Below are 115,343 nucleotides of genomic sequence, written 5' to 3' on the forward strand. Positions count from 1 at the left end.
TTATACGGGTCCGGCCGGCGGCTGGGGAGCGCTGAAAGCGGTCGCCGTCTCGCTGAAGGCGCAGCAGATCGTCGTGCGTGGCGGCCAGACTTTGCTCAAGTCGAACCAGCCGGACGGCTTCGATTGCCCGAGTTGCGCCTGGCCCGACCCGAAACATACCTCCTCGTTCGAATTCTGCGAGAATGGCGCGAAGGCCGTTGCGTGGGAATCCACCGCGAAGACGATCGGCGCGGAGTTCTTTGCCAAGCACAGCGTGTCGGACATCTGGAAGCAGAGCGATCACTGGATCGAGGATCAGGGCCGCGTCACCGAGCCGCTCCGCTACAACGCCGCGACCGATCACTATGAGGTCGTGAGCTGGGACGAGGCGATGCGCGGGATCGGTGCGGGCCTTGCCGCCGTGCCGGACCCGAACCAGGCGGAATTCTACACCTCGGGCCGCTGCTCGAACGAGGCGGCGTTCCTGTTCCAGCTGTTCGTCCGGATGTACGGCACCAACAACTTCCCCGACTGCTCGAACATGTGCCACGAGGCGACCTCGGTCGGGCTGCCGAAGTCGATCGGGATCGGCAAGGGCACCGTAAGCCTCGAGGATTTCGATCACGCCGACCTGATCCTGTCGATCGGCCACAACCCCGGCACCAACCATCCGCGGATGATGGCGACGTTGCGCGAAGTGTCGAAGCGCGGCGGCAAGATCATCGTCTTCAATCCGCTCAAGGAACGCTCGCTCGAACGCTTCGAATCGCCACAGTCGGTGGTCGAAATGGCGACGATGTCGGCCACCCTGATCGCCAGCAGCTATTACCAGGTAAAGGTCGGCGGGGACGCGGCGGCGCTGAAAGGCATTGCCAAGGCGCTGATCGCACTCGACGAGGCCGCGAAGGTGTCGGGTGGCGAGCCTGCGCTCGACCACGCGTTCATCGCCGAGCATACCGCCGGACTTGACGACTACATCGCCGACCTCGCGACCACCGAATGGGCGGACATCGAACGCTCCAGCGGGCTTTCGCGCACTGACCTGGAAGAGGTCGCACTTGCCTATTCGAAGTCGAAGGCGGCTATCTGTTGCTACGGCATGGGCGTCACGCAGCACCGCACCGGCACCACCAACGTCCAGCAGATCGCCAATCTGCTCCTCCTGCGTGGCAACATGGGCAAGCCGGGTGCGGGCATCTGTCCGCTGCGTGGCCACAGCAACGTGCAGGGCGACCGCACCGTCGGCATCACCGAGCGGCCGATGCCGATGCTGCTTGACAACATGCGCGACGTCTTCGGGTTCGAGCCACCGCGTGAGCACGGCCATTCGGTGGTCGAGAGCATCGCTGCGATGCGCGACGGCAAGGCCAAGGCGATCGTCTGCCTCGGCGGCAATCTTGCGATCGCCTCGTCCGATCCGCAGGCCTGCGCGGAGGGCTTCCGCAACCTCGATCTTGCCGTGCACATCACCACCAAGCTCAATCGCACGATGCTGTTGATGGCGAAGTCGACCTATATCCTGCCGTGTCTTGGCCGGACCGAACTCGACATGCAGGCGACCGGCCAGCAGGCGGTGACGGTCGAGGATTCGATGTCGATGGTCCACGCCTCGCGCGGCTTCCTGATGCCGCCGGGCGAGAACGTGAAGTCGGAGATCTGGATCGTCGGTGAGATCGCCAAGGCGGCCTTCGCCGTCAAGGGCCGCGCGCCGATCGCAATCGACTGGGATGCCTATGTCGGCGACTACAGCCTGATCCGCGACAAGATCGAAGCGGTGTTCCCCGCGTTTGCCGATTACAACGCGCGCATCCGCAAGCCGGGCGGCTTCCACCTCCCGAATTCGGCGGCGATGCGTGAGTGGAAGACGGACAGCGGCAAGGCCAACTTCATTGTCACCCAGGGCGTGGAGAAGGACGAGAGCGCGGGCGATCCGACCGTCTTGCGGCTCACCACGCTGCGCGCGCATGACCAGTACAACACGACGGTCTACAGCCTCGACGATCGCTATCGCGGGGTGTTCGGACGTCGCGACATCCTGTTCATGAACGAGCGCGACATGGCACGGCTGGGGCACAAGGAAGGCGACGTCGTCGATATCGCCACCGCGCTTCAGTTCGCGCGGCCCGATCGCGTCGTCCAGAAGCTGATGCTGGTCCGCTATGCACTGCCCGATGGCTGCGTCGCGTCCTATTACCCCGAGACCCAGCCGCTGATCGCACTCGAGGATCACGATCCACAGAGCTTCACGCCTTCCTACAAATCCATTCCGGTGACCGTCCGTCCCGCGGCGGCCGACATGGGTTCGGATCGCGGCGTGGTGCGTGCCGGGATCGTCGGCCAGAAAAGCAAAATTGACGCATGAGCACCGGTTACACGTCGACGATCGACACCTACGCTACCCTCGCCGCGACCAAGGCGGAGGCGCTGCGGCGCTCTCCGGCAGGGTTCTTCGCCGGCGCGATCCTTGCGGGCACGTATATCGGCATCGCGATGATCCTCGCGCTCAGCACCGGGTCGGGGCTCGAACCGGGCGTGCGCCCGCTGGTGATGGGGGCGACCTTCGGGTTGGGGCTGATCCTGACCGTGTTCGCGGGCGCCGAACTCTTCACCGGCTATGTGATGTATCTTGGCTTCGGTCTGGCCAAGCGAACGATCACCGTCGCGGACGCGGTGAAGCTGACCGTCGTCGTCTGGATCGGTAATCTCGTCGGCGGTGTGGTGCTGTCGCTCGTGTTCGCGGCGGGCGGGGGCGGCGCGATCTTCGCCAACGCCGATGCGATGTTCCATGGCTATGTCCAGCACAAGGTGTCCGTCGATGCGACCGCGCTGCTGGCACGTGCCATCCTCTGCAACTGGCTCGTCTGCCTCGCGATCTGGACGGCGGCCCGCATGACCGGCGATGCCGCCAAGTGCATCGGCATGGCCTGGATCCTGTTGGCCTTCGTAGCGGCCGGGTTCGAGCACTCGGTCGCCAACATGACCGCACTGACGCTCGGGCTGCTCGTCCCGAACGCTTCGATCGATATTGCGGGCGTGATCCGCAACCTCGCGATCGTCAGCCTCGGCAACATCATCGGCGGGCTGGTGTTCGTCGTCGGGGCTATCTCGTTGCGGCCAAGACCGATGTCGTGACGGCCACCAAGTGACGCCTGCTTCGACTAGCCGCATCGTCTGCGGCTAGTCGAAGACCTTCCAGGGATCGTTCACCACCAGGATCGCGTCGCTGCGGGCGAGGGCGAGCAGCGTCAGGCCCTGCGCACGCGCGTGATCGATCGCGAGACTGGTCGGTGCGGAGATCCCGACCAGCATCGGCACGCCGGCGATCAACGCCTTGTCGACCATCTCGAAGCTGATCCGCGACGTGACGAGAATGAATCCGTCGATCGCTTGGCCTTTTATCGCCAGTCCTCCGACCAGCTTGTCGAGCGCGTTGTGGCGACCGACGTCCTCATAGGCGGCAACGACCTGGCCTTCACGATCGCATGCCGCTGCCGCGTGAATGGCGCCCGTGGCGGCGTTGAGCGGCTGGTGCGCGCGCAAGCCACCGAGTGCGGCAAACAACGCGCTTACAGGCGTGTCGGGCTTCGGTGGCGTTCGAGGGACAGGTTTGCGGAGTTGTTCGAGCCCGGATATCCCGCACAGTCCGCAACTCGTGTCGCTGGTCCGATGGCGGACACGGTCGTGAATGCGCCCCTTGCAGCGCTCGGACAGGCCGACGCGGACGATCCAGCCCGCCTCGGCCTCGAACACGTCGATGTCGCGCACGTCGTCGGCGCTGTCGGCCAGCCGCTCGGTCAGCAGGAATCCGGTCGTGAACTCGGGCAGGTCGGCGGGCGTCATCATCATCACCGCATAGCCGAGCCCGTCGATCTCGATCGCGACGGGCACCTCGATCGCGATCGTTCGCTCTCCGACCATGACCGAATTAGGGCGAAGGATCTTGATCGGCAATGTGCGAGAGGTCGTCATAGGGCGGCGATGTCTTCCGGCGTATTGATGTTGGGGATCGGCGCTGGCGCCGCGATCGGCACGGCGCCGATTGCCTCCGCCCAACCGCGAACCGAACGGCGTGGCGATGCCGCGATATGCTCGAGCAGAGCCTCCATCGACGCGGTGTTCCAGTGGCCGAGCACCGGCGCATCCGGGCAATAGGCGGGCGCTCCTCGTGCGAGCGCTGCCAGCAACCCGTCGGGGAGAACCGGCATGTCGCATGCGATCGTCAGGACCGACGTGAAGCCCCGTTCGCGGGCATAGGACAACGCGCCGGCAATCCCGCCCAAAGGGCCGAGATCGGGGCCGGGGAGGTCGGCGATCGGGCCGTCTCTGCCGACGATAACCGCCGTTTCGACGTACGGCACCAGCAGGTCCCTCGCATGCTCGGACAGCATACGCCCTTCAAACATCGCTAGTGCCTTGTCCGAACCGAACCGGGACGACCGCCCGCCAGCCAATACGACGCCGAGGATATTCGTATCGGTCAGCGCGTCTTCTCGATACGTACCGGGACCGATTTCGCCGCCGGAACATGGCTTTCGCGGGCGTGGTGCGCGACCGGCATGAGCAGGTTGCTCTCGGGATAATAGGCCCCCACGCAGCCCTCGGGGATCGAGTATTCGACCACGCGCAGCTTGTTGAGGCGGCGATCCGAATTGCCGCCCGCATCGCCGACCAGGTCGACGTCGTCGCCGTCGGTGATCCCCATCCGGATCATGTCGCTGCGGTTCATGAACACGATGTCGCGCGTACCCTTCACACCGCGGAAGCGGTCGTGATAGCCGTAGACGGTCGTGTTGAACTGATCGTTCGATCGTAGTGTCATCAGGCGGAAGCGGCCCTCCGCCTCCTCGAACCCGGTGACGTTGAGGGATTGCGGCACGTTGATCTCCGCCTTGCCGCTCTCGGTCTTCCACTCGCGGTGCGCTGCGGGCACGCCCTTCCAGAAGCCGCCGGGCGTGAACATCTTCGCGTTAAAGTCTTTGAACAGCTCCGGATACGTCACTTCGATCGCATCGCGAACGCGCGCATAATCGCGCACCCACGCATCCCAGTCGAGCTTCGGATTGGGCGCCAGCGTCGCCTTGGCGATCCCCGCGACGATCGCCGGCTCGGACAGCAGCGTTTCGGCCGCCGGCGTGGCCTTGCCCTTCGAACCATAGATCTGGCTGAACGAATCCTCGATCGATACGCTCTGCGGCCCGGTCCCCTGCATATCCGTCTCGATCCGGCCGAGACAGGGGAGCAGGTACGAGGTCCTACCGGGCAACAGGTGCGAGCGGTTGAGCTTGGTCGCGATATGGACCGTCAAGTCGAGGCCGCGCCATTTCGGCTCCATCCGCGCATGATCCGGGATCGCGCGGACGAAGTTGCCGCCGAGGCCGATGAAGGCCTGTGCACTGCCGTCGAGGACCGCTTCGCACGCCTCGACCGTGTCCCAGCCCTTCTCGCGCGGGGGCTCGAAGCCATATTGCTCGGCAAGCTTGTCGAGCGGGGCGAGTTCGGGCTTTTCGGTGATGCCGACGGTACGTTGGCCTTGCACGTTCGAGTGACCGCGGACCGGGCCCATGCCGGCGCCGGGCTTGCCGATGTTGCCGCGGAGCAGCATCAGGTTGACGACCATGTGGACGTTGTCGATCCCGCCGACATGCTGGGTCAGGCCCATGCCGTACACCGCGATGACCGCCTTTGACTTGGCGTAGACCTTGGCGGCCGCCTCGATCTCGGCGCGAGTGAGGCCGCTCTCATGCTCGATCACCGACCATTCGGTCTTGCGCGCGACGTCGGCGAACGCATCGAAGCCGGTCGTGTGCTCGGCGAGGAACGCATGATCCAGCACGCGCAGGCCGTCGATCCGCTGGGCGTGGTCGTCGGCCTCAATCAGGTATTTGCAAATGCCCATGATCGCGCCGACGTCGCCGCCGGTCTTGACCTGATGATATTGCGAGGCGATCGGCGTCGACTTGCCCGTCACCATCTCGATCGGGTTCTGCGGATCCTGGAATTTCTCCAGCCCGCGCTCCTTAAGCGGATTGAACACGACGATCTCGACACCGCGCTTCGCACAATCGCGCAAGGGGTGCAGGAACCGCGGGCTGTTCACGCCCGGATTCTGCCCGAAGTAGAAGATCGCGTCGCATTTCTCGTAGTCGGAGAGATGGATGGTGCCGACCGCCGAGCCGATCGCGGACTTTAGCCCGACCGAGGTCGTCTCGTGGCACATGTTCGAGCTGTCGGGCAGGTTGTGGCTGCCGTACATCCGCGCGAGCAGGCTATACATGTATGACGTTTCGAGACTGGCGCGACCCGAGGCATAGAAGATGACCTTGGTCGGGTCGTAGGTCTTCAGCTTGGCACCGATGCCCGCGAACGCCTCGTCCCAGCTGCACGCGGTGTATTTGTCGGTGGTCGGATCGTATTTCAGCGGATGCGTCAGGCGCCCGGCCTGTTCGAGATCGTAATCCTTCCAGCCCAGCAGTTCGCTGACCGTGTGCTGCTCGAAGAATGCGGGGGTGACGCGGAACGAGGTCAGTTCCCATGCGGTAGCCTTCGCCCCGTTCTCGCAGAACTCGGCGACATGCGGATGTGCGGGCTTGCCCCACGCGCAGCTGACGCAGGCAAACCCGTCGGGCTTGTTCTGCCGCGCGAGTTCGCGGATGACCTCCGGCCCGACCTTCTCGCGGGCGGAAATCTCGACGAGCGACTTCATTGAGCCCCAGCCGCCTGCTGGTGCCGTGTAGTCCTCGATCTCTACGGTCCGGTCGTCGCTCATGCTCATCTCCGCTTTTATACCCCAACGAAGCGGCAAAGCTTTCGATGCAGGCGGCACAGATTTACCGGCGGTTCAATCCGGGCGCGCATCCCCTAGATGCGATTACGAATCTCCAAGGAACAATGATGACGACCCATACCACCCGCATGCTTATCCTCGGCTCGGGGCCTGCCGGGCTCTCGGCTGCGATCTATGGCGCGCGTGCCGGGATGGCGCCGATCGTCGTGCAGGGCATCCAGCCCGGCGGCCAGCTGACCACGACCACTGATGTCGAGAACTATCCCGGCTTCAAGGACGTGATCCAGGGGCCGTGGCTGATGGAGCAGATGCAGGCGCAGGCCGAGCATGTCGGCACGCGGATGATGTGGGACACCATCGTCCAGGTCGACCTGACCAGCCGTCCGTTCCGCCTGATCGGCGACAGCGGCGACGTGTATGAGGGCGACACGCTGGTGATCGCGACGGGCGCGCAGGCAAAGTGGCTCGGGATCGACAGCGAGGAGCCGATGAAGGGCAAGGGCGTCAGCGCCTGCGCGACCTGCGACGGCTTCTTCTATCGCGGCAAGAAGGTGGCCGTGATCGGCGGCGGCAATACCGCGGTCGAGGAGGCGCTGTACCTTACCAACCATTCGCCCGACGTGACGCTGATCCACCGCCGCGATCTGCTGCGGTCGGAGAAGATCCTCCAGGAGCGCCTGTTCGCGCACAAGGGCGTGACGGTGCTGTGGAACAAGGAAGTTCGCGAGTTCGTCGACGGCGGCGGCAATGCGGGGCTGGTCGCACTGGAGCTGGAGGACACGGTCACCGGCGAGCGCTCGCGGCTGGCGGTCGATGGCGGGTTCGTGGCGATCGGCCACCATCCGGCGACCGAGCTGTTCCGCGGGCATATCGATCTCGATCCGGATGGGTATATCTCGGTCGAGACCGGCTCGACCCGCACCAGCGTCGAGGGCGTGTTCGCGTGCGGGGACGTGGCGGACAAGGTGTATCGTCAGGCAGTGACCGCGGCCGGCACGGGCTGCATGGCGGCGCTGGATGCCGAGCGCTTCCTGGCCGCGGCCGAGTTTGCGGAGCTTGCCGAAGCCGCTGAATAACCGGCGTTATCGGGAAAGAAGATTAGGCCAGGTTACGCCTAAGTGCGGTCTCCAGCGCGGCGCCGGCCGGGCCGGTGAAGCTGTGGGAATCGGTGTCGATCGTCTCTAACGGGACGGCGGCGCCGGCTGCCGCTGCGAAGGCGATGGCAGTCGCGTCGCCGCGGGCCAGGATGACGGCGGCGTCGGTTTGCCAAGCTGCGATCGCGGTCAGGACCCGGCTGGCTAGCGGGTTTCGGCTTTCCTGATCAGTCTGAACGATCCTCGACAAGCCCTTGATAAGGCTCGTGATATTCAAATTTCCAGACAGCGCTCGGCGCAATGTCGCGGGGTCTCGCAACGCTGTGCGGTAATGATGTCGGATGGCGGCGGCGGGGAGGTCATCGATCGGTTCGATGACCCAGGGGTTGGCGAGGACGACCTTGTCGAAGCCGGCCGACCGTCCGAATAGCGCCAGCGTGCTGGCTGCGTCGCAATTGCCGAAGCCGATCAGGCGGGTGACATGCGGGCTGCGTGCCGGAACGCAGCAACCGCTGCGATCAGGTCGGGCTCTGCGGTCAGGAAGCCGCCATTGTCGCCTGTCGAGTCTCCAACGCCGCGGCGGTCGTAGCGGAAGACGGGCGTGCCGGTGGCCGCCAGGCGTTGGGCGAGCATCGCCATCCCGCGGTGCGCGCCGCTGCGGATTTCGTTGCCGCCGGAGACGATGAGAAGTCCGGTCGTGCCGGGTGCCTCGTCCAGCGTGGCGGCAAGCGTTTCGCCTTCGCATGCGAACCCGATCAGCCTTCGCATGATGCTATCCAGTGTGCGATATCGGCTGCAAGCTGTTGTGCTAACCCGATATCGTTGCCGGGTTCCGACCGGCGCCATAGCGGCGCTCCGGCATAGGTCGCGTCGGCGGCTCGGGGATCGGTATCCAGGCGTACGACCCGGTACCGGCCGTCCTCGCGCGGAACGGCATCTCGCAGTTCGGCGAGCATCTCGGGGACAGGCGGTTGCCGGCATACTCGTCTCCCCGGTCGGACTTACCCGCGGCGGCGCGCATGCGTTCGAGGTCGCGGACGAGGTCTGCGCCCGTTTGTGGAGCGAGGTGCCAGCGGCCGGTGAAGTCGGCGTCGGTATCGAGTAGCGCGCCGCTTCTTGTCGAAAGCGCGTAGCTATGGGCGCCAAGTTGCTGAGTTAGTTCGCGATAGGCTCGGCGCTGGTCGGACAGCTTGGCATCGAAGGTCGCGACGAGACTTTCGCCGGCACCGGGTACGTCGGGGAGTATGCTGCCGATGCCGTGATCCGCCAGCGCGCGCAGGATCGTGCAGGTGAACTGCCGGGTCCGGTTCGCTTCCTCGAACAGGGGAGGGCGGCGATGACGATCGGGCCGCTCTCGGGCCCGAACCGCAGCATCGCTTCGCGGCCACCATTCCAGTCATATGTATCGAAGCGGAGGCCGGTCATTCCGGCGAAGGCTAGCCCCCGATCAGGGTTAGACCAGCGCCTTGCCCGCGGCGAACTGGACGAGCGCGCCGAATGTCTCGAGCATCTCGCCGTCGATCTCGTCGTCCTCGATCAGGATGCCGAGCCGGTCCTCGAGTTCGGTGAGCACGCTGGCCACCGCCATCGAATCGAGCTCGGGCAGCGCACCGAACAGCGGCGTATCGGCGGTGAACGTCGCGACTCGATCGGCGCTGAGGCCGAGGATGTCGGCAAGGACGGCGCGTACCGTCGTTTCGACTTGGGAAGTACCTTCGAAGATCACGAGCATCGCCTGAACCGTTACGAACCGGGCCCCGCTAGCGTGTGGGGGTGAATTCGGCAACGGGTTCGCGCTAAGGGGGCTTGGCGCTATTAGAGCCCGATGATCGCGCTCGACCCCAAGCCATACCCTATCGACCACATCGCGTTGCGTGGTGCGCCGGATGCCGTTGCGCTGGTCGACAAGGCTGGCGCGATGACGTTTGCCGAGCTTGAGGCCGGGGTCGGGGCGCTGGCGGAATGGCTTTCCGGCCGGGGGCTGTCGGCGGGTGATCGGGTGGCGACGTGGTTGCCCAAGACGCGCACCGCGTGCCTGATGCCATTGGCGGTGGCGCGGGCGGGGCTGGTGCATGTGCCGGTCAATCCGCTGCTGAGACGGGCGCAGGTTGCGCATATTCTTGGGGATAGCGGGGCGCGGTTGCTGGTGACGCAGGGTGTGCGGGCTGGGACGCTGGACGCTGGGGATGTGCCGAGCGGGTGTTCGATCGTCGACGAAGTTGATCTTCCCGGCTCCCGGCGAAGGCCGGGGTCCAGTTGGGAGGATCCCGATGGTGTCGCGCAACGTCCTGTCACGGTGGTTCTCCCAACTGGGCCCCGGCCTTCGCCGGGGAACCGCGAGCAATGCATTATCCGACCGTCCGATGCCGATCCCGACAGTCTTGCGGCGATCCTCTACACCTCGGGGTCCACTGGGCGGCCGAAGGGCGTGATGCTCAGCCATGCGAATTTGTGGCTGGGGGCGATCTCGGTTGCGCATTATTTGAAGCTGGAACCTGAAGACCGCGTGCTTGGCGTGCTGCCGCTGTCGTTCGACTATGGCCAGAACCAGCTGTTCTCGACCTGGGCGGCGGGTGCGTCGGTGGCGCCGCTCGATTATCTGGTCGCGCGCGACGTGGTGAAGGCGGTCGAGCGGGTCGGGGCGACGACGCTGGCGGGCGTGCCGCCCTTGTGGGTGCAACTGCTGGAGGCGGACTGGCCGGCGGAGACTGCTGGGCGGTTGAGGCGGCTGACCAACTCGGGGGGCGCTGACGCCGCGGCTGGTGCGTGGGCTTCGGGAGCGGTTTCCGGCGGCGGATGTGTACGCGATGTATGGGCTGACCGAGGCGTTCAGATCGACCTATCTCGATCCCGCGCTGATCGATGCGCATCCCGATGCGATGGGGCGGGCTATCCCGTTTGCCGAGGTTTCGGTGGTGAAGGCCGACGGCACGCGCGCTGCGCCGGGCGAGGGGGAGCTGGTGCATGCCGGGCCGCTCGTCGCGCAAGGCTATTGGCAGGATGCGGAGCGGACGGCGCAGCGGTTTCGGCCGGCGCCCGATGGCAACGGCATGGCGGTGTGGTCGGGTGATACCGTGGTCGAGGGCGAGGACGGGCTTTTGCGATTCGTCGGGCGCGACGACGAGATGATCAAGAGCGCGGGGAACCGGATCAGTCCGTTGGAGATCGAGGAGGCCGTACTGGCGGGGGCGAGGCGCGCGAGGCGGTCGCGGTTGGCGTGCCGGACGAGCGGCTGGGGCAGGGGATCGTGGTGATGCTGGCCGGGGATACTGGCGCGGAGGCGGGATTGCGGGCGCGGTTGCGGACGGCACTGCCGAGCTTCATGCAGCCGGGTGAGTATCTGTGGCGGGATGAATTGCCGCGTAATGCCAATGGGAAGCTGGACAGGTCTGCTATCGCGTTGGAGGTGAAAGCTTGTTCCCCCGCGAAGGCGGGGGTCCAGTCTGGGCCCCGCCTTCGCGGGGGAACATGGAGGGGAGCGCGTCATGAAACCGATGGGTGCTCTTCCTCCGGAGTTTGCTGCGCAGACGGACGCATTGGTTATCGCAGGCCGAACGGCTGACGATTGGGTCGCGCACGCCGGCGACACACCGCTGTTCGTCTACGACATGGCGATCGTCGCCGCGCGCATCGCACGCTTCAAAGCAGCGATGCCCGCGATCGATCTTCATTATGCGATCAAGGCCAATCCGCATGCCGACATTCTGACCGCGATCGCGCCGCTGGTCGACGGGCTCGACGTCGCCTCGTCAGGCGAGCTCGGCAAGGCGCTCGCGGTCAAGCCAGCGGCTTCGATCAGTTTCGCCGGGCCCGGCAAGCGTGACGACGAACTCTCCGCAGCGATTTCCGCCGGCGCCACGCTCAACGTCGAATCCGAAGGCGAAGCGGCGCGGGCGTTCGCGATCGGCGACCGCCTCGGGCACACTCCGCGCATGGCGGTACGCGTGAACCCCGATATCGAGCTCCGCGGCTCGGGCATGCGGATGGGCGGGCGGGCATCGCCATTCGGGGTGGATGCGGTGCGCGCCGCGGCGCTGGTGAAGGCGATCGTCGCTGCCGGCGCCGACTGGCGCGGCTTTCATATCTACGCCGGCAGCCAGGCGCTCGATCCCGGCGCGATCATCGAGACGCAGGCCGCCACCATCGCGCTCGCCGCGCGATTGGCGGAGGAGGACGGTGCAGCGCCCCGCTCGTCAATCTGGGCGGTGGCTTCGGCGTGCCCTATTTCGCTGGCGACGTGGCGCTGGATATCGAGCGTGTCGGCACCGCGCTGGCGGAAGCGCTCGCGTCCCGTCCGCCGATCCTGGCCGAAACACGGTTCGCGATCGAACTCGGTCGCTGGCTCGTCGCCGAGGCCGGCGTCTATCTGACGCGTGTCATCGACATCAAACAAAGCCAGGGCGAGACCTTCGTCATCGTCGACGGCGGTCTCAACCACCAGCTCGCCGCGAGCGGCAATTTCGGCACCGTCGTGCGCCGCAACTATCCGATCGCGGTCGCCGCGCGCATGGGCCGGGACACTGTGGACACCGTCTCGGTGGTCGGTCCGCTCTGCACTCCGCTCGACCGGCTCGGCGACAAGATCGCGCTGCCGCCGGTCGAGGTCGGCGACCTGATCGCGATCTTCATGGCCGGCGCCTATGGCGCGAGCGCCAGCCCGAGTGCTTTTCTCGGGCATCCAGCGGCGATCGAGATCGTTACTGCTCCATAGCCTGCCACTCATATGTCCCAATCTGGGGCCATTGCCGGTCGGGAGCGTGGTTACAGGGCGCTCCTAACGCTATCTTCACCTGTTCCTCGCATAGCCGAGGCTGAGTTTAGCCGACCGCCGGGCAACCGACGGCTGGTGTGGCGCCAGGAGAATAAGTGCCCATGCGTTCCGGACCCGTATCGAAATCCCTGCTGACCCTCGGCCTCGTCGGGGCGACGCTATCCGCGTGCACGAGCACCGGCAGCCGTCCCGAACTGCCGCCTGCCGCCTATGTCGCGAATCAGGAGCTGCCGGGCGAGGAATACGTCATCGGGCCGCTCGATCAGCTCAACATCTTCGTCTGGCGCAATCCCGAGCTGTCGTCGAAGGTCCAGGTGCGTCCCGATGGCCGGATCACCACGCCGTTGATCAACGACATGCCTGCGGTCGGCAAGACCCCGGCAATGCTCAGCGACGACATCAAGAAGGCGCTCACGGCCTATATCAAGGACCCGATCGTCTCGGTGATCGTCGAGAATTTCAGCGGCACCTATAGCCAGCAGGTGCGCATCGTCGGCGCGACCGAAAAGCCCGCCTCGATCCCCTACCGCGCCAACATGACCCTGCTCGACGCGATGATCGCGGTCGGCGGTCTCAGCCAATATGCCGCGGGCAACAAGGCGCGTCTGGTGCGCTACGACCGCGCCACCGGCAAGCAGACCGAATATGGCCTGCAGATCGGCAACCTGCTCAAGAAGGGCGATTCGTCGGCGAACGTCCGGCTCGAGCCGGGCGACGTGATCATCATCCCCGAATCGATGTTCTGAGGGACGCCGCGATGAACGGGATCTTCGACGAGGTGCGCATCGCGCTGCACACGATCTGGACGCGGCGCTGGCTGGCGCTGGCGGTGGCGTGGGGCGTGTGCGTGCTCGGCTGGCTGGTCGTGTCGCAGATCCCGAGCCGCTACGAATCGACCGCGCGCGTGTTCGTGCAGATGCAGACGGTGCTGCCCGCCGGAATGGACGGCGTGCCGCAGAGCGTGCCGATGACCGTCGATACGATCCGTACGACGCTGATTTCCGCGGTGAACCTCGAAAAGGTGGTGCGCGGCACCGATCTCGCCAACACCGTGTCGAGCGACCGCGACGTCGCCGACCGTGTCGCCGCGCTCGCGCCGAACATCAAGATCGTGTCGCAGCAGGATAACCTGTTCCAGATCACGACGAGCGCGGCGAGCCCGAAGCTCGCGCGGCAGATCACGCAGAAGCTGATCGACCTGTTCGTCGAGCAGAATCTGGCGGGCGATCGCTCCAAGACGACGCAGAGCCTGACCTTCCTCGACCAACAGCTCGCGGCGCGGCAGAAGCAGCTCGCCGACGCCGAGGCCAAGCGGGCGGACTTCCAGAACCGGTATCTCGGCGCGCTCCCGGGGACCGGATCGGTCAGCGACCGGATCGGCGCGGCGCGCTCGCAGTTGGCGCAGGTCGATGGCGATCTCGCCGCCGCGCAGTCGAGCCTTGCCGCGGTGCAGGGGCAGATGGCGGGAACGCCCGCTACCGTGGCGGGGGCGGGTGGCGTCGCGGGCGCCGCGGGACCGGCGCGCGCACGCCTCCAGGCGATCCAGGGCCAGCTCGCCGATGCCCGCGCGCGCGGCTATACCGAGAACCATCCCGATGTGGTCGCGCTGAAGAGCCAGCTGTCTGCAGCGACGGCGGCCGCACGCAGCGAGCCCCTGTCCGGTGGAAGCGGTGCCGGCAGCGCGCAGAACCCGCTTTACGCCTCGCTCCAGTCGATGGTCGCGGATCGCACCGCCACCGTCGCGTCGCTGCGGATGCGGCGGAGCCAGTTGCAGAGCGATCTCGACCTGCTCAATTCCAAGCTGACCGGGGATCCCGAGGTCGCGGCCGAGCAAGGGTCGATCGACCGCGATTATCAGGTGCTCAAGGATCAGTACGACACGCTGCTGCGGCAGCGCGAACAGACCGCACTGGTCGGCCAGGCGCAGTCGCAGAGCGATAACGTCAAGTTCAGCGTGATCGATCCGCCGACGATGCCGAGTACGCCGAGCGCGCCGAACCGAATGCTGCTATTGACGGGCGTGCTGATTGCGGGACTCGCGGGCGGGATCGGTGCGGCGTTCGCCATGGGGCGGTTGCGGACGACGTTTCCGACCAGTTCGCGGCTCGAAAAGGCGGCGGGAATGCCGGTGATCGGATCGATCGGCGAAGTCGTGACGCGCGTGCAGTCGAACCAGCGCCGTCGCAAGTTCAAGTTGTTCCTGGGCGGCACTGCCGCGCTGGGCGTCGCCTATGTCCTGTTGCTGGGGGTCGAGATCCTTCAGCGCGGGCTGGCGGCATAAGGGGGTATGGCCGTGACGAAACCTGATCGCGAACCCTCGCTGCTCGAGCGCGCAGCCAAGGTGTATGATTTCAGCGCACATGCGAAGGCGCGCAATATCGCGGTGCCCGCTGCGCCGGTCGTCGATGCGCCCGTTCGCGAAGTTCCCGCCGCCGAGGCCCGCGCCGTCGAGGTCGAGCCCGTCGCGGTCGCCGTGCCGCCATCCGCGACCCACTATGCCCCGGCGCCGACAGACGATTTTGCCGATGCGACCTTCCTCGCGATCCCCGAGGAACTGCGCGCGCCGGTCGGCGACGAGTTCACCGACGAGGTCTATTACCCCGCGGACTCGGACGACACCGCGCGGATCGATCGCGGGATGCTCGCCGGCAACGGGATGATCGTGCCGGGCGCACCGGTCGGCCCGCTCGCGGAGGAATTCCGCCTGATCAAGCGCCAGTTGCTGATCGCCAGCGCGCGCATCGCCGAGAGCGACAGCCCCGACAAGGCGCGGATGATCCTGGTCTGCTCGGCCCGGCCCGAAGACGGCAAGACGTTCTGCGCGATCAACCTCGCGCTCTCGATCGCCGCCGAGCGCGATACCGAAGTGCTGCTGGTCGATGCCGACGTCGCCAAGCCCGATATCGTCAAGCAGCTGGGACTGATCGACGGTCCCGGCCTGCTCGACGCGCTGGGTGATCTCGCGGATCGACGTCGAGGATATGGTGATCCATACCGACGTGCCGCATCTGTCGATCCTCCCCGCCGGCACCAAGACCGCGATGGATACCGAATTGCTCGCCAGCGCACGGACCAAGGTGGTGATCGCGCGGCTCCTCGCCGCCAATCCGCGCCGCATCCTCATCATCGATTCGCCACCCGCGCTCGCTGCGTCCGCCGCGTCGGTGCTGGCGATGCGCGTCGGCCAGGTGATGCTTGTCGTCCGGGCCGATCGCACGCCCGAGAGCGAACTGCGCGCCGCGGTCAACATCCTCGACGGGTGCGAGCACATCCAGCTCGTCCTGAATGCCGTTTCGTTCGTCCAGGGCGGCGCGCGGTTCGGCAGCTATTACGGCCAGGAGAGCTCTTGATGACCGGGCCGATGATCAGATCGACGGTGCGCGCACGCGTGCTGGCCGGCGTCGTGGCCACGGTCGTCGTGGCTGGCATCGTGGCGGGCGCTAGCCCTGTCGTTGCGCAGACGGCGCCGAGCGCGACCACGGGCGGTATCCCGACCGAAAACGCGACGACGGGAGGCTCCGCGACCCCGGGAGCGCGGCGCATCACCATCAACCCGTATGTCGAGGCCAGCCAGACGCTTGCCGCCGACCTCAACGGCGGTGACGTACTGACCTATACCAGCCTTGCCGCGGGCGTGGATGCCGCGATCCAGACGCAGCGCGTCGCCGGTCAGCTCAGCTATCGGTATGAACGCCGGTTCGGCTGGGGCGACCGGCTCGGCGACGACGACGTGCATTCGGGCCTCGCGCGAGTCGACGCCCGCGTGACGCGCAACCTGACGCTCGAAGCCGCCGGCATCGCGACGCGTGCACGCTCGGACATCCGCGGTGCCGCGCCCGGCCTGCTGGTCGGCAACGTGAACAACGTCAGCCAGGTCTATGCGATTTATGCCGGGCCCAGCTTCACCACCACCGCTGGCCCGGTCGTCTTCGATGCGAACTACCGCCTGGGCTATACCAAGGTCGAGACGCCCACCTTCGGCGACACCAGCATCGGTGGGCGGCGGCTTGATTATTACGACGATCTCGATCGGCAACACCGCCACCGCCCGCGCATCGGTCGCGCCGGGTCTCGTCGCGCCGTTCGGCGTCACGCTGAGCGGCGCCTATGACCGCGAGACCGCCAGCCAGCTCAAGCAGCGCTACGAGGGCTATTACGGCCGCGGCGACATTCTCCAGCCGGTTTCGCCCTATGTCGCGCTGACCGCGGGAATCGGGTACGAAAAGATCGAGACGAGCCAGAAGGACGCGGTCGTCGACTCCACGGGGACGCCGGTGCTCGACCGCGATGGGCGGTTCGTCACCAACGACGCCTCGCCGCGGCGCGTCGCCTACCGGACCGACGGGCTCTATTACGATGCCGGCGTGATCTGGCGGCCCAATCGCCGCACCTCGGTCGAGGCCCATGTCGGCAAACGCTATGGCTCGCTCAGCTACACCGGCACGGCGACCTACCAGGCCTCCCGATCGGTCGGCCTCGCGGTCAACGTGTATGACGGCGTCCAGACCTTCGGCCGCCAGCTCCGCACCGGCATCGGCAATCTGCCGACCAGCTTCCTGACCGGCAACCAGCAAGGCTTTGGCCAGCAGTTCAACGGCTGCGTGTTCGGCTCCAGCGGCGCGCAACCCGGCGCCTGCCTCAACGACGTGTTCCAGTCGATCTCGACCGCCAGCTACCGCGCGCGCGGCGTGGACGGCGTGATCGTCGCCACCCGCGGCCGATCGACCTGGGGAGCAGGCGCGGGCTATGCCAACCGCAAGCTGTATTCGCCGAATGTCGCGCCGGGGCTGGTCGTCACCGGCCTCGAGGACCAGAGCTATTATGGCCAGCTGTTTTACGCGCGGACCCTGACCCAGGTCTCCGGCGTTAACGCGGACCTGTTCGTCAACTATTACGATCCCGGCGTGCCCAACATCGCGGCGGCGGACGTATCGGGCGACGACGGCGTCTGGTCGTATGGCGCGACCGGAACCTATTACCGCAATTTCGGACGGCTCGGCACCACCGCGTCGCTCGGGCTTTACAGCTTCAAGGTCGGTGACCTCGACAGCGACTGGTCGGCGCAGGCGCTGGTCGGTGCGCGATATCAGTTCTGAAGGCGAGAGCAGATGTACGACGAACATTACGGACTGACGGGTCGGCCTTTCCAGCTCACCCCGGATCCCAAATTCTGGTTCGAGACCGCCACTCACCGCAAGGCGATGGCGTATCTCGGCTATGGCCTGGCGCAGGGTGAGGGCTTCATCGTCATCACCGGCGATATCGGCGCGGGCAAGACGACGCTCGTCGGTCACCTGATGGACACGATCGACCATCAGCGGCTGAACGCGATCCGGCTGGTATCGACCGCGATCGAGGCGGACGACTTGTTGCGGATCGTCGCGACCGAATTGCACATCGATCCGGCGGGACTAACCAAGGCCGAACTGCTGACCGCGATCGAGCGCGGGCTGCACGCGGTCGCGCGGACCGGCAAGCGCACGCTGCTGATCGTCGACGAGGCACAAGCGCTACCCGTGTCCGCGCTCGAAGAACTGCGGATGCTGTCGAACTTCCAGGCGGGGGCCATGCGCTGTTGCAGATCGTCCTGCTCGGCCAACCCGAATTCCGCGATCGCCTGCATGGCCTGGACCGGCTCGAACAGCTTCGCCAGCGCGTGATCGCGATCCACCATCTCGATCCGATGGAGGAGCATGAGGTTTCCGACTATCTCGCCCACCGCCTGACCGTGGTCGGCTGGACCGGCAACCCGGATTTCGCGGACGATGCGTTCGCGGCCTTCTATGCCGGCTCGGCGGGCGTGCCGCGCCGCCTGAACCTGCTCGCCGGGCGCGTGATGCTCCATGCCGCGATCGAGGATCTGCGAGTGATCGACGCCGCCGTCGTGCGGTCGGTGCAGCGCGACTTGGAGGGCGACCTGCCGACGCTTGCTACGGATACGGGGAAGGGTGCCGCTGCTTCGGTGGAGACACTCGCCCAGCCTGTACCGGTCGCCGATACGCCGCGGGCCGATCCGGCGACCGAAGCGCGCATCGCCGCGCTGGAGGCTCGCGTGGAGCTGCAGGACGAGGCGCTTCGCCGCGTGCTGACGCTGCTGGTCGACTGGGTCGAGAGCGAGGACGCCAAGCCCGAATACGCCCCGATCCGCGGTGTTTCCGCCTGGCATGATGCCGCCTGAAATGGCTGTTCTCAATGGCCCTGTTCTCAATGGCCCTGTTCTCAATGGCCCTGTTCTCAATGGCATGTCGGTCGATGTTGAGGACTGGTTTCAGGTCGGCGCGTTCGAGAAGGTCATCGACAAAGCCGACTGGGACTCGCTTCAGCCGCGGGTCGAGGCGAATACCGATGCGGTCCTCGCGCTGTTCGCCGAGCGCGATACGAAGGCGACGTTCTTCACGCTCGGCTGGATCGCGCATCGCTATCCCGCGCTGATCCGGCGGATCGTCGAGGCCGGTCACGAGATCGCGAGCCATGGCTGGGATCACCAGCGCGTCTTCACGATGACGCCGGAAGTTTTTCGGGCCGACCTCGTCCGTGCGCGAACCGCGATCGAGGATGCGGCGGGGACGAAGGTCACCGGCTACCGTGCGCCGAGTTTCTCTATCGACCAGCGGACGCCCTGGGCGCATGTCGAACTCGCCGAGGCTGGCTACACCTATTCCTCCAGCGTCGCGCCGGTGAAGCACGATCATTATGGCTGGCTCGACGCGCCGCGCTACGGGTTCAAGCCACTCGCCGACAGCGCGCTGATCGAGGTGCCGGTGACGGTCGCCAAGTTCGGAGAGCGCAAGCTCGCCACCGGCGGCGGGTTCTTCCGCCTGCTCCCGGCTGCGATCACCGATTTCGCGGTGCGTCAGGTCAACCGTGAGGATCGCCCGGCGATGTTCTATTTCCATCCGTGGGAGATCGATCCGGCGCAGCCGCGGGTCGATGCGGCGCCGATGCGATCGAAGATCCGTCATTACGCACGGCTCGGCGCGATGGCGGGCAAGTTGCGCGGGTTGCTCGCCTGCCACGAATGGGGCCGCGTCGATACGGTAGTCGCGCGCGAAGCGGCCCGGCTGGCGTGACCGCGCCGATGCCCGTCGGCGTGCGCGAAGCGGACCTTCGCGATCCGGCCGAGTGCGCGCGGATCGCCGCGTTCGTTGCGAACACCGAAGGCGCCACACCCTTTCATTTGCCCGAATGGAGCCGTGCCGTGCAGGACGGCTGCGGCCAGCGCGCGCGCTATCTGATTTCCGACGATGCCGGCGGGGCCATCATCGGCGTGCTGCCGCTGACCGAGATGCGCTCGCCGCTGTTCGGGCGTGCGCTGGTGTCGACCGGGTTCGGCGTCGATGGCGGCATTTTGGGGGCGTCGATCGAGCCACTGGCGGCGGGGGCCTGGAACCTTGCGCTGCGGACCGGCTGCCCGTCGGTCGAACTGCGTGGCGGCCCCGCACCGAAGGGTTGGGCGAGCGACGACACCAGCTATCTCGGCTTCGCGCGCGATCTGGCCGTAGACGACGACGCCGAACTTCTCGCGATCCCGCGCAAGCAGCGCGCCGAAGTCCGCCGTTCGCTCGGTTTCGATCTCGAGATCGTCACCGGTCACGACCGGAAGCTGCTCGCCGAGCATTACCGGGTCTATGCAGAGTCGGTCCGCAACCTCGGTACGCCGGTGTTTCCGGCCAAGCTGTTCCGTAGCGTTACCAGTGTGATGGACGCGGATGTTCTCACCGTACGGCACAAGGGCAGGGCGGTCGCCAGCGTGCTGAGCCTGTACTTCGACGGCACCGTCTACCCCTATTGGGGCGGCGGAACCGACGCGGCGCGCGGGCTTCGCGCCAACGACCGGATGTATTTCGCGCTGATGGCGCATGCGCGGGCGAGGGGCTGCACGCGGTTCGATTTCGGGCGCTCGAAGACCGGCACCGGCGCGGCGGCGTTCAAGAAGAACTGGGGGTTCACGCCCGAACCACGCTTGTACGCCAAGCGCAGCGACGGGCCGGCGCGCGAGGTCAACCCCCTGAACCCCAAATACGCGCTCATGGTGAAGACGTGGAAGCGCCTTCCGCTATGGGCCGCGACCGCCGCAGGACCGTGGATTTCCCGAGGGCTGGGGTGAGCTTGCTCTTCCTGGCGCACCGCGTGCCCTTTCCGCCCGATCGTGGCGACAAGATCCGCAGCTTTCATATCCTCCAATATCTGGCGAAGCGTACGCTGGTCCATCTGGTGGCGTTTGCCGACGACGAAGCGGACGTCGATCCGCCTGCTGTGTTCACGGAGATGCTGGCAAGCTGCTCGATCCTGCCGCGTCGCAAGTCGCAGAAGCGCGCTGCGATCGAAGCGCTGGCTACCGGCAAGCCGGTATCGCTGACCGCCTTCGCCAGCCCGGCGATGCAGGCCGCGGTCGATCGTATCCTGCCGGAAGTCGGTGGCGTCTATTGTTTCTCGGGGCAGATGGCGCAGTATCTGCCGGCCGACGCGCCGCCGGTCGTGATGGATTTCGTCGATGTCGATTCCGCCAAGTTCGCGGGGTTTGCGGAAGACGCCCGCGGCCCGATGCGCTGGATGATGCGCCGCGAAGCGCGGTTGCTGGGAGCTTTCGAGCGGCGGATTGCGGCGCGGGTTTCTGCGAGTCTGTTCGTCAGCGAGGCCGAGGCTGCGCTTTTTCGGGAAGGTGGCGCGCGCGGCCGCGTGATGGCTGTCGAGAACGGGATAGACTCCGCGAAGTTCGACCCTGCGGCTGCCACTAGGCCCTTATCTTCCCCCTCCCTGAAAGGGAGGAGCCGAGGTGGGTCGGTTTCCGCAGGCGCAAGCGGTTGTGACCCAAGCCGGCCGACCCACCCCCAACCCCTCCCTTCCAGGGAAGGGCGAAGGAGCGCTCATCGTCTTCACCGGCCAGATGGATTATCGCCCCAACATCGACGCGGTAACCTGGTTCGCGCGCGACATCCTCCCGCTGGTCCGCCAACGCCACTCCGCGCGCTTCGCGATCGTCGGCCGCGCACCGACGCCCGCGGTGCAGGCGCTCGCCAGCGACCATGTCACCGTCACCGGCGCGGTCGACGACGTCCGTGGCTGGCTCGCCGCCGCGGACGTGTGCGTCGCGCCGCTGAAACTCGCGCGCGGGATCCAGAACAAGGTGCTCGAGGCGATGGCGATGGCACGTCCCGTCGTGGCCTCCGCCGCCGCCGCCGAAGGGATCGACCACGCCGACACCATCCGCGTCGCCGGCACCGCGCAGGACTTCGCCGATCAGGTGATCGCGGTGCTCGACGCGCCGGACGCCGCGGCCACGCTCGGCGCCGCCGCCCGGGCGCAGGTCATCCGCCGCTACGGCTGGGACGCGCGCCTCGCCCCGCTCGACGCGCTGCTCGGCCTGACCGCATGACCGCGTGGCGCCGACACGGCATCGCGCTGGCGGTCGCGTTCGTCCTGATCCTGCTGGTGTTTCACAGCGACGTACGCGATCTCGTGCAGATCTGGTGGAACAGCACGACCTTCGGGCATTGCCTGTTCATCGGTCCGGTCGTCGCGTGGCTGATCTGGCAGCGCCGCGCGGAACTCGCCCAACTCACCCCGACCGGCTGGTGGCCGGGCCTCGCGCTGGTCGCGATCGGTGGGTTCGGCTGGCTGTTGGGCGACGCCGGCTCGGTCGGTTTCGCGCGCCAGCTCGGGTTGGTCCTGATGCTGCAGGGCGCGGTAGTCACGATCCTCGGCCCCAATGTCGCGCGCGGGCTGCTGTTCCCGCTTTGCTACGCGGTCTTCCTCGTGCCGTTCGGCGAGGGCCTCGAACCACCCTTGCAGACCATCACGGTCGCGATCGTCATGCCGCTGCTGCACCTGGTCGGCGTACCCGCGGTCGTCGACGGCGTGCTGATCCACGCCGGCCGCTATTATTTCGAGGTTGCCGAAGCATGTTCGGGCGCCAAATTCGTCATCGCGATGGTCGCGTTCGGGGTGTTGGTCGCCAATCTCTGCTTTCTGTCGTGGAGGCGCCGCGCGATCTTCCTGGCCGTCTCGGTGGTCGTGCCGGTCATCGCCAACGGGTTCCGCGCGTTCGGGACGATCTGGGCGGCGGACCTGACCTCGATCGAAGCCGCCACCGGGTTCGACCATATCGTCTATGGCTGGGTGTTCTTCGCGCTCGTCATGGCCGCGGTGCTGGCGATCGGCTGGCGCTGGTTCGACCGGGCCCCGACGATCCCGCGTTCGATCCGGCAGCGCTTCAGGCGGTGCCACGACACCGCACCGAGCTGCTGATCGCCACCGCACTCGTCCTGGCGACGGTCGCGATCTTCCCGAGCTGGAGCGCCGCCATCGCCGGTCGCGCGCAGCCGCTGCCCGCGCATATCGACCTGCCCGACATCCCCGGCTGGCACCGCGTTCCGGTCAGCACGCGTGCGCCCTGGACGCCCTACCATCCGGGCGCGGACCATTATCTGTTCGGCCGCTATGCCGACGTATCGGGCGCGACCGTCGACATGAGCATCGCGGTGTTCGGCAACCAGCATGAGGGCAAGGAGCTGATCGCGTTCGGCACGGGCGTCCTGCGGCAGGAGGATCGCTGGGTCCGGGTCGCCGATCTGCCCGATATCGTGGACAGGGCGGGGGCAGGCGGTTCGGCGATGCGGATCACCGCGCCGGGGCCCGTAGAGCGGATCGTCGCGACGTGGTACCGGATCGGCGACACGACCACGCAGGACGAGACGCTGGTGAAGATCGAGACGATGAAGGCGCGGCTGCTCGGCGGTCCGCAACGCGCGGTGGCGGTCCACCTGTCGGTCGAGGGCGCCGATCCGCGTCCGATCGCGCGCTTCCTCGCCGCATTGGGGCCGATCGCTACAGTTGCCGATCGCGCCGCGGGGATGCGCTAGATGTGCGGCATCGCCGGGATCTTCCACCCGGGTACGCCCAAGCCGGTCGATCCCAACCGCGTCCACGCGATGATCGCCGCGCTGGCGCATCGCGGGCCCGACGGCGACGGCATCTGGACCGCGCCGGGCGTGGGGCTCGGCCATCGTCGGCTGTCGATCATCGACCTCGAAGGCTCGCCGCAGCCGATGTCGGACGGCTCGCTGACGATCACCTATAATGGCGAGGTCTATAATTTTGCCGAACTGCGTGACGAGTTGATCGCCAAGGGCGCGATCTTCCGTACGGCGGGCGATACCGAAGTCCTGCTCCACGCGTGGCGCGCCTGGGGGCCGTCGATGCTCGACCGGCTGAACGGCATGTTCGCGTTCGGGATCCACGATTCCGCCGCGCACACGCTATTCCTCGCGCGCGACCGGATGGGGGTGAAGCCGCTTTTCTACGTTGAACTCGCCGACGGCTCGCTCGCCTTCGCCTCCGAACTGAAGGGCCTGCTCGCGCATCCGCAGTTACGGCGCGTGCCCGATCTGAGTGCGGTCGAGGATTACCTTGCGCTCGGCTATGTCCCCGACGATTCCTGCATCGTCGCGGGCGTGAAGAAGCTGGCGGCGGGGCATTTCCTGCTGGTCGAGCGCGGGCGCCCGGTGCCGCAACCGCGCAAATGGTGGGACATCGATTTCTCCAATCGCGCGACCGGCTCTGCCAAGGCGCTCGGCGAGGAACTGGTCGACCGGATGCGCGCGGGCGTGCGCTCGCGGATGGTCGCCGACGTGCCGCTCGGTGCGTTCCTGTCGGGCGGCGTCGACAGCTCGGCGGTCGTCGCGCTGATGGCCGAGGCAAGCCCCAAGGCGGTGCGTACCTGCACGATCGGCTTCGACGAAGCGGGCCATGACGAGCGCAGCTTCGCCACCACCGTGGCGCGGCGTTTCGCCACCGATCACCGCGAGCGCGTGGTCCAGTCCGGCGACGTCTCGCTGATCGACACGCTGGTCGCGAGCTTCGACGAACCTTTCGCCGACGCCTCTGCGCTGGCGACGTATCAGGTCTGCGCGCTGGCCCGCGAGAGCGTCACCGTGGCGCTGTCGGGCGACGGTGCGGACGAGGCGCTCGCCGGCTATCGTCGCTACAAGTTCCAGTCCGTCGAGGAGCGTGTCCGCGGGCTGCTCCCGGCGCATCTGCGCGCGGACGTGTTCGGCACGCTCGGCCGCTTTTATCCCAAGGCCGATTGGGCGCCGCGGCCGCTGCGCGCGAAATCGACGCTGCTCGCGCTCGCGCAAGATGGGGGCGAGGCGTATGCGCGGTCGGTCGGCGTCACCACGCCCGAGCTGCGCGGACACCTTTCACCCCGGTGCCCGCGCCACGCTCGGCGGGTATCGTGCCGAGGATCGCTATGTCGCGGCGATGGCCAATGCGCCGGCGCGCGATGCGATCGACCGCGCGCAATATGCCGACATCAAGCACTGGTTGCCCGGCGACATCCTGACCAAGGTCGATCGCACCAGCATGGCGGTCGGGCTCGAAGCGCGCGAACCGTTGCTCGACCACCGGCTGATCGAGTTCTGCGCGACGCTGCCCGCGAACATGCGGTTGCGGCACGGCGAGGGCAAATGGCTGATGAAGAAGGCGATGGAGCCGTATCTGCCGCGCGAGATCCTCTATCGCCAGAAGATGGGCTTCGTGACGCCGATCAGCGCGTGGTTCCGCGAAGCGCTGGCGGGGGAGGCGATCGCGCTCGCCAAATCGCGTACGCTCGGCGAGACCGGGTGGTTCGACATGGCGACGATCGCCAGGATTGCCGACGAGCACCGGATGGGTCGCGCCGAGCACGGGCGGACGTTGTGGCAGTTCGTGATGCTTGAGCGGTCGATGAAGCGGATGTTCGGGTAACTCCCAATCCTCCCCCGCCAGGGGAGGTGGCGCAAGCGACGGAGGGGGAGGACACGGAGCAGAGGTTGTCCTTACCTCCCCCTCCGTCTGGCAAGTGCCAGCCACCTCCCCTGGCGGGGGAGGATCGTACGGTCCTAGAACAGGCCTTCGATCAGGCCTTCGTCGTTCAACCGGATCGCCTCGGCCGCGGGCACGCGGGGAGGCCCGGCATGGTCATGATCTCACCGCAGATCGCGACGACGAAGCCCGCGCCTGCCGCTAGCCGCACTTCGCGGACGGGGACGATGTGGCCGGTCGGCGCGCCGAGCAGCGCCGGGTCGGTCGAGAAGCTGTACTGCGTCTTCGCGAGACACACGGGCAGGTGCCCGTACCCCGCATCTTCCCAGCGCTTGAGTTGGGCCAGCACGCTCGGCTCCGCGACGGCGTGTTCGGCGCGGTAGATGCGTCGGGCGACGGTGTCGATCTTGTCGAACAGCGAGAGTTCGTCGCCATAGATCGGCGCGAATCCGCCGCCATGCGTCTCGCAGATTTCGGCGACCGCATCGGCCAGCTCGACTGCGCCGGCGCCGCCTTCGGCCCAATGCCGGCAGAGGATCGCGCGCGAGCCGTGCTGGGCTGCGGCCTCCTGGATCGCGGCGATCTCGGCATCGCTGTCGGTGTAGAAATGGTTGATCGCGACGATTGCGGGGACGCCGAACTGGCGGATGTTCTCGATGTGGCGGACGAGGTTGACCGCTCCCTTGCGGACCGCGTCGACGTTCTCATGCGCGAGGTCGGCCTTGCGACGCCGCCGTTCATCTTCAGCGCGCGCGCGGTGGCGACGATCACGACCGCATCGGGGGCGAGCCCTGCCTGGCGGCACTTGATGTCGAAGAACTTCTCTGCGCCCAGGTCCGCGCCGAAGCCGGCTTCGGTGACGACGTAATCGCCGAGCGACAGCGCCGCCCGCGTCGCGATCACCGAGTTGCAGCCATGCGCTATATTGGCGAAGGGGCCGCCGTGGAGGAACGCGGGCGTACCCTCGAGCGACTGGACGAGATTGGGCTTGATCGCCTCGGCCAGCAGCACCGCCATCGCGCCATCGGCCTTGAGGTCGCGCGCGGTGATCGGCGTGCGGTCACGGGTGTAGGCGACGACGATATCGCCGAGCCGTCGCTCCATGTCGGCGAGGTCGTTGGCGAGGCACAGGATCGCCATCACTTCGGAGGCGACGGTGATGTCGAACCCCGATTCGCGCGGATAGCCGTTGGCGACGCCACCGATCGACTGGACGATGTCGCGCAGCGCGCGGTCATTCATGTCGAGGACGCGGCGCCAGACCACGCGGCGGACGTCGATCTGGAGTGCGTTGCCCCAGTGGATATGGTTGTCGATCATCGCGGCGAGCAGGTTGTGCGCGGCCGTGATGGCGTGGAAGTCGCCGGTGAAATGGAGGTTGATGTCCTCCATCGGCGCGACCTGTGCGCGGCCGCCACCGGTCGCGCCGCCCTTGGTGCCGAAACAGGGCCCGAGCGAGGGTTCGCGGAGCGCCAGCACCGCCTTGCGGCCGGTGTAGCGCAGCGCGTCGGCGAGGCCGATCGAGGTGGTGGTCTTGCCTTCGCCCGCCGGGGTCGGGTTGATCGCGGTGACCAGGATCAGGCGGCCTTTCGCACCCGATTTACGCGTTTCGAGCCAGTCGAGCGCAATCTTGGCCTTGTAGCGACCATAGGGCTCGATCGCCGCGTCGGGGATGCCGAGGCCGTCCGCGATGGTGGCGATGGGGCGCAGCGCGACGCTGCGGGCGATGGCGATATCGGTGTCCATGCGGGGACGCCTAGCGGGGATTGGGTGGGTTTCCAAGTGGTTTCTGGAGCGGAGGAGATGTTGAACTCCCCTCCCTGGAAGGGAGGGGCAGGGGTGGGTCGGCCCGATTGGCCATCGTCCCGGCCCGAGGAACCGACCCACCCCGACCCTCCCTTCCAGGGAGGGGTAAGGTGGCATCTGGCCGAAGAGGATCGTTGTCCGGGGTGACGGGGGTGTTCTTGAGGCGCGCCACGGCAAAGCCGCGTCGTCGGACGGGGCTGCTAGCCCCGCCGGCCGGGCGTGATGCGGGCGCGGCGGAGCTTGCGCTCCGCCTGCTGCATCACGCCATCACGCCGCGAACTGATTCATCGTGTTGTGTGCGCCCCCGGCCTTCAGCGCGGCTTCGCCCGCGAAATACTCCTTGTGGTCGTCGCCGAGGTCGGAGCCGGACATGTTCTGGTGCTTCACGCAGGCGATGCCCTCGCGGATTTCCTTGCGCTGGACGCCCTTCACATAGCCGAGCATCCCTGCATCGCCGAAATACTCCTTGGCGAGATTGTCGGTCGACAGCGCCGCCGTGTGATACGTCGGCAGTGTGATCAGATGGTGGAAGATGCCCGCGCGCCTGGCCGAATCCGCCTGGAAGGTGCGGATGCGTTCGTCGGCTTCGTCGGCGAGCGTCGTGCCGTCGTAATCGACGCTCATCAGCCGCGCGCGATCATAGGCGGAGACGTCCTTGCCCTCTTCGGTCCAGGCGTCGAACACCTGCTGGCGGAAGTTCAACGTCCAGTTGAAGCTCGGCGAGTTGTTATAGACGAGCTTCGCGTTCGGCACGACTTCGCGGATGCGGTCGACCATGCCGGCGATCTGCTCGATGTGCGGCTTCTCGGTCTCGATCCAGAGCAGGTCGGCGCCGTTCTGCAGACTCGCGATGCAGTCCATCACGCAGCGATCCTCGCCGGTGCCGGCGCGGAACTGGAACAGGTTGGAGGGCAGGCGCTTCGGGCGGAGCAGCTTGCCGTCGCGGTTGAGGATGACGTCGCCGTTGCGCGCGGTCGTGGGATCGATCTCCTCGCAGTCGAGGTACGAGTTATACTGGTCGCCGAGGTCGCCGGCCTCCTTGCTGACCGCGATCTGCTTGGTGAGGCCGGCGCCGAGCGAGTCGGTGCGCGTGACGATGATGCCGTCCTCGACGCCCAGTTCGAGGAACGCGTAGCGGCAGGCACGGACCTTCGCGAGGAAGTCCTCGTGCGGGACGGTGACCTTGCCGTCCTGGTGGCCGCACTGCTTCTCGTCGCTGACCTGGTTCTCGATCTGGAGCGCGCAGGCGCCGCCTCGATCATTTTGCGCGCGAGCAGGTACGTCGCCTCGGCATTACCGAAGCCCGCGTCGATGTCGGCGATGATCGGCACGACGTGCGTCTGGTGGTTCTCGATCGCGTTCAGCAGGCGCTGTTCCTCGATCGCATTGCCGGCGGCGCGGGCCGCGTCGACCTCGCGGAACATCATGCCGAGTTCGCGCGCGTCGGCCTGGCGGAGGAAGGTGTAGAGTTCCTCGATCAGCGCGGGGACGCTGGTCTTCTCGTGCATCGACTGGTCGGGCAGGGGCCCGAACTCGCTGCGCATCGCCGCGACCATCCAGCCCGAGAGGTAAAGATACCGGCGGTCGGTGGTGCCGAAATGCTTCTTGATGCTGATCATCTTCTGCTGCGCGATGAAGCCGTGCCAGCAGCCAAGCGACTGCGTGTAGTTCGCCGGGTCCGCGTCATAGGCGGCCATGTCCTTGCGCATGATCGCGGCGGTGTAGCGCGCGATGTCGAGCCCGGTGGCGAAGCGGTTCTGGAGCCGCATCCGCGCGACCGATTCGGGCGAGATCGCGTCCCAGGTACCGTTCCGGTCGGCGATGAGATTGGTCAACTGGGCGATGTGAGTCTGGTAGGTCACGGGCGATCCTTCGCTGCTGCGTTGATCGTCGTGTAGGGTTGTTGACAGGGTTTTAGCTGGGAATACCGCGCGGCGGCGGGTGTTGGTGTCGGTTGCGCGGGAGCGGGGCGTGTCGGGTTGTGAAGAATGTTACACGCAAACGGCTAGCGGCGTGCCGCTCCACCTACGTCTGTCATCCCCGCGAAGGCGGGGATCCATATGCTCAGGTTTCCGCGATCCTATCGCAAGGGTCGCCAATATGGGTTCCCGCCTCCGCGGGAATGACATGGTTAGTGGTTGGTCGTTGACGCTAGTGAACCGCTCCCTGCCCGCTGGAAGAATTGTCAGTCCGCTTCCGGGACCCGATCTGCGACAGTCGCCGTAAGTGGCTCTGCCAGCGCCGTTTCGCCCAGCGATGCCAGCACTGCCGCCGCCAGCGCGTCGAGGCCGTACGGCTTCTCCAGCATGATCGCGTCGGTTTCGTCGGCGACCGATGCCGTATCCCCGGTCGCGAACACGATCCCGACTCCGGGCCGAAGCGTCCGCGCCGTCCGCGCGAAGTCGGGGCCGGATACGCCCGGCAGGTTCACGTCGGTCACCAGCGCGTCGATCGGCACGGTCTGGAGCGCCGTCATCGCGTCCTCCGCGCTTGCCGCGTCGACCACGACGAAGCCGCTACCCTGCAACATCTCGGCGGTGTTCGCGCGGATCAACGCGTCGTCCTCGACCAGCAGGACGGTGCGGCGGGCGAGGGTGTCGAGGCGGCGGTCGGCGTCGATCCGGGCATCGCGCGCGGCCTTCGCGGCGGGGCTGCCGGCACGCTGGCGGTTGGCGAGCACCTGACGGAACTTCCGGGCGAGCGCCTCGCGCGTGTACGGCTTCGACAGCAGGTCGAGACCCGCATCGAGCTTGCCGCCATGGACGATCGAGTTCTCGGTATAGCCCGATGTGAACAGCACTGCGAGATCGGGCAGGCGCTCCTTCGCCTTGCGAGCAAGTTCGGGGCTTTTCAGCGTGCCGGGCATCACGACATCGGTGAACAGGATATCGATCGGCACGCCGCTCTCGACCACGTTCAGCGCACTGGCCGCGTCGACCGCCTTCAGCACGCTGTAGCCGAGATCGGTGAGCAGCTCGACGACGGTGCCGCGGACCTCGTCATCGTCCTCCACGACCAGCACGGTCTCGCTGCCGCCGGAAATCGGGCTGGCATCGGCGACGACCTCGACATCCTCGCTCTCCATCGCGCGCGGCAGGTAGAGCTTGATCGTGGTGCCTTCGCCGACCTCGGAATAGATCTTCACATGGCCGCCGGACTGTTTGACGAACCCGTAGACCATCGACAGGCCGAGACCGGAACCCTTGCCTTCGCCCTTGGTCGAGAAGAACGGTTCGAAGACCTTTTCGATGATCTCCGCGCTCATGCCGGTGCCGGTGTCGGACACGGCGAGCATGACATATTGGCCGGCCTCGACCTCGTCATGGCCCTGCGCATAGCTGTCGTCGAGATGCGCGTTGCCGAGTTCGATGGTCAGCTTGCCCTGGCCCTCCATCGCATCGCGCGCGTTGATCGCGAGGTTGAGCAGCGCGTTCTCGATCTGCGCGGGGTCGATGAAGGTGTTCCACAGGCCACCGCCGACCACGGTTTCGATCTCGACGCCTTCGCCGATCGCGCGGCGCAGCATGTCGTCCATCCCGCGCACGAACCGCGTGACGTTGACGACCTTGGGCTCGAGCGCCTGACGACGCCCGAAGGCGAGCAGTTGTGCCGCAAGCTTCGACCCGCGCGTGACGCCGGCCATCGCGTTGGCGACCCAGCGTTCGGCTCGCTCGTTGCCCTCGAGGTTCTTGCCGAGCAGCTGGAGGTTGCCCGAGACGACCTGGAGCAGGTTGTTGAAGTCGTGTGCGACGCCGCCGGTGAGCTTGCCGACCGTCTCCATCTTCTGCGACTGGGCGAGCTTGGCTTCGGCCTGACGACGTTCGTCGATCTCGCGGATGACGCGCGCTTCAAGCGTTTCATTGAGCTGGCGGAGCTGATCCTCGGCGCGCTCGCGGTGGCGGACCTGGCGGGCAAGCGCCTCGGCCTGGTCGCGCAAGGCGGCCTCGGCGGCGCGCTGGTGGGTGATGTCGGTGTGGACGCCAACCCATTCGAGCACCTCGCCGGCCTCGTCGAGGATCGGCAGGCCGCGGACAGCGAAGGTGCGCCACGTGCCGCAATGCCGGCGAACGCGGTGTTCGAACACGAACATCGACTTGCTGAGGACCGCGGCGGTCCAGGCTTTGATCGTCGAGGCGACGTCGTCGGGATGGATCGCGTCGGCCCAGCCGAAATTCTGGTATTCGTCGATCGACTGGCCGGTGAGCGTCGCCCAGCCGGGCTGTTCGCCGATCATCCGGCCGTCCGGGCTGTTGGTCCAGAGCACGCCGTGGACCGCGTCCATCGCGGTGCGGAAGCGGCCGTTGCTGATGCCGAGTTCGGCCTCGCGTTCGGCGCGCTCCTCGACGTCGATGCCGAGCACGTAGATGCCGGGAATCGAGCCATCTGCGGCGGTGTGGGGCACGTAGCGGAATTCAGCGCGGCGGGGGCGCCCGTCGCGGTGCGGGAAGACGGTCTGCGCGATGAAGCTTTCGCCTGCCAGCGCGCGATCGAACGACGGGCGGCGATCCTGATAGACCGTGTCGCCCAGCACTTCGCGGACCGGCTTGCCGATCATCGCCTCTGGCGCGACGCCGAGCCACTCCTCATACTGCGCGTTGGCGAGGCGGTAGACGTGGTCGCGGTCGACGTACGAGATCAGCATCGGCACGGCGTCAGTGACGCGGCGCAGTTCGGCTTCGCTGGCGGCGAGCCGGTGCTCGGCTTCGACGCGGCCGCTATTGTCGACCATCGTGCAGAGGACGCCGCCGACCGTACCGCCGGTGCAGTAGACGGGGTGTAGAACAGGTCGAGCGTCAGCAGTTCGGGACCGTCGTGGCGCTGGAACAGGATCGGCTGGTCGCGATAGGCAACGGTCTCGCCGCGGAATCCCGCTTCAAGGACGGAACGGTTCCAGTCCCAGACCTCGGGAAACGCGGTCGCGACCGGGCTGCCGAGTGCGGCGGGGTGGCGATCGCCTGCGACGGCGCGGTAGCTGTCATTGTAGAGCATGATGTGCTCGGGCCCCACATCACGACCTTGGCAACCGGCGAGTTGAGGATGTTGGCGAGCGTGACTCGCAGCTCGGCGGGCCACGGAGTCGATCGGGCCGAGCGCGGTCGCGGCCCAGTCGCGCTGGCGGACCAGCATCCCGCATTCGCCGCCGCCTATCAGGATTTCGGTTGGCTTCTGCAGGGCGTCACGCGCGCGCATCTGTTCGAGCGCGGTGCGGACGATCGCGGTGGCGTCGCCGTGGCCGGCGGCGGCGAGTTCGTCGATGTAGCTGCCGAGGTCGGAGGGCAGGGAGACGGTGCGCGACGAGAGGAGCGACGAGCCTGGGTTTGTCATCCCGGACTAGTGGGTTTGTGGGACACGCGTGTCAATGAATACGCGTGGTTAGGGGGGACATGCGCCGTGCCCAACATCCGTCACCCCAGCGAAAGCTGGGGTATCGAGACTTGGCGTACGGATCGCTCATCACGGGGATACCCCAGCTTTCGCTGGGGTGACGGATGTTTGATGGGTGAGGCGTTCGGTATTGCAGGAGGACAAGGGGAGCTGCCGTTCGAGACTGCAGCTCCCCATCTCGGGCCGATCAGCCCTCGGTGCGCGGCAGGCCCAGCGGGTTGCCGTGCTTGACCGCCTTGGGCAGCAGCGCGTCGGGCAGGTCCTGATAGCAGACCGGGCGCAGGAAGCGCTCGATCGCCGCGGTGCCGACCGAGGTCGTGCGCGGGTCCGACGTCGCCGGGAAAGGCCCGCCATGCACCATCGCCGGGGCGACCTCGACACCGGTCGGCCAGCCGTTCGCGAGAATGCGGCCCGCCTTGCGCTCCAGCACCGGCAGCAGCGCCGCGGCGTCGGCATGATCGCCCTCGTCGATCTGCAGCGTGATCGTTAGCTGGCCCTCGATCTTTTCGAGAACCTCGCGGACCTCGGCGAGATCGGCGCAGCGGACGATGATCGAGGCCGCCCCGAACACTTCGTGCGATAGCGCGGGGTCGGCGACGAACGCCTTGCCGGTGGTCGAGAACAACGCCGCACGACCGCGGTTCGCCCCCTCGGCCTCGGTGCCGCGGGCCAGAGTCTCGACCGCCTCATGGCCGGCCAGCGCCGACACGCCCTGCTCATAGCTGGCATGGATGCCAGGCGTCAGCATCACCTGCGGCGCGGCCTCGCCCAAGGCGGCAGCAGCGGCCGTCACGAAGGTGTCGAGGTCCGGGCTGTCGACCGCGACGACGATGCCGGGGTTGGTGCAGAACTGGCCCGAGCCCATCGTCAGCGACCCGACATACGCCTTGCCGAGCGCTTCGCCGCGTGCCGCGAGCGCGGCCGGGAACAGGATCACCGGGTTGATGCTGCTCATCTCGGCATAGACCGGGATCGGCTCGGGGCGCGCCGCGGCGAGCGCGACCAGCGCGAGGCCACCGCCACGCGAACCGGTGAAGCCGACCGCCTTGATCCGCGGATCGGTCACGAGCGCCGCGCCCAGTTCGTTCGCAGGACCCTGGACCAGCGAGAACACGCCCTCGGGCAGGCCGCACTTGGCGACCGCAGCCTGGATCGCCTTGCCGACCATCACCGACGTGCCGGGATGCGCGGGGTGACCCTTGACGACGACCGGGCACCCGGCGGCGAGTGCCGACGCGGTGTCGCCGCCCGCGACCGAGAAGGCGAGCGGGAAGTTCGACGCACCGAACACCGCGACCGGGCCGACCGCGATGCGACGCTGGCGCAGGTCAGAGCGCGGCATCGGCTTGCGGTCGGGCTGCGCCTGATCGATCACGACCGACGCCCAGGTGCCGGCGCGCAGATGCTTCGCGAACAGGCGAAGCTGGCCGGTGGTACGACCGCGCTCACCCTCGAGACGCGGGCGGGGCAGGCCGCTTTCCTGGATCGCACGCGCGACCAGCGGCTCGTGGATCGCCTCGATCTCGTCGGCGATCGTCTCCAGGAACACGGCGCGAGCCTCGGGATCGATCTCGCGGAAGGTGTCGAAGGCTGCCTCGGCGAGCTTGCACGCGTCGGCGACGTCCGCTTCGCTCGATACCGCGAAGGCGGGCTCGATCTTGGCGTCGGTCGACGGGTCGATCGCCAGGAACGTGATGTCGCTGTCAACGGCGCGCGCGCCGATCGGGAAGGTGCCGTCCATGTCAGTTCTCCAAATCAATCAGGGCAGACCGCACCCGCAGGGTCGGTCGCAATTCTCAGGTCCGCGAGCGCGAAGCCCAACGGTCCGGTCGCCGTCATCGCGAACGGCGCGGCGACCTTCGTCATGTCGGCGCCGTGGCTACGAAAGCATTTAAGCGTGACGCGGACCGTCTTCCAGTCCGTACCCGCGGTTTTGAACAAGGATGTGACGGTTACGCCGGTTCCGCCGCTGCCCATCGCAAGCGTTACCGGGCCCGTCGCAGGCTGCGTCACGCGGTAGGTGAGCTGCAGCACCAGGTCGGCATTGGTCTCCCGCGACAGGTCGAGCGTCGGCCCTGCGATCTTCACCGTCGCGGTGGCTTGCTTCGGCCAGGTCAGCGACAACGCGCCTTCCTGCGTCTGTGGGCCGTCGACCGGCGCCTGCGCGATTCCCGCATCCGCCTTCAACGCGAACGGCGCCGGCACCTTGCCGCGGCTGTAGAACAGGCTGGTATTGGCGAGGCTCGCATCGACGCCGGAGACTTCACCGAGCGTACCGACGCTGCCGCCCTTCGCGTAGCTGAGGCCATAGCCGAGCGCGAACAGCGGGTCATAGCCAGGCTGGCCCTTGTTCAGCACGAACTGCCCGGCGGTCTTCGGCCAGCTATACGACAGGCGGCCGGCAAAATCCTTGCGCGGCGTGCCATCGGGCATCCCGATCAGCACGTCGGCGATACCGCCACCTTCGGTGCCGGGGAACCATGCGCCGACGAACGCATCCGACGCGTTGAGTTCGGGGTTCACCCACATCGGTCGCCCCGACAGGAAGACCGAGACGGTCGGAATGCCCGCCGCCTTGAGTGTTTTCAGCAGCGCAAGCGCCTGCTTGTCGCCGGGCTGGAATTCGAGCGTGCGCAGGTCGCCGCGCATCTCGGCATAGGGCTGTTCGCCGAACACGACGATCGCCGCGTCGGGCTTCTTCGCGAAACTGCCGTCGGCGCTGAGCGTGGCATTCCCGCCGCCGGCCTTCATTGCCGCCGCGATCCCCGCATAGATCGACTGCGCGTTGGGGAAATCAGCGTTGGTGTTGCCGTCACCCTGCCAGCTCAGCGTCCAGCCGCCCGACTGACGTCCGATATCGTCCGCGGCATCGCCCGCGACGAGGATGTTGGCGCTCGCCTTGATCGGCAGGACGCCCTGGTTCTTCAGCAGCACCAGCGTCTTGGCGACCGCTTCACGGGCCAGCGCACGATGCTTGGGCGAGCCGATAATACCGGGCTTGCTCTCATACGGCCGCGCGGTGTCGAACAGCCCCATCTTCACCTTCACGCGAAGGATGCGGCGAATCGCGTCGTCGATCCGCGCCATCGGGATCGTGCCCTTCTCCGCGGCGGCGAGCGTGGTGTCGAACAGGCCCTTCCAGCTGTCCGGCGCCATCGCCATGTCGAGCCCGGCATTGAACGTCGCCGGGCAATCGGTGTTGGTGCAGCCGGGGATCTGGCCATGGCCGCTCCAGTCGCCGACGATGAAGCCGTCGAACCCCATCCGACCCTTCAGCACGTCGGTCAGCAAGCTCTTGTTGCCGTGCATCTTCTGGCCCTGCCAGCTGCTGAACGACGCCATGACGGTCAGCGCGCCGGCGTCGATCGCAGGCGGATACCCGGCCGCGTGGATGTCGATCAGCGTCTGCTCCGAGACGTCGGCGTCGCCCTGATCGAGCCCACCCCTGGTGCCGCCGTCGCCCAGGAAATGCTTGGCGCTCGCCGCGACGTGACCGGTCTGGATCGTGCCCGTCCCCGTCTTGCCCTGAAGCCCCTCGATCATCGCGCCGGCATAGCTGCGGACGACCGCGGGATCTTCCGAATAGCCTTCGTACGTGCGGCCCCAGCGATCGTCCTGCGGCACCGCCAGCGTCGGGCCGAATGCCCAGTCGATCCCGGCGGCGGCGGTCTCCTGCGCGGTGGCGGCACCGATCCGGCGGATGAGATCGGGATCGTGCGCCGCCCCAGCGCGCTATTGTGCGGGAATAGCGTCGCGCCGACGACGTTGTTGTTGCCGTGGACCGCATCGACGCCGAACATCAGCGGGATCGCGACATGGCCGGGCCGCGCGGTCATCGCGACTGCGTTGAATGCACGCGCGGTGGCGATCCAGGCGGGGGCGGGGGCGCGGTCCTTGGCGCCGATCGGAGCGGAGCTGCCTCCCGCCAAGACGCTGCCGAGCGGATAGCTGCGCAGGTCTTCGGGCGTGATCGCGCCGATATCGCCCTGGATCATCTGGCCGATCTTTTCGCGAAGCGTCATCTTCGCCATCAGGTCGGTGACGAACGTCTCGGTCCGCGGATCGATCAGGCCCGGGCTCTTCGCCTTTGGCCACAAAGCGGGATGCGCCACGCCGGCGGTGGCAGCCGAACTCGCGCTGGGTACGACGGCGGGCCTGGTCTGCGCGACGACCGCGACGGGTATTGCCAGCGTTGCGCTCGCGAGCAGAAGCCCACGTACCAGATCTCTCGTCATCCGCTTATCCTCCCTGGGCCATCCTCGCCCCCTGTGTCGGGGACCCGCGGAAGCCCTGCCTGACTAATGTTGGGAGCGGTAACACGCAAGCCCGCGTTCCCGCCCATTTCTGGCCGTTCCGCCAGTTGTCCGATCATCTAGCACCGGATAACGATTGCAGGCTGATTATGTCGTAATCCCCTGCTAAACATCCGGCATGGGGAAAGAACCGCGCAAGCCGCGCACCGCAACCGGACGCCGGAGCGGCGCACCGACGATATCCGATGTGGCGACGCTCGCCGGCGTATCGCCGATGACCGTATCGCGCGTCATCAACGGCGAGGCCAAGGTCCGCGACGCGACCCGCGAGACGGTCAACGCGGCGATCGCGACGCTGCATTACGCGCCGAACCGCGCCGCGCGCAGCCTGGCGGGCGGCGGGCAGATGCGGATCGGACTGCTCTACAGCAATCCGAGTTCGGCCTATCTCAGCGAGTTCCTGGTCGGCAGCCTCGAACAGGCGAGCCGCAGCGACGTGCAGCTGGTCGTCGAGAAATGCGATATCGGCGATCACGAGATCGAGGTGGCCGAACACATGATCCGCAGCGGCGTCGATGGCGTGATCCTGCCGCCGCCGCTGTGCGACTCGCGTGGCGTGCTCGACACGCTGATCGCGGCGGGCGTGCCGACCGTCGTCGTCGCGACCGGATCGCCGCCTGCCGATACCGCGGCGGTGACGATCGACGATTTCGAGGCGGCGCGGGCGATGACCCGCCACCTGATCGGGCTCGGCCATGCGCGCGTCGGCTTCATCATCGGCAATCCGAACCAGACCGCCAGCCAACAGCGCCATGAGGGCTATCTCGCGGCGATCGCGGATGCGGGGCTGCCCGAGGATCCGTCGCTGATCGTCGGCGGGCTGTTCACCTATCGATCGGGGCTCGATGCGGCGGAGCAGTTGCTCGACGCGAAAGATCCTCCGTCGGCGATCTTCGCGAGCAACGACGACATGGCGGCGGCGAGCGTGGCGGTCGCGCATCGCCGTGGGCTCGACGTGCCGGGCGACCTGACGGTGTGCGGGTTCGACGACAGCGCGCTCGCGACGACGATCTGGCCCGAACTGACGACCATCCACCAGCCGATCGCTGATATGTCGCGCGCGGCGGTCGACCTGCTCGTCTCGGCGATCGTGCACCGGCGGGGCGGCGGCAAGGATGCCAACCGGCATGTCGTGCTCGACTATACCCTGGTACGACGACAGTCGGATGCGGCGCCACGGCGGCGTCCGCCGGCGCGGGTCCGCGCTTGACCGAGCCCCGCCTCGCAAGGTAGCGCTCCCACAAGATAAATCGTCGCGTTCAGGAGAGTTTGCAGTGGACCGTGTACCGGTGAAGCCGTTCCGATCGCGCGACTGGTTCGCCGATCCCGCCCGCTCGGACATGACCGCGCTCTATCTCGAACGCTTCATGAACTACGGGCTGACCCCGGCGGAACTGCGCTCGGGCCGGCCGATCATCGGCATCGCACAGTCGGGCAGCGACCTTTCGCCGTGCAACCGCATCCATCTCGAGCTCGCCAAGCGGACTCGTGACGGGATCCGCGACGCCGGCGGCATCGCGATGGAGTTCCCGGTCCATCCGATCTTCGAGAATTGCCGGCGACCGACCGCGGCGCTCGATCGCAACCTTGCGTATCTGGGGCTGGTCGAGACGCTGTACGGGTATCCGATCGACGCGGTCGTGCTGACCACCGGCTGCGACAAGACCACGCCGTCGGGCATCATGGCGGCGTCGACCGTCGATATTCCGGCGATCGTGCTGTCGGGCGGACCGATGCTCGATGGCTGGCATGATGGCGAGCTGGTCGGCTCGGGCACCGTGATCTGGCGCAGCCGGCGCAAGCTGGCCGCGGGCGAGATCGACGAGGAAGAGTTCCTCAACCGCGCCACCGACAGCGCGCCGTCGGCCGGGCATTGCAACACGATGGGCACGGCGTCGACGATGAACGCGGTCGCCGAGGCGCTTGGGTTGTCGTTGACCGGATGCGCGGCGATTCCTGCGCCGTACCGCGAGCGCGGGCAGATGGCATATGAGACCGGACGGCGGATCGTCGAGATGGCATATGAGGATCTGCGTCCGTCGAAGATCCTGACGCGCGAGAGCTTCCTCAACGCGATCCGGGTGGTCAGCGCGATCGGCGGGTCGAGCAACGCGCAGCCGCACATCATGGCGATGGCGCAGCATGCCGGCGTGACGCTGTACCCGGAGGACTGGTCGGATCACGGCTACGACCTGCCGCTGCTGGTCAACATGCAGCCGGCGGGCAAGTATCTCGGCGAGCGGTTCCACCGGGCGGGCGGCGTGCCGGCGGTGCTCCACGAACTGATCGCGGGCGGGAAGCTCGACACGTCTTGCCTGACCGTCACGGGGCGGTCGATCGGCGAGAACATCGCCGGGCGCGAAACGCGCGACCGCGAGATGATCAAGCCGTTCGACGCGCCGATGATGGAGCGTGCGGGCTTCCTGGTGCTCAAGGGCAATCTGTTCGATTTCGGGATCATGAAAACGTCGGTGATCTCGGCGGCATTCCGCGCGCGCTATCTGTCGACGCCGGGCGCGGAAGATCGGTTCGAGGCGCGGGCGATCGTGTTCGAGGGCTCGGACGATTATCACCACCGGATCAACGATCCCGCGCTGGAGATCGACGAAGGCTGTATCCTGGTGATCCGCGGGGCGGGGCCGATCGGCTGGCCGGGCTCGGCGGAAGTCGTCAACATGCAGCCGCCCGACGCGCTGATCCAGCGCGGCGTGCTGGCGCTGCCGACGCTCGGCGACGGACGTCAGTCGGGGACGTCGGACAGTCCGTCGATCCTCAACGTGTCGCCCGAGAGTGCGGTCGGCGGCGGGCTGTCGTGGATCCGCACCGGCGACACGATCCGGATCGATCTGGTCGCGGGGACGTGCGACGCATTGGTCTCCGACGAAGAGATCGCACGGCGGCGGGGCGAGGGACTCCCGCCCGTGCCGGAAAGCAACACGCCATGGGAAGAACTCTACCGCGAGAAAACCGGGCAATTGGCCGAAGGCGGCGTGCTCGACTTCGCGGTGAAGTATCGCGGGATTTCGGCGAAGACCCCTCGGCATAATCACTAAGGTCCGGGGAGGGCGCGCGTGTTTGGTGCACGCCTCCTTCCCCGTCATCCTGGACCTGATCTAGGATCCAGAGTCACGCGCGCTGTGCTTGAGTTACCCTGGGTCCTGACTTTCGTCAGGATGACAAAGTGAGGGTGAGATCTCGGGATCACCCCGCGCCTTATGTCCCGCGCGCGCCATCCAGGAGCATCCCACTCCGAACCGTCATCCCAGCGAAAGCTGGGATCTCTCCGAGTGACAGGCGTCATCCGCCCCGCAGGATACCCAGCTTCCGCTGGGGTGACGGATTTTGGGAGCGGGATCCCGGTAGCGGGCTTGGTTAGGCAATCGCTGTGTTGTCCACGCTGCTCGTTCAAAACGCACCACCCCGGTGAAGGCCGGGGCCCAGTTGGGGAACGTTGCTGACGAAGGGCGGTGCGTAGGTACTGCGACCATCCCAACTGGGCCCCGGCCTTCGCCGGGGTGGTGCTCCACAACGATACAAGCCGGTAGCCCGACTAGCCCAGAGCCACCGTCAGCCCCATCGCGATCGTCCGCGTCTCGCCCGGTGCCAGGATCGTCGGGTCCGCCAGGTTCAGCGCGTTCGGCATGTCGCTCACCGGTTCGGCGCAGAAGAAGCCTAGCCCCGGCGGCGTGAAGACGTGCAGATACGGCGTGCCCTCGCCGGTCAGCGTGATCGTGTCGTCCGGCGTCGCGATCGTCGCCGCCTTGTCCCACCCCTCATACGCGTTGTCGATCAGCGACGACCGCACCACGCCGTCCCCCGAGACCAATCCGCGAAGTGCGTCGCCCCGGTCCGCTCGGTCGGCAGCATCGCGTCGTCGGCCAGCCACACGGACCCCGCATCGAAGCTCAGCCGCGTGTCCTCGCCGGCCGGAAAATACGGGTGGAACCCAAGGCCCGCCGGCATCGCCCGGTCGCTGTCGTTCCGGACCGACAGCGACACGCGCAGTCCGGATTCGTCCAGCGTAACATGCTGCTCGGCGCGGTAGGACCAAGGCCAGTCCGCATCGGCTTGGTGACGATGGACCAGCACCGCCGAGTCCGCCTCCGACGCCTCCACGTCCCAGCCACGCAGCCAGCCGACCCCGTGGAGCGGATGATCCTGTCCCTCCATATTGCGCGGCAGCGCATACGCCTCCCCGCAAACACGAACCGCCCATCGGCGATCCGGTTGGCATATGGCACCAGGGGGAAGCACGCGGTCTCCAGCGGGTTGGTCGCGCCCGCTGGGGTCGGGCGCAACACATCGCGGCCCTGGTAGGTGAGGGCGGCGATGGTGCCGCCCAGTTCCGGCTGGAGCGCGACCTTCCAGTCGCCTGCTTCGAGATGCAGCATCAGCCCGGCATGTCCTCGAGTTCGCGACCGCGGGTCTCGGAGACCATCTTCCACACGAAGAAGAACGAGACGAACGCCGACAGCGCATAGAAGCCATAGGTGAGCGACAGGCCGAGCGAGATCGCCATCGTCGGGAAGCTGACCGAGATCGCGAAGTTGGCGAACCACTGCGCGAAGCCCGCGACCGCGAGCCCCGAACCGCGGATCTGCGTCGGGAACATCTCGCCGAGCATCACCCACATGATCGGGCCCCAGCTCAGGTTGAAGAACACGACATACGCATTGGCCGCGATCAGCGCGATCAGGCCGTTCTGGTCGGACAGCCGCAGCGTGCCCTCGACGATCGCGCCGCTGGCAAAGCAGATGCCGACGATCGCGAGCGTGACGGTCATGCCCGCAGACCCGATCAGCAGCAGCGGCTTGCGCCCGACCTTGTCGACCAGCGCGACGGTGAGCAGGCAGGCGATGATCGACAGCGAGCCCGACAGGATGTTGATCAGCAGCGCATCGCTCTCGCTGAAGCCGACCGACTGCCACAGCACCGAACCATAATAGAACACGATGTTGATGCCGACGAACTGCTGGAAGATCGCGAGGCCGATGCCGGTCCAGACGATCGGGCGGATCTTGCCACTGGCCTTGTCGATCAGGTCCGACAGCTTGGGACGATGCGCGTCGGCCGACAGCGAACCGCGGATCTCGGCGACTTTCCGCTTGGCTTCGGTGGCTCCGAACAGGCGGGTGAGGACTGTCTCGGCTTCGTCGTAACGCCCTTTTAGGACCAGGAAGCGCGGGCTTTCGGGGATCAGGAACAGCGTCACGAGATAGATCGCGGCGGGGATGACCTGCATCCAGAACATCCAGCGCCACGCCGGATAGTCGAGCCAGAACAGCGCGGTCGACGACCCGGCGATGCGGGCGAGATACCAGTTGGCGACGAACGCACCGGTGAGGCCGGTGATGATCATGATCTGCTGCACGCTCGACAGCCGGCCGCGGACGTTCGCGGGGACGACTTCGGAGATGTAGACCGGGGCGAGCACGCTGGCGGCACCGATGCCGAGCCCGCCGATGATCCGCGCGAGGACGAACATGGTGGCCGAAGTGGCCGCACCCGCGCCGAGTGCGCTGACGATGAAGAGTACCGCGGCGATCATCATCACGTTGCGGCGGCCGAGATTGTCGGCGAGCCGCCCGGCCATGAATGCGCCGACCGACGAACCGATCAGGATCGCGCCGACGGTGAAGCCGGTGCCGAGCGACGACAGCGCGAACGTGCTCTCGAGCCCCGCCTGCGTGCCGTTGATGACGCCCGAATCATAGCCGAACATGAACCCGCCGATCGTCGCGACGATGACGATCATCGCGATGAGCGCTCGGTTCACATGTTGGCCGGAATCTGCCGCAATGGTCATTATATTTCCTCTCCGGTACGACGCTCTGGCGGCATCGTTGGCAATTTACAGGGTGACGGGATCGACGGGCACGCCGGGAACGGCGACGCGGAAGGTGAACAGATTGCCGGCGAGCGGTTGGGCGGCGCGGGCGTCGTCGTCGAGGCCCTTGGCGGCGGTCGTCGCATAGGCGGTGCGACCGTCGGGACCGCCGAGCGCGATCTTGGTGATGTTCGCGACCGGGAAGCGGACGATATCGGTCAGGCTGCCGTCGGGGGCGTAGCGGCGTGCCGCCCAGCCGCCGAAGAACCCGACCCAGACGCCGCCCTCGGAATCGCAGATCGCGCCATCGGGATGACCGTCGTCGGGACCGACCGTCAGGAACACGCGCGGCGTACCCAGCGTGCCGTCGGCGTCGACCGGATATGCATCGATCCGCTTGCCGAGCGTGTCGACCGCGTAGAGCGTGCGGCCGTCGGGCGCGATCGCCGGGCCGTTGGTGATCGCGACCGGCGGGATGTCGGTCTTGGTCAGCGCGCCCCGATGCCAGTGATAGACATGGCCGGTCTCGTCGGATTCGGCGTTATCCATCGTCCCGAACCAGACGCGACCCGCGGAATCGCGCGCGGCGTCGTTCAGGCGGTTGCCGGGAGTTTCTGGGTGGACGGCGGCGAGATGCTCGAACACGCCGGTCGCCGGATCGAACCGGTGGAGGGCGCCGCGCACCCCGGCCAGGAAGCCGCCATCGTCGGCGGGGATCACCCAGCCGGTCTGGTCGGGCGCGTCCCAGCTGTCGAGCGTGCCGGTCTCGGGATCGAAGCGGTACACGCTCGGCGCCTTGATATCGACGAACCACAGGGCCGCGTCGCGCTCGGCCCAGATCGGGCCTTCGCCGAGCGTCGCGCCGACTTCGCAGATGCTCGTCGCCTGGATCTCGCGGGGCATGTCAGCGCCAGCCCGCATCGACGAAATAATCATGGCCGGTGCACATCCGCGCATCGTCCGAGGCCAGGAACAGCACCAGCGCCGCGACGTCGGCGGGCTGGACGCGGGTCTTCAGGCACTGCGCGGCGATGATCTCGGCCTCGCCCTCGGGCGTGTACCATTTCAGCTGGCGCGGCGTCTCGACGTTGCCGGGAACGATCGTGTTCACGCGGATGCCATCCCCACCCAGGTCGCGCGCCATCGCGCGGGTCATGCCCTCGATGCCGGCCTTGGCCGTCTGATAGATCAGCAGTTCGGGCAGCGCGAGGTGCCACGAGATCGAGCCGAAGTTGAGGATGACGCCGCCGCCGGCGCGCTTCATCGACGGCACCACGGCTTGGCCGGCAAAGAACAGGTGGCGCAGGTTGGTCGCCATCCGCTCGTCCCAATATTCGGGCGTGATCTCGTCGATCGTGTGGCGATCGTCGTTGGCGGCGTTGTTGATCAGGATATCGATCCCGCCGAGCTGCTTCTCGATCCGAGCGACCGTGGACTTGAGCGCATCGATGTCGCGCAGGTCGAGCGGCAGGAAGATCGGTGCGGTCGCGACGTCAGGCGTCAGCGTCTCGATCAGCGCGTTCGCTGCGTCCTCGGCCATGTCGACGAATGCGACGTGCGCACCCTGCCGCGCGAACGCCTCGACTAGGCCGGCGCCGATCCCCGACGCGCCCCCGGTGATCAGGACGCGTTTGCCCTTCAGGCTCGGATAGATCGCCGTCTGGTCGGCAGCTTTGGTCTTTTGCAGCACGTGGTTACGCTCCCTGTTTCTTGGTGTGCGCGAGCAGGCCACGACCTGCCAGATTGCGCATGAGATCGCTGATCCCGTAATTCCACGGTGCGGCATCCTTCGACGTCGTCACCGGATTGACCAGCGCGCCAAGCTTCGGATTGGAGATCGTGACGACGTCGCCGACCGCGTGCGTGAAGCCGCGGCCGGGCTCGTCGCGGTCCTGCGTCGGTGCGAACAGCGTGCCGAGAAACAGCACGAAGCCGTCGGGATATTGATGCTCGCTCATCGCCTGGCGGACGAGATCCTCGGGATCGCGGCTGATCTGGTCCATCGAGCTGCTGCCGTCGAGACGATAGCCATCGGCGCCCTCGATCGTCAGCGCGATCTCTGCGGCGCGAATGTCGTCCATGCCGAATTTGTCGTCGAACAGGCGGATGAAAGGCCCGATCGAGCAGGACGCGTTATTGTCCTTCGCCTTGCCGAGCAGGAGCGCGGAACGCCCCTCGAAATCGCGCAGGTTGACGTCGTTGCCGAGCGCCGCGCCGACGGTCTTGCCGTCGCGGTCGACGATCAGCACGACTTCCGGCTCGGGGTTGTTCCAGGTGGAGTCGGATCGGATGCCGATCTCGCCGCCCCAGCCGATCGTCGACAGCGTCGGGCTCTTCGTGAAGATCTCCGCGTCGGGGCCGATCGCGACCTCGAGATATTGCGACCACATGCCGTCTTCGATCAGCGCGGCCTTCAGCGCGTCGGCTTCGGGCGATCCGGGTACGACCGACCGGATGCTGCCGCCGACGCGCTCCTCGAGACGAGCGCGGACCGCGACCGCGGCGGACGCGTCGCCGCGCGCCTGTTCTTCGATCACGCGTTCCAGCGCGGACACGGCGAAGGTCACGCCCGATGCCTTGACGCATTGCAGGTCGATCGGGCTCAGCAGGCGGATCTTGGCACCGGGTTCGGGCGACAGGTGCAGGTCGTCGAGATGACCCAGATCGGTACCGGCATTCGTATCGAACTCGCCCGACGCGACCAGATCGGCGACCGTCGGTGCGACACGGGACATATCGTAGACGCGGCCGCCACGAACGATCACCGGGGTAGGTCCATCGCCGCTGTCGATTCTGCCCAGCAAAATGGCCTGGTCCCAGTCGGCAGGCAACGCCACCGCCGATGCGAATGCGATCTCCACGATATCCCTCTCCATATTGTTAGCGTTACCCTATGCGCGCCAGCGAGCCCGTCAAGCCCCCTGCGTTACATCATCCCATCCTCTATGCGATCGCCGATCCGACTTCCGCAATGAACAATTGAACGACATTGATCAGATAAATCAACCGCCTTATGAAACAGGGTCGGGACGCGGTCAACGCAGGCCCGGGCGGTAGTGCGCGGAAGCGCAAACCAAGGGGCCCAGCGCGACCGCTTTGATGATAACGATATCATCGCCGCCCATCGCGCAGACCTAAATTGGGCCGCGGTCCGATCGTCACGTCGCGGACTGCCGCGCGTGCGCACGACGAAAGCGCGATGGCAAAACGCGCGCCAGGACGTAGAGGCGGATATCGACCGTCGCGATTGGGTGCCTGATCCTGCAACCTCTGTCCGCCCTCAAATGGTTTCGCCGGCGCGTCCGGACGAGCGAAGCCGCGTTCATCGTGCTGGCGACGCTGGTTGGGGCGGGGGCGGGGTTGCTCAGCGTGCTGCAAGGCGCCGCCGCGCGGACGATGCAGCATATCCTGTTCGGCCTTTCGTCCGCCGCCCGGCTCAGCGCATTGCCCTCGCTGCCGCTGGCGGCGCTGGTCGTGCTGCCGATCGGTGGGGTCGTGCTCGCGCTTTTCTCCTGGGCGACTCGCGCGCGCAGGCGGCGGATGGTCGATGCGGTCGAGGCGAACGCGCTGCACGGCGGCCGCATGTCGGTGCCAGACAGTCTGGTGATCTCCGGGCAGACGATGCTGTCCAACGGCTTCGGCGCATCCGTCGGCCTGGAGGCGGCCTATGCGCAGCTCGGCGGCGCGATCGGGTCGGTGACCGGGGCCGCGTTCAACCTGCGCCGCGCCGATCTGCGCAACCTCGTCGGGGCCGGCACCGGTGCGGCGATCGCCGCCGCCTTCGGTGCGCCGCTGGCCGGAGCGTTCTATGCGTTCGAGATCGTCATCGGCGCCTATACGCCGACCGCGCTCGCGCCGGTGGTCGCCGCCGCGCTGGCCGGTACGCTGGTCGCGCACCTCCTGGGGATCCAGCCCTATGTGATCGATTCGGTCTCGACGATGCCGACCGAGACGCATCATTACCTGCTCTATGCCGGGCCTCGGCGCGCTGTGCGCGGGCATCGGTATCGCGTTGATGCACGCGGTCGCGCTGGTCGAGCGGGGACGCGGCGTGCGCGCCTGCCGGATTGGCTGCGTCCGGCGGTCGGCGGACTGCTGCTGATTCCGGTCGCGCTGGTATCGCCGCAGGTTCTGTCCGCGGGGCATGGCGCGCTCCACGCCGATCTCGCGCTCGGCGCGCCGCTGGGGTTTATCGCGACCATCTTCCTCGCCAAATGCGCGGCGTCGATCGTGTCGCTGGGATTCGGGTTTCGCGGCGGGCTGTTCTTCGCGTCGCTGTTCCTCGGCACGCTGGTCGGGCATGTGTTCGCCGGCAGCCTCGCCGCGGTGGTCGGGCAGGAGGTGCTCGATCCGCGCAACGCCGCGCTGGTCGGGATGGCGGCGCTCGCGGTCGCGGTGGTCGGCGGGCCGATGACGATGGCGATGCTCGTGCTGGAGGCGACTCACGACTTCGCGCTGACCGGCGCCGTGCTGGCGGCGGCGCTCGTGTCGTCGACGATCGTGCGCGAGACGTTCGGCTACAGCTTCTCGACCTGGCGGCTGCATCTGCGCGGCGAGACGATCAAGAGCGCGCGTGACGTCGGTTGGGTGCGGACGCTGACCGCGGGGCGGATGATGCGGCGCGAGACCAAGGCGATGCCCGCGGCGACGACGATCGCCGAGTTCCGCCGCCGGGTGCCGCTCGGGGCGACCAGCCGCACCGTCCTGGTCGACGCCGACGATCGCTATGCGGGGATCGTCCAGACTCCGACCGCCTATGCCGAGGGGCTCGATCCCACGTCGCCGGTCGGAGCGCTTGGCGTCAATACCGACGCCGCGTTGACGCCGACGATGGACATCGCGGAGGTCATGCGCCGCTTCGACGCGTCCGGCGCCGACGAACTCGCGGTCCTCGACGAAGACCGGATGGTGCTCGGCATCTTGTCGGAATCTTTCGTACGACGCCGCTACGCCGAAGAACTCGAAAAATCGCAACGCGAACTGTTCGGCGAGCGCTGATCCGGCGGCCGGCTCACGCACCGACCCCGCGTTCGTGCGCCCAGACCACCGCGGCGCTGCGCCGGTTGACGCCGATCTTGGCGTAGAGCCGCGCGACATGGTTGCGTACGGTGTTGCGCGACAGATCGAGCCGGTCCGCGATCGCCGCGTCGTCGAGATCCTGGCAGATCAGTTCGAGCACCTCGCGTTCGCGCTTGCTGAGGTCTGCTACCGGCGCGCTCCCACCTGCGCTGGTTCGCGGGTTCCGCAGCGTCGCCAGCTTGTCCATGATCGACCGGCTGAGCCAGTTGGCGTCCTTCATCACCGCGTCGATCGCCTCGACCAGTTCGAGTTCGCCGCGCCTGCGGGCTGAGATGTCCTGGTACAGCCACAGCACGCACGGATCGCCGTCGATGCTGACGCGCTCGGCAGAGACCAGGCAATCGAGCGGTTCACCTTTCCGGTGGAGCAATTGGACGTCGAGCCCGCGAAACCCGCCCCGATCGCGAATTTCGGTCTCCAGTCCCTCCCGCTGCGCCGCGTCGTTCCATAACTGAAGATCATCCGCGACCCGCTCGATCACGGCCTCGTCCGCATACCCGGTCAGCGCCTTGAACGCCGCATTGACCTGGACGATGCGGTTGTCCTCGCCCCGCGTCACGACCATCGCGACCGGCGCCATCTCGAACACCGAAGCGAAGTGCCGCTCGCTCGCCTTCAGCGCATGCTCGGCACGGCGCCTGGGCTCGAGGTCGGCGAAGGTGAACAGCACGCAGTCCTGGTTGGCGACCTCGATTGGCTGGCCGGCGAGGATGACCAGCGTCGTATCCCCGTTCGCGAGCGGCAGTTCGGCTTCGAGTTGCGGCACCGTCTGGCCGTTGACGACGCGGTCCTTGACGAACGCCTTGCGCTCGACCTGCGCGAGAAAGTCGAGATCGAACAGCGTCTTGCCGATGATCTGCTCGTGGTCGTAGCCCGACAGGTCGAGAAAGCCCTGGTTGACGAGCACATAGCGCTGGTCGGCGACGCGGATGATCAGCGCCGGTGCGGGGTTCGCATGGAACATCGCCTCGAACCGGTCCTCGGCATCGAACCGTTCGGATACGTCGTTGATGACCAGCCCCAAGCAATCGGGTTCGCCGCCATCCTCGTCCATGACGATGTCGCGCACCTGGTGCACCCAGCGCGGCTCGTCGGCGTCGATCGGCGCCACCTCGACGATCAGGTCCGGGAAGCTCTCGCCCGCGAGCAATCGCATCAGCGGATATTCGCGCCGGGGCAAGGCGCGCCGGTCGCGGTAGCGCAGCCGGAACCGCGTGGCATAGTCGTCTGCGGTTTCGCCCAGATCCTCGACCGCGCGGACGCCGTGCATCTTCAGCGCGGCGGGGTTGGCGCTGAGAATGATCCCGGTCGGATCCATCAGGATCACGCCCTCCAGCAGCCCGGTCATGAGCTGTTCCAGGTGGTGCAGGGTGGGCGCATGCAGCGGCTTGCCGGAGGTTTTCGTCATGCTCGTTCAGCGCCGGAGCCAGGCCTCCGGTTCCGCACGCGTCGGCATAATATACCAATGCCCCCGGTGCGTCTGCACCAATCCCAAAATCCGTGAAGCGCGCCGGAACTGAACGGAATGCGCACCATGTCGGTTGATGCCCCAGTACCATTATCCACTAGGAGCCACATCATGAACCTCATCATTCTTCTCGTCGTCGGCGGACTCATCGGCTGGGTCGCCAGCATGATCATGCGGACCGATGCTCAGCAGGGCGTCTTCCTCAATGTCGTCGTCGGCATCGTCGGTGCTTTGCTCGCCGGTTTCCTGATCACCCCGCTGATCGGTGGCGCATCGATCATGGACGGCGCGCTCAACATCCAGTCGATCCTGATTTCGCTGGTCGGCGCGGTGATCCTGCTTGCGATCGTCAACATGTTTCGCCGCGGCTCGGTTCGCTGAGCGGACGGGGAGGCGGCGCGACGCTCGTGCCGCCTCCCGCACTCACTAGCGCGGCCAACTCCTTTACTGAGGATCTGGCTCGCGGTCGGCAGACCAAGGCAGGCAATCGCAACGTCTCGACCCTGAAGAAGGACTAGGACGTAGCGCCGATTTAATCTCAAGCCCGCGATCGCTGACCGGCGACGCGGGTTTGGTGCGTTTCGAAACGTCTCCGACCAGAGCGGCTGATTCGGGGGATAGTCTCCAAGCGATTCCGGCGATGCATTTCGACACGGCATCGCGAGATGCGACGTCGTCTTCCAGCATATGCGTTTAGCGGTTGCGGAACGCGTTTCTCGCGGGCGCTTTCGCCAGAAAATGCGACCTATGTCGCTCGCAGCAAAACGCTGCGGGTGAACAAGGACGTCGCCATGACTCTCGAATATCCTGCTATCCTGCCCATCGATCGCACCAAGTCGCGCCATCAACGATCGGTCGAGATACCGCCGCCCCCGCAACCCCGGCGGCCGTTCGCCTTCGCCGATCTGGAAACCCAGTTCGACCCAGAGCTGGACACGCTGTGGACCTATATGCGGCAACGGGTCAGGCCGAGTTTCAATCCGGGCCTGCTCGCCGAATTCGGACATTGGCAGGCCGATATAGCCCAGGCGTGTTCGTCGGGCGACATGCCGATCCGCTACGTCGTTCTCGGATCGCGCTTTCCCGGCGTGTTCTCGCTCGGCGGCGATCTGGATCTGTTCTCCGACCACATCCGCAACGGTGATCGCGAAGCGCTGGTCGCTTACGGACGCGCCTGCGTCCGCATACTGCATCGCAACATGTTGAGCCTCGATCGACCTATCATCACGATCGGCCTTGTCGAGGGCGATGCGCTGGGTGGTGGCTTCGAGGCGCTGCTGTCGTTCAACGTCGTCATCGCCGAACGCGGGACGAACTTTGGGCTTCCGGAGACGAATTTCGGGCTCTTCCCGGGGATGGGGGCGCACTGCTTCCTGTCTCGCAGGCTCGGGGCGGCGCGAGCCGAGCAGATGATCCTCAGCGGACGAAGCTACAGCGCGGAAGAACTCTACGACCTCGGTATCGTTCACGCCCTGGCCGATCCGGGCAAGGGGCGCGCGGAAGTGGAGAGCTATATTCGGCAGAACCGTCGACGCCATAGCGGTCATTGCGCGATCTACGAGGCTTCGCGATCGGTCAATCCGCTGGCGCTCGGCGAGCTCGAGGCCGTCGTCGATCTTTGGGCGGATGCGGCCCTCAGGCTCAGTGACGCGGACCTTAAACTGATGCGGCGCCTGGTGGGGGCCCAGACCAGACTGCTCGAAAAGGCGCAGGTGGCGTCCTGCTGATCAGGACCGCTGCTGCGCCTTGATCCCACCGTCGGCAAGCATCGACGCCACCATGCTTGCCGGCATGGGATGCGCAAGCAGAAAGCCCTGCACCGCATCGCACCGGGTCCGACGGAGTTGATCCAGTTGCGCCTGCGTCTCGACGCCCTCGGCGACCGTTCGCATCCCGAGCTTTGCGGCGAGATCGATGACCGTCTGGACGATCGCCACCGACGCGGGGCTCTGTTCGAGGTCGGTAATGAACGACCGATCGATCTTAAGCGTCTGGAACGGGAACTTGGTAAGATAGCTCAATGACGAATAGCCGGTGCCGAAATCGTCGAGCGTGGTCCGGACATGGAGCCGGTTGATCGCGTCGAGCGCCGCGAGCGACGCCTCGATGTCGTCAAGCAGGACCGACTCGGTCACCTCGAGTTCGAGCCGGTCCGCCGCGAACCCACTGCTCGCCAACGCACTCATGATCACCATCGGCAGATTGGTGGAACGTAGCTGGATCGGCGAGAGATTGACCGCGATCTTCACGTCCGCCGGCCATTCGCTGGCGATTCGGCACGCCTCCCGGATCACCCAGCCGCCGATCCCGACGATCAGGCCGTTATCCTCGGCGATCGGAATGAATTCGGCGGGCGAGACCGAGCCTAGCCGGCGGTTGGTCCATCGCAACAGCGTCTCGCACGAGAGCACGCGCTCGCCGGCAAGGTCGAAGATCGGCTGGAACATCAGGTGGAACTCGCCGCGTTCCAGTGCGCCCTGCATTTCCGCCGCGAGATCGCGGCCGCGTTCAATCTTCTCATCCATCAAAGGCTCGTAAAAACACATCTGCCCGCGCCCGCTGTCCTTGGCACGGTACAGCGCGAGATCGGCGTTTTTCAGCAGCGTATCGGCATTGGTGCCGTCCATGGGGCGATCGCGATCCCGAGCGATGCGCCGACCCGCAACATGCGGCCGTCATGCTGGACCGGGCGCTCGACCAGCGCGATGATCTCCCGCCCGATGTCGATCGCATCGTCGTGCCGGGCGATCGCGCAAACGACGGCAAATTCGTCGCCGCCCAATCGCGCGACGATCCCGCTTCTGCCGAACGCTTCGTCGAGGCGGCGGGCAATCCCCGCCAGGACCGCATTGCCGGCAAGATGCCCGAACGAGTCGTTGATTTCCTTGAACCGGTCGAGGTCGATCCAGTGGATCGCAAGGCTGTGATCCCGGCCGACCACGGCCTTCAGCTGCGCCTCGAACCGCTCCCGAAAGGCGGTGCGATTAGCCACGCCGGTCAGGTCGTCGCGGCGGGCGACGGCAGCGTGGTGCTCCGCCAGTGCGGTCTTTTCCCGCGATGCGATCGTCGCCCGCAGGATCACGCCATAGGTCTGCAACGTGATATCCATCATCGCCACCACGAACAGCAGGATGACCACGCCGAGCACGATCTTGAGCGGCTCGACCGAGGCGAACAGTCCCAGCGCCAGCGGGACCGACGCGAAACACAATTGCGACAGCGCGATCCACGGTCGACCCGCGTTGCGACCGGCGATACCCGCCGCATACCCCACCGCCGTCGTCACCGCGAGCAACTGCAGCACGCCGTCGGTCGTATGCACCAGCGTAAGCAAGCCGAACGTACCGAGCAGCGCCGAGTAGCAAAGCGCGCCGGTGCGATAGAGAAATTCCTGACGGTTGGCCCAGCGCCCGGCCAGCGTGCTTCGGGTCGAGCCAGAGCGGCGCAGGCGCAGCGCGTCGACGATCCTGATGCCGGCGACGATGACGATGGCGACGGCACACACGACCATCGACCGGCTTCCGCCGACCAGCGCCACGATCGCCGTGATCGCGCCGCTGGTCAGCGCTCCGATCACCAGCGACTGGGGCGATGCATAGAGCGATCTCGACAAGGGTATGCCGGACATGCGCGGCGATCGCCTGGTCGGACTGTCGCAACTGTCGCAGGCGGGAAATAAGACCGGTCATCGATCCGTACATGGCGGGTAGCGAGGTGAAAGAAACGTTAATACTCGCGCTGAGGTTGCCCCAAACGAGACGAACGCGCCGATTTTATCTTTTAGCCGAAAAACTTAGCGCGTCGGACCGACTGCGTAGTTTCCGAGGGATCAAGCACCCGCCCCCATGGCGTAGACCGTTTCGAGGTCATCGGATGACGTCGCGGTCGATGGCGCCGCGATGCCGATACCGGTGAGCTTGCGACGGAGGACGAGGCGATGATGGGCGACACGCAAGAGACGGGAACGGGGCGGCATGCCGTGATCCTCTGCCATCCCGGTCCGGCCAGCTTCAACCACGCGATCGCCGACGCCTATTGCGCGGCGGTCCGCGCGGCTGGGCAGACGGCCGTGTTGCGCGACCTGTATGCGATCGGGTTCGACCCGGTGCTGAAGGCGGCGGAGCGGCCGACCAATGTCGCGGCGACCTACGGCCAGGACGTGCTCGACGAGATCGAGCATATCGCCGGGTGCGACGTGTTCGTGCTGATCTATCCGATCTGGTTCGGGACCCCGCCGGCGATGCTCAAGGGCTATGTCGAACGCGTGTTCGGGGCTGGCGTCCAGCCCGAGGCGCTGCAGGACCGCGCGCGTACCGACCTGCTCGGCGGCAAGCGTCTGCTCAGTTTCTCGACCTCGGCCGCGAGCAAGATCTGGCTCGACGAACAGGGGCAGGGGCAGGGCCTCAACAGCGTCTTTGACCAGTATCTCGTCCACGCGTTCGGGATGCGATCGCAGGAGCATCGCCGGTTCGCGCATATCGTGCCGGGGCTCAGCGCGCGGTTCGCCGACCAGTATCTGCGCGATGTCGCTGCGCAGGCGCAGCGGACCTGCGCGCAGATCGCGTTCGGGGACGAGGCGCTGCTCGCCGACCCCGCGCTCGTCACCCGGATGGCGCGTTGATCTTCCCGCATCTTCAAGCCCGCATCTTTTAGGACGTTTCATGACCCGTATGATGCAAGCCGCCGTCGTCGAGGCATTCGGCAAACCCCTGACCCTGCGCGAATGGCCGGTGCCGAGCGCCGGGCCGGGGCAGATCGTCGTCAAGACCGAAGCGTGCGGGGTCTGTCACACCGACCTGCACGCGGCGCGTGGCGATTGGCCGGTCAAGCCGGTGCCGCCGTTCATTCCCGGCCATGAGGGGATCGGCATCGTGGTCGAGGTCGGCGCGGGCGTGACGATCGTCAAGCTCGGCGACCGGGTCGGCGTGCCGTGGCTCTATTCCGCGTGCGGACACTGCGAATATTGCCTGTCCGCGTGGGAGACGGTGTGCGCCGAGGCGCAGTTCGGCGGCTACACGCGCAATGGCGGGTTCGCGGAGTATATCCTCGCGGATCCGAACTATGTCGCGCACATTCCCGCCGGATTGTCCGCGGTCGAGGCGGCGCCGATCATCTGCGCGGGCATCACGACCTACAAGGGCATCAAGGAAACGGGCGCACGACCGGGCGAGTGGATCGCGATCTCGGGTGTCGGCGGGCTGGGGCATCTGGCGGTGCAATATGCCAAGGCGATGGGGTTGCGCGTCGCCGCGGTCGAAGTCGACGCGGGCAAGCTCGCGCATGCCGAGGCCTTGGGCGCGGACCTGCTGATCGATGCCCGCGAGAAGGATGCGATCGCCGCGCTCAAGGACGGCACTGGCGGCGGCGCGCACGGCGTCCTGATCACGGCGCCGTCGCTGGTCGCTTTCAACCAGGGCGTGGCGATGACCCGCCGGCGCGGGACGTGCGTGCTGGTCGGCCTGCCACCGGGCGACTTCCCACTGCCGCTGTTCGACGTGGTGGCGAACTGCATCACCGTGCGCGGATCGTTCGTCGGCACGCGCAAGGACATGGCCGAGGCGCTCGCCTTTGCCGCCGACGGCAAGGTGAAGGCGGATATCGAATTGCAGCCCTTGTCGGCGATCAACGCCATCTTCGACCGCCTCGAACACGGCCAGGTCGCCTCGCGCGTCGTCCTCGATTTCGGAAGCCAGTCATGAACGATATCGCGACACGGTCGTCGGCCTTGGTGCCGAACACGACGCACCCCAAGACGCATCCGCTGTCCCCGGACATGCTGCGGCGGATGGACGCGTATTGGCGGGCGGCCAATTACCTCTCGGTCGGGCAGATCTATCTGCGCGACAACGCGTTGCTCGATCGGCCGCTGACGATCGCCGACGTGAAGCCGCGGTTGCTCGGCCATTGGGGGACGACGCCGGGTCTGAACTTCCTGTACGTCCATCTCAACCGGCTGATCGTCGAGCACGACCTCGACATGATCAACATCATCGGGCCGGGACATGGCGGGCCGGGGCTGGTCGCGAATACCTATCTGGAGGGCTCGTATACCGAGCGCTATCCGGCGATCGAGCGGAGCCGGAGCGGGATGCACCGGCTGTTCCGGCAGTTCTCGTGGCCGGGCGGGATCCCGAGTCATGTCGCGCCCGAGACGCCGGGATCGATCCACGAAGGCGGCGAGCTGGGGTATTCTCTGGCCCATGCTTACGGCGCGGCGTTCGACAATCCGGACCTGATCGTCGCCTGCGTCGTCGGTGACGGCGAGGCGGAGACGGGCGCGCTGGCGGCGAGCTGGCATTCGAACAAGTCTTCAACCCCGCGCGCGACGGCGCGGTGCTGCCGATCCTGCACCTCAACGGCTTCAAGATCGCCAACCCGACGATCCTCGCGTGGATCGACGGGCATGAGCTCGACGCGTTGCTGCGCGGCTATGGGCATGAGCCCTATTATGTCGGCGGGAGTGATCCGGCGGCGGTCCACCAGCAGCTCGCCGCGGCGCTCGACAAGGCGTTGGCGAAGATCCAGGCAATCCAGGCGGCGGCGCGGATCGAGGGCGTGACGCCCGAGCGTCCGCGCTGGCCGATGATCGTGTTCCGCACGCCAAAGGGCTGGACCGGGCCGAAGTTCGTCGACGGCAAGCCGGTCGAGGGCACGTGGCGCGCGCATCAGGTGCCGATCGCGGACTTCAAGGATCCCGAGCATCTGCGCCAGCTCGAGGCTTGGATGCGGAGCTATCGGCCCGAGGAGCTGTTCGACGCGAACGGCAAGTTCATGGAGGAGTTTGCCTCGCTTGCGCCGACCGGGCATCGGCGGATGGGCGCGAATCCGCATGCCAATGGCGGCGAGCTGATGGTGCCTTTGTCGCTGCCCGACTTCCGCAGCTTTGCAGTGCCGGTGGACGCGCCGGGCACGGTAAAGGCGGAGGCGACGCGGGTACTCGGCCGCTATCTGCGCGACGTGATGAAGCTCAATCTGGCAAGCGTGAACTTCCGCCTGTTCGGGCCGGACGAGACCGCGTCGAACCGGCTGGCCGACGTGTACGACGTGTCGGGCAAGGTCTGGATGGCGGAGATCGAGGCGGTCGACGAGCATCTGAGTACCGATGGCCGCGTGATGGAGGTGCTGAGCGAGCATCTGTGCCAGGGCTGGCTGGAAGGGTATCTCCTGACCGGGCGGCATGGGCTGTTCTCGTGTTACGAAGCGTTCGTCCACATCGTCGATCTCGATGGTCAACCAGCATGCCAAGTGGCTGAAGACGACCCGGACGATCCCGTGGCGGCGGCCGATCGCGTCGCTCAACTACCTGCTGACGTCGCATGTCTGGCGGCAGGATCATAACGGCCTGTCGCACCAGGATCCGGGGTTCATCGATCACGTCGCGAACAAGACTGCGGACGTGACGCGGATCTACCTGCCGCCCGATGCGAACTGTTTGTTGTCGGTCGGCGATCATTGCCTGCGCAGTCGCGGCTATGTGAACGTGATCGTCGCGGGGAAGCAGCCCGAGTGGCAATGGCTCGGGATCGACGCGGCGGTGCGGCATTGTACGGCCGGCGCGGGATCTGGGAATGGGCGGGCAACGATGCCGACCCCGACGTGGTGATGGCGTGCGCGGGCGACGTGCCGACGCTGGAGACGCTGGCGGCGGTGACGTTGTTGCGGAGTATGTGCCCGACATCCGTATCCGGGTGGTGAACGTGGTCGACCTGATGGTGTTGCAGCCGCGCTCCGAACATTCGCACGGGCTCGACGAGCGCGAGTTCGATGCACTGTTCACGCGGGATACGCCGGTGATCTTCGCGTTCCACGGCTACCCAGCGATGATCCACAAGCTCACCTATCGACGGGCGAACCACGCGAACATTCATGTCCGCGGGTACAAGGAGATGGGGACGACGACGACGCCGTTCGACATGGTCGTGCTGAACGATCTCGACCGATACCGGCTGGCGCTGGATGCGATCGAGCGGATCCCGCGGTTCCAGGACCGGGTGCCGCGCGAGACGGCGCGCTATTGGACGACGATGGAGCGGCACAAGCTGTATATCGCCGAACAGGGCGACGATCTGCCGGAGGTGCGTGACTGGCAATGGTCGAGGTAGAGGGGGCGCGGTAGTTCTGGCGCTCAATAGCGGATCGTCATCGCTGAAATATGGGCTGTACGCGGTCGATGGCGATCCGGTCCTGCTGGTTGGTGGGACGATCGAAACGCCCGACGACGATGGCGACGATCACGGGCGCTTTTTCGATACGATCGAGACCGCGTTGCAAGGCTTTCCGGCTCCGACGGTGATCGGACACCGGATTGTCCATGGTGGGCCGCATCGCAGCGCGCATTGTCGGATCGACGATGCGGTGATGGCGGATCTGGAAGCGGCGTGTGCGTTCGCGCCGTTGCATGGGCCGGCGTCATTGGCGCTGATCCGGGTGGCGGGGGCGCACTATCCGGGTCTGCCGCAGGTCGCGTGTTTCGATACGGCGTTCCATGCGGGGATGCCCGACGTCGCGAGCACGCTGCCGATCCCGCGCGCGTATTGGGCGGGCGGGGTGCGGCGCTATGGCTTCCACGGGCTGTCGTGCGAGTCGATCGTCCGCCAGCTCGGCGACGACAGGCCTGCTCGGCTAGTGATCGCGCACCTCGGCAATGGCGCGAGCGTGACCGCGGTGCGCGATGGCGGCTCGATCGACACCAGCATGGGGCTCACCCCGTCCGGCGGCGTCATGATGGCGACGCGGACGGGCGATCTCGATCCTGGCGTGCTGCTGTATCTCCTGCGTGAGACTGGACTGGATGCCGCGGCCTTGGCGACGCTGGTCGATCATGCATCGGGGATGGCTGGGGTCTCCGGGCTGTCCGGCGACATGCGGGTCCTTCGCGCCGCCGCGACCGAGGACGCCGACCTCGCGCTCCGCATGTTCGAGCGGTCGGTGTGCAAGCAGGTCGCGGCGATGATCGTCTCGCTGGGCGGTGCCGACATGCTCGTGCTCACCGGCGGGATCGGCGAGAACGACGCGGCGACCGGTCGGGCGATCCGTGCGGGGCTTGCCTGGTTGCCCGGGCTCGACATCCGGATACTGCCCTCGCAGGAGGACGCGCAGATCGCGCTCCACGCCGCCGCAATCGCCTGACGACCTCCGCGAGGTACGTGCTTTCCGAGGCCCGACGGCTTCGCCCGCCCGCGCTATTGTCTTGATACGGATCAGCCCTTCGAGACACGCATCGTGCGGCGGCGAGGGCGGACCGGCGGGGACTTCGCCATGAACGCTATCCATACCGAGATGCTCTATTTCCAGCGCCGCCTGGACGCGACGCGAGCGATGGCCGACGCTGCGGCGGGGCCTTGTGCACGGATGGCGCATGAGACGCTCGCGCGGTTGTATGGCGAGACGCTGGCGGCACTTGGCGCGACGCTGCCCTGCCTGATCGCCGAACCCGTGGCTGCGATCCCGCGGCGGGTGTTCCGGGTCGAGCGCGCGGTGACGCCGCCGACGCTGCGCAAGGCGACGGTCCGTCCTCGTCTTACGCTGAAGCTCGCCTGCCGAGGCGCCGCCCGACGTGGAGCACGGAAAGGCCGGGGAATTTTTCTCCGGCCTTTCGTTTCAGCCCTCGGCGTTCCAGGTGGACCAGCCGCGGTCGATCGAGGCGGCGATCGCGGTGAGCAGGGGCGTCGCCGGTGGTGCGGTCGAGGATGCGGTCGCCGTGGCGTTCGGCGGCGTGAATCAGCGCAGGCAAGGGCAGTCCGCTGTCGAGCAGGATCGCCTTCCCCTCCAGCCCGAGGCGCGCATCGCGTGGAGCGCGGCCATGCCGCCGCCCTCTTCGCTGTCACCAGCGACATCGACGACTATGCACGAGACGTCGCGCGAACGCGGGTCGGCGAGCAGCGCGGCGCAGGTCGCGTAGGAGCGGACGTCGTAGCGTTCGGAGACCAGCATGATCTGGCGCGCACGGCGGATCACCGGGTCGCCGTCGACCAGCGAAATGCCGATGCCGTCATGGGTGTAGGGGGCTGGTCGGTCATCGCGCGGTCCTTTGTCCCGACCGTGAATGACACGCGTACTGCGCCGCGTCTGTACGTAGAAGGCGAGGGTTGGGTGCGGGGCGTCAGGCTGTCTCGGCGGTCTCGCCCAGCCCCGCCGCGAACGCGATGCGGAGGACGTCGGACAGGCTGCGTGCCGCCAGCTTCTCCATCAAATTGGCGCGGTGGACCTCGACCGTGCGGGTTGCGATGTCGAGGTCGTAGGCGATCAGCTTGTTCGGGCGGCCGAGCACCATCCCGTCGAGCACGTCGCGCTCGCGCGGGGTGAGCGCGGCGAGCCGGACGATGGCGTCGGCGGCGGCGAGGTGCTCGCGATCGGACCGTGCGGCATGGGCCAGTGCGGACTCGATCGCCGCCAGCAATGCGCTGCGCTCGAACGGCTTTTCGAGAAATTCGATCGCGCCCGCCTTGATCGCGCGGACCGCGAGCGTCACGTCGCCGTGGCCGGTCAACATGATCACCGGCAGCGCGATGCCGGTCTGGGCGAGGCGCGCCTGCACCTCGAATCCGTCGAGATCGGGCATCCGGACGTCGAGCAGCACGCAGCCTCGCGTCTCGCGCGTCACGGCCTTGAGGAAATGCGTGCCGGCGGGATAGGTCTCGACCGCGTAGCCGGCCTTGCGCAGGAGAAAGCCGACCGACTGACGGATCGCCTCGTCGTCGTCGACGATATGGACCGTTCGCAAAGTGTCAGTCATGGGTTTCGCCTTCGGGGAGTGCGGCCAGCGGCACGGTGAAGTGGAACGCGGTGCCGCCGCTCGCCACGCCCTCTGCCCAGATACGCCCGCCATGCGCCTCGACGATCGTCCGGCAGATCGACAGGCCAAGGCCCATGCCGTCCTCCTTGGTGGTCGCGAACGCCTCGAACAGGCGCGCGCGGACGGCGGTGTCGATGCCGGTGCCGGTGTCGGCGACGGTGATCTGCATGCAGCCCTCGCGCTCGGGCGCGGTGGTGATCGTCAGCACCTTGGCGGGCGAGCACGCCATCGACTGGATCGCGTTGCGGATCAGATTGACCAGCACCTGCTGGATCTGGATGCGGTCGACCAGCACCATGACGTCGCCCGGCGCGACGAGCCTGGTCACCGTGATGCCGGCCTCGTGCGCGCCGAGCAGGCCGAGACTGGTCGCCTCCTCGACGAGCAGGTCGAGCCGCTCATCGCGGAACCCGGTATCGCCGCCGTCGACGAACGCGCGCAGCCGCCGGACGATCGTCCCCGCGCGCAGCGACTGCGCCGCCGCCAGATCCAGCGCCTCGGCTACGTCGGCCAACAGCGGATCGTCGCTGTCACCGATCATCGCCCGCGTGGCTTCGAGATAATTGGCGATCGCGGTCAGCGGCTGGTTGATCTCGTGCGCCAGGGTCGACGCCATCGTGCCCATCGCGCTGACGCGGGAGACGTGGACGAGTTCGGACTGGAGTTCCTTCAGGCGCCGCTCGGTCGCGTGGCGGTTGGTGAGGTCGCGGATGAAGCCGGTAAAGATCCGCTCGCCGCCGATCGATGCCTCGCCGACCGCCAGCTCGATCGGGAACGTCTCGCCGCCTTTGCGCATCGCCCGCTCGAGCCGGACGTTGCCGATCACGTGGCGCTCGCCGGTATGGCGGTACTTGCGCAGCTGCGCGTCGATCGCGCGCGTCGGTGTGCGGCATCAGCATCGCGACGTTCTGGCCGACCACCTCGCTTGCGGTGTAGCCAAAGACGAGTTCGGCGGCCGCGCTGAACCAGGCGACGATGCCGTTCTCGTTCATGACGATCATCGCGTCGGGCACGGTGTTCAGGATCGAGCGGAGATGATGTTCGCGGCGCACGATCGCGGCCTCGGCGGCCTTATCGTGCGTGATGTCGCGGATGACCTTGCCGAAGCCGCGCAGCGCACCGGCCTCGTCGTGCAGCGCTGTGATCGTGACCGCGGCGAGAAACTCGGAGCCGTCCTTGCGCACCCGCCAGCTCTCCTCCTCGATCCGGCCGCAGGCATGCGCGCGGGCGAGGTCGGCTTCGGGCTTGCCCGCGGCGATATCGTCGGCCGGGTAGAAGACCGCGACGTCGCGACCGATGATCTCCGCCTCGGCCCAGCCCTTGATCCGCTCGGCGCCGCGGTTCCAGATCGTCACGCGGCCCTGCGGATCGAGCATGTAGATAGCATAGGTCGTCGCGCCGTCGATCAGCAGCCCCAGTTCCTCGGCCAGCGTCGCATCGCCGCGCGCGACGGATGCGGCAGTACCGTCGGGGGATTGCGACGCGATCATGCGGGCGGTGCGGTTGCTCGTGGCACGAAGCGGCAAGTCATTGAGACGGGGGCCTTGTCCTGCGGACGATTCCGATCCGTCGGGCGTCGAGGTTTCGACCTCCGACATCGGAACATGACCCATGTTAAGCGAAATATCCACTATACGCCAATAATCCTTCGATAATCGTGATTGCGGACAATATCGTCCCGCCGATCGCTATTCTTGGGTTCACCGCCGCGAACGGCCGCAAATACTTGCCGTCCCCGGTCATGGCTCAGTGCGACAACAAGGTGCAGCGCCGGTCGCGCAGCAACAGGTTGCGGGTGACGCCGCCGAACGCCCATTCGCGAATCCGGCTATGCCCGTACGCGCCCGCGACGACGAGATCGGCCTCGACCTCGTCGGCGACCGCGGCGAGCGTGTCGATGCTGGTGCCCGTCATCCGCGCGACGATCTTGTCCGCGTCGACGCCGTGGCGCGCGAGCCAAGCGGCGGCATCGTCGATCGGCCCTCGCGCGTCGATTGCGTCGATCGCCACTTCGGCGATGACGACGCGGTCGGCGGCGTGGAGCATCGGCAGCGCATCGCTGATCGCGCGGCGGCATTCGCGCGTGTCGGTCCAGGCAACCATGACGGTTTCGAACTTGGCGGTGGCGGCGCCGTCGGGGACGACCAGCACCGGGCGACCCGCGCGCAGGATCAGATCGCCGGTATCGGCATGCGTCGCCAGGTCGGCGAACCCTGGCCCTGCGCTGGTGATGACGAGATCGGCGGCGCGCGCATTCTCCGCCACGACGTGCGCGATGTTGGCAAGCGTCGGGATCGAGCGCCATTCGAGCGTATGCCGCGCTAGCCGCTCGTGTGCGTGGAACTCGGTCTTGGCGCGGGCCAGTTCGCCGGCGACGATGTCGCGCTCGATCACCGCATATTCGCCGCCGAGATAGCCGTCGCACGTGCCGATCTGGACCGGCTGGCAGGCGGCGATGCCGATAACGGCGGCGTCGTACTGGTCGGCGAGCGTGACCGCGACGTCGAGCAGGGCGGCGTTGGCGTGCCCGCCATCGAGATGCACCATCAGGGTCGAATAAGTCATGCGCGGTCTCCTCTTCGCTGAACTTTCGGCGTTCGGGCGGTGGCGCGAAAGTATCGGGAATTACGCAGGTGCGCCGTCGGTCCCGAGCATGTGCGTAGTTCCCGACGCTGTCGGCGATCGGCCGGATCGATAGGCTCGCGATCATCGGCCGGGCCTCCCCGCGTCGCTTCAGGAGAGTGTCATGTCCCACGACGCAAGATTGCAGAAGGCCGTCCTCGCCGAACTCAACTGGGATCCGAGCGTCCCCGCCGGGCATATCGGCGTCACCGCGAACAACGGCGTCGTCACGCTGAGCGGCCACGCCGGCAGCTATGCGGCGAAATACGCCGCCGAGCGTGCCGCGGCGCGCGTCGACGGGGTGAAGGCCGTCGCGGAGAAGATCGAAGTGCAATTGGAGGACCGCTTCAAGCGCGGCGACGAGGCGATTGCCAGTGCGATCGTCGAGCGGCTGTCCTGGGACACGACGATCCCGGCCGACTGCATCAAGGCACAGGTCGAGGACGGCTGGGTCAGCTTGCGCGGCGAAGTGCGCTGGCACTTCCAGAAGGATGCGGCCGAAGCGGCGGCGCGGCCGCTGGCAGGCGTGGTCGGTGTGGTCAACCACATCACGCTGAAGCCGCGGGTCGACGTCACCGATGTCAGCAACGATATCCGCACCGCGCTGCACCGCTCATGGTTCTTCGATGGCGACACGATCAAGGTGTCGGTCGATGGCGGCACCGTACGACTAACTGGATCGGTCGATCTGCCGCACGACCGGATGGTCGCCGAGCGGACCGCCTGGGCGGCGCCGGGCGCGGTGAAGGTCGAGAATATGCTCGAAATCGCGTGATGGCCCGCGCGATCTCCAGCCACGGCGCCAGCCACGGCGAACGTCACGTCGTCGACCGGATCGGCAGGCTGCGCGCGGCGGTGCTCGGCGCCAATGACGGGATCGTGTCGACCGCGAGCCTGATCATCGGCGTCGCGGCGGCGTCCGCATCGGGTGCGGACCAGACGAGCGCTATCGTCATCGCGGGGACGGCGGGGCTGGTCGCCGGCGCGATGTCGATGGCGGCGGGCGAATATGTCTCGGTCAGCGCGCAGGCGGATACCGAGAATGCCGAACTTGCGCGGGAGCGGCGCGAGTTGGTCGACGATCCGGGCGGTGAGCTGGCCGAACTCGCGGCGATCTACGTCGCGCGGGGTGGACGAGGCTACCGCCACGACGGTCGCTGCGCAGTTGATGGCGAAGGATGCGCTCGGGGCGCACGCCCGCGACGAACTCGACATCCCGCTGGGTACGCGCGCGCGGCCGGTGCAGGCGGCGTTCGCGTCTGCGGCGAGCTTCACGGTCGGCGCGGCGCTGCCGTTGCTGACGGTGTTCGTGGTGTCGGCGGGGCTGCTCGTCTGGGCGGTCGGTATCGGCTCGCTGCTGTTCCTGGCGCTGCTCGGCGCGATCGGCGCGAGGACCGGCGGCGCGATCGTCTGGCGTGGCACGGTCCGCGTTACTTTCTGGGGGCGTTCGCGATGGCCGCGACCGCGGCGATCGGGAAGCTCATTGGCGGCGCGGTATAAAAGCAATCAGGCGGACAGCCGACTTAACGATCCTCCCCCGCAAGGGGAGGTGGCGCCGAAGGTGACGGAGGGGGAGGATAAGAAACAGAGGTTATCCCTTTCCTCCTCCGTCAGGCTGCGCTCGCCACCTCCCCTTGCGGGGAGGATCGTGAGGATCCGATGCGTAGTTTCCGATGGTGATGCGGGTGCGGCGCGATCAGTAGCGTCTGGTCGACCGCCGTGTTCGGCGACACCTCTACGATCGGAACCCACCATGACGACGCGCCGCCTGACGTGCAGCCTCGCGCTCGCCCTCCTTTTCGCGACCACGGCTTCGGCGCAGCTACCGCCGAGCATCGACGGCCGGATCGAGCAGCTCAAGCCCGGCGAATATCTCTGGGCACCCGAGATCGCCCCCGCCGGGCCGGTGACGGTGATCGTCAGCCTCGCGGCGCAGAAGGCCTATGCCTATCGCAACGGCGTGGCGATCGGGGTCTCGACGGTGTCGACCGGCAGCGATGGCCATGCGACGCCGACCGGGGTCTTCACCGTGCTCCAGAAGGACGTGGATCACGTGTCGAACCTCTACAAGGACGCGGCGATGCCGTTCATGCAGCGGCTGACCTGGGGCGGGATCGCGATGCATGCGGGCAATCTGCCGGGCTATCCCGCGTCGCATGGTTGCATCCGGCTGCCGCCCGCGTTCGCGAAACTGCTGTTCGGGATCACGCGGCTGGGGATCACCGTCGTCATCACGCAGGACGCGCGCGTTCCGGTGGTGGCCGCCAAGCCGGGCATGCTGACGTCGGCAGGATCTGGAGGGCGGGGACTTCGTCTGGAACCCGGCGCTGTCGCCCAAGGGGCCGGTCTCGATCGTGATCAGCGGGCGCGACAAGCGGGTGGTCATGCTGCGCAACGGGATCGAGATCGGTTCCGGCGCGATCGCGTTCGATGCGCCGATCGAGCGGACCGCCGCGTTCACGCTGCAATCGATCGATGCGGCCGGCGAGCATTGGCTGCGCCTGCCGCTGCCCGGCGATCCGAGAACCGGCGAACTGACCGCCGAGGATCGTGCCAAGGGGCATCTGGCGGAGGGATTCCGCGCCGCGCTGGCGACCGTGACGACGCCCGGTACGACGCTGCTGGTGACGCGCGAGACACTGGCGAGTGCCGGTACCGGTACTCCCGTCACGATCATCGAAGCGACCGGCCAGTGATCGCCGAACGCCTGATCGACCAGCGGCACGACCAGAGACTCACCCCGCGAGCTTGGCATGCGACGCCTGCCGCACGCGTGATGGCGCTGCTCGATACCAGTGCGAGCGGTCTGAGCGCGAATGATGCCGCCGCGCGCTTGCTCCGGGACGGGCCGAACGAACTCGCGCCGCCGCCGGCGCCCTCGACGCTGCTGCTGTTCGCGCGGCAGTTCAACAGTCCGCTGATCTATCTGCTGATCGCGGCGGCGGCGATCTCGCTCGGGCTCGGCCACCGCACCGATGCGGGGTTCATCGGTGTCGTGCTGCTCGTCAACGCGGCGATCGGCACGGTGCAGGAGAGCAAGGCGGCGGACAGCCTCGCCGCGCTCGGCCGCATGATCGGCCAGACCGCGACCGTCCTGCGCGGCGGCGCTGTATCGGTCGTCGACGCGCGAGCGATCGTCGTCGGTGATGTCGTAGCCTTGGAGAGCGGGATGGCCGTGCCCGCCGATATCCGCCTCGCGTCGAGCAGCGCGCTGCGCGTCGATCAGTCGACCTTCACCGGTGAATCCGTGGCGGTCGCGAAGGACCAGACGGCGCTGTTGGCCGCCGCCACGCCGCCGGGCGAGCGCACGACGATGGTGCTGGCCGGCACGATGATCGAGCAGGGACGCGGCACCGGCGTCGTCGTCGCGACCGGGGCCGACACCGCGCTGGGGGCGATCGACGCGTCGTTGCGGACCGCCAAGGCGACGCCGCCACCGCTCGTCGTCCGGCTCGACCGGCTGGCACGGCAGATCAGCATCGCGACCATCGTGCTGATCATCCCGTTCGCGCTCGTCCTGGTGATGCAGGGGCGGCCGGGCGACCAGATCCTGTTGCTCGCGGTCGCGCTGGCGGTGTCGGCGATCCCCGAAGGCCTGTCGATCGCGGTGACCGTCGCGCTGGCGGCAGGGACCCGGCGGATGGCAGCGCGGAAGGTGATCGTCCGCTCGCTGCCCGCGGTCGAGGGGCTTGGCGCGTGCACGATCATCGCCAGCGACAAGACGGGCACGCTGACGCGGAACGTTCTTTCCGTTGAGAAGATACTGCTCGCCGACGGGCGGGCATTCGCGAGCGCCGACTGGCTTGCGGACAGTCTGGCGGAGATGCGCCGCGCCGCTGCGCTCTGCAACGAGGCATCGATCGGACCCGACGGTGAGCCCGTCGGGATCTGGTCGACGTCGCGCTACTGCGGTTTGCGGGCGAGGGTGGTGAGGATCTGGCCGCGCTGCATGCGGTCGCGCGGACCGCGGCGCTTCCTACGAACCGGTCCGCAAATTCTCGACCGTTGCGGTGGCGGAGGGGCAGGGCGTCCGCGTGTTCGCCAAGGGTGCGCCCGAGATCATCCGGCAGATGTGTCGTACGATGGACCCCGGCGCGTTCGCCGCCGCCCTGGCCATGGCCGGCGAAGGCTATCGCGTGATCGCCGTTGCCGCGTCGGCGGGCGCGACGACCGCCGATCCGACTGCACCGACAGACCTCGTGCTGCTCGGCTGGATCGGGCTGATCGACCCGGTCCGCCCCGAAGTCCCGGACGCGATCGCGCGCTGTGCCGAGGCGGGGATCGGCGTGCGGATGGTCACCGGCGATAATCCCGGCACGGCCCTGACGATCGCCCGCGGGCTCGGGCTCGAGGTCACCGAGGCGCAGGTCGTCACCGGCGCGCAGATGACCGATCTTGCGGGCCAGCCCGAGCAACTCGCCGCGCTGGTGCTCGGCGGCCGCGTGTTCGCGCGGATCGAACCGGTGCAGAAGCTGGAGATCGTCCGCATCCTCGCCGCCAGCGGCGAACTCGTCGCGGTCACCGGCGACGGCGTCAACGACGCGCCCGCGCTCGAGGCGGCGCATATCGGCGTGGCGATGGGCGTCGCCGGAACCGACGTCGCGCGCGGCGCCGCCGACCTGGTGCTGGCCGACGACAATTTCGCGTCGATCGTCGCCGGGGTCGAGGAGGGCCGCGTCACCTATGCCAACGTCAGGCGGATCGTCATCATCCTGCTCGCCACCGGGATTGCGGAGATCGGCATGTTCATCGGCGCGGTCGTGCTCGGCCTGCCGATGCCGCTGACCGCGGTGCAGCTGTTGTGGCTCAACCTCGTCACCAACGGCGCGCAGGACGTGATGCTCGGCTTCGGCCGCGGCGAGGGCGACGAACTGCGCCAGCTGCCACGTCCGCCGAGCGCGCCGATCCTCGACCGGAGCGCGATCGCGCTGATGATCCCGCCGGCGCTGTTGATGACCGGGCTCGCGCTGTATCTCGTGGCGGGCATGCAGCGTGAGGGGCGCCCGCTTGCCGAGATCCAGAACGCGGTGCTGTTGATGACCGTGCTGTTCCAGAACGTCTACGTACTGTGCATGCGCAGCGAGCGGCGCTCGATCTTTCGCGAGCCGGTATTGTCGAACGCGTGGTTGCTGCTGGGCGTCGGCATCGCGCTGGCGTTGCAGGCGAGCGCGATGCTGTGGCCACCGCTCGGCGGGGTGCTCGGCACGTCGCCCGTAACGGCGGGAACGCTCCGCTTCTGCCTCGTCGCGACGGTCGCGACCGTGATCGTGACCGAGGCGACGAAGTGGACGGTCGCGCGCGTCAGACGGCTGGCGGCGTCAGGGTCATCCTGAGGACCATCGAGGCTGGATCGCCCGGACAGGCCGATGCGATCCAGCCGCGCTCGCGCTCGAGGTCGATCGCCTGATGGTTGTCGCGGCTTTCGATCGATTCCAGCGTCTGGATCCCCTTCGCCCGCGCGAACGCAGCGACGTGATCGAGCAGCGTCCAGCTGATCCCGAGCCGCTTATAGTCGGTCCGGATCGCCAGCGCGACTTCGGCGCGGCTGAGCGTGTCGTCCGCCGCCAGCATCGCGGTCGCGATCATTCGCCCGCTGGCGATGTCGAAGGCGAGGAAATTCTCGACATGCTCGTGATCGACCGTGACCAGCGCCTTCAGCTGGTCATGCCCGACCTTGTGGATCGCACTGAGAAACCGAAATCGCAGATCGTCGCGGTCGACGTGCCGAAACAGCTCTCCCAATTCGGCTTCGTCGGACGGTGCCGCGGGCCGGACGCGGAAGACATAGCCATTCCGCGTCGTCAGGTCGGCGCTCGACGCCGTGGTCCCGGAGGTGGCGCGACGATCCGCGAGGTTGAGTTCGACCATGGCGTGGAGCCCTTTTTGCGAGTGCATGGTCCGACAGCCGGAACATGCACTCGCCTAACGGGAACACGGATGGCGCCCCAGCATCGGAAACCACGTAGCGGGGCGGGGCGGGCCGGGCCGGGCCGGGCCGGGCGGACCGGCGGGCACCATTCACGCCGACGGAGCGACGGTCAGTCCTGCCTGAGCCATTGGCGGAGCACCGAGGTAACCTCGCCCGGGCGTTCGAGCGGGGAAAGATGGCCGCATCCGCGCAGCAGATGGAAGCGTGCGCCCGGAATCCGCAAGCTCAGCGACAGCGCGTCGTCGGGGGTGCAGATCCGGTCGCGATCGCCGACCGCGACTAGCGTAGGCACGTGGATCGCGGCGATCGCCTCGCTGATGTCGGGCCGGGCGAGCAGCGCGCGTTGCTGGCGTTCGAACACCACCGGGCCGACGCGGTCCGCCATCGCCTGCGCGGGACCGCTGACGATCGCGCTGAGCAGGGGATCGGCGTGCGGTGCGGTGGCGAGCATCCCTTGCCCGGCGACGGTACGCGGGCGCACGTCCATCGACCCGCGCGTCCCGAACAACGCGATCCGCTCGATCCGGTCGGGGGCTTGGCGGACCATCTCCATCGCGACGTACCCGCCGAGGCTCACGCCGGCGACCGCGAACCGCGGCGGTGCGGCGGCGAGCACCCGCGCCGCCATCGCCGACAGCGTATCGTCCTGCGACAGGTCGCCGAACTCGACCTGCGCGACGGCGGCGAGGTCGACGATCTGCCGCGCCCAGAGCTGCCCGTCGCAGCCCATCGCGGGGAGCAGCATCAGCGGTGTACGCGGTCGGACCATGCGAAATCTCCGGTAGCGGCGGGTTGCGGGGATGCTCACGTCAGGCGACGAACGGGAAGGCGAGCGCGACCATTCCGACCAGCGTCATCACCGTGCAGACGGCGATGGCCGGCACGAGCGTGAAGCGCTGGTGATCGGCGAGGTCGATGCCGACCAGGCTGACCAGCAGATAGGTCGAGGGCACCAGCGGGCTGAGCAGGTGGACCGGCTGGCCCATCAGCGACGCACGGGCGATCGCTTCGGGGGCGACGCCGTAATGCGCGCCGGCCTCGGCGAGGATCGGCAGCATGCCGAAATAGAACGCGTCGTTCGAGATGAAGAAGGTGGCCGGCATGCTCAGCACCGCGGTGATCGGCGCCATGTACGGCCCGAGCGCGGGCGGGATCACGCCGACCACCGCCTTGCTCATCGCCTCGACCATGCCGGTACCGCCGAGGATGCCGGTGAAGATGCCCGCCGCGAAGATCAATGACACCACCGCCAGCACGTTGCCGGCATGTGCGGAAATGCGCTCCTTCTGGTCGGCGACGCCGGGATAGTTGACGATCATCGCGATCGCGAACGCCAGCATCATCAGCACCGACAGCGGCAGGATGCCCCACACCAGCAACGTGAGCAGCGTGATAACGAGCGCGGCGTTGAACCAGATCAGTTTCGGGCGGCGTGCCTCGGGATATTGCGAGACGGCCATGCCGGTGAACTCGGTATCCGCCGTGATGCCGGCTTCACCCATCCGGACGCGCTCCTTACGCCCGAAATAGACGGCGAGGCCGATCAGGAAGGCGAGGCCGGCGATCATGCCGGGGATCAGCGGCAGGAACAGCGTCGCCGGATCGAGCTTCAGCGCACTCGCCGCGCGCGCGGTCGGGCCGCCCCACGGCGTCAGGTTCATGATGCCGCTCGTCGTCATCAACAGGCAGACGAGATACAGCCGGTTCATGTTGAAGCGCTTGTAGAGCGGCAGCAGCGCGGCGATCGTGATGATATACGTCGTCGAGCCGTCGCCATCGAGGCTGACGAGTGCGCACAGCACGACCGTCCCGATCAGTATCCGCATCGGATCGCCGTGGACCATCCGGATCAGCCGCCCGACCAGCGGATCGAACAGCCCGGTATCGGTCATCGTCGAGAAGAACAGGATCGCGAACAGCAGCATGACGCCGGTCGGCGCAAGGTTCTTGATGCCGTCGATCATCATCGGGCCGAGGCCCGCGGCCTCGCCAGCGAACACGCCGAAGATCGACGGGATTACGATGAGCGCGACCAGCGGCGTCATCTTCTTGGTCATGATCAGCGTCATGAACGTGGCGACCATCAGGAAGCCGAGCAGGGCAAGATTCATCGCATCGTCCTAGGAAAGGGCGTGAAAAAGGGCGCGGGGGCGGTGGCAGGCGCTGTCGCCACCGCGGTCGTGGACGTCGTCGCAGACGCCATCGCGGACGTCGTCACAAACACGCCGTCATCCTGACGAAAGTCAGGACCCAGGATTACAGGGTGCAGTGCTGCGTGGCTCTGGTCCTGACTTTCGTCAGGATGACGGAGCGTTGGGGGCGGGTCGCCGTGGCAGAGCACATTCCGGCCAGCATCAGAACGTCACGCCGACACGGGCGCTCACCGTCTGGCCGCTGTCGTTGCCGACATAGTCGCCGGCGCGGTTGTCGGTGTTCCACTGGATTGCGTTCACCTGGAAGCGGGTGAAGCTGTTGAGGTACCAGTTGACGCCTACAGTCGCCGCCCAGCCGTCGCCACCGGTCAGCAGGTTGTCGAAATCGAGGCTTTCGTAGCGCGCGGTCAGTTCGATCGCGCCGACCCCGCCATCGAACGTGGGCTTCAACACCTTGGGCTGGCCGAAGCTGCCGAGCCGTGGGTTGTACGGCGGCAGGTCACCGGTCAGGAAAAGCCCGCCCGAGACGCTCCACGCCTTGCTGACGAAATCGGGTCGACCGCCGTCGAGCCGCGCGTTGCGGCGGCCCGCTTCGCCCATCACCCACAACGGCCCGCGATAGCCGCCGAGCTCGACGCCGTAGCCGGTCGTGCCGGTGCCGCCGATCAACGGCCCGGTCGACACGCGCAGCGCACCGTTGAAACGGCCGCCGATCACCGTGTTGCGCGTCAGCGTGCCGGCCACGGACGATAGCGATTCGTCGAAGCCCCACGCGCCGATGTGGAGCACGCCGGTATCCGACTTGATCGGGTTCCAGTGGGCGCGGCCGAGCACCGTGCGGCTGTCGCCGACCGTCTGCGTGCCGTCGATCCGGTCGCCGGTGACGGTGACCGAGGCGTGGCCGGTCTTCCAGAAGATGCGCGGCATCACGCCGATGCCGTAGAACCCACGCTGCGGGATGATCGCGGTCGAGACGGTGGAGCGTTCGAGGAACGGCGTCGAATCCGATCCCGTGGAGCCCTCGAAGCTGCGGTCGTTGAACAGGTGGCCGGCGCGGACGTCGTAATCGAGGCCGGGCTTGATCTTGTTGCGCCAGCCGACGAACGCGGTGACGACGTCGACCTCGTTCTCCGAAAAGTCGCTCTCGAACTGGTAGAAGAAATGCGTGCCGACGCCGCCTTCGAGACCGAGGCGGAGTGCGCGCATGCCGGTCGTCGTGATGTTGCGGCCGTCGTATTTGAGCCGAAACTGGAACTGACGTCGGTCAGGATGCGGCCGCGCGGCTTGAAGGTGTAGACGCCGTCCGCGGAGTGGAAGACGGGTAGGCCTGCGCCCCATTCGGTGGTCACGCCCGACGGATTGTCGCGCGCCGCAACCGCCTGCGCGACGCTGCGATCGGCGGGGCCGGGGGCGCGAGCTGTGGCGCGAACGGCAGGGTGCGGCGCGGTTCGTTGTTCTGCGCGACCGCCTGCGGTGCTGGCTGCGACGACGCGACCGGCGCGGATGCTTGCGCGACGGCGGCGTTGTTCTCCAGCCGGTCGAGCCGCGACTTCAGCGCGGCTATCTCGGCGGCCTGCGCACGTACGAGCGCGGCGAGGTCTGCGTCGCTCGGAGTCTGCGCGAGTGCCGGGGTTGCTGCAATCAAGGCGAGTGCGGCGCACCCGGTACGGAAGAGAGTCAGTTTTGGGCTCCGGTGGCGAGAATCGCGGTCCAGTCGCGCAGGAAACGCTGGCGCTTGACGCGGTCGAGGTTGACGAGAAGTTGCGGGCCCACGCGGATCGGTCGCGCCTGGGCTGATGGAAGGCGGCGGGCGGAAACGTCGGTGCGGACCGGCCACAAGCTGCGCTTGGCAAGCAGCGACTGCCCCTCGCGCGACAGCAGGAAATCGAGGAACAGCTTCGCCGCCGCCGGGTGCGCCGCCTCGCGCGCGATGAACGCGATCCGCGACGTGACGATCGTATAGTCCTGGAGGAACGCGACGCCGATCCGCGGGTCGGTCCGCGCACGTTCCAACGCGTAGGAGCCGATGACGTTGTACGCGATCGCCTGTCGGCCCTCGGCGACCCCGCGCAGCATCGGCTCGCTGGTCTGCGACAGCACGGGCTTGGTCGCGGCGATCGCCTCCAGCAGCGACCGCGTATCGCGCGTGATGGCGAGGTCCTCCGTCAGGTACAGATATCCGACATTGGAGCGCGCCGGGTCGAATGTCGTGACGCGGCCGGTCAGCGCTGCCGCGTTCCGTCGCAGCCAGGTCTCCAGTGCGGCATGCGTGCGTGGCACCTGTGCAAGCGGCACCAGGCGCTTGTTATAGACGATCCCGATCGGCTCCGCGGTGACGCCGAAGCCCATGTTCTTCCACACCGACACCGGCGGCAGCGCGGGCTTTTCGGGGCTCGCATAGCCTTGCGCGAAGCCGTCGTTGATCAGCTTGACCTGCAGGTCCATCGCCGACGACCAGATGAGATCGGCGGACAGTTTCCTGGCGCGCGTCTCGGTGACGAAGCGGCGATACATCTCGGTGGAGCCGAGGTCCGCGTACAGCACCGTGATGCCCGGATAGCGCTTCCGGAACGCCGCGACGACCGGCAGCAACTCGGCGCGATCGGCATTGCCGTAGATCCGCACCTGTCGCTCGGCGCGCGCCTCGTCGATCAGTTGGTCGTAGGATCGCGGATAGCCGGCCGGACGCTGTGCCACGACGGCGGTCGCGGTGAAGCTCGTGGCCAGCAATGCGATCTTCAGAAAAATTCGTGCCATCATCACTCTCCTCGCCTTCCGTCTCTGTGTTCGGATAGACTGCAGGGGTGGAGTACGAATTGAAGCTGTCACCAACCTTTCACGGGTTTCCATGCGCATCCTGGTGATCGAGGACGACGCCGCGCTGGCGCGCAGCATCGGCGCGTTGCTGCGCGCGGGCGGCAACGCGGTCGATCACGTTGCGACCGGCGAGGACGCGCTGTCGGTGGTCGCGGGGGAGCCCTATGCGCTGGTGATCCTCGACGTCGGCCTGCCCGGGATCGATGGTTTCACCGTGCTGGAAACGCTCAGGCGGCGTGGTGAGCGCGTGCCCGTATTGATGCTGACCGCGCGCGATGCGCTCGACGATCGGGTGCGCGGGCTCGACCTGGGTGCCGACGACTATCTGCGCAAACCGTTCGAGCCCGAGGAACTGGAGGCGCGGGTGCGCGCGCTCGGCCGGCGGCGGGGCGGCGATCCGCTGCCGGTGCTCAGCGTCGGTACGCTGACGATCAACCGCTCGACCGGCGACGCCGACATCGCGGGCCGCGCGCTAGACCTGCGCCGGCGCGAGCGCGCGGTGCTGGAGGCGCTCGCGACGCGCGCAGGCCGCGTGGTGCCGCGCGCGCTGCTGATCGGCGAGGTGTTCGGGTTCGACGAGCCGGTCGGCGACAATGCGATCGAGGTCCATGTCACCCGCCTGCGGACCAAGCTCGCGCCGGACGGCCCGGGCATCCGCACAGTCCGCGGCGTCGGCTACATGCTCGATGCCGGCTGAGACCGTAGCTGCCGATCGGGGCACCCCGGCGCTGCGCACCCGGCTGCTGGTCGCGGTGCTCGGCCCGTTGCTGGCGGCGGCGATCCTGATCGGCGTGGTCGGCGCGACGCTGATCGCCGACGTCGTGCGCCGCACCAACGACCGCGTGCTCGGCGGTGCGCTCGGCGCGATCGCGGAAACGGTGCAGGTCGAGCGCGGCGAGGTGACGCTCGACCTGCCCGCGGCCGCGTTCGGGATGCTGGAGAACACCGAACGCGACAACGTCTATTACCGCGTGGCCGTGGGGCCGGACCTGCTGACCGGCTATGCGGACTTGCCCGCGCCCGACCCCGCAACGCTCGCGATCGACGTGCCGCGCTACCGGTTCGCGCGCTACCGCGGCCAGAAGATCCGCATCGCCGAAGTCCGCCGCTCGCTCCCACGGATCGACAAGCCGGTCATCGTCCAGATCGCGGAGACGCTCGACAACCGCGGTGCGCTCACCCGGCGCCTCATGCTCGCGCTGCTGATCGGCGAATGCGTCCTCGTCGGTGCCGCGGCGTTGCTCCTCCGCCCGGCGTTGGGTTGGTCCCTCCGTCCGCTGGCCCGCCTCCGCGGTGCCGTCGAAGCGCGCGACGAACGCGCGCGCCCGGATTTCTCCCCGCTCGACACCGGCCCGCTTCCCAGCGAACTCCGCCCGCTCGCCGGCGCGTTCGACCGTCTCCTGGCGCAGCTCGACACCGCCACCGTCGGCGTCCGCCGCTTCACCGCCGACGCCTCGCACCAGATGCGCACGCCCTTGTCGGTGCTGAAGGTCCAGGTCGCGCTCGCTCGCCGCGGTTCGGACGCGGAGCGGCGCGAGGCTTTGGACGAGATCGCCGACGCGGTCGTCCGGCTTGAACGGCTTGTGACGCAGTTGCTCGCCCTCGCGCGTGCCGAGGAAGCTGGCGTGTCGGCCCCGCTCGAAGCGGTCGACCTGCGCGAAGTCGCCGCCGCGGTCATCACCCGCCAAATCAAGCACGCGATCGAGGCGGGCATCGACCTGACGCTGGAAGGCGAGGGGACCACCGGCCCGGTCGTGTCGGGTCACCGGACGCTGATCTTCGAGATCCTCTCCAACCTCGTCGACAACGGCATCCGCTACAATCGGCGCGGCGGCACCGTCTCGATCATGCTCGAGGCGACCCAGGCGGCGACGACGGTCACGATCGCCGACGACGGCCCCGGCATCGCACCCGAACACCGCGAAATGGTGTTCGACCGGTTCGTCAGGCTCGGTGCGCCCGGCAGCCCCGAGGGAAGCGGGCTGGGCCTGGCGATCGTCCGCTCCGCCGCCGCCCGCCTCAAGGCAAATGTCACGTTGGCGGATACGGACGGGGGACGACGGTCGTCCTGCGATTTGCTCACCGGGCGTAATCCGCGGGTGTGATCTGCGGCCGCGGCGTTCCGGTATGGGCCGACATGCGCCATATCCTCCTGTACGCGCCGCGCTGCGCCGGGTAACGACACGCGGCACAGCGCCGAGGCATCGGCATCGGTGATGCACACGTTCGGTATCCTCGGACTCGAGAATGATATGACCCCGCGAGAATTGATGGCGACAGCGATCGTGCCGGGCGGCGGCGAAGAGCTGCGGCTCTATCGGCGTGGGGCGGATTTCATGATCCTGCTCGATCGCGCCGAGCTGATGAGCACCCGGATGAGCGGTTCGGAAGAGGCACTGGCCGAGATGACGTGCGCGCGATTGCACGACCGGCCAAGGCCGCATCTGCTGATCGGCGGGTACGGGATGGGTTTCACGCTCCGCGCCGCGCTAGCGGCTCTCGACGACACGGCACGGATAACGGTGGTCGAACTGGTACCCGAGATCATCGCCTGGGCACGGGGTCCGATGGCGTCGTTGATGGCCGGGTGTCTCGACGATCCGCGCGTAAGGCTGGTCGAGGGCGACGTCGCGTCGGTCATCGCCGAGACCGCCTCGGCGTATGACGCCATCCTGCTGGATGTCGATAATGGTCCGGATGGCCTGACCCGTACCGACAATGACAGGCTCTATTCGACGCGCGGTCTGGCGGCGGCGAAGCGGGCCCTTACGCCCGACGGTATCCTGTCGATCTGGTCGGCCGCACCCGATCCGGTTTTCAGCCGGCGCCTGGCATCGGCCGGGTTCCGCACCGACGAAGTGGTCGTCCGCGCCCGCAGCAACGGCAAGGGACCCCGGCACGTCATCTGGTTCGCCACGCCGGCGGGGCCGGGGATGCCGCAGTAGCGCGCAACCGCAACGCCTCTTCGGCGCTGCGGGAGGCTCATCTCGGCTGGCGCGACAGCCGAACCCGATCGATGATCGAACGCCGCTCTTTCCAAATCAGAGATATCTACTATGCTGGATATATGGATAGCGATTCGGCAATCATAGCATTCGGCGCGCTCGCACAGACCACGCGGCTCGATACGTTTCGGCTTCTGGTGCGGCATGAGCCCGGCGGGATCGCTGCCGGCGAGATCGCGCGGCAGCTGAACGTGCCGCAGAACACGATGTCAGCTCATCTCGGGGTGCTCGCACGCGCCGGGCTGGTGCGATCCGAGCGTCACAGTCGCTCGATCGTCTATCGTGCCGACCTCGATGGCGTGCGTGCGCTGATGCTGTTCCTCGTCAAGGATTGCTGCGCCGGCAACGCCGACCTGTGCGCGCCGCTGCTCGCCGAACTCACCCCGTGCTGCTGAAAGGACCCGCCGTGGCCGTCGATATCGTGATCTATCACAACCCGGAATGCGGCACGTCGCGCAACGTGCTCGGGCTGATCCGCAATGCGGGCATCGAGCCGCATGTCGTGGAATATCTGAAGACGCCGCCGTCGCGCGCGCTGCTCGTCAACCTCGTCGCGCGCGCCGGTATGACGCCGCGCGATCTGCTACGCGAGAAGGGGACGCCGTTTGCCGAACTGGGCCTGGGCGACACGGCCCTGTCCGACGACGCGGTGTTCGATGCGATGATCGCGCATCCGATCCTGATCAACCGGCCGCTGGTGGTGACGCCGCTGGGCGTGAAACTGTGCCGCCCGTCCGAAGCGGTGCTCGACCTGCTGCCCGCGCCGCAGCGCGCGGCGTTCGCCAAGGAAGACGGCGAGCGAGTCATCGGCGAAGATGGCCAGCGTGTCCTCGACGCGGGTCGCCAGCCCGCCTGATGCTGCTTGCGCTGACCATCTTCGTCGTCACGATCGCGCTAGTCATCTGGCAGCCCAGGGGGCTCGGGATCGGCTGGAGTGCGCTGGGCGGCGCGGCGGTCGCGCTGCTCGCGGGCGTCGTCTCGCTCGGCGATATCCCGACCGTGTGGGGGATCGTTTGGAACGCGACCGCCACCTTCGTCGCGATCATCATCGTCAGCCTGTTGCTCGACGAGGCGGGGTTCTTCGAATGGGCGGCGTTGCACGTCGCACGCTGGGGCGGCGGGCAGGGCAGGCGGCTGTTCGTGCTGATCGTGTTGCTCGGCGCGGCGGTGTCGGCGTTGTTCGCCAATGACGGCGCCGCGCTGATCCTGACGCCGATCGTGATCGCGATGCTGCGTGCGCTCGGCCACCGCGACAAGGCGACGCTGGCGTTCGTGATGGCGGCAGGGTTCGTCGCCGATACCGCCAGCCTGCCGCTGATCGTCTCGAACCTCGTCAACATCGTGTCGGCGGATTTCTTCCGGATCGGCTTTGCCGATTATGCGTCGGTGATGGTGCCGGTCGACCTGGCATCGATCGCCGCGACGTTGATCGTGCTGCTGCTGTTCTTTCGCCGCGATATCCCGACGGACTATGACGTGGCGGCGCTTCGCGAACCGGCGGCCGCGATCCGCGATCCCGCGACGTTCAAGGCGGGTTGGGTCGTGCTCGCGTTGTTGCTCGCCGGGTTCTTCCTGCTCGAACCGATCGGCGTGCCGGTCAGCGCGGTCGCCGCTGCGGGCGCGCTCCTGCTGCTGGCGATCGCCGGGCGGGGGCATGTGATCGAGACGCGCAAGGTCCTGCGCGGGGCGCCCTGGCAGGTCGTGATCTTCTCGCTCGGCATGTATCTGGTCGTCTACGGCCTGCGTAACGCCGGGCTGACCGACCATCTCGCGGCGCTGCTCGACCGTACCGCGCAAGGCGGAGTCTGGGGTGCGGCGTTCGGTACGGGGATCATCGCCGCGCTGCTGTCGTCGGTGATGAACAACATGCCGACCGTGCTGGTCGGGGCGCTGTCGATCGACGCGACACACGCGACCGGCGCGGTCCGCAAGGCGATGATCTATGCCAATGTCATCGGCTGCGATCTCGGGCCGAAGATCACGCCGATCGGATCGCTCGCGACGTTGCTGTGGCTGCACGTGCTCGGGCAGAAGGGCATCCGGATCGGCTGGGGCTATTATTTTCGGGTCGGCGCGACGTTGACGGTCCCGGTGCTGCTGGTGACGCTCGCCGCCCTCGCGCTTCGGATCGGGATGGCGTGACCGCACTCGTCTATCTTGCCGCATCGCTGGCCGAGATCGGCGGGTGCTTCGCATTCTGGGCCTGGCTGCGGCTCGACCGATCGCCGCTATGGCTCGCCCCCGGCATGGCGTGTCTCGTGCTGGCTGCTGACGCGGGTCGACAGCGACGCGGCCGGGCGTGCCTATGCGGCCTATGGCGGTGTCTATATCTGCGCGTCGTTGCTGTGGCTGTGGGCGGTCGAGGGCGTCCGCCCGGATCGCTGGGACGTCGGCGGCGCGGCGCTCTGCATGGTAGGCACCTGCGTCATTCTACTCGCACCGAGGACCGCCTGATGCCGCTTCGTACGCTTTCCGACCCAACCCATCTGCCCGCGCTCGATCGGCGTTACGTGCACGATCGCCCCGCGCTGGGACTAGGGCCGAACGACCCGCCGCCACGGATACTGCTACTGTACGGTAGCCTGCGCGAACGCGCCTATTCGCGACTGTGCGTCGAGGAAGCCGCGCGGCTGCTGGAATTCTTCGGCTGCGAGACGCGGATCTTCGATCCTTCGACATTGCCGCTGCCGGACCAGATCGCGAACGACGATCATCCCGCCGTCGACGAACTGCGCACGCTGTCGATGTGGTCCGAAGGGCATGTCTGGTGCAGTCCCGAGCGGCACGGCCAGATCACCGGGATCATGAAACTGCAGGTCGATCACCTGCCGCTCGCGATCGGCGGGATGCGGCCGACGCAGGGCGCACGCTGGCGGTGATGCAGGTGTCGGCAGGGTCGCAGTCGTTCAACAGCGTCAATACCTTGCGCGTGCTCGGCCGGTGGATGCGGATGGTGACGATCCCCAACCAGTCGAGCGTGGCCAAGGCGTTTACGGAGTTCGACGACGACGGCCGGATGAAGCCGTCGAGCTATTACGACCGGATCGTCGACGTGATGGAGGAACTGGTGCGCTTCACGGTGCTGCTCCGGCCACATAGTGCGCAGCTGGTCGATCGCTATTCGGAGCGGAAGGATGCCGGCGGGGCTCCGGATGGCGCGACCGCGATGGCGATCGCAGCGGCAACGACCTGACCCGGCATGCGATCCAGAGTTGCGACATACCGGGTGATAGGCTGCATCTATCCTTTGCGATGAAGGGCGGGCTTCGTGTCGACCAGTGGCTGACGCTTTTGAGAGACGCGCGGATCGCGCAGAACCGCATGATCGTCCGCAAGCTCGGCATTGCCGTCGCGACGCTGGATGAAACGATCAGGAAAGTGGCATGAGCTTGCACCGAGAACGCCATCTTGTCGGCACAGCCGACCGGCGGCGGGCTTCAGACGGCGGGCGTTGCCTTGGGAACTTGTCGCGTAACGATGACGAGGCAGATCAGCGCGCCGATCAACGGCACGGCCCAGGCCATCGTCAGCAGGTTTGCGCCGTTCTCAAATTTTAGTGGTGTCGCGACCGCCCATCCGACCCAGGACAATCCCTGACCGAGCAATGCGCCGCTGAGGCCGCCACCGAGCTTCAGGACGAGTAGCAACAGCGCCACCGGCAGTCCCTCGAAGCGGACGCCGGTGTGGCATTCGCCGTGGTCGATGGCGTTCGCGAGGAGCACCCAGATCATCATCTGCAACCCTGCATTGCCGATTCCGAACACCGCGATACCCGCGATTGCTGCGGGCACCGCCGCGAACAGCGTCAGACCGGTCGCCGTCGTGATCAGCGCGAGAGTAAGCACGTGCGCTTGCCTGATACGCCGCGCGATGCTCATCCAGCCGGGTAGCGCGACGAGTTGCGAGAGCGCCAGCGTGGTCAGTGCCTTGCCGGTCCAGCCCGGATCGTGAAATATCCCCTTGCCGATATAGGCGAAGGAGCGTGCGAAGAACGGTAGCGTCAGCGCCTGGACGAAGCCGAGCGCCAGCAACAGCAGCAGCGGCCGGTTGCCGAGGATCCAGGCGAGCGACGCGCGCGGGGCCGAGGCGCCAGGTACGACCACCGATCGCGGTGCGGAAGCAGCCGACAGCCACAGGGTCGCGACATAGGCGAGCGCCGCACCGCCGGTGACGGCGAGAAGGCCATAACCACCGCCGTCGGCCGCCGGATCGACGAATGCGCGCGCGAAATGTGCGACGGTCAGCGCACCGAGGCAGCTGAACATATACCGCAAGCCGGACAGCGTCGTCGCGGCGCCCGGCACTCGCGTCATCCGCATCATCAGCGCGTTGTGCGCGACGTCGCACACCGAATAGGCGGTGCGGAACAGCAGCACCATCACGGTCGCCCATGCGAGGATCGCCGGTCCGCGCCAGCCGGGATCGAGAAAGAACAGCGTGAATAACACCCCGACAAGGGGCGCACCGACGAACAGCAGCCGCCGGTACAGCCCGAGCCGGTCCGCGGACCGATCGACCAGCCGGCCGAGCAGCGGATCGCAGACGCCATCCCAGACCAGCCCCACCATCACCACCAGCCCGGCGGCCGCTGGCGACACACCCCAGCGTTCGGTCAGGACGAACAGCAGGAAGACATCCATCGTCGACGCGAGGACGTTCTTGCCGAAATTGCCGCTCGCATAGCCGATCATCCGCGCCCGCTGGATCGGGCGATCGACGACTTCAGCGGGGGCGGCTTGCTCCATTGTTCACCGTCTTAGCGGCGGCGTCTTGCAGTTGCGGGACAATTCTTCCCGTCGTGATCGTCAGCGTGCCGCCGCGGAGCAGGTCCGCGTGCTGGACCCGGAAGTCCGGCAGAGGCCGTCCGTTGAGGCTGGCCTGCGTGATCCGGCCGTCCTCGGGCCCCGAGCGCCGGATCGTCAGCGTGCGGCCGTTGCCGAGATCGATGTCGGAGCGGGCGAACGCCGGGGTCGTCACGACGTACCATGGCTCGCCGGGTACCAGCGGATACAGGCCGAGCGTTGCGAACACGTACCAGGCGGTCATCCCGCCGGCATCGTCGTCCATCCCGTCGGCGAACCCCTGCGGCGACAGCGCGAAGCTGCGGCCGACGAACGGCACCGGCAGCTTGCCGCTGTTGGTATAGGGTGCGCGATCGGCTTGGTCAGGATCGTCCGGATCAGATCGGCGGTCGGCTGCGGCTGGCCCAGTGCTGCGAACATCCAGGGTACCTGGATGTCGGGTTCGTTGGTCATGTTGAACAGGCGAGCATCGAAGAAATGATGCAGTTCGCCGAGCAGTCTCATCGCGCCCGACCGTTTGCATCATCCACGGCAGGTCGAAGATCGGCGCCCAGCGATATTGCCACAAGGTGCCCTGGTACAGCCCGCGCGCCTTGACGACGTCGCCGTCCGCGCCGGGCGTCTGGAACACCGATCGCCACATCGGGCGGTAGCTCTGGGCCTTGGCGGTGAAGGTCTGCGCCAGCGCCGTTCGGCCGAGGTCGCGTGCGAGTTCGGCGGTCGCCCAATCGTCATAGGCGGCCTCGATCTGTTCGTCGGGCGTGCCGCGCTTGAGCGTGTCGCTGTCCGACGCCATCCCGGCCAGCGCGGCGTTCGCGTCGAACGCGATGCCCTTGCGGTGCATGTCGAGCAGCGCGATCCCGGCATGTTCGGTGCGGACCGTCAGGAACGGCTCGTTGGACGTCGACCATTGTGCCTTGCCGCCTGCGTACAGGGCGACCAGCGACTGCGCGATATCCGCGCTACGCTTGGGCTGGAGCAGCGCGAGTAGCGGCATCTGCGTACGGTAATTATCCCAGAGCGACCAGTTGGCGTAGCGCGTCCGGCCCTTGGGCGAGGTCTGCACCGCGCCGTCCTTGTCGCGGTGTCGCCCATCGGGATCGTCGATCGCGACCGGGGTTTCCATGACGCGGTAGAGCGAGGTGTAGAACAGCGCACGCTGGTCTCGCGAGCCGCTCGGCACCACGCGGCCGAGGACGCGGTTCCAGGCGGCGCGTGTTTCGGTCGCGACGGCGGCGAGGGACTTGTTGCCGACTTCGGTATCGCGAACCGACGCCGCGCCGGGTCCGTCGACGGTCGATAGCCCGGTGCGGATTTCGATCGCGTCGCCCGCTTTGCCGGCGATGTGAAGAGTGGCCAGATCGTTCCGGCCGGCGGTCAGCGTCTGGTGGATCCGCCGTCCGTTGACGAGGATGCGGCTGGCGCTGTGGAGATGATAGGCGCCCTGGTCGCAGACCGTGCCCGCGACCAGATCGGCGCGGAGGTCGTCGCTGGCGAGGCTGCCCCAGCTTGCCGCCAGACGTTTCGAATAGCTGTGTCGCGGGTCGATCCGCAGGTCGACCGTGCCGGCACGGGGCAGGGTGAAGCGCAACACGCCGGCACCGCGGGTCGCCGCCATCTCGGCGAGGATGCCGCCGTCGTAGCGGACGCGGTACACGCCGGGCCGCGCGGTTTCGCTGGGTTTGTCGATCAGCGCCGGGCCGGACTGGCCGGCATAGCGCACCGAGATCATCAGGTCGCCGCCTGCGCCGCCGCAGCCGACCCCGACGCCGCGGGTGTGCGAAAAGCCGAGTAATGTGGTTGCGGCGTGATCGTAGCCGGCGTGGTTGGCGGGGCTGGTGTCGGGGCCGAGTTGCATCATGCCGAACGGGGCCACGGCGGCGGGGGAGAGTTGGCCGAAATCGGCGAGCGTGCCGACGAAGGGGTCGACGAGGTCTGCGGGGGTTTGTTGTGCGGCGAGGGCGGCGGGGGTCGCCAACATGGCCGCGAACAGCAGACCCGTCCTAAAACCGCGCCACCCCGGCGAAGGCCGGGGCCCAGGTGGAACGGTCGATGTAACCGAGCGCGGCCCTCCGTTGGCGACGTTTCCCAACTGGGCCCGGCCTTCGCCGGGGTGGCGGCAGGGGTGTTTACCGGGTTCGAGTGCCTGAAATAATCGCTCATGGATCGAGAGGATCGCGCGGATCGTGGCGTAGGGATAGCCGCGACGGCTGAAATTCCAGGTCGTACACCGATAGCCGCCGCCCAACCGTCCCTGGCAGATAGCCCAGCTCCGTGCGGTTGCGGTCGGTGAAGGTCTGGCTCTCGATGTATTTGCTCTGCTCGGCGTCGGTCACGATCAGCGTCGGGCGGTCGAGCGGGATGCCGAGCGCCACCATGCGCCGCGTCGCGTTGCGCAGGTTGGTGGTCGTATGCCGCGCGTACGGCTCAAGGATCACGCGATCGGCGGGGATGCCGTAGCGCTCGACCAGTGCGCGGCGGATCTCGACGGCTTCGACGAAGCGCGTGCCGCGTGGATGCACCGCGCTGCCCGAGACGAGGATGAAGGGCGCGAGACCCTGGCGATAGCGTTGCGCGGCGAGCAGTGCGTGGAGCTTGCTGCGCGGGCTGAGTGTGGTGCCGACATCCTCTGGACCGACGCCGGGCACGATCAGCAGCGAATAGCGGAAGGCCTTCCAGTCGGTCCGCGCGGCAAGCGTGCGTGCGCCTGCATTCTCGCGCTGGTCGAGCGGTTCGAACCGCGTCGCCGCCGTCGCATCGTTGGCATCGAGCAACGCCACAGCCAGCCGCACGCTGGCCGCGATCGTCGCGGGCGGCGCATCCGACGCGGCGCGCGCGGTATCGATCGCGACTTTCACGCTGTCGGCGAAGAACGGCGTGTCGGTGGCGAAGATCGGTCCGTCGATCTTCGGGTAGCGTCCGGGCAAGCCGAGGCCGTAGACCCGGAGCACGACGTTCAGTGCCTCGAGTTCCTGATCGATGCCGGCCGCCACCGACATGTCGGCATTCGACTTCGGCCGCGCGCCATTCTTGGACAGACTGGCGACGACCATCGCCCGGTCCTGATCGGTCCAGATCGTCGTCTCGATCACGCAGGCGGGTACGTCACCGCACGCGGCAATCCGTCGCGCCCGCGTATCGAACGTCGCTGTCGGCAACCGCCCCAGCGCCCCGAGCATCGGGAACAGTCGCTCCGACAGCGTGTCGACGACCGTATCCGTTACCACTACCGATGAAGGCGTTTCCGCCCACACCGGTGCAGCCGCCGTCATCGCCAGCGCCGCAAGCATCAAACGCAAGCCCGTCACCAGGACTTGCTGACCACGAGGCGGACGTTGCGACCGAAGTTCGGTCGGCCGTAGATCGCGTCGGCCGTGCCCTGGCCGCTCAACTGGTCGGTGCGCGTATTGCCTTCGGTCAGGCCCTTGGCATTGAACAGATTGTCGCCGACGACCTGCATCTGCCACGTGTCGTGCGTCAGCGTGATGCCAGCGCCGACCGTCTGGTAGGCGGGCAGCGCGGTGTTGTTGAAGAAGTCGACATAGCGTTTGCCGGTATATTCGTAGCGGCCGTAGATCTGCACGGCACTGCCCGCGACGTCGAAGTCCACCGAGGGACGGATGTTGCCGTAGACCTTCGGTTCGCGGACGAGCTGGTTGCCCTCGACATCGCCCGCACTCGCGCCATTGGCGTTGACGAGGCTCTTATATTGCGGATCGCTGATCGTCAGCGCGCCGGTCACCGCGAAGCCGTACGGCAGCGCGAGGTTGCCATCGATCTCGATACCCTTGATCTCCGCCTTGCCGACGAATGGCACGGACTGGTCGTTGCGACCGGTGACCGGGTCGAGCGCGACAAACGATGCGTTGAGCGGATTATAGCGCGTATAGAAGCCGATCAGGTACAAATACGACCGGCCGAATGCGGCCTTCAGCCCGACCTCGTACTGGTTCGCCTTCGACGTGATGATCGTCGGGTTGATCTGATACGTGACCTGCGTCGAGGGCGGCGTTTCGAGATGCGATGCGCGGGCATAGGCGCCGAGATGCTGCGTGACGTCGTAGTTGATCCCGCCGGTCCAGTTGGTGATGTTCGGGCTCAGCTTCGAATTGATGATCTGGCCGGTGAACGCACGGACGCCGTCGTCGGCCAGCGTGGTCGGATCGCCGAGGTTGGCGGAGGTCGTCGCGAAGGCATAGCCGTTGAAGCTGTACCGTTCGTGGCGGACACCGCCGTCCAGGGTCAGGCCCTTGGTCAATTCCCACGTGTCGTTCGCGTAAAGCGCGTACATCTTGGCGTCGGTGTTGCCGCGGTTGAGCGTGGTCGTATAGCGCAGCACCCCGTTGTCGGTGACCGAACCGACCGCCTGGCCCGCGGCGTTGTACGCGATCAAATCGAGCGTCCGCGGCTTGCCCTTCACCTCGAGCAGATAGTCCTGATACGCGACCTCGTTGGTCTCGCCGTACAGGCTGCCGTATACGCCGACGCGGAGATCGTGCGTGCCGAAGCCGGTCGCGATCGAGCGCGTGACGCTGAGATCGCCCTGCGTCGAATAATATTTGGAGACGACGTCGCGGAACTGCGCGGGGACGACCAGCCCGGAAGCGCTGTTCGGGTCGTAGACCTCCGCGCCGTTGGTGCCGGCAATCGCATAGCCGAGCCGGGTCACGCCGGCGCCGAACGCCTTGCGGGCATTATCCAGGTTGGTCGGGGTGCCGATCCCGTTGCTGGTCGCGTTGGCATAGGCGTTGGCATCCGACGGGTTGCTGGTCGAATACAGCGCGTTGAAATGGAGCTTTCCGACGCTGACGCCGCCCTTCGCCGCGACCTTCCAGCCGTCATAGTCCGCATCGTACTGGACGCCGACATTGCCGAACTGGGTGTGGCGACCATTGCCGAGATCGGCGTCGACGTTGCGCGTCGTGCCGTCGGCCTCGCGGAAACGGATGTTCGCGTTGCGCAGCGCGGGCGAGTTCATCGTGCCACTGAAGAAGTCGATATACTGGTTGAGCGACTTGCTCGGATCGCGCGGATCGGCGGTCGGGATCGGCAGATAGAAGACGTTGTGGTCGTTCAGGTAATTGCCCGACACGCGCAGCGATCCGTTGCTGAAGTCGTGCTTGATGTTGGCGCGGACCTGGCCGCCGCGATCGTTGGGGAAGCCGTTGTCGCGGTAGCCGTCGTGGCGGCGCAGGAACCCGCCGATCGCGTAATAGGTCGAATCGTCGATCGGGCCCGCCTGGTACGCGTCGAGCCGGTAGAGGCCGGTGTCTCCGAGCGTGACCTGCGCCTTGCCACGGGTCGTATCGGTGCCCGACACGGTGATGTTGTTGACGATCGCCGCGGCATAGCTGGCATAGACCGGGGCAGGGCCGCCGCGCACGACTCGACGCGCTGCGTCATCAGATCGAACCGGTTGATGCTGTCGCCGCGGAAGAAATTGCCGTCATTCTCGTGGAACATCGGCAGGCCGTCCTGCTGGAAGGTGACGAGGCCGCCGTCGCTCGGCAGGCCGCGCAGGCGGATGATGTTCTGGACCTCGCCGCCGGTGTTCTCGACCGCGAAGCCGGGCAGCTTGCCGAGCAGATCGGCGAAGTTGATCGGCGCGAGCTTCTGGATGTCGGCGTTGCTCAGCGAGTTGACCGCGTAGGAGACGTCGAAGCGGCGCTGCTGGCGCGCCGAGCCGGTGACGATGATGTCGCCGCCGGTTTCGCTCGCTGCGGCGTCAGGTGTCGTGGCGTCCGGTGCGGCGGCTTCCGGGACCGCATCGGCCGAGGGTGTGGCGGCGGGAGGCGTGGCAGGAACCGTCTGGGCCCAAGCTGGCGACTGCGCGGCAATGCTCAACGCGATAAAGGCGCAACCCGTGCGCAAGCCAAATTTGGTCATCTGTTCGTCCCCAGCCCTGTTCGATGCCACGCCGCTGGACGTGGAATATGACGATTTTAATTAATTTCACGAAATAAACTAATCGACTATCGGGATCGGCGAGGGAGCGGGCGATGGCCTATGCGAAGCTGAGACTGGACGACGACGAGCGGCGGATCATGCAGGTCCTGCGCTCGGTCGGTGGGCGATCGCGCAAGCAACTCGCCGCCGATCTCGCGATGAGCGCGTCGAAGCTGACGCGGCTGTCGAGCAACCTGCTCGCGCACGGACTGATCGAGGAATGTCCGAGTTCTGAGCCGGCGACGCCCGGTCGGCCCGCCGTGCCGCTGCGGATATCGCCCGATGCCGGCTATGCGGTCGGTGCGATGCTCCACCGCGGGCTGATGGAGGTGGCGCTAGTCGACTACGCGGGCGGGGTGATCGCGCACAGCTCGCAGCCGTTCGACGATCCGGATCCACGCGTCTTCGCCGCGCGCGTCACGGAATCGATGCACGCCATGGCGATCGAGAACCGGCTGCTCGGACGGCGACTGCTGGGCGTCGGGATCGGCGTTCCGGGCTCGTCGCTATCGCCCGAGGGGAACCGACGCTGGACCGTCGACAGTCTTGGGGCATGGCGCGGGATCGACCTGAAGACGCTGTTCGAGGAGCATATCGGCCACCGGATCTGGATCGAGAACGATGCCAACACCGCGGCGCTGGCGGAATATTATGTCGGTGGTCTGATGCGGCGCTGTTCGACCGCGGTAGTGATCCTGCTCGGCCACGGGATCGGCGCGGGGATCATCGTCGAGGGCCGGATCCTGCGCGGCGCGATGGCGAGCGCGGGCGAGATCGGCTGTCTCTATCCCAACGACCGGCCGCGCCCGTCGACGCTCGACCTGTTGATGACGTTGCGTGAAGCCGGTTGCGAGATCCATTCGCTGGTCGATTTCGAGGCGGTGGTGGCGGGGTATGAAGACGTCGTCGACGCGTGGGTCCGTCGCGCCGCAGGGCAGATCGCACCGATCATCAACTGGGGACTCGCGTGGATCGATCCGGGCGAATTCGTGATCTCAAGCCCGTTGCCCAACCGCATCCTGCGTGCGCTGGTCGAGCACATCGATTTCGGCGCGATGCACATCGGCGATCATGTCAGCGGCGTGCCGATCATATCGGTGTCCACGCTGGAGGGTGCCGCGGCGACGATCGGCGCGGCGTTGCTGCCGATCCATGCGACGGCGGTGGCGTAGGTCTTTGCAGGAATTTGCCGACCACCACGTCGGCGCATCTCGACGAAGTTCTACTCGGCGAAGCATTTTTCCATATGCGCGATGCGGGCGGCGCCGTCTTCGTGCGAGGCATCGCGTGGAAACTGGCGCATCGACCCGTTCAGCCTGGTCAGCTCGACGCGCGACAGCCAGCCCTGGATCTTGCCTTGCTGGACCGCCCAGCAATCCGCAGCGGCCTCGCCAGGTCCGAAGATCTGGTGGGCGCACTCATGCGTGTACCAGAAGAGTTGCTGCGCGCGAGGCAAGTCGAGGACCCGCGGATGAAGGTATATCCGGCCCCGGTATGCGGCTGCGATATCGTTGATCGGCTGGATCATCGTATCGACGGGTCCGCATGTCGCGCGGTAACCTGCAAGGAGCAGGGCGCCGGGCAATATGAGAGTCTGAGCCGCAGCAGGGTGGGGAGCGAATGCCAGTATCGCGGCCGCAACGCATGCAAAAAGATTTTTGACCATGACTATCCCCGCCCCGCCGTGAGCGAGGACTTCCAGAATTGAAATTCGAGAGGGTGCGCGGCGGCGGTGCTACCCGACCGACAGAACGAGGACCCCGACCCAGAACAACACCGAGATCGGCAGCGCGAATAAAATGCCGCGGATCACGGGAAAACGGGGTGTCGATGCCTTGGGTTCACGTCGAGGCCTGGGATCTACGCTATCGCCGATTTTGATCGAGGCGACGCCGGAGACGGCGGTGACCGCAGCGACGTCGACATAGGCAGTATGTAGAGCATGGGGTGTCGGTCCCGCGCCCGCGATAAATCCCGGTTGCATGATGGTTCTCCGCCGATGTCGGTCTAGGCACGTCATCCGTGGCTCTCGCCGGCAGCGGAGCATGGATGTTCCCGAACTCTTCGGCCTGGTGCGACTTATGCGCATCCCAATGGGCGGGGTGGTGGCGAAAATTCGCTCAACCGAGCCTAACCTGTGTTGGTCGTACTTGATAAACGTAGGTGAGAGTATAAAGATGCATCAATAAAAATATAAACATAGGATAAGGATGCTGCTATTGGTTTAGTAAGGGGGCTGATGATCAGAGTTACGCAACCATGGCCGAATTCCTAGATACTGGCGCTTGGCCGACCGATAAATCCGAGAACACGTCGCTGATGTCGGCTCCATTGTCGGCGCTCGATCTCCGTGATGGCCAGATGGAGGCGTTGGCCCGGTCCGACTCCGCCGTGCGCGTTCGAGAGCGGATCGCCCATTATGCCGGCGCCGTCCGGATCCCCGCCAACGGCGTCGAACTCTATGTCGTCCGCAATTTCCTCTCGCTTGGCGAATGCGCCGCGCTGATCCGCCTGATCGACGCCAATCGCGTGCCGTCGCCCGTGGTCTCCGACGATCCCGTACCGTCGTATCGGACGAGCGAGACCTGCTATCTCTATCCCGGACCCGACGCGGTAACGGCCGTCGAGAGCAAGCTCGACGATCTGACCGGTCTCGATCCGATCTTCGGCGAGGCCTTGCAGGGCCAGCGCTATGCGGTCGGACAAGAGTTCAAGCCGCACCATGATTTCTTCGATACCGGGCAGCATTACTGGCGAAACCAGGTGCCGATCGGCGGACAGCGGACCTGGTCGGCGATGACCTTCCTCAACGAACCGTCCTTGGGCGGTCGCACGAACTTTCCGACCGCGGGCGTGATGATCGCACCGAAGGCGGGCAATCTGGTGATCTGGAACAACATGGATGCGCTGGGGCGGCCGAACCCCGGGTCGTTGCACCAGGGCATGCCGGTCGAGCAGGGCGTCAAATACGTGCTGACGAAATGGTATCGCGAGCGGCCGTGGTGCCGGTGAGGTAGAGGCCCGGACGGGGCGGGGTTTCACTAGACTTGGCTGAGAGGTGCTGGGGGGACGGGGCGCGATAATTTTTGTTCCGTGTCCTCCCCTCCGTCTGGCAAGTGCCAGCCGCCTCCTCCTGGTGGGGGAGGATTTCTTTGTCTGTCAGCCCGGTACGGCGAACACGCTTCGCAACGGCTTCGTCTCCGGCAGGATGTAGACGATCCCTACGGTGCCGGTGAATAACGGTTTCACCACCCCGTCGTAAAACCCCGGCGGCACGTTTACGCAGCCATAGGAAATCCGGTTGTCGCTGGGCGTGGGCGACGCGAGCCGGCCGGCGCGATCGTCGACGCGGCGTCCCTTGATCACACGGTGCATCGACAGCGCGGCGTCATAGTCGATCCACAGGATGTCCTGTTCGAAATCACGACCGAGCGAGGCCTTGAACCGACCCGCGGGGGTCGTGCGTTCGGACGGCGTGATCGTCGCGAGCTTGCGCTGGCCGATGCCGGGTACGCTCGCATCGCCGCGCGCCATGCCGAGCAAGGCTGGTGCCGTACCGCGCAATCCACCGGTGGCGTCGAACGCGAAGACCACGGCGTTCACCTTGTCGATGACGATGAACGGCAGGCCCTGATTATCGTGCGACGCGGCAACCCAGTCCGCGGTGTCGCGCGCATCGTTCGAAACCGCCTCGGTCCCGAACCGTCCGACGGGTTCGGCTCGTACGGCCTGCGCCACGCCTGGGGAGGTCGTCGCGAGCGCAACGAGTCCCGTTATCAGCGTACCGCGCCATCGCCGTCCGACCCTGTCCCGCCCGACCACTTTAATGGCGCGCCTGCTTGCGTGGATAGTCGGGGACGGCCGGCGTGTTCGGCGGGGTCGGTTGCACGAAGGGACGATCGAGTGTCGGCTGCACGGCCTGCGGCGTGCCCGGGGTCTCGACGACGACCGTACCCGGACGTATCGGCGGCGGGAATGCCACGCCACCCTCGACGACCTCGATCGGCGGTGGCGATGGCACGCGGACCATCACAGGCGGAACGTCCAGGATCGGGCGTGCCGCGGTCGGGAGGTTTGGCACAGGTGTCGGTGTGACGATGACTGGCGGCGTGGGCGTGGGCGCCGGTGACGGTGCTGGTGCCGGGGCGGGTGCCGGCGCTGGTGCGGGAGCGGGAGCGGGAGCGGGAGCGGGAGCCGGAGCGGGTGCTGGCGCCGGAGCGGGTGCTGGCGCCGGAGCCGGAGCGGGTGCTGGCGCCGGAGCGGGTGCTGGCGCCGGAGCGGGTGCTGGCGCCGGAGCGGGTGCTGGCGCTGGCGCCGGAGCTGGCGCTGGTGCCGGAGCGGGTGCTGGCGCTGGCGCCGGAGCTGGAGCTGGCGCTGGAGCGGGCGCCGGAGCTGGTGCTGGAGCGGGCGCTGGAGCCGGAGCAGGCGCCGGTGCGGGAGCAGGCGCCGGAGCAGCCGTAATCGTTCCGGTCGTCCGGAACCCGGCGACGCAGCACGAACTCGCCAGCGCATATTGGTCCGCGTTCGCGCCGGTCAGCGTGTAGCCGCTGAAGCTCACGCCGATGCCCGTGCCTTCGCCGGTGCTGTCGAACGTCGCGGTCGCATCCGGGCCGGCGACCAGCGATACGCCGGTCGGCGTGCCCGAGGTGCCGTTGGTGTTGAACCCGCTCAGCACCGCCGCATTGGTGCCGTCCGCCACCTTCTGCGCGGTCGGGAACAGCAGCATCCGCTCGGTGATCGCCGCGCCTTCGGTCAGCACGAACTCGGTCGTGAAGTCGGTCGGCGTCGTGTACGAAACGGGGTTGTAGGTGATCGACACCGGCGCCGCGGTGACCGTGGTCGGCGGCGACAGCGCGGAGAACACGATGGTGCCGCCGTTGACGCCAGGCCCGGTGCCGTCCGCGCCGGCGATCAGCGTCAGCCCGACCGGCAGGCCCAGGCTCTGCGCCGGGATCGTCGTGCCGCGGGTCAGCGTCACCGCCGCATCGATCAGCACGTCGTGGCCGGCGCACAGCGCGATGTTGCCGTCGGTCGTCGTGATCGCATGAAACACGTTCACGTTCTGCCCGGCGTTGAGCAGGATGCTGCCGTTGGTCGTCGTCAGGTCGGCGTTGACGTTCACGTCGCGACCGCAGCACGCGACAATGTTGCCGTTGGTCGCGGTGATCGGCGCGTTGATGTTGACGTCGCGAAACGCGTTCATCGTCAGCGTCGTCGGTACGCCCGAGGCGGTCCACGCGACCGCATCGTTAACGAAGATGTCGCCATTGCCGGTGGTCGTATCGCCCGCCGCGGGGATCGTGCTGATCGTGATGCTGGTCGTGACGAGCTGCGCCGACAGCGTCGAGCCCGAGATGTTGCCGCCCGCGCCGATCACGTAATCCTGCGGATCGATCAGCCACATGCCGGTCATGCCGCCCGGTGCGTAGGTCGAGACCTTGGCGCTGTCCGCGACGGTGACGGTCGCTGCCGAGGTTTCGATGAAGCCGCCATCGCCGCCGACCGGTGCACTCGCGTCGAGTTCGCCGCTGACGGTGACCGTGCCGGTCTTCATGTCGCCGAGCAGCAGGATGGTACCGCCGCGGTTCTGCAACGTGCGCGCCTCGACGACGCCGGTGTTGTTGACCGCGGTGTGGAGCAGGTCGCCAGCCCCTTGCGCGGTCATCACGACCTTGCCGCCGTCCGCGCGGATCAGACCGCCGTTGCGGACCAGCGCGCCGACCGCGCCCTTGTCGACCGCGACGTTGAGCAGCCCGTCACCCGCGACGTCGAGCGTGATCGCCTCGCCGCCCGCCAGCACGACGGTGCCGAAGTTCGCCTTGATCGTCCCGCTGTTACCGACGTTCGCGCCGAGCAGCGCGACGTACCCGTTCTTCGCGGTGATCCGGCCGTCGTTCTGGACGCTCGCGCCGCTAATCCCTGCGAAACTGTTCTGGCCCGCGAGGAAGTCGGCATCGGAGATGTTGAGCGTCGAGGCCACCAGCCCGCCGACGTTCACGTTCGCGGTCTGGCCGAACAGGATGCCGTTCGCGTTGACGAGGAACACCTTCCCGTTCGCCGACAGGTTGCCGAGAATCACCGAAGGATCGGTACCCAGCACGCGGTTCAGCGCGACCGAGCTGCTGGTCGGCTGGTCGAAGACGACGCTATTACCCTTGCCGACCGAAAAGGACTGCCAGTTGATCGCCGCGCGGTCGCTGGTCTGCGTCACGGTCAGCGACTTGCTGCCGGCCGCGATGCTCGCCTGGCCCGCCACGACTTCACCCCGGTCGGCAGCGTCTGCGCCTCGACCGGACGTGCAGCCATCGTGCCCGCGAGGCTGAACCCGATCAACCACGCGAACCGCGCGAGCCCGGTCGTGCCGAACAGCCCGCCACGCCGCGTGCGCGTAACGGTGGGAGCGGGGCGGCTGGTGTTTCTGAGCGAGGAGGGGATGGGGGTCATGGGCGGTATCCTTGGTGGCGGCGGATGGCCGCAAAATTGGGGTGCCAGCAGCGTTTGGCGGCACGGTCAGAAGGTCTTCGAAACCTGGAACCAGGCGCGGCCCGATTTGTCGGGGGCGGACGTAGCGTCCTCGTCGCCGAGTTTGCGCGCATAGGTCGCCCGGGCGGCGATCCCGTACGGTCCCGCCCAACTCAGGCCCGCGCCGTACGCGCTGCGCTTCGCGTGGTTGGAGCCGGTGAAATACGGGTGCTTGACGTAATCGACCTCACCGACGTCGACGAACCCGAACAGCTGGAGCGCACCCGGTACGACCTGCGGCAGCGCCAGCCGCGCCTCGGCGGTGGCGACATAGCCCTGGTCGCCATACGCCTCGCCTTCGGGGTAGGCGCGCACCGCATAGGCGCCGCCCAGTTCCATCCGCTCGGAGATGTCGAGGTTGCTGAACGCGATCTGCCCGCGGGCGGAGGCGAACAGCGACAGCGGCCCGGCGATCGTCTGCAACCGCGCGAAGCTGAATTGCAGCTTCCCGTAGCTGCCATCGGTGCGCGCGGTCAGCGCGTCGATGGAACGCTCGTACGCGCCGCGGATGTCGAGATTGCCGACCGAATAGCTGAGCGAATACGCACTCCAGCCGCCGCCCAGAAGCGTGTCGTGCTGGTCGCCGCTGAGCCCTGCGGTAATCACCTGCGCGCGGCGATAGCTGGTGGTATCGACGATGCCGATCTTGTCCTCGAACCACTTCACGTCGCCGCCGACGGTCACGTACAGATTGTTGTCGCGCGAGCGGATCAGCGGATAGCTGGCATAGACGCTGGCGACATCGGCATTGCCGCTACCGTCGAGGCTGTCGAATTCCTTGCCGAGCGAATATTCGAGATGCGCGAAGGCGACGCCCAGCGTGACCTGGCCGATCGGTGCCTGGTACGAGGCGCGGCCGTAGGCGAGCCCGGAGAAAGACGTCAGCGCGCGCAGGCTCAGCACGTCGCCCGAGCCGGTCGGGTTGTTCCAGTTGACCGATCCGCCGACGCGGTAGGCGCCGGTGTAGCGGTTGCCGGCATTGTCGGCCTCGACGCTGCCGGTGATGCTCCGGCCGGGGGTGATGTCAACCAGCAGGTCCGACGTGCCGACCGCGGTGCCGGGGCTTAGCGTCGATCGCACCCGTACGCCGGGCAGGTCCGACAGCATCAGCAGACGCCGCTCGAGCGGCGCGACCGCGACCGGATCGCCGACGTCCAGCCCATCGAGGATACCGTTCGCGACACTGTCGGACAGTCGTGACTCATTCTTCACGCCGACCGCGCCGAAGCGCCCTTCGATCACCGCGATCGTGACCGCGCCGCTCTGGACGTCCTGCTCAGGGAGGTAGGCGTTCGCGACGAAATAGCCGCGGCTGGTGTAATAGTCGGTGATCCGCGCGGCGAGCGTCTTCATCTCGGACAGATCGAGTTCACTGTTGGGCACGAACTCGGTCGCAGCAATCAGGTCCGCCTCGGGGAACAGCGTCGCGCCCGTCACGCGTAGGGACCGGACAAGCGTCTTCGGGCCACCGGTGGCGGGAACGACGACGGGCGTCTTGCGCTCGAAGCCGAGATCGGGCGCGGGCTGGTCGTTGAGCGGTGCGGGCGGGATCTGCTGAAGCTGACCGCCGGCACCGATCGGGACCTGCGCCTCCGCTTGAGTCGAAACCAACAGGGCAGCCGGGCTCACAGCCGCAAGCGCGGCGGCCCAAAGGGTCGACTTGTACATGAACACCTCGAAAGTCACCGCGGAGGAAGACACGGTTCTCCCATCCGCAGCAGCGGGAGCCGTTTGAAATGGGGAAAGCGCCGAAAGAGGACAAAGCCTTCGACACCGCAGAGGACGATCCCCGTCACCATCGAACTTAGGGGCAAGCGTAGAATGGCTAGAGTGTCGCCGGCCGCGGGGGCTCGCGGTGTGTGGCTTACACTAGGATCGGCTTAACCTATGTATGTCAAAGAAAACAGTAATTCAAGACAAATCTATGATAACATTGTCTTAACCTTACAATTGTCACGGATCTGAGATTTTCTGCTGCGCATCGTCATGGCGAACCAATGCTGAAAACGCTCCGACGAGTAAGAATCGGCGTAGATCTTCGACGCTTCGTGCGTTCTTCTGTGTGAAGAACGAGTGTCGAGTGAAGGGGCGTCGTGGGATGCGCGAGGTGGGGTAGTAGCGGCTTCCATCGATCGGGCGGAACCGGGCCGAGGCAAGGTCGCGGCGATCATGAGGACTCCGAGCGACATTCGTGTTTGTCTAAATCCATGATACCGCGCGGCAATGAGTAATGAATGAGCGATATCCTCACCCGGAAATTACGCCGCTGGGCAAAGTTCGACGACCAGGACCGTGCCGCGCTCGATCGCCTGACGATGGTGACGCGTCCCGTCGTCCGCGGCCAGCACCTGATCCGCGAGGGCGACGACCCGACGCATGTCTTCCTGATTCTCGAAGGCTGGGCGCAACGCTACAAGATCCTGCCAGACGGCAAGCGACAGATCGTCGCGTTCCTGATGCCGGGGGATCTGTGCGACACGCACGTGTTCATCCTCGAGAAGATGGACCACAGCATCTCGATGATGTCGGAAGGGCAGGTCGTCTCGATCCCGGCGAACGACATGCTGGCGATCATCGAGAACCATCCCCGGGTCGCGCAGGCGCTGTGGTGGTGCACGCTGGTCGACGAGGGCATCCTGCGCGAATGGCTGGTGAATATCGGTGCGCGCGAGGCCTATAGCCGGATCGCGCACCTGTTCTGCGAACTCTACATCCGCGCCGGCGCGGTCGCGCGGGAAGGGAATGGCGATTTCTTCATGCCGCTGACCCAGACCGATGTCGGCGAGGCGCTCGGACTGACTTCGGTGCACGTCAACCGCACGATCAGGGCGCTCAAGCGGAGCGGGCTCGTCGATGCCGCCAAGAACCGTCTGCTGATGCTCGATTTCGAGGGGTTGAAGGACGCTGCCCGGTTCGACAGCGCCTATCTCCACGCGCGACTGGTGCCGTTGGGCGGTTAGGCGCGCGCAGGCGCTTCCGCGAGCGGGGCGCCCGCGTGCAGATAGGCGTCGGAAAAGCCGGCGATCTCGCGCAACCGGTCCCAGCGCGGGAACCGGACGTTGCGCCAGCTGCGTTCGATCAGGCCGGCGGTGTGGAGCGTCTTGAGCATGCGGTTAACGTGGACCGCGGTCATCCCCGTGGCCCGGCCGATCTGCTGCTGCGACAGGGGCAGTTCGTAGCAGTCGTCGGTCTTCAGCCCGCGGGCATCGATCCGGCACGCAAATTCGCAGAGGAAATGCGCGATACGCCGCAGGCCGTCGCGGCTGCCGACATTGCGCAGCCATTCCCGGGTGATCGCCGCGTCGATCGCCTGGCTGACCGCAAACGCCTGTGCGATCGCCGGACGTTGTGATGCGAGATCCGCCAGGTCTCGCCGCGACACCAGCGCGACCTCCGCCGTGCCGAGCACCCGCGTGTCGTAATCGGCCTCTCGCAGATACAGATGCTCGAGCCCGAGCGCGTCGCCAGGGATGCCGAGCGACAGGATCTGGCCCTTCCCGTCGTCGCCCATCAGCTGTCCGACCGTGTAGCCGCGGGTCAGAAACGCCACCATCTCCGGCCTGACGCCCTGGCTGAAGATATCGCTCGAACCGTCATACGTCCGCACCGAGACCGGCAGCTTCAGTATGCTCGACCGGTCCGCCGCATCGAGGACGACGTGTGCGTCGAGTCTGGATATCCAGAGGGCAAGGGGATGGCGGATTATGTGTCTTCGCAAAATGCCGGGCGGGACGATCCTGTTCACACCTTGCGGTGGACTAAACGACAAGCTTTGCCTTGATATAGGTTACAACGCAGCGAATTCTCTTATGTGTATACGATACGGCGCAAAAAGGCGGGCGGTTGGCGCGCCCGGAGGGGTTCGAACCCCCGACCGAGGAGGTAGAAGCTCCTTGCTCTATCCAGCTGAGCTACGGGCGCGCGCTGCGGCGACGACTAGCGCGGATTGTGCGGGCTTGGAACCTCGATCATAACCGCCGGGATGGATATTGACGGGAATGGGGCGCGGGGGCTCGAACCGGTGGCCGCGAACGCGGTGAGCGGCGGGCATTTCCGCTATTACGACTTCGTGATGGCGGCGTTCGTCACGATCCTGCTGCTGTCGAACGTGATCGGTGCGGGCAAACGCGCGGTGATCGACCTGCCGTTCATCGGCGCGTGGCCGTTCGGCGCGGGAATCCTGTTCTTTCCCGTCAGCTATGTGATCGGCGACGTCCTGACCGAGGTGTACGGCTATGCGCGCGCGCGCCGCTGCATCTGGGCGGGGTTCGGCGCGATGCTGTTCATGGTGTTCATGTCGGCGGTCGTCGTCGCGTTGCCGCCCGACAAGGGGTGGACCGGGCAGGCGGCGTACGAATCGGTGTTCGGACAGGTGCCGCGGATCGTGTTCGCGTCGATCTGTGCGTTCTGGGTAGGGGAGTTCGCCAACAGCTTCGTCCTCGCGCGGATGAAGATCTGGACGCAAGGGCGGATGCTGTGGACGCGGACGATCGGCAGCACGGTAGTGGGGCAGGCGTTCGACAGCCTGATCTTCTATCCGCTCGCGTTCTACGGCGCGCCCGACTGGCCGGTGGAGGCGATGCTGATGGTGATGGTCAGCCAGTTCTTGCTGAAGGTGTCTTGGGAGGTGTTGCTGACGCCGCTGACCTATGTGGCGGTGGGGTGGTTGAAGCGACGCGAGGGTGTGGATGTGTACGACCGGGGGACGGACTTTTCACCGTTTCGGACGCGGGTTTGAGACCTGTCCGGACCGCAGCACACTCCGTCATGCCGGGCTTGTTCCGGCATCCACCGGTCCGCGCCCTCTCCGGCCCTTGAGTACGCGGGGCCGTGGACCCCGGAACAAGTCCGGGGTGACGGAGCTAGGTATTGGGCCGGTTAAGCGCTGACGGCTTCGAGCAAACCTTCGAACAAACGCCGGCCATCGGTGCCGCCGTGCGCCGCTTCGATGCGACGTTCCGGATGCGGCATCATGCCGAGCACGTTGCCCTTGTCGTTGAGCAAGCCGGCGATGTTGCGCGCCGAGCCATTGACGCTCTCCGCATAGCGGAACGCCACGCGGCCTTCGCCTTCGAGGCGGTCGAGCGTCTCGGTGTCCGCGAAGTAATTGCCGTCATGATGCGCGACCGGGAAGGACACGCGCTCGCCAGCCTTGTAGCCCGATGTGAAGGTCGAGCTTGCGGTTTCGACCGTCAGCGCAACGTCGCGGCATACGAAATTCAGCCCCTCGTTGCGCATCAGCGCGCCGGGTAGGAGCCCCGCTTCGGTCAGCACCTGGAAGCCGTTGCATATGCCGAGCACCGGCAGGCCCTTGCCCGCCTGCTCGACGACCGCGCGCATGATCGGCGAGCGTGCCGCGATCGCGCCCGAGCGGAGGTAATCGCCATACGAGAAGCCACCGGGGACCGCGACCAGGCCGACGTCCGCGGGCAGATCCGCATCACCATGCCAGACCATGAGCGGCTTGACGCCGGTCACCGCCTCCAGCGCGACGGCGATATCACGGTCGCAGTTGGAGCCGGGGAAGACGATGACCGCGGTTTTCATGCGCGCTCGACCCGGTAATTCTCGATCACCGTATTGGCGAGCAGCTTGCGGCACATGCCGTCGATCGTCGCATCGTCGGTATCGTCGGCGACTTCCAGTTCGATCAGCTTGCCTTGGCGAACGTCCTGCACGCCCTCGAAGCCGAGGCTGCCGAGAGCGTGATGGATCGCCCGGCCCTGCGGATCGAGTACGCCGGGCTTCAATGTCACGAAAACCTTGAGTTTCATTTACTTGCCCCGGTTCTTGCGATGCTTTTCGAGGTCGAGGACCGAATTGTCGCCGCCTTCGGGCAGCAGCCCCAGACGCCGTGCAACCTCCTGATAGGCCTCGACTTCGCCACCGAGATCGCGACGGAAGCGATCCTTGTCCATCTTCTCGTTGGTTTCCATGTCCCACAGGCGGCAGCCATCGGGGCTGATCTCGTCCGCGAGGATGATCCGGCCGAAATCGTTGTCGAAGATACGGCCGAATTCGAGCTTGAAGTCGACCAAGCGGATGCCGACGCCGGCGAACAGCCCGCACAGGAAATCGTTCACGCGGATCGCGAGGTCGGCGATGTCGTGCATCTCCTCCTGGCTCGCCCAGCCGAACGCGGCGATGTGTTCGTCGGAGATCATCGGATCGCCGAGCGCATCGTCCTTGTAGTAATATTCGATGATCGTGCGGGGCAGCTTGGTGCCCTCCTCGATCCCGAGGCGCGTCGAGATCGAGCCCGCGGCGACGTTGCGCACGACGACTTCGATCGGGACGATCTCGACCTGGCGGATCAGCTGCTCGCGCATGTTGAGGCGGCGGATGAAGTGCGTCGGCACGCCGATATGATCGAGCAGCGTGAAGATGTGCTCGGAAATCCGGTTGTTGAGAACGCCCTTGCCGTTGATCGTGCCCTTTTTCTGGGCGTTGAACGCGGTGGCGTCGTCCTTGAAATACTGGATCAGCGTGCCCGGCTCGGGACCCTCGTAGAGGATCTTGGCCTTGCCTTCGTAGATCTGGCGGCGGCGAGCCATACGCGGTCCCCTGGAAATCGAGCGGTGAAAATCGAGCGGCCCCAGCCTACGCGCTATGCACCGCGAAGCCGAGGCCGGAATAGGCCGCGCCTATAGGCGAAGGGTGCGGGGGTGCAATCGTGGCTTCGGCTTGCGTCAACGCCTGCATCGCGAGGTGTTGATGGAACAGACATTGTTGTGTAGGGATGTGTATCGGAGTCAGAATGCGAAGTGCCGAGATCATCAAACTGATTGGCAAGGCTGGCTGGGTCGAGGTTCGGCAAACCGGATCGCACAAGCATTTTCGTCACGCCACCTTGTCTGGAACGGTGACGGTGCCGCATCCCAATTCGGAGATCGCGATCGGTACGATCAAGAGCATCGAGCGGCAGAGTGGCGTTCGGCTTCGCTAGACGGGCCGCTTGGTTGCATTCCTCGAAGGATTTGAGTGTTATGGCGATCGTTCACTACCCTGCCATTATCGAGCGTGCGGATAACGGCTTCAGCGTATTTTTCCCGGACTTGCCCGGATGTGTCTCGGCCGGCGCGACGATGCAGGAGGCGGCGCTCGGCGCGGAGGAGGCGCTGAGCGGGCATCTGGCGATCATGGCGCAATATGGCGATCTCGATCCGGGAGCCATCGTCGATCGACGCGATCGCGCGCGATCCGGACGTCGATGAAGCCGCTCGTGTACTGGTTCGCGGCGATCGACCCGGCCGGGCCGTGCGTGTGCAGGTTTCGATCGACGAGGGGTTGCTCGCTCGGATCGACCGGGTTGCCAGCAATCGATCGGGATTTTTAGCCGATGCCGCCAGGGCTAAGCTGGCGGCGATGGGGTGAGTTTCCGCGTTACGTGACGGCGAGGCGTTGGGAGAAAGCGGGATCGCGCCAGGCCTCGGTTTCGACGATTTCGCGCAGGATGTCGCCGGCGTGCCAGACGTCTTCATGGCTCAGATACAAGGGTGTCAGGCCCAAGCGGAGGATGTCGGGGTCGCGGAAGTCGCCGATGACGCCTTGGGCTATCAGCGCTTGGGTGAGGGCGTAGGCGTGCGGGTGGCGGAAGCTGATGTGGCTGCCGCGGTTTGCGGGGTCACGGGGGCTGACGCATTCGAGGCCGAGCGCGTCACCTGCGGTGGCGAGGATATCGAAGAGTTGCGCGCTTTTGGTGGCGATGGCGTGCTGGTCGACATCGGCCCACAGGTCGAGTGCGGCTTCCAATGCGGCGGTCGAGAGCATTGCGGGGGTGCCGGCGAGCCAGCGCTTCATGCCGGGGGCGGGGCGGTAGGCGTCCTCGAATGCGAACGGCGCCGCGTGGCCCATCCAGCCGGAGAGCGGGCTGGCGAGCACGTCCTGCCAGCGTTTCGCGACGTAGAGGAACGCGGGCGCGCCGGGGCCTCCGTTGAGGTATTTGTACGTGCACCCGACGGCGAGGTCTGCATTCGCGCCATCGAGGTCGATCGGGACGGCGCCGACGCTGTGGCTGAGGTCCCAGAGCATCAGCGCGCCGGCGTCGTGCGCGCGGGCGGTCCAGGCGGGCATGTCGAAGCGGTCGCTGGTCTTGTAGTGGACATGGGTGAGCAGGAGGACCGCGGTGTCTTCGTCGAGCGCGGTGGCCAGGTCTTCGCGTGCGACCACTTTGAGGCGTGCACCGGGAACGCAGGCGACTGCGCCTTCGGCAATGTGCAGGTCGGTCGGGAAGTTGCCGGCTTCGCTGACGACCGTGTGACGCTTGGAATTGCTGCGAAGAGCGGCGACCAAGGCCTTGAAAAGGTGCGTCGAGGTCGTGTCGCCGATAATGACCTCGTCAGACGCGGCGCCGATCAGGGGGCGATCTTGGCGCCGATCCGCTGGGGGGCGTCGATCCAGCCTTCGTTCCAGCTGCGGATCAGGCGGTCGCCCCATTGGCGCGTGGCGACGTCGGCGAGTGCGGCGGGCGTGGCCCTGGGGAGCGCGCCGAGCGAGTTGCCGTCGAGGTAGATCACGCCTTCGGGTAGCGCGAACTGGTCGCGGTAGGCGGCGAGCGGATCGGTCGCGTCGAGCGCGCGGGCGTCTTCGAGGGTCACTGGGTCTTCCTGAGGTCGGCGAGGATCAGGCGCTTTGCTTCCGCCCAGGCGGCGGTTTCGGGCGCGATCAGTTCGACATGGCCGGTGGCGGGGATGGTGTGGAGCGTGGCGGTGTCGCCGGCCGCTTTGGCCCTGGCGATATAGTCGGTCGCCATCGCGGCGGGGATGATCCGGTCTTCGCGCCCATTGATCAGGTCCTGCTTCATGCCGAGCGGGAGGAGGCGCGGGACGGAGGTGTCGGCGTAGACGTCCGGATGCTGCGGGGTCGGCTTGCCGACCAGTTGTCCGACGACCTCTACCCCGCAGCCGTTCTGGGGACTGGCGGCGGTGGCTTCTAGATCGGGGAGCCCGCCGAGGCTGATGACATGGTCGATGCGGAGCGGGTTTGCGGTGCGGAGCGGACTGGTCGCGGGCAGCTTCGGCCGGCTGGCGAGCCAGAGCGCGAGGTGCCCGCCGGCGGAATGGCCGATCGCAACCACATTCCGGGTGTCGAGATTGAACTTCTTGGCGTTTACCGCAAGTTGATCTGCGGCGTTCGCAGTATCCGCGAATGTGCCGGGATAGCCGCCGCCGGCGCGATCGACTCCGCGGTAATCGATGTTCCACACCGCCACGCCGCTGTTGCGGAGATCGTCGGCGATCCAGTTCATCAGGCTGCGATCGGCGATGCTGGTCGTCCAGCACCCGCCATGCACCATGACCACGACCGGGAACGGCCCTTTCCTTTCGGAAGCCAGACGTCGATCTTCTGCATCTGGTCGGTGCCGTAGTCGATCGTCGCGTCGGGCGCTGGTTTCGGGCGCTTGGTCAGGTCCGGCCACGCTAATAGGGACGGCTTGGCGGGGGCGGAGGTTTGCGCGACCACGGGCGTCGAGATGGCGGCGAGCGCGAGAATTGCAAAGCGGATCATGGGGTTGGTCTAGCGTGCTCGACCCGCGGCGTCATGCTGTCATCTGGCGTTCTTCGTGCGGAAGAAGCGCGCGCTACGTTCATGCTTTGATCGTTGCGTTTTCACCTGCTACCGATGTCGGCAATGGCCAGCAGCGACTTCAAAGACCCCTTCGACTCCATCGTCGACGCCCCCTTCGATAGCGCGCTCAGCGAGCGGTATCTCGTCTACGCGCTGTCGACGATCACCGCGCGATCGCTGCCCGACGTCCGCGATGGGATGAAGCCGGTGCATCGGCGCCTGTTGTGGGCGATGCGGCTGCTCAAGCTGGATCCGGCGCAGGGTACAAGAAGTGCGCGCGCGTCGTCGGCGACGTCATCGGCAAATACCATCCGCACGGCGATCAGTCGGTCTACGACGCGATGGTGCGCTTGGCGCAGTCGTTCGCGATGCGCTATCCGCTGGTCGACGGGCAGGGCAATTTCGGCAATATCGACGGCGATAACGCGGCCGCCTATCGCTACACCGAGGCGCGGCTGACGCAGGTCGCGATCGACCTGATGGACGGGCTCGACGAGGATGCGGTCGCGTATCGTCCGACGTACAATGGCGAGGATCACGAGCCAGAGCTGTTCCCCGGGTTGTTCCCGAACCTGCTGGCGAACGGCGCGAGCGGGATCGCGGTCGGCATGGCGACGAGCATTCCGCCGCATAACGCCGCCGAGTTGCTGGAGGCGGCGATCGTGTTGATCGACACGCCCGATGCCGACGACGCGGCGATCCTGGAACATGTGAAGGGGCCCGATTTCCCGACCGGCGGGCTGGTGGTCGATCCACCTGCGGTGATCCGCGAATCCTATGCGACCGGTCGGGGCGGCTTTCGTGTCCGGGCGCGCTGGGAGACCGAGCGGGAGAAGGGCGGCGGCTGGCAGTTGATCGTCACGGAGATTCCGTACGGCATCCAGAAGGGCAAGCTGATCGAGCAGATCGCCGAGTTGATCAACGCCAAGCGCCTGCCGATCCTCGCCGACGTGCGTGACGAATCGGACACCGAGATCCGGATCGTACTCGAGCCGCGTAGCCGCACGGTCGATCCGCAGATCCTGATGGACGGGCTGTTCCGGCTGACCGATCTCGAGACGCGGGTGAGCCTCAACCTGAACGTCCTCGACAAGGATCGCACGCCGCGTGTGATGAGCTTGCGCGAGGCGCTGGCGGCGTGGGTCGATCACCAGTTCGTCGTGTTGCGCCGGCGGACCGAGCATCGGCTGAGCAAGATCGCCGACCGGGTCGAACTGCTCGACGGTTATCTGATCGCGTATCTGAACCTCGACCGCGTGATCGAGATTATCCGGACCGAGGACGAGCCCAAGAAGGTCATGATCGACGAGTTCGCGCTGACCGACCGTCAGGCCGAGGCGATCCTGAACATGCGGCTGCGGTCGTTGCGGCGGCTCGAAGAGTTCGAGATCAAGACCGAGCGCGACAAGCTCGACAAGGAGCAGGCGACGCTGGCCGCGTTGCTCGCGGATCCGAAGAAGCGGCGTGCGCGGATGAAGCGCGACATGGCCAAGATCCGCGATCGCTATGGGCTGGAGACGGTGCTCGGCAAACGACGCACGACGATCGAGGAGGCCGCGCCGACGCGCGACATTCCGCTGGAGGCGATGATCGAGCGCGAGCCGATCACGGTGATCCTCTCGCAACGCGGCTGGATCCGGGCGATGCGCGGGCATAATGACCTGGCGAGCCCGGAGGCGTTGAAGTTCAAGGAGGGTGACGGCCCGGCGTTCGCGTTCCATGCGCAGACCACCGACAAGCTGTTGCTCGCGGCTGAGAACGGGCGGTTCTACACGCTGGCGGCGGACAAGTTGCCGGGCGGGCGTGGCTTTGGGGAGCCGGTTCGCGCGATGATCGATCTCGATGGCAGCATCGGGATCGTCGCGCTGCTGCCCGCGAGCAAGCATCCGAAACTGCTCGTGGTAGCGACCGACGGCCGTGGTTTCTCCGTGAGCAGCGCGGAGGCGATCGCCGAGACGCGCAAGGGCAAGACGGTGGTGACGCCGCGGCCCGGTGCACAGTTGAAGATCGTTCGACCGATCGGGCCGAACGACGATTACGTCGCGGCGATCGGCGACAACCGGAAGATGCTGGTGTTCCCGCTCGCCGAACTCGTCGAAATGACGCGCGGGCAGGGGCTGCAACTCCAGCGCTATCGCGATGGCGGACTGGCCGACGCGATCACGTTCGTCTTCGCCGAAGGACTGAGCTGGGCGATGGGCGGCGGCACGGGACGCACGCGGACCGAATCGGACCTCGGGCTTGGCGCGCGGCACGGGGCGCCGCAGGAAGAATGCCGCCAACGGGTTTCCGCGTGACAATCGCTTTGCGAGCGATCCGCTTAGCACCCTGAAAAACCAAAAGATTGGCGATAATTGACAGTATGGAGCCGTTTCGGTTCCTTTAGGACGTCTTAAGGAAGCGTCGCTACAACGGGGAATGGCATCGATAGCCCCGGATGCGATTACGCAATCGATCGTCGCGACCGAACTGGTCGCGCGGGCCCTGGAACTGATCCCGATCCCGGCTGCCCATGTGGTCGTCAACGGCGGCGTGTTCGATCTCTTCGCGATGAACCGCGCCTATCGTCTCGCCGGGCTTGGCGTGGTTGCCGAGCGATCGCCGATGATCGCGGATCTCGGACCGCGCATCCTGGCATTCCTGGAATCGGCCAGCCTCCGGTCGGATTTCGAGTGGACCCTGGGCGATGTCATCGACTGCCGCTATTACCGGGTGACGATCGCGCGGACGTTCGCGTCGTTCCGCGATCGCTGCACGATCAGCTTCATCGACCAGACTTCGCAGGTCCAGACCGAGCGCAGCCTGCGCCGTGAGATGACCACCGACAGCCTGACCGGTTTGCCCAACCGCGAGGGATTCGAGGAACTGATCGAGGACGTCGAGGATCGCAGCGTCAGCGCGGTTCTCGCGGTCGATCTCGATCGGTTCGGGCGGCTGAACTCGTGTCTCGGTTCGCTTGCCGGCGACGAGCTGCTGATCACCGTCGCGCGCCGGATCAAGGGAGCGTTGCGCGCGCGCGACACGCTTGCACGGATCGGCGGTGACCAGTTCGGCATCCTGATGACGATCGATACCGATCGTGAGGAAGCGCATGCACTGGCCGAGCGGATCCAGCGTACGCTCACCGCACCATTTCGACTGACCGATTACGAGATCAGCGTCGAATGCTCGGTCGGGATCGCCTATGGCGCGGACGAAGCGAGCGACGTCGCCGAACTGATCCGTCACGCGCAGTTCGCGGTGAAGCGGGCGAAGGCGAGCGGGCTGGCCGAAAGCTATCTGCCGCAGGATTTCGCGATCGCGCGTGCGCAGTTCGGCATGGAGACCGCCCTGCGGCGCGCGATCGAAAATCGCGAACTTCGGCTGGCGTATCAACCGATCTGCGACTTGGCGACCGGTCGGATCGTGGCTTTCGAAGCGCTTGCGCGGTGGACCGACGAACAGGGCCGTCGGCACTGTCCGACCGAGTTCATTCCGGTCGCCGAGGAATCGGGGCTGATCGTGCCGCTGGGGCGCTGGGCGATCGACGAGGCCGCGCGAACGCTCGCCGCATGGGATGCGCGGCACGGTGCGGCTTGTGGGGTGAAATTCGCGGTCAACCTGTCGGCGATCCAGTTGCAGCGCGACGACATCGCCCCGGTGCTGGAGGCGGCGCTGGCATCGACCGGGCTGACCGGCGACCGGTTTACGCTGGAACTGACCGAGAGCGCGATTGTGACCGACCCGGATCGGATCGCCGGGACCATGCACGCGCTGAAGGCGTTGGGAACGACGCTGGCGATGGACGATTTCGGAACGGGATATTCCAACCTCGCCTATCTGCAGAAGCTGCCGATCGACGTGCTGAAGATCGACCGCAGTTTCGTTACCGAGATGCTGGCCGACCGCGACAAGGTATCGATCGTCCGCGCGATTTTGAGCCTGGCGCAGGCGCTGGGGATGAAGACGACCGCCGAGGGGATCGAGACCAACGAACTCGCGCAGACGCTGGCGGCGCTCGGGTGCACGTTCGGGCAGGGATATTTCTATGCCAAGCCGCTCGAGGCGGAAGCGGCATATGCGATGATCGGTGCGGGTGGGGCCTGTCGCCGTTCACTCAAGGTTGAGCGCTGGTAATTCAACGGCCGACGGCACCCGGGCTACTACCGTCGAGGCAACAGCCACGGTCATCCACAACTACCGTCATCCCAGCGAAAGCTGGGATCTCATCGTGCGGGTCTCGGCGTTAGCCAACCGGGATACCTCAGCTTCCGCTGGGGTGACGGATTTGGGGCGGGTGGCGCCGGCATTGGGAATCACCGCTCGGCGAAGTATGGCTCGCCGCTCCGGCACTTCAGCACTTCCGCAACTTAGCAACTCAGAGCTTCAGCCACCATCTGATCTGCGATCGCCGCGACGCGTTCCGCATCCGGAAAGCCTTCCGCGATCCACTGCGTTTCGACCTGTCGCAGCATCGCCGCGACGTCCGGGCCCTTGCGCAGACCGCGTTCCACGAGGGCCCCCCGGAGAACGGGAAGGCGGGGGCGTCCAGTCCTTGATCGGGGAAACGTCTTCGCCCGCGATCAGCAGCCGGTCGATCGCGACGGTCATGCCGGCGCGGTAGGCAAGCGCCTGCGGGCCTTCGGTGCCGGGCCCGGCGGTGGCGGCGATCAGACGTTTGCGGTCGGTGTTCGACAGCTTCAGGCGCGCGCCGACCGCTTCGGCTGCAGCGGGGCGATCGTCATGGCGAGGCGGCGGATCGGGTCGGGTGCGATACCCGCTGCCGTCTCGCGCCCGGCGAGTAGAGCGAGACGCTCCGCACCCGCCGCGTCGATCTCGGGCAGGACCGCGCGGAAAATACCGCGCTCGACCATCAAGGCGACCACCGGCACCGCGTTGGCGGCGATCAGCAGCTTCAGCACCTCGCTCGCGACACGTTCGCGGAGAGCGCCATCAGATCGTTCGCACGGGTGGTACAGGCTTCCAGCCCGGCTTCGTCGATCGTCGTGCCGAACCGGGCGTGGAAACGGAAGAAGCGGAGGATGCGCAGATGATCCTCAGCGATCCGCTGCAACGGGTCGCCGATGAAGCGCACGCGTCGTGCCGCCAAGTCGTCGAGGCCACCGAAATAATCGAAAATCTCGCCTGTCGCCGGATCTGCGTAGAGCGCGTTCATCGTGAAGTCGCGCCGCGCGGCATCCTCGCGCCAGTCGTCGGTATAGGCGATGATCGCGTGGCGGCCGTCGGTCGAGACGTCGCGGCGCAGCGTCGTTACTTCGACCGGACCCGCGGGGTGACCGCGGTGATCGTGCCGTGCGCGAGGCCGGTCGGGACCGCCTTGATCCGCGCGTCCTGGAGACGCTCGATCACCTCCTGCGGGGGCAGGCGCGTGGCGATATCGACATCGGCGACGTCGATCCCGAGCAGCGTGTCGCGCACCGCTCCGCCGACGAAGCGGGACTCGCCCTCGGTTGCCCCGAGAACCTTGGTCAGTGCTTCGAGACCGTCACGATCGCGCCACGGCGCGGCCAGGAGTATCAAGACCACCTCAGGCGACGGGCGAGGTTGACGATCATCGCGGCGGTCGCGCCCCAGATGCGGCGCTCGTTCCACATGATCTCGTAATAATGCCGGTCATGGCCCTGCCATTCGAGCGTCGCCTCGACGTGGTTCGCCTCGTCGAGGAGAAACGCGAGCGGCACTTCGAAGACGCTGGCGACTTCGGCCTCGCTCGGGGTGAACACCAGGTCGGGCGGTATGATGCCGATCACCGGCGTCACCTGGAAACCGGTGACGGTGCGGTAGCTGTCCGCCTCGCCGATCACCCGGACCTCATCGCGCGGAGAGCGATTTCCTCCTCGGCTTCACGAAGCGCGGCGGTGACCACGTCCTCGCCGGGATCGATCCGACCGCCGGGGAACGCGATCTGGCCTGGGTGGCGGCTCATCGTGTCGGTACGCTGGGTCAGGATCACGCCGGGATCGGCGCAGTCGGTGACCGCGATCAGCACCGCGGCGGGGAGCAGCGTGTCGGCGGCGGTCAGGTCGCCGTCATGCTGGTCGCCGGTGAGCAAGATCATGTGCGAGCCGGCGCCCTTCGCCAGCGCTGCGGTCAGCCGTTCCGTCAAACTCATGCGGCAGGCTCCAGCGGGAAGAACGCCCCGTCGCTCCAGATGCCCGGTGTCTCCGCGTCATCGGCGATCGCGCGCTCGGCGAGTTCGTAATAGACCGAGCGCACGACCAGCGCCTCCATCCCGCCGCGCACGACGAGATACGGACGCGGGCCATCGGTATCCTCGACGAAGCGCAGTGGATGCTCGGGACCCGCGGTAACGAGATCGCCGGTGTTGAGCCGGAACGCGAGTTTCGAGTCGCGACCGGTGCCCTCGGCCTTCATCTCGACCGCGATGAAGGGCGCGTCCTCGACCTCGATATCGAGCTTTTCGACGGGCGTGACGAGCACGTGGCTGCCATCGGCCTCGCGGCGCAGGATCGTCGAGAACAGCCGGACCATCGGCGGGCGTCCGATCGGCGAGCCCTGGTGATACCAGGTGCCGTCGCGCGCGATCCGCATCTCGCTGTCACCGCAATGCGTCGGGTTCCATTTCTCGACCGGCGGGAGCTTGGCTTCCTCGACGAGCTTGGCGATCTCGGCGAGACTTAAGGAGGCGATATCGGGGATGGGATCCATGGGCATGGCGGCGGACTAGGCGGGCCGGGGGCCAGGTAAAGCGGCGGCTTATGCGGATGCGGTGACCGGTATCGTAACCGGTACGCGTGCACCGAGCATGCCGGGTGTGTTCGGGACCGCGTCGCCGCGTGCGAGCAGGCGGTGGCGTTCGACTGGACCCGGTGCGCTCCAATGCGCGGTTCGATCGGCGGTGAAGCCGAAGAAGCGGCCGTAATAATCCGGATCGCCGATCAGCATCAGCGCACCGTCGAGGCCGTGCGCGGCTGCCGCATCGAGCGCGTGCGTCATCAAGCGGCGGCCGATCCCGTCGCCCTGGTGGGTCGGCTCGACCGCGACCGGGCCGAGCATGACGAGTGGCGTTTCGACCCCGTCCTGGATCAGCGCGATCGGCCAGCATTGGATCGAGCCCACGAGGGCGCCGTCCTCGATCGCCGCGAAGCTGAGGGCGGCGATTGCCTCGCCAGCGCCGCGGATCGTGTAGGCGGTGCGGCGAAATCGGTCCGGCCCGAACGCGCGATCGAGCAGCGACTCGACCATGGCCGGATCGATGCTGTCGAGGGGGACGAGAGTGATCACGGCATCTCCTGCCCCCGGACGTGCCGAGCGACGGCGCGCGGGCGATGGGGGCAGCGCGCTTTAAACTCGGTGCGGCTGAACGCAAGGATAACCGGCGGGGGTGGGGAGGCTTGCGGTGAAAACGCCGCTACTCTGAGTGATCGAGGGCGGACCACCACGATCCTCCCCCGCCAGGGGGAGGTGGCTGGCGTTTGCCGGACGGAGGGGAGGAAAGCGATGACCGCTGTTCCGTGTCCTCCCCTCCGTCACCTTCGGTGCCACCTCCCCCTGGCGGGGGAGGATCGCGTGAGCAATCAGCAAGCGCGTCTGACTTCGAAGACCCGACTTTCATCTCGCGGCGCGTCTGCTAGAGGCGCGACGATGGAAGACAGTCTTCAACTCGAAGTCCACGATCTCGAAGTGCAGGTCCTGACCGGCATCTATTCGGAGGAGACGCACCTGCCGCAGCCGCTGCGGATCTCGCTGACCGTCGACATGGTGTGCCCCAAGCGGTTCGACCTCGATACGCCGTTGTCGGCGTCGAAGAATTACCTCGATCTGAAGAATGCGGCGACCACCGCGCTACCTCCGGGCGTGCACTTCACGCTGATCGAGGGCGTGGCGGATCATATCTGCGAGACGCTGTTCCTGCAGGACGCGCGGGTGTTGCGCGTGAAGGTGAAGATCGTGAAGCTGGCGATCGCCGAGGCGGACGAGGCGATCGGCGTGACCCTCGTCCGCCACCGCCGCTGACGCCGTGCGCCTGACGCTCGAACCGGGTGGCGAACCGGGTGGGGATATCGCCGCGCTGGTGCGGGGGCGGTTGGCGAGTCGCTAGTGGTCGTGATTCCGGCGGCGCTGGATGCGCTGGCGATGGCGCTGGCGAAGGCTGCGATCGGCCCGCTCGCGGTAGAATTGGCGCCCGCGACTCGGGTGAATGCGGTGGTGCTTGAGGAGGGCGGCGACCCCGCTGACGTCGATGCGGCGGTCGCGTTTCTCGAGCAGGCGCGGTCGACCACGGGTCAATTGATCGAGATACGCTGACCTGGTGCCGTTATCGGCAAGTCGGGTTCGTATCTTCCGATCCACCGTAACCGTCATTCCCGCGAAGGCGGGGACCCATATTGGCTAGCCGGTCGATAGAATTGCCAACCCTTGAGGATCTGGGTCCCCGCCTCCGCGGAGATGACTGACAGCCGTCGGAGCTTCGACGGCCGTCAATTTCTCTAGACCTTCCGCGTCCGCCCGCACGGGCCGAGCGCGGCCAGCACATAGGCGTAATCCTCTCGCGCGATCGTCGCGTCGGCGGCTTCCAGCGACGCGGTGCTCCGCTCGGGCAGTGTCTGCGGCAATGCGCACGCCATCCGGTACCACAGCAACGTCTCGGGCGCCGGCGGTGCGGCGGATTCGTCGACGATCTCGCTCAGCGCGACCGCCCAGCGTGGCTGTTCGCCCGGACGGCGCAGGACCGACAGCGACACCGGACGCTGGTCCGCGGTGGTCAGGAAGATTTGCGTCTCGCCCTCGCCGGGTAGCGCGCCCGCGACGTGGAATGCGTTGCCGATCCCGGTGATGACCGGCGGCGCGTCGCTTGCCAATGCGTCCTTGGCGATCTTCCGCGCGCGCGCATCGGCGGTCGGCGTCCAGTCGAGCTGCGCGTCGGGCGCTATCAGCTGGACCTGGTTGACCGCGCCCGGCACTGGCCGCGCGAAGATCAGCACGCGTGCCTTCTTGAACTTCGGCACGCGACCGGCCGAATCGGGGGCGACGTCGAGCAAATAGCCGATTCGCGGCGGCAGCCCATCCGCCCCCGGATCAGCGCCGTTACGTCGACCTCGACATATAGTCGGACTAAACCCGGCGCGAGGTTCGGGGCTTCGGCGGGCTTGATCTTCGCGGTCGATCGCACCGTCGCATCGGCTATCACCGGCGCGGACAGCACCAGGTCGGCGATGTCGGCATACCCGATCCCGCCGGCGCCATCCTGCTGCACCGCATCACGAGAAACCGACGCGTTACCGGGAGAAACCTGGGCTGGTGGAGGCATCTGTCCGGCATGGACGGGGAGCGCGACGAGCGCGATCGACAGGGCCGAAGCCGTAACGTGAAACAATGGATTCATGCCGACAGGCTACGCGACCCAAGCTGAACGATACAGAAATAATTCTGCCATCTAGCGGTTGTAAGTTTGTTGCGTCTGACAAAGCGTTTGCGTGTCGCATGACGTGGCGATAGGACTTGGCGAATGCCCCGTGGTTATTCCGGCCAACGGCAGACGCATGTGTCGCGTACCGAGTACGGACATGTGCGTACGGAGCAGGCAGATTAAGGGAGTGTCGTTTCTGAATGGCCTATACTGACCAGAAGATGTCCGGAGGCAAAATCGTCGCGATCGTGATCGTCGCGCTGATTCATGCGGCCTTGGGCTACGCTTTCGTCACGGGCCTCGCGTACCAGTACGTGAAAAAGGCCCAAGAAAAGATGACGACGTTCGACGTGGAGCCGCCGCCGCCGCCGCCTCCGCCCGACGAGCCCCCGCCGCCGCCACCTGACCAGCCAAACCTGCCGCCGCCACCGACCACGGTCGTGACGCCGCCGCCAGTGGTCGTGACCCCGCAGCCTGCGCCTGCGATCACCACGTCGACGATCATCCCTCGGTTCCAGCCGACGGCTCCGCCTGCGCCTCCCGCGCCGCCGGCTCCGCCAGCAGCACCGGCACCACCAGTCGTCAGCAAGGCGGCCGGTGCAAAGGGTGATCCCGCACAGTGGGTGTCGACGGACGACTATCCGCCGAGCTCGCTCCGCGCCGAGGAAGAAGGCACGGTCGGGATCGCTTGGGACATCAACACCCAGGGTCGCGTCGAGAATTGCCGCGTCACGTCGTCGAGCGGATCGTCTGCGCTGGATCGGGCCGCTTGCGCCGCGATCACACGGCGTGGTCGGTATTCGCCGGCAGTGGACACGGCGGGCAACCCGATCCGGTCGAGCTCTTCGCGTCGCGTGACGTGGAAGATCCCGCCCCAGTAATTTGGTGCCATAACCGCCGCAGCTTTCGTTTCAGATATAGACCTATATAGTCAGAGGACTAACCGATCATGATCACCACCATTCTTGCGGCGGCCGGGACCGCCGCTGCCGACGCCAACCCGTACGGCCTCCAGGCCGCACTTCGCGAAGGCGGCCTGATCTCGCAGACCGTGTTCGGCATCCTCGTGCTGATGTCGGTCGTGTCGTTCTACATCCTGTTCTCGAAGCTGTTCGAGCAGCAGAAGATCATCGGTCAGGGCAAGCGCGTCCGTCAGGCCTTCTGGTCGTCGAACAGCCTTCGCGAAGGTTCGGCCAAGCTCGAGAAGAACTCGGCCTACAAGCAGATCGTCGACGACGGTCTGGCCGCTCAGGAACAGCATTCGAAGCTGACCGATCCGGTCGAGGCCCATGACTGGCTGCACGGTTCGCTCGCGCGTTCGGAAGCTGCGATCAACTCGAAGCTTGGTGGCGGTCTCGCCTTCCTCGCGACGGTCGGTTCGGTCTCGCCGTTCATCGGTCTGTTCGGTACGGTTATCGGCATCTATCGCGCACTCGTGAAGATCGGTGCATCGGGTCAGGCATCGATCGACAAGGTCGCAGGGCCGGTCGGTGAAGCACTGATCATGACCGCGCTGGGTCTGGTCGTCGCAGTTCCCGCCGTGCTGTCGTACAACTGGCTGCAGCGCCGCAACAAGTCGATCGCAGAGGACCTGTCGGCCTTCTCGAACGACGTGCTGGGCTTCCTTGCTTCGAACGGCGCCGTGCGTCCGTCGATCGCAACGGCTGCCAAGCCGGTTGCGGCCAAGCCTGTTACGACCACCACGACCGCCGGCCAGACCGGTGGCGTGCCGCGCGCCAACTAAGACGCGAAAAGGGGGCTGCTGTTCGCAGCGGCCCCGCTTCATTGCCGCCGGCAGTTCCGGTGGCGATTACATGGATAGGATAGTTCGCACATGGCGATGAGTGTTGGTGGCGATTCCACCGAGAGTTCGATATCGGACATCAATACGACGCCGCTGGTCGACGTCATGCTCGTGCTCCTGATCATCTTCCTGGTGACGACGACTGTCGCGGTCCAGGCGGTGCAGCTGAAGCTCCCGGAGGTTCGCTTCGATCCGACGATGACCAAGCCAGAGAATGTCTCGCTGTCGGTGACTTCGGCCAACGGACAGTGCCAGGTATATTGGGGCCTTTCGCAGGTTACTCATGAAGAGCTGCTGCAACGCGGCGTCGACAAGCTGAAGGCAGAGATCGCACGTCAGGGCGGTGCCAATGCTGCCGGTCTCGAACTTCCCGAGGCGCATATCCGCGGCGACGTGGACGCACCGTATCGCTGCATCGGCGCCACGATCTACACGATGCAGCAGGCCGGGTTCGCCCGCGTCGGCTTCATCTCCGAACCGCCCCGGGCGGCACCACCGAACGCTGATGCCGAACGCTGACGGTCGCTCGGACGTATTTAGGAGTAGCATAGAATGGCAATGAGCGGCGGCAAAGAAGATGGCTCGCCGATGATGGAAATGAACATGACGCCGTTGATCGACGTCCTGCTCGTTCTCCTCATCATGTTCATCATCACGATCCCCATCCAGACGCACGCGGTGAAGGTCGATCTTCCGGTCAA

92 protein-coding genes, 1 tRNA gene and 21 pseudogenes (2 of these 114 cut by a window edge) are annotated in these 115,343 nt (G+C 66.7%); 57 read left to right on the forward strand and 57 right to left on the reverse strand.

Annotated elements, in window-relative coordinates; all coding sequences use genetic code 11:
• Both AC0IX7_RS04225 and AC0IX7_RS04230 read left to right on the forward strand, forming a co-directional pair.
• A protein-coding gene (locus AC0IX7_RS04225) for an FdhF/YdeP family oxidoreductase (protein ID WP_471810653.1) crosses the window boundary here: on the forward strand, positions 1-2,341 show its 3' portion. The gene continues 32 nt to the left of window position 1, outside the view; 2,341 of the gene's 2,373 nt are visible here — the last part of the coding sequence; its start codon lies off the left edge, out of view; the stop codon is at positions 2,339-2,341.
• Positions 2,338-3,111: a formate/nitrite transporter family protein gene (locus AC0IX7_RS04230; protein WP_471810654.1), complete on the forward strand. Its 774-nt coding sequence runs from the start codon at positions 2,338-2,340 to the stop codon at positions 3,109-3,111. Before AC0IX7_RS04225 ends, AC0IX7_RS04230 begins: the two co-directional genes overlap by 4 nt.
• A 45-nt stretch (positions 3,112-3,156) precedes the next feature.
• Here the strand turns inward: AC0IX7_RS04230 and fdhD are convergent, their stop codons facing one another.
• Genes fdhD through AC0IX7_RS04245 form a run of 3 tightly spaced genes read right to left on the reverse strand, consistent with a single transcriptional unit; the run spans position 3,157 to position 6,745 of the window.
• A complete protein-coding gene (gene fdhD, locus AC0IX7_RS04235) occupies positions 3,157-3,948 on the reverse strand; it encodes a formate dehydrogenase accessory sulfurtransferase FdhD (RefSeq protein ID WP_471810655.1) in 792 nt (263 codons plus the stop codon).
• Positions 3,945-4,430, reverse strand: coding sequence for a molybdenum cofactor guanylyltransferase (gene mobA, locus AC0IX7_RS04240; RefSeq protein WP_471810656.1), 486 nt, complete (start codon positions 4,428-4,430; stop codon positions 3,945-3,947). The genes fdhD and mobA overlap by 4 nt, the downstream gene beginning before the upstream one ends.
• A gap of 26 nt (positions 4,431-4,456) precedes the next feature.
• Positions 4,457-6,745, reverse strand: a complete 2,289-nt coding sequence (locus AC0IX7_RS04245) for an FdhF/YdeP family oxidoreductase (protein ID WP_471810657.1) — start codon at positions 6,743-6,745, stop codon at positions 4,457-4,459.
• A gap of 125 nt (positions 6,746-6,870) precedes the next feature.
• Here AC0IX7_RS04245 and trxB point away from each other — a divergent pair, with 125 nt between their 5' ends.
• On the forward strand, positions 6,871-7,839 hold the full coding sequence (trxB, locus tag AC0IX7_RS04250; RefSeq protein WP_471810658.1) for a thioredoxin-disulfide reductase: 969 nt from the start codon (positions 6,871-6,873) through the stop codon (positions 7,837-7,839).
• A gap of 22 nt (positions 7,840-7,861) precedes the next feature.
• On the opposite strand, the gene AC0IX7_RS04255 is transcribed toward trxB, so the two are convergent.
• The 3 genes from AC0IX7_RS04255 to AC0IX7_RS04265 form a co-directional block, all read right to left on the reverse strand.
• Positions 7,862-8,134: a hypothetical protein gene (locus tag AC0IX7_RS04255; protein WP_471810659.1), complete on the reverse strand. Its 273-nt coding sequence runs from the start codon at positions 8,132-8,134 to the stop codon at positions 7,862-7,864.
• Between the two features lie 191 nt (positions 8,135-8,325).
• On the reverse strand, positions 8,326-8,625 hold the full coding sequence (locus tag AC0IX7_RS04260; RefSeq protein ID WP_471810660.1) for a hypothetical protein: 300 nt from the start codon (positions 8,623-8,625) through the stop codon (positions 8,326-8,328).
• A gap of 685 nt (positions 8,626-9,310) precedes the next feature.
• Complete coding sequence (locus tag AC0IX7_RS04265) at positions 9,311-9,589, reverse strand: acyl carrier protein (RefSeq protein ID WP_132740135.1); 279 nt, start codon at positions 9,587-9,589, stop codon at positions 9,311-9,313.
• A 93-nt stretch (positions 9,590-9,682) separates the two neighbouring features.
• Between AC0IX7_RS04265 and AC0IX7_RS04270 the strand changes: the two are divergent.
• The 14 genes and pseudogenes from AC0IX7_RS04270 to AC0IX7_RS04335 all read left to right on the forward strand — a co-directional run.
• Positions 9,683-11,266 (forward strand): annotated as a pseudogene (locus tag AC0IX7_RS04270) (acyl-CoA ligase (AMP-forming), exosortase A system-associated); the annotation flags it as partial.
• 76 nt (positions 11,267-11,342) lie between these two features.
• Positions 11,343-12,568 (forward strand): annotated as a pseudogene (locus AC0IX7_RS04275) (pyridoxal-dependent decarboxylase, exosortase A system-associated).
• Positions 12,569-12,729: 161 nt separating this feature from the next.
• The gene (locus AC0IX7_RS04280) at positions 12,730-13,374 is read left to right on the forward strand and encodes an XrtA/PEP-CTERM system exopolysaccharide export protein (protein ID WP_187504240.1); all 645 of its coding nucleotides are present in this window, start codon (positions 12,730-12,732) and stop codon (positions 13,372-13,374) included.
• Positions 13,375-13,385: 11 nt separating this feature from the next.
• Positions 13,386-14,909, forward strand: coding sequence for an XrtA system polysaccharide chain length determinant (locus AC0IX7_RS04285; RefSeq protein WP_471810661.1), 1,524 nt, complete (start codon positions 13,386-13,388; stop codon positions 14,907-14,909).
• A gap of 12 nt (positions 14,910-14,921) precedes the next feature.
• The gene (locus AC0IX7_RS04290; RefSeq protein WP_471810662.1) at positions 14,922-16,739 is read left to right on the forward strand and encodes a P-loop NTPase family protein; all 1,818 of its coding nucleotides are present in this window, start codon (positions 14,922-14,924) and stop codon (positions 16,737-16,739) included.
• Positions 16,636-17,724 carry a hypothetical protein gene (locus AC0IX7_RS04295; RefSeq protein WP_471810663.1) on the forward strand — a complete coding sequence of 363 codons (1,089 nt, stop codon included), beginning with the start codon at positions 16,636-16,638 and terminating at the stop codon, positions 17,722-17,724. Before AC0IX7_RS04290 ends, AC0IX7_RS04295 begins: the two co-directional genes overlap by 104 nt.
• Before the next feature lie 12 nt (positions 17,725-17,736).
• Positions 17,737-18,806 (forward strand): annotated as a pseudogene (locus AC0IX7_RS04300) (ExeA family protein).
• Between the two features lie 64 nt (positions 18,807-18,870).
• Positions 18,871-19,698: an XrtA system polysaccharide deacetylase gene (locus AC0IX7_RS04305; RefSeq protein WP_471810664.1), complete on the forward strand. Its 828-nt coding sequence runs from the start codon at positions 18,871-18,873 to the stop codon at positions 19,696-19,698.
• Positions 19,695-20,735: a FemAB family XrtA/PEP-CTERM system-associated protein gene (locus tag AC0IX7_RS04310; protein WP_471810665.1), complete on the forward strand. Its 1,041-nt coding sequence runs from the start codon at positions 19,695-19,697 to the stop codon at positions 20,733-20,735. Before AC0IX7_RS04305 ends, AC0IX7_RS04310 begins: the two co-directional genes overlap by 4 nt.
• Positions 20,687-21,995 (forward strand): annotated as a pseudogene (locus tag AC0IX7_RS04315) (glycosyltransferase); the annotation flags it as partial. The gene AC0IX7_RS04310 and the pseudogene AC0IX7_RS04315, both read left to right, overlap by 49 nt.
• 5 nt (positions 21,996-22,000) lie before the next feature.
• Positions 22,001-22,876, forward strand: coding sequence for an exosortase A (gene xrtA, locus AC0IX7_RS04320; RefSeq protein WP_471810666.1), 876 nt, complete (start codon positions 22,001-22,003; stop codon positions 22,874-22,876).
• Positions 22,849-23,490 carry an exosortase C-terminal domain/associated protein EpsI gene (locus AC0IX7_RS04325; RefSeq protein ID WP_471810667.1) on the forward strand — a complete coding sequence of 214 codons (642 nt, stop codon included), beginning with the start codon at positions 22,849-22,851 and terminating at the stop codon, positions 23,488-23,490. The genes xrtA and AC0IX7_RS04325 overlap by 28 nt, the downstream gene beginning before the upstream one ends.
• Positions 23,491-24,603: pseudogene (asnB, locus tag AC0IX7_RS04330) on the forward strand (asparagine synthase (glutamine-hydrolyzing)); the annotation flags it as partial.
• 178 nt (positions 24,604-24,781) lie between these two features.
• The gene (locus AC0IX7_RS04335) at positions 24,782-25,375 is read left to right on the forward strand and encodes an asparagine synthase-related protein (RefSeq protein ID WP_471813732.1); all 594 of its coding nucleotides are present in this window, start codon (positions 24,782-24,784) and stop codon (positions 25,373-25,375) included.
• Positions 25,376-25,509: 134 nt separating this feature from the next.
• On the opposite strand, the pseudogene AC0IX7_RS04340 reads toward AC0IX7_RS04335, so the two are convergent.
• From AC0IX7_RS04340 to AC0IX7_RS04365, 6 genes and pseudogenes are all read right to left on the reverse strand, one after another.
• A pseudogene (locus tag AC0IX7_RS04340) lies at positions 25,510-27,178 on the reverse strand (formate--tetrahydrofolate ligase).
• A 327-nt stretch (positions 27,179-27,505) separates the two neighbouring features.
• Positions 27,506-29,100: pseudogene (locus AC0IX7_RS04345) on the reverse strand (isocitrate lyase).
• 323 nt (positions 29,101-29,423) lie between these two features.
• Positions 29,424-31,967 (reverse strand): PAS domain-containing protein, encoded by a 2,544-nt coding sequence (locus AC0IX7_RS04350; protein ID WP_471810668.1) that lies wholly within the window; start codon positions 31,965-31,967, stop codon positions 29,424-29,426.
• Positions 31,874-32,563: a hypothetical protein gene (locus tag AC0IX7_RS04355; protein WP_471810669.1), complete on the reverse strand. Its 690-nt coding sequence runs from the start codon at positions 32,561-32,563 to the stop codon at positions 31,874-31,876. Before AC0IX7_RS04355 ends, AC0IX7_RS04350 begins: the two co-directional genes overlap by 94 nt.
• A gap of 247 nt (positions 32,564-32,810) precedes the next feature.
• Entirely contained in the window at positions 32,811-34,364 is a 1,554-nt protein-coding gene (locus AC0IX7_RS04360) for an aldehyde dehydrogenase (NADP(+)) (protein ID WP_471810670.1), read from the reverse strand.
• 14 nt (positions 34,365-34,378) lie between these two features.
• Positions 34,379-36,858, reverse strand: a pseudogene (locus AC0IX7_RS04365) (glycoside hydrolase family 3 protein).
• Between the two features lie 196 nt (positions 36,859-37,054).
• Here AC0IX7_RS04365 and AC0IX7_RS04370 point away from each other — a divergent pair.
• The gene (locus AC0IX7_RS04370) at positions 37,055-38,146 is read left to right on the forward strand and encodes a LacI family DNA-binding transcriptional regulator (protein ID WP_471810671.1); all 1,092 of its coding nucleotides are present in this window, start codon (positions 37,055-37,057) and stop codon (positions 38,144-38,146) included.
• A gap of 64 nt (positions 38,147-38,210) precedes the next feature.
• On the forward strand, positions 38,211-39,989 hold the full coding sequence (locus AC0IX7_RS04375; RefSeq protein WP_471810672.1) for an IlvD/Edd family dehydratase: 1,779 nt from the start codon (positions 38,211-38,213) through the stop codon (positions 39,987-39,989).
• Between the two features lie 497 nt (positions 39,990-40,486).
• Here AC0IX7_RS04375 and AC0IX7_RS04380 read toward each other — a convergent pair whose 3' ends face one another.
• From AC0IX7_RS04380 to AC0IX7_RS04410, 7 genes and pseudogenes are all read right to left on the reverse strand, one after another.
• A complete protein-coding gene (locus tag AC0IX7_RS04380; RefSeq protein ID WP_471810673.1) occupies positions 40,487-40,741 on the reverse strand; it encodes a hypothetical protein in 255 nt (84 codons plus the stop codon).
• Positions 40,726-41,106, reverse strand: a complete 381-nt coding sequence (locus tag AC0IX7_RS04385) for an aldose epimerase family protein (RefSeq protein WP_471810674.1) — start codon at positions 41,104-41,106, stop codon at positions 40,726-40,728. Before AC0IX7_RS04385 ends, AC0IX7_RS04380 begins: the two co-directional genes overlap by 16 nt.
• Before the next feature lie 26 nt (positions 41,107-41,132).
• A pseudogene (locus tag AC0IX7_RS04390) lies at positions 41,133-41,327 on the reverse strand (aldose epimerase family protein); the annotation flags it as partial.
• Positions 41,327-42,742: a sugar porter family MFS transporter gene (locus AC0IX7_RS04395; RefSeq protein WP_471810675.1), complete on the reverse strand. Its 1,416-nt coding sequence runs from the start codon at positions 42,740-42,742 to the stop codon at positions 41,327-41,329. The pseudogene AC0IX7_RS04390 and the gene AC0IX7_RS04395, both read right to left, overlap by 1 nt.
• A 45-nt stretch (positions 42,743-42,787) precedes the next feature.
• Entirely contained in the window at positions 42,788-43,666 is an 879-nt protein-coding gene (locus AC0IX7_RS04400; protein WP_471810676.1) for an SMP-30/gluconolactonase/LRE family protein, read from the reverse strand.
• Position 43,667: 1 nt separating this feature from the next.
• Complete coding sequence (locus tag AC0IX7_RS04405; protein ID WP_471810677.1) at positions 43,668-44,453, reverse strand: SDR family NAD(P)-dependent oxidoreductase; 786 nt, start codon at positions 44,451-44,453, stop codon at positions 43,668-43,670.
• Between the two features lie 4 nt (positions 44,454-44,457).
• A complete protein-coding gene (locus tag AC0IX7_RS04410) occupies positions 44,458-45,639 on the reverse strand; it encodes a fumarylacetoacetate hydrolase family protein (RefSeq protein ID WP_471810678.1) in 1,182 nt (393 codons plus the stop codon).
• A gap of 451 nt (positions 45,640-46,090) precedes the next feature.
• Between AC0IX7_RS04410 and AC0IX7_RS04415 the strand changes: the two genes are divergently transcribed.
• A complete protein-coding gene (locus tag AC0IX7_RS04415; RefSeq protein ID WP_471810679.1) occupies positions 46,091-47,761 on the forward strand; it encodes a chloride channel protein in 1,671 nt (556 codons plus the stop codon).
• A gap of 13 nt (positions 47,762-47,774) precedes the next feature.
• Here AC0IX7_RS04415 and AC0IX7_RS04420 read toward each other — a convergent pair whose 3' ends face one another.
• Positions 47,775-49,250, reverse strand: coding sequence for a PAS domain S-box protein (locus tag AC0IX7_RS04420; RefSeq protein WP_471810680.1), 1,476 nt, complete (start codon positions 49,248-49,250; stop codon positions 47,775-47,777).
• Positions 49,251-49,421: 171 nt separating this feature from the next.
• Here AC0IX7_RS04420 and AC0IX7_RS04425 point away from each other — a divergent pair, with 171 nt between their 5' ends.
• Positions 49,422-49,691 carry a GlsB/YeaQ/YmgE family stress response membrane protein gene (locus tag AC0IX7_RS04425; protein ID WP_187503002.1) on the forward strand — a complete coding sequence of 90 codons (270 nt, stop codon included), beginning with the start codon at positions 49,422-49,424 and terminating at the stop codon, positions 49,689-49,691.
• Positions 49,692-50,101: 410 nt separating this feature from the next.
• Positions 50,102-51,037 (forward strand): crotonase/enoyl-CoA hydratase family protein, encoded by a 936-nt coding sequence (locus AC0IX7_RS04430; RefSeq protein ID WP_471810681.1) that lies wholly within the window; start codon positions 50,102-50,104, stop codon positions 51,035-51,037.
• Here the strand turns inward: AC0IX7_RS04430 and AC0IX7_RS04435 are convergent, their stop codons facing one another.
• Both AC0IX7_RS04435 and AC0IX7_RS04440 read right to left on the reverse strand, forming a co-directional pair.
• Positions 51,038-51,937 (reverse strand): putative bifunctional diguanylate cyclase/phosphodiesterase, encoded by a 900-nt coding sequence (locus tag AC0IX7_RS04435; RefSeq protein WP_471810682.1) that lies wholly within the window; start codon positions 51,935-51,937, stop codon positions 51,038-51,040.
• The gene (locus tag AC0IX7_RS04440; RefSeq protein WP_471810683.1) at positions 51,907-52,938 is read right to left on the reverse strand and encodes a GGDEF domain-containing protein; all 1,032 of its coding nucleotides are present in this window, start codon (positions 52,936-52,938) and stop codon (positions 51,907-51,909) included. The genes AC0IX7_RS04435 and AC0IX7_RS04440 overlap by 31 nt, the downstream gene beginning before the upstream one ends.
• A gap of 312 nt (positions 52,939-53,250) precedes the next feature.
• On the opposite strand from AC0IX7_RS04440, the gene AC0IX7_RS04445 reads away from it, so the two are divergent.
• The 7 genes and pseudogenes from AC0IX7_RS04445 to AC0IX7_RS04475 all read left to right on the forward strand — a co-directional run bounded on the left by AC0IX7_RS04445 (position 53,251) and on the right by AC0IX7_RS04475 (position 58,439).
• A complete protein-coding gene (locus AC0IX7_RS04445; RefSeq protein ID WP_471810684.1) occupies positions 53,251-53,931 on the forward strand; it encodes an NAD(P)H-dependent oxidoreductase in 681 nt (226 codons plus the stop codon).
• Positions 53,932-53,971: 40 nt separating this feature from the next.
• On the forward strand, positions 53,972-55,009 hold the full coding sequence (gene adhP / locus AC0IX7_RS04450; protein ID WP_471810685.1) for an alcohol dehydrogenase AdhP: 1,038 nt from the start codon (positions 53,972-53,974) through the stop codon (positions 55,007-55,009).
• Between the two features lie 86 nt (positions 55,010-55,095).
• Positions 55,096-56,096 (forward strand): annotated as a pseudogene (locus AC0IX7_RS04455) (phosphoketolase family protein); the annotation flags it as partial.
• Between the two features lie 174 nt (positions 56,097-56,270).
• Positions 56,271-56,648 (forward strand): hypothetical protein, encoded by a 378-nt coding sequence (locus tag AC0IX7_RS04460; protein ID WP_471813734.1) that lies wholly within the window; start codon positions 56,271-56,273, stop codon positions 56,646-56,648.
• Complete coding sequence (locus AC0IX7_RS04465) at positions 56,536-56,913, forward strand: hypothetical protein (protein WP_471810686.1); 378 nt, start codon at positions 56,536-56,538, stop codon at positions 56,911-56,913. Before AC0IX7_RS04460 ends, AC0IX7_RS04465 begins: the two co-directional genes overlap by 113 nt.
• Positions 56,913-57,412: pseudogene (locus tag AC0IX7_RS04470) on the forward strand (phosphoketolase family protein). The gene AC0IX7_RS04465 and the pseudogene AC0IX7_RS04470 overlap by 1 nt, the downstream one beginning before the upstream one ends.
• The gene (locus AC0IX7_RS04475; protein WP_471810687.1) at positions 57,390-58,439 is read left to right on the forward strand and encodes an acetate/propionate family kinase; all 1,050 of its coding nucleotides are present in this window, start codon (positions 57,390-57,392) and stop codon (positions 58,437-58,439) included. The pseudogene AC0IX7_RS04470 and the gene AC0IX7_RS04475 overlap by 23 nt, the downstream one beginning before the upstream one ends.
• Before the next feature lie 391 nt (positions 58,440-58,830).
• Here AC0IX7_RS04475 and AC0IX7_RS04480 read toward each other — a convergent pair whose 3' ends face one another.
• The 7 genes and pseudogenes from AC0IX7_RS04480 to AC0IX7_RS04510 all read right to left on the reverse strand — a co-directional run bounded on the left by AC0IX7_RS04480 (position 58,831) and on the right by AC0IX7_RS04510 (position 62,670).
• Positions 58,831-59,043: a hypothetical protein gene (locus AC0IX7_RS04480; protein ID WP_471810688.1), complete on the reverse strand. Its 213-nt coding sequence runs from the start codon at positions 59,041-59,043 to the stop codon at positions 58,831-58,833.
• Entirely contained in the window at positions 59,031-59,267 is a 237-nt protein-coding gene (locus AC0IX7_RS04485; RefSeq protein WP_471810689.1) for a hypothetical protein, read from the reverse strand. The genes AC0IX7_RS04480 and AC0IX7_RS04485 overlap by 13 nt, the downstream gene beginning before the upstream one ends.
• A gap of 145 nt (positions 59,268-59,412) precedes the next feature.
• Positions 59,413-60,045 carry a response regulator transcription factor gene (locus AC0IX7_RS04490; RefSeq protein ID WP_471810690.1) on the reverse strand — a complete coding sequence of 211 codons (633 nt, stop codon included), beginning with the start codon at positions 60,043-60,045 and terminating at the stop codon, positions 59,413-59,415.
• Complete coding sequence (locus AC0IX7_RS04495) at positions 60,038-60,721, reverse strand: sensor histidine kinase (RefSeq protein WP_471813736.1); 684 nt, start codon at positions 60,719-60,721, stop codon at positions 60,038-60,040. Before AC0IX7_RS04495 ends, AC0IX7_RS04490 begins: the two co-directional genes overlap by 8 nt.
• Before the next feature lie 114 nt (positions 60,722-60,835).
• Positions 60,836-60,931 (reverse strand): annotated as a pseudogene (locus AC0IX7_RS04500) (hypothetical protein); the annotation flags it as partial.
• 97 nt (positions 60,932-61,028) lie between these two features.
• Positions 61,029-61,718: pseudogene (locus AC0IX7_RS04505) on the reverse strand (PAS domain-containing protein); the annotation flags it as partial.
• A 133-nt stretch (positions 61,719-61,851) separates the two neighbouring features.
• Positions 61,852-62,670, reverse strand: a complete 819-nt coding sequence (locus AC0IX7_RS04510) for a universal stress protein (protein ID WP_471810691.1) — start codon at positions 62,668-62,670, stop codon at positions 61,852-61,854.
• A gap of 181 nt (positions 62,671-62,851) precedes the next feature.
• On the opposite strand from AC0IX7_RS04510, the gene AC0IX7_RS04515 reads away from it, so the two are divergent.
• The 4 genes and pseudogenes from AC0IX7_RS04515 (at position 62,852) to AC0IX7_RS04530 (ending at position 68,060) form a co-directional block, all read left to right on the forward strand.
• Positions 62,852-63,502, forward strand: coding sequence for a BON domain-containing protein (locus AC0IX7_RS04515; RefSeq protein WP_471810692.1), 651 nt, complete (start codon positions 62,852-62,854; stop codon positions 63,500-63,502).
• Positions 63,502-64,227: pseudogene (locus AC0IX7_RS04520) on the forward strand (VIT1/CCC1 transporter family protein). The gene AC0IX7_RS04515 and the pseudogene AC0IX7_RS04520 overlap by 1 nt, the downstream one beginning before the upstream one ends.
• 253 nt (positions 64,228-64,480) lie before the next feature.
• Positions 64,481-67,036, forward strand: coding sequence for an HAD-IC family P-type ATPase (locus AC0IX7_RS04525; RefSeq protein WP_471810693.1), 2,556 nt, complete (start codon positions 64,481-64,483; stop codon positions 67,034-67,036).
• On the forward strand, positions 66,927-68,060 hold the full coding sequence (locus AC0IX7_RS04530; protein ID WP_471813738.1) for an HAD-IC family P-type ATPase: 1,134 nt from the start codon (positions 66,927-66,929) through the stop codon (positions 68,058-68,060). Before AC0IX7_RS04525 ends, AC0IX7_RS04530 begins: the two co-directional genes overlap by 110 nt.
• Here the strand turns inward: AC0IX7_RS04530 and AC0IX7_RS04535 are convergent.
• The 5 genes and pseudogenes from AC0IX7_RS04535 to AC0IX7_RS04555 all read right to left on the reverse strand — a co-directional run bounded on the left by AC0IX7_RS04535 (position 68,029) and on the right by AC0IX7_RS04555 (position 73,566).
• Positions 68,029-68,595, reverse strand: coding sequence for a GNAT family N-acetyltransferase (locus AC0IX7_RS04535; protein WP_471810694.1), 567 nt, complete (start codon positions 68,593-68,595; stop codon positions 68,029-68,031). The two genes, AC0IX7_RS04530 and AC0IX7_RS04535, sit on opposite strands and share 32 nt — an antisense overlap.
• A 170-nt stretch (positions 68,596-68,765) precedes the next feature.
• A complete protein-coding gene (locus tag AC0IX7_RS04540) occupies positions 68,766-69,425 on the reverse strand; it encodes an alpha/beta fold hydrolase (RefSeq protein ID WP_471810695.1) in 660 nt (219 codons plus the stop codon).
• Positions 69,426-69,465: 40 nt separating this feature from the next.
• Positions 69,466-70,767, reverse strand: a complete 1,302-nt coding sequence (locus AC0IX7_RS04545; RefSeq protein ID WP_471810696.1) for a CitMHS family transporter — start codon at positions 70,765-70,767, stop codon at positions 69,466-69,468.
• Between the two features lie 243 nt (positions 70,768-71,010).
• Positions 71,011-72,490 (reverse strand): annotated as a pseudogene (locus AC0IX7_RS04550) (OprO/OprP family phosphate-selective porin).
• Entirely contained in the window at positions 72,487-73,566 is a 1,080-nt protein-coding gene (locus tag AC0IX7_RS04555) for an ABC transporter substrate-binding protein (protein ID WP_471810697.1), read from the reverse strand. The pseudogene AC0IX7_RS04550 and the gene AC0IX7_RS04555 overlap by 4 nt, the downstream one beginning before the upstream one ends.
• Before the next feature lie 91 nt (positions 73,567-73,657).
• On the opposite strand from AC0IX7_RS04555, the gene AC0IX7_RS04560 reads away from it, so the two are divergent.
• The 9 genes and pseudogenes from AC0IX7_RS04560 (at position 73,658) to AC0IX7_RS04600 (ending at position 80,018) form a co-directional block, all read left to right on the forward strand.
• Positions 73,658-74,323 (forward strand): response regulator transcription factor, encoded by a 666-nt coding sequence (locus AC0IX7_RS04560; RefSeq protein ID WP_187502981.1) that lies wholly within the window; start codon positions 73,658-73,660, stop codon positions 74,321-74,323.
• The gene (locus tag AC0IX7_RS04565; protein ID WP_471810698.1) at positions 74,313-75,731 is read left to right on the forward strand and encodes a sensor histidine kinase; all 1,419 of its coding nucleotides are present in this window, start codon (positions 74,313-74,315) and stop codon (positions 75,729-75,731) included. Before AC0IX7_RS04560 ends, AC0IX7_RS04565 begins: the two co-directional genes overlap by 11 nt.
• 147 nt (positions 75,732-75,878) lie before the next feature.
• The gene (locus AC0IX7_RS04570; protein ID WP_471810699.1) at positions 75,879-76,571 is read left to right on the forward strand and encodes a spermidine synthase; all 693 of its coding nucleotides are present in this window, start codon (positions 75,879-75,881) and stop codon (positions 76,569-76,571) included.
• A gap of 122 nt (positions 76,572-76,693) precedes the next feature.
• Positions 76,694-77,026: an ArsR/SmtB family transcription factor gene (locus AC0IX7_RS04575; protein ID WP_471810700.1), complete on the forward strand. Its 333-nt coding sequence runs from the start codon at positions 76,694-76,696 to the stop codon at positions 77,024-77,026.
• Between the two features lie 11 nt (positions 77,027-77,037).
• Positions 77,038-77,487: an arsenate reductase (glutaredoxin) gene (gene arsC / locus AC0IX7_RS04580; RefSeq protein WP_471810701.1), complete on the forward strand. Its 450-nt coding sequence runs from the start codon at positions 77,038-77,040 to the stop codon at positions 77,485-77,487.
• The gene (locus AC0IX7_RS04585) at positions 77,487-78,773 is read left to right on the forward strand and encodes an arsenic transporter (RefSeq protein WP_471810702.1); all 1,287 of its coding nucleotides are present in this window, start codon (positions 77,487-77,489) and stop codon (positions 78,771-78,773) included. Before arsC ends, AC0IX7_RS04585 begins: the two co-directional genes overlap by 1 nt.
• Positions 78,770-79,085, forward strand: a pseudogene (locus tag AC0IX7_RS04590) (YnfA family protein). The gene AC0IX7_RS04585 and the pseudogene AC0IX7_RS04590 overlap by 4 nt, the downstream one beginning before the upstream one ends.
• Positions 79,085-79,824, forward strand: a pseudogene (gene arsH, locus AC0IX7_RS04595) (arsenical resistance protein ArsH). Before AC0IX7_RS04590 ends, arsH begins: the two co-directional pseudogenes overlap by 1 nt.
• Positions 79,825-79,883: 59 nt before the next feature.
• Positions 79,884-80,018, forward strand: coding sequence for a hypothetical protein (locus AC0IX7_RS04600; protein ID WP_471810703.1), 135 nt, complete (start codon positions 79,884-79,886; stop codon positions 80,016-80,018).
• A gap of 50 nt (positions 80,019-80,068) precedes the next feature.
• Here the strand turns inward: AC0IX7_RS04600 and AC0IX7_RS04605 are convergent, their stop codons facing one another.
• The 4 genes and pseudogenes from AC0IX7_RS04605 to AC0IX7_RS04620 form a co-directional block, all read right to left on the reverse strand.
• A complete protein-coding gene (locus AC0IX7_RS04605; protein WP_471810704.1) occupies positions 80,069-81,376 on the reverse strand; it encodes an MFS transporter in 1,308 nt (435 codons plus the stop codon).
• Complete coding sequence (locus AC0IX7_RS04610) at positions 81,354-83,414, reverse strand: glycoside hydrolase domain-containing protein (protein WP_471810705.1); 2,061 nt, start codon at positions 83,412-83,414, stop codon at positions 81,354-81,356. Before AC0IX7_RS04610 ends, AC0IX7_RS04605 begins: the two co-directional genes overlap by 23 nt.
• A gap of 178 nt (positions 83,415-83,592) precedes the next feature.
• Entirely contained in the window at positions 83,593-84,723 is a 1,131-nt protein-coding gene (locus AC0IX7_RS04615; RefSeq protein ID WP_471813740.1) for a YdcF family protein, read from the reverse strand.
• Between the two features lie 14 nt (positions 84,724-84,737).
• Positions 84,738-87,319 (reverse strand): annotated as a pseudogene (locus AC0IX7_RS04620) (TonB-dependent receptor).
• Positions 87,320-87,432: 113 nt separating this feature from the next.
• Between AC0IX7_RS04620 and AC0IX7_RS04625 the strand changes: the two are divergent.
• Complete coding sequence (locus AC0IX7_RS04625) at positions 87,433-88,551, forward strand: ROK family transcriptional regulator (protein WP_471810706.1); 1,119 nt, start codon at positions 87,433-87,435, stop codon at positions 88,549-88,551.
• Positions 88,552-88,565: 14 nt separating this feature from the next.
• Positions 88,566-89,087 carry a hypothetical protein gene (locus AC0IX7_RS04630; protein ID WP_471810707.1) on the forward strand — a complete coding sequence of 174 codons (522 nt, stop codon included), beginning with the start codon at positions 88,566-88,568 and terminating at the stop codon, positions 89,085-89,087.
• Positions 89,088-89,114: 27 nt separating this feature from the next.
• Here the strand turns inward: AC0IX7_RS04630 and AC0IX7_RS04635 are convergent, their stop codons facing one another.
• A complete protein-coding gene (locus AC0IX7_RS04635) occupies positions 89,115-89,363 on the reverse strand; it encodes a hypothetical protein (RefSeq protein WP_471810708.1) in 249 nt (82 codons plus the stop codon).
• 275 nt (positions 89,364-89,638) lie between these two features.
• On the opposite strand from AC0IX7_RS04635, the gene AC0IX7_RS04640 reads away from it, so the two are divergent.
• Positions 89,639-90,391: a prolyl hydroxylase family protein gene (locus tag AC0IX7_RS04640; protein ID WP_471810709.1), complete on the forward strand. Its 753-nt coding sequence runs from the start codon at positions 89,639-89,641 to the stop codon at positions 90,389-90,391.
• Between the two features lie 147 nt (positions 90,392-90,538).
• Here the strand turns inward: AC0IX7_RS04640 and AC0IX7_RS04645 are convergent, their stop codons facing one another.
• The 4 genes from AC0IX7_RS04645 to AC0IX7_RS04660 form a co-directional block, all read right to left on the reverse strand.
• Positions 90,539-91,117, reverse strand: coding sequence for a L,D-transpeptidase (locus AC0IX7_RS04645; protein WP_471810710.1), 579 nt, complete (start codon positions 91,115-91,117; stop codon positions 90,539-90,541).
• 85 nt (positions 91,118-91,202) lie between these two features.
• Positions 91,203-93,635 (reverse strand): filamentous hemagglutinin N-terminal domain-containing protein, encoded by a 2,433-nt coding sequence (locus tag AC0IX7_RS04650; RefSeq protein WP_471810711.1) that lies wholly within the window; start codon positions 93,633-93,635, stop codon positions 91,203-91,205.
• On the reverse strand, positions 93,593-93,823 hold the full coding sequence (locus AC0IX7_RS04655) for a hypothetical protein (RefSeq protein ID WP_471810712.1): 231 nt from the start codon (positions 93,821-93,823) through the stop codon (positions 93,593-93,595). The genes AC0IX7_RS04650 and AC0IX7_RS04655 overlap by 43 nt, the downstream gene beginning before the upstream one ends.
• A 66-nt stretch (positions 93,824-93,889) precedes the next feature.
• Complete coding sequence (locus tag AC0IX7_RS04660) at positions 93,890-95,569, reverse strand: ShlB/FhaC/HecB family hemolysin secretion/activation protein (protein WP_471810713.1); 1,680 nt, start codon at positions 95,567-95,569, stop codon at positions 93,890-93,892.
• A 566-nt stretch (positions 95,570-96,135) separates the two neighbouring features.
• Between AC0IX7_RS04660 and AC0IX7_RS04665 the strand changes: the two genes are divergently transcribed.
• Positions 96,136-96,861 carry a Crp/Fnr family transcriptional regulator gene (locus AC0IX7_RS04665; protein ID WP_187502965.1) on the forward strand — a complete coding sequence of 242 codons (726 nt, stop codon included), beginning with the start codon at positions 96,136-96,138 and terminating at the stop codon, positions 96,859-96,861.
• Here the strand turns inward: AC0IX7_RS04665 and AC0IX7_RS04670 are convergent.
• Both AC0IX7_RS04670 and AC0IX7_RS04675 read right to left on the reverse strand, forming a co-directional pair.
• Positions 96,858-97,646: a Crp/Fnr family transcriptional regulator gene (locus AC0IX7_RS04670; protein WP_471810714.1), complete on the reverse strand. Its 789-nt coding sequence runs from the start codon at positions 97,644-97,646 to the stop codon at positions 96,858-96,860. The genes AC0IX7_RS04665 and AC0IX7_RS04670 overlap by 4 nt on opposite strands.
• A 99-nt stretch (positions 97,647-97,745) precedes the next feature.
• Positions 97,746-97,822: transfer RNA gene (locus AC0IX7_RS04675), tRNA-Arg, on the reverse strand.
• A gap of 61 nt (positions 97,823-97,883) precedes the next feature.
• On the opposite strand from AC0IX7_RS04675, the gene AC0IX7_RS04680 reads away from it, so the two are divergent.
• A complete protein-coding gene (locus tag AC0IX7_RS04680; protein ID WP_471810715.1) occupies positions 97,884-98,639 on the forward strand; it encodes a queuosine precursor transporter in 756 nt (251 codons plus the stop codon).
• 140 nt (positions 98,640-98,779) lie between these two features.
• Here AC0IX7_RS04680 and purQ read toward each other — a convergent pair whose 3' ends face one another.
• From purQ to purC, 3 genes are read right to left on the reverse strand one after another with little or no spacing between them, the layout of a single operon-like run.
• Positions 98,780-99,448 carry a phosphoribosylformylglycinamidine synthase subunit PurQ gene (gene purQ / locus AC0IX7_RS04685; RefSeq protein ID WP_471810716.1) on the reverse strand — a complete coding sequence of 223 codons (669 nt, stop codon included), beginning with the start codon at positions 99,446-99,448 and terminating at the stop codon, positions 98,780-98,782.
• A complete protein-coding gene (gene purS / locus AC0IX7_RS04690) occupies positions 99,445-99,675 on the reverse strand; it encodes a phosphoribosylformylglycinamidine synthase subunit PurS (RefSeq protein ID WP_060527016.1) in 231 nt (76 codons plus the stop codon). The genes purQ and purS overlap by 4 nt, the downstream gene beginning before the upstream one ends.
• Positions 99,676-100,455 carry a phosphoribosylaminoimidazolesuccinocarboxamide synthase gene (gene purC / locus AC0IX7_RS04695; protein ID WP_055876188.1) on the reverse strand — a complete coding sequence of 260 codons (780 nt, stop codon included), beginning with the start codon at positions 100,453-100,455 and terminating at the stop codon, positions 99,676-99,678.
• 203 nt (positions 100,456-100,658) lie between these two features.
• On the opposite strand from purC, the gene AC0IX7_RS04700 reads away from it, so the two are divergent.
• A complete protein-coding gene (locus AC0IX7_RS04700; protein ID WP_471810717.1) occupies positions 100,659-100,847 on the forward strand; it encodes a type II toxin-antitoxin system HicA family toxin in 189 nt (62 codons plus the stop codon).
• Entirely contained in the window at positions 100,828-101,115 is a 288-nt protein-coding gene (locus AC0IX7_RS04705) for a type II toxin-antitoxin system HicB family antitoxin (protein ID WP_471810718.1), read from the forward strand. The genes AC0IX7_RS04700 and AC0IX7_RS04705 overlap by 20 nt, the downstream gene beginning before the upstream one ends.
• Positions 101,116-101,284: 169 nt before the next feature.
• Here the strand turns inward: AC0IX7_RS04705 and kynU are convergent.
• From kynU to AC0IX7_RS04720, 3 genes and pseudogenes are all read right to left on the reverse strand, one after another.
• A pseudogene (gene kynU, locus AC0IX7_RS04710) lies at positions 101,285-102,498 on the reverse strand (kynureninase).
• On the reverse strand, positions 102,495-103,196 hold the full coding sequence (locus AC0IX7_RS04715) for an alpha/beta hydrolase (RefSeq protein WP_471813742.1): 702 nt from the start codon (positions 103,194-103,196) through the stop codon (positions 102,495-102,497). The pseudogene kynU and the gene AC0IX7_RS04715 overlap by 4 nt, the downstream one beginning before the upstream one ends.
• Positions 103,148-103,408, reverse strand: coding sequence for a hypothetical protein (locus AC0IX7_RS04720; protein ID WP_471810719.1), 261 nt, complete (start codon positions 103,406-103,408; stop codon positions 103,148-103,150). The genes AC0IX7_RS04715 and AC0IX7_RS04720 overlap by 49 nt, the downstream gene beginning before the upstream one ends.
• 284 nt (positions 103,409-103,692) lie before the next feature.
• Between AC0IX7_RS04720 and parC the strand changes: the two genes are divergently transcribed.
• Positions 103,693-105,765: a DNA topoisomerase IV subunit A gene (parC, locus tag AC0IX7_RS04725; protein WP_471810720.1), complete on the forward strand. Its 2,073-nt coding sequence runs from the start codon at positions 103,693-103,695 to the stop codon at positions 105,763-105,765.
• Between the two features lie 121 nt (positions 105,766-105,886).
• Entirely contained in the window at positions 105,887-107,584 is a 1,698-nt protein-coding gene (locus tag AC0IX7_RS04730; RefSeq protein ID WP_471810721.1) for a putative bifunctional diguanylate cyclase/phosphodiesterase, read from the forward strand.
• Between the two features lie 233 nt (positions 107,585-107,817).
• Here AC0IX7_RS04730 and AC0IX7_RS04735 read toward each other — a convergent pair.
• The 4 genes and pseudogenes from AC0IX7_RS04735 to AC0IX7_RS04750 form a co-directional block, all read right to left on the reverse strand.
• A pseudogene (locus tag AC0IX7_RS04735) lies at positions 107,818-108,994 on the reverse strand (CCA tRNA nucleotidyltransferase).
• Positions 108,985-109,580: pseudogene (locus AC0IX7_RS04740) on the reverse strand (CoA pyrophosphatase). The pseudogenes AC0IX7_RS04735 and AC0IX7_RS04740 overlap by 10 nt, the downstream one beginning before the upstream one ends.
• Positions 109,577-110,143 carry a DUF1285 domain-containing protein gene (locus AC0IX7_RS04745; protein ID WP_471810722.1) on the reverse strand — a complete coding sequence of 189 codons (567 nt, stop codon included), beginning with the start codon at positions 110,141-110,143 and terminating at the stop codon, positions 109,577-109,579. The pseudogene AC0IX7_RS04740 and the gene AC0IX7_RS04745 overlap by 4 nt, the downstream one beginning before the upstream one ends.
• 42 nt (positions 110,144-110,185) lie before the next feature.
• Positions 110,186-110,713 (reverse strand): GNAT family N-acetyltransferase, encoded by a 528-nt coding sequence (locus AC0IX7_RS04750; protein ID WP_254688565.1) that lies wholly within the window; start codon positions 110,711-110,713, stop codon positions 110,186-110,188.
• Positions 110,714-111,073: 360 nt separating this feature from the next.
• Between AC0IX7_RS04750 and AC0IX7_RS04755 the strand changes: the two genes are divergently transcribed.
• Positions 111,074-111,445 carry a dihydroneopterin aldolase gene (locus AC0IX7_RS04755; RefSeq protein ID WP_471810723.1) on the forward strand — a complete coding sequence of 124 codons (372 nt, stop codon included), beginning with the start codon at positions 111,074-111,076 and terminating at the stop codon, positions 111,443-111,445.
• Between the two features lie 84 nt (positions 111,446-111,529).
• Positions 111,530-111,736 (forward strand): Rossmann fold domain-containing protein, encoded by a 207-nt coding sequence (locus tag AC0IX7_RS04760; protein ID WP_471810724.1) that lies wholly within the window; start codon positions 111,530-111,532, stop codon positions 111,734-111,736.
• 182 nt (positions 111,737-111,918) lie between these two features.
• Here the strand turns inward: AC0IX7_RS04760 and AC0IX7_RS04765 are convergent, their stop codons facing one another.
• The gene (locus tag AC0IX7_RS04765; RefSeq protein ID WP_471810725.1) at positions 111,919-112,470 is read right to left on the reverse strand and encodes a hypothetical protein; all 552 of its coding nucleotides are present in this window, start codon (positions 112,468-112,470) and stop codon (positions 111,919-111,921) included.
• Positions 112,407-112,814: a hypothetical protein gene (locus AC0IX7_RS04770; protein ID WP_471810726.1), complete on the reverse strand. Its 408-nt coding sequence runs from the start codon at positions 112,812-112,814 to the stop codon at positions 112,407-112,409. The genes AC0IX7_RS04765 and AC0IX7_RS04770 overlap by 64 nt, the downstream gene beginning before the upstream one ends.
• Positions 112,815-113,059: 245 nt before the next feature.
• Between AC0IX7_RS04770 and AC0IX7_RS04775 the strand changes: the two genes are divergently transcribed.
• The 4 genes from AC0IX7_RS04775 to AC0IX7_RS04790 all read left to right on the forward strand — a co-directional run.
• Complete coding sequence (locus AC0IX7_RS04775; RefSeq protein ID WP_471810727.1) at positions 113,060-113,719, forward strand: energy transducer TonB; 660 nt, start codon at positions 113,060-113,062, stop codon at positions 113,717-113,719.
• A gap of 68 nt (positions 113,720-113,787) precedes the next feature.
• Positions 113,788-114,582, forward strand: coding sequence for a MotA/TolQ/ExbB proton channel family protein (locus AC0IX7_RS04780; protein WP_187502379.1), 795 nt, complete (start codon positions 113,788-113,790; stop codon positions 114,580-114,582).
• 90 nt (positions 114,583-114,672) lie between these two features.
• Positions 114,673-115,161, forward strand: a complete 489-nt coding sequence (locus tag AC0IX7_RS04785; protein WP_471810728.1) for an ExbD/TolR family protein — start codon at positions 114,673-114,675, stop codon at positions 115,159-115,161.
• A 33-nt stretch (positions 115,162-115,194) separates the two neighbouring features.
• Positions 115,195-115,343: the 5' end (the start) of an ExbD/TolR family protein gene (locus tag AC0IX7_RS04790; protein ID WP_187502377.1), read on the forward strand. It continues 280 nt past the right edge of the window; only the first 149 of its 429 coding nucleotides appear in the window; it begins with the start codon at positions 115,195-115,197; the stop codon falls past the right edge of the window.

Source organism: Sphingomonas sp. AC411 (assembly GCF_979253035.1).

Bases quoted from the DNA above. Each gene is read 5' to 3' on its own strand.
- AC0IX7_RS04230 (WP_471810654.1), top strand. From the start codon at position 2,338: ATGAGCACCGGTTACACGTCGACGATCGACACCTACGCTACCCTCGCC.
- fdhD (WP_471810655.1), bottom strand. From the start codon at position 3,948: ATGACGACCTCTCGCACATTGCCGATCAAGATCCTTCGCCCTAATTCG.
- AC0IX7_RS04245 (WP_471810657.1), bottom strand. From the start codon at position 6,745: ATGAGCGACGACCGGACCGTAGAGATCGAGGACTACACGGCACCAGCA.
- trxB (WP_471810658.1), top strand. From the start codon at position 6,871: ATGACGACCCATACCACCCGCATGCTTATCCTCGGCTCGGGGCCTGCC.
- AC0IX7_RS04260 (WP_471810660.1), bottom strand. From the start codon at position 8,625: ATGCGAAGGCTGATCGGGTTCGCATGCGAAGGCGAAACGCTTGCCGCC.
- AC0IX7_RS04265 (WP_132740135.1), bottom strand. From the start codon at position 9,589: ATGCTCGTGATCTTCGAAGGTACTTCCCAAGTCGAAACGACGGTACGC.
- AC0IX7_RS04280 (WP_187504240.1), top strand. From the start codon at position 12,730: ATGCGTTCCGGACCCGTATCGAAATCCCTGCTGACCCTCGGCCTCGTC.
- AC0IX7_RS04285 (WP_471810661.1), top strand. From the start codon at position 13,386: ATGAACGGGATCTTCGACGAGGTGCGCATCGCGCTGCACACGATCTGG.
- AC0IX7_RS04305 (WP_471810664.1), top strand. From the start codon at position 18,871: ATGTCGGTCGATGTTGAGGACTGGTTTCAGGTCGGCGCGTTCGAGAAG.
- xrtA (WP_471810666.1), top strand. From the start codon at position 22,001: ATGACCGCGTGGCGCCGACACGGCATCGCGCTGGCGGTCGCGTTCGTC.
- AC0IX7_RS04335 (WP_471813732.1), top strand. From the start codon at position 24,782: ATGCGCGGTCGGTCGGCGTCACCACGCCCGAGCTGCGCGGACACCTTT.
- AC0IX7_RS04350 (WP_471810668.1), bottom strand. From the start codon at position 31,967: ATGGTCGACAATAGCGGCCGCGTCGAAGCCGAGCACCGGCTCGCCGCC.
- AC0IX7_RS04355 (WP_471810669.1), bottom strand. From the start codon at position 32,563: ATGACAAACCCAGGCTCGTCGCTCCTCTCGTCGCGCACCGTCTCCCTG.
- AC0IX7_RS04360 (WP_471810670.1), bottom strand. From the start codon at position 34,364: ATGGACGGCACCTTCCCGATCGGCGCGCGCGCCGTTGACAGCGACATC.
- AC0IX7_RS04370 (WP_471810671.1), top strand. From the start codon at position 37,055: ATGGGGAAAGAACCGCGCAAGCCGCGCACCGCAACCGGACGCCGGAGC.
- AC0IX7_RS04385 (WP_471810674.1), bottom strand. From the start codon at position 41,106: ATGGAGGGACAGGATCATCCGCTCCACGGGGTCGGCTGGCTGCGTGGC.
- AC0IX7_RS04395 (WP_471810675.1), bottom strand. From the start codon at position 42,742: ATGACCATTGCGGCAGATTCCGGCCAACATGTGAACCGAGCGCTCATC.
- AC0IX7_RS04400 (WP_471810676.1), bottom strand. From the start codon at position 43,666: ATGCCCCGCGAGATCCAGGCGACGAGCATCTGCGAAGTCGGCGCGACG.
- AC0IX7_RS04410 (WP_471810678.1), bottom strand. From the start codon at position 45,639: ATGGAGAGGGATATCGTGGAGATCGCATTCGCATCGGCGGTGGCGTTG.
- AC0IX7_RS04420 (WP_471810680.1), bottom strand. From the start codon at position 49,250: ATGACGAAAACCTCCGGCAAGCCGCTGCATGCGCCCACCCTGCACCAC.
- AC0IX7_RS04425 (WP_187503002.1), top strand. From the start codon at position 49,422: ATGAACCTCATCATTCTTCTCGTCGTCGGCGGACTCATCGGCTGGGTC.
- AC0IX7_RS04430 (WP_471810681.1), top strand. From the start codon at position 50,102: ATGACTCTCGAATATCCTGCTATCCTGCCCATCGATCGCACCAAGTCG.
- AC0IX7_RS04435 (WP_471810682.1), bottom strand. From the start codon at position 51,937: ATGGACGGCACCAATGCCGATACGCTGCTGAAAAACGCCGATCTCGCG.
- AC0IX7_RS04440 (WP_471810683.1), bottom strand. From the start codon at position 52,938: ATGTCCGGCATACCCTTGTCGAGATCGCTCTATGCATCGCCCCAGTCG.
- AC0IX7_RS04445 (WP_471810684.1), top strand. From the start codon at position 53,251: ATGGGCGACACGCAAGAGACGGGAACGGGGCGGCATGCCGTGATCCTC.
- adhP (WP_471810685.1), top strand. From the start codon at position 53,972: ATGACCCGTATGATGCAAGCCGCCGTCGTCGAGGCATTCGGCAAACCC.
- AC0IX7_RS04460 (WP_471813734.1), top strand. From the start codon at position 56,271: ATGAAGCTCAATCTGGCAAGCGTGAACTTCCGCCTGTTCGGGCCGGAC.
- AC0IX7_RS04465 (WP_471810686.1), top strand. From the start codon at position 56,536: ATGGTCAACCAGCATGCCAAGTGGCTGAAGACGACCCGGACGATCCCG.
- AC0IX7_RS04490 (WP_471810690.1), bottom strand. From the start codon at position 60,045: ATGACTGACACTTTGCGAACGGTCCATATCGTCGACGACGACGAGGCG.
- AC0IX7_RS04495 (WP_471813736.1), bottom strand. From the start codon at position 60,721: ATGGCGTCGACCCTGGCGCACGAGATCAACCAGCCGCTGACCGCGATC.
- AC0IX7_RS04510 (WP_471810691.1), bottom strand. From the start codon at position 62,670: ATGACTTATTCGACCCTGATGGTGCATCTCGATGGCGGGCACGCCAAC.
- AC0IX7_RS04515 (WP_471810692.1), top strand. From the start codon at position 62,852: ATGTCCCACGACGCAAGATTGCAGAAGGCCGTCCTCGCCGAACTCAAC.
- AC0IX7_RS04525 (WP_471810693.1), top strand. From the start codon at position 64,481: ATGACGACGCGCCGCCTGACGTGCAGCCTCGCGCTCGCCCTCCTTTTC.
- AC0IX7_RS04535 (WP_471810694.1), bottom strand. From the start codon at position 68,595: ATGGTCGAACTCAACCTCGCGGATCGTCGCGCCACCTCCGGGACCACG.
- AC0IX7_RS04540 (WP_471810695.1), bottom strand. From the start codon at position 69,425: ATGGTCCGACCGCGTACACCGCTGATGCTGCTCCCCGCGATGGGCTGC.
- AC0IX7_RS04545 (WP_471810696.1), bottom strand. From the start codon at position 70,767: ATGAATCTTGCCCTGCTCGGCTTCCTGATGGTCGCCACGTTCATGACG.
- AC0IX7_RS04555 (WP_471810697.1), bottom strand. From the start codon at position 73,566: ATGGCACGAATTTTTCTGAAGATCGCATTGCTGGCCACGAGCTTCACC.
- AC0IX7_RS04560 (WP_187502981.1), top strand. From the start codon at position 73,658: ATGCGCATCCTGGTGATCGAGGACGACGCCGCGCTGGCGCGCAGCATC.
- AC0IX7_RS04565 (WP_471810698.1), top strand. From the start codon at position 74,313: ATGCCGGCTGAGACCGTAGCTGCCGATCGGGGCACCCCGGCGCTGCGC.
- AC0IX7_RS04570 (WP_471810699.1), top strand. From the start codon at position 75,879: ATGACCCCGCGAGAATTGATGGCGACAGCGATCGTGCCGGGCGGCGGC.
- AC0IX7_RS04575 (WP_471810700.1), top strand. From the start codon at position 76,694: ATGGATAGCGATTCGGCAATCATAGCATTCGGCGCGCTCGCACAGACC.
- AC0IX7_RS04585 (WP_471810702.1), top strand. From the start codon at position 77,487: ATGCTGCTTGCGCTGACCATCTTCGTCGTCACGATCGCGCTAGTCATC.
- AC0IX7_RS04600 (WP_471810703.1), top strand. From the start codon at position 79,884: ATGAAGGGCGGGCTTCGTGTCGACCAGTGGCTGACGCTTTTGAGAGAC.
- AC0IX7_RS04605 (WP_471810704.1), bottom strand. From the start codon at position 81,376: ATGGAGCAAGCCGCCCCCGCTGAAGTCGTCGATCGCCCGATCCAGCGG.
- AC0IX7_RS04610 (WP_471810705.1), bottom strand. From the start codon at position 83,414: ATGTTGGCGACCCCCGCCGCCCTCGCCGCACAACAAACCCCCGCAGAC.
- AC0IX7_RS04615 (WP_471813740.1), bottom strand. From the start codon at position 84,723: ATGCTTGCGGCGCTGGCGATGACGGCGGCTGCACCGGTGTGGGCGGAA.
- AC0IX7_RS04625 (WP_471810706.1), top strand. From the start codon at position 87,433: ATGGCCTATGCGAAGCTGAGACTGGACGACGACGAGCGGCGGATCATG.
- AC0IX7_RS04635 (WP_471810708.1), bottom strand. From the start codon at position 89,363: ATGCAACCGGGATTTATCGCGGGCGCGGGACCGACACCCCATGCTCTA.
- AC0IX7_RS04640 (WP_471810709.1), top strand. From the start codon at position 89,639: ATGGCCGAATTCCTAGATACTGGCGCTTGGCCGACCGATAAATCCGAG.
- AC0IX7_RS04655 (WP_471810712.1), bottom strand. From the start codon at position 93,823: ATGACCCCCATCCCCTCCTCGCTCAGAAACACCAGCCGCCCCGCTCCC.
- AC0IX7_RS04660 (WP_471810713.1), bottom strand. From the start codon at position 95,569: ATGTACAAGTCGACCCTTTGGGCCGCCGCGCTTGCGGCTGTGAGCCCG.
- AC0IX7_RS04665 (WP_187502965.1), top strand. From the start codon at position 96,136: ATGAGCGATATCCTCACCCGGAAATTACGCCGCTGGGCAAAGTTCGAC.
- AC0IX7_RS04680 (WP_471810715.1), top strand. From the start codon at position 97,884: ATGGATATTGACGGGAATGGGGCGCGGGGGCTCGAACCGGTGGCCGCG.
- purQ (WP_471810716.1), bottom strand. From the start codon at position 99,448: ATGAAAACCGCGGTCATCGTCTTCCCCGGCTCCAACTGCGACCGTGAT.
- purS (WP_060527016.1), bottom strand. From the start codon at position 99,675: ATGAAACTCAAGGTTTTCGTGACATTGAAGCCCGGCGTACTCGATCCG.
- purC (WP_055876188.1), bottom strand. From the start codon at position 100,455: ATGGCTCGCCGCCGCCAGATCTACGAAGGCAAGGCCAAGATCCTCTAC.
- AC0IX7_RS04700 (WP_471810717.1), top strand. From the start codon at position 100,659: ATGCGAAGTGCCGAGATCATCAAACTGATTGGCAAGGCTGGCTGGGTC.
- AC0IX7_RS04715 (WP_471813742.1), bottom strand. From the start codon at position 103,196: ATGGTGCATGGCGGGTGCTGGACGACCAGCATCGCCGATCGCAGCCTG.
- AC0IX7_RS04720 (WP_471810719.1), bottom strand. From the start codon at position 103,408: ATGATCCGCTTTGCAATTCTCGCGCTCGCCGCCATCTCGACGCCCGTG.
- AC0IX7_RS04730 (WP_471810721.1), top strand. From the start codon at position 105,887: ATGGCATCGATAGCCCCGGATGCGATTACGCAATCGATCGTCGCGACC.
- AC0IX7_RS04745 (WP_471810722.1), bottom strand. From the start codon at position 110,143: ATGCCCATGGATCCCATCCCCGATATCGCCTCCTTAAGTCTCGCCGAG.
- AC0IX7_RS04755 (WP_471810723.1), top strand. From the start codon at position 111,074: ATGGAAGACAGTCTTCAACTCGAAGTCCACGATCTCGAAGTGCAGGTC.
- AC0IX7_RS04770 (WP_471810726.1), bottom strand. From the start codon at position 112,814: ATGAATCCATTGTTTCACGTTACGGCTTCGGCCCTGTCGATCGCGCTC.
- AC0IX7_RS04775 (WP_471810727.1), top strand. From the start codon at position 113,060: ATGTCCGGAGGCAAAATCGTCGCGATCGTGATCGTCGCGCTGATTCAT.
- AC0IX7_RS04780 (WP_187502379.1), top strand. From the start codon at position 113,788: ATGATCACCACCATTCTTGCGGCGGCCGGGACCGCCGCTGCCGACGCC.
- AC0IX7_RS04785 (WP_471810728.1), top strand. From the start codon at position 114,673: ATGGCGATGAGTGTTGGTGGCGATTCCACCGAGAGTTCGATATCGGAC.